Consider the following 115,343-nt stretch of genomic DNA (forward strand, 5'->3'; position numbering starts at 1 on the left):
CCTCCGCGTCGTCCGTCACCGTGCTCTGCCCGAGCCGGACGGTCGCGGTGTACTCCTTCTCGGTCAGCGCGAGATGGCCGAGCAGCCGGGTCGCCTTCTCGACCCCGACCACCAGCACCCCGGTGGCCATCGGGTCCAGCGTCCCGGCGTGCCCGACCCTGCGGGTCCCGGCCAGCCGCCGGATCCGGCCGACCACCCCGTGCGAGGTGATGCCGGCCGGCTTGTCCACGATCACCAGCCCGTCCGGACCGGTCCCCTTGCGCTTCACTCCTCGTCGTCCCCGTCGGCGTCCGCGTCGTCGTCCTCGCGCGGCGCCCGGTACGGGTCCTCGCCCGCGGCATGGGTCTTGCCCACGGCGTTGGAGCGCAGCTCGGCGTCGGCCGCGCGGGCCTTCGCCAGCAGGTCCTCGATGGTCCTGGCGTTCTCCGGGATGGCGTCCGCGACGAAGGTCAGGGACGGGGTGAACCGCACCCCGGTCTGCCGCCCCACCTCGGAGCGGAGGATGCCCTTGGCGCTCTCCAGCGCGGCCGCCGAGGCGGCCCGCTCGGCGTCGTCGCCGTAGACGGTGTAGAAGACGGTCGCCTCGCGCAGGTCCCCGGTGACCCGGGCGTCGGTGATGGTGACGAAGCCGAGGCGGGGGTCCTTGATCCGCCGCTCCAGCGTCTCCGCCACGACCACCCGGATCCGGTCGGCGAGCTTGCGCGCCCTCGCGGTGTCGGTCACGATGCCTCTCCTCGGCTTACTGGGTTGTTCGATCAATCGTCGGCGTCGTCCCGCAGTCTGCGCCGCGCCGACAGCAACTGCACCTCCGGACGCCCGGAGACCAGCCGCTCACAGCTGTCCAGCACCTCCACGCAGTACCGGCTCTCGCCCGCCACGACGGCGAGTCCGATCTCGGCCCGGCGATGGAGGTCCTGCGCACCGGTCTCGGCCGCGCAGACCGAGTACTTGCGCTGGAGTTCGGCCACGATGGGCCGGATGATCGACCGCTTCTCCTTGAGCGAGTGGACGTCGCCCAGCAGCAGATCGAAAACGAGCGTTCCCACGAACATGCGCAACGGGCCAAGCCGGCCCAGGGCCTAGGGGATGCCGCGCGCCCCCGCCCCGAGATTCGCGCAGCGAATCAGGGGCGCGGGGAACCGCGCGACCAACCGACTACGGCGCCGCGCCCGGCGACGGCCAGAGCCTTGCAGCCCGGTGGCCGTACCGGCAGCGGCGCCGAGGGGGCCCGGGGGTCTCCCCCCGGTTTCGGGAAGGGGCGGGGTCGGGGGACGAGCCCCCGGCCCCGCCGGACCACCGCGTCAGACGCGGGGCTTCTCGCGCATCTCGAAGGTCTCGATCTGGTCGTCGACCTTGATGTCGTTGAACGACCCCAGGGTCAGACCGCACTCGAAGCCTTCGCGCACCTCGGTCGCGTCGTCCTTGAACCGGCGCAGCGAGTCGATGGTGAGGTTCTCCGCGACGACCTTGCCGTCCCGGATGAGCCGCGCCTTCGCGTTCCGCCGCATGATCCCGGACCGCACGAGGCAACCGGCGATGGTGCCGAACTTGGAGGACCGGAAGATGTCGCGCACCTCGGCGGTGCCGAGCTGCACCTCCTCGTACTCCGGCTTGAGCATGCCCTTGAGGGCGTTCTCGATCTCCTCGATCGCCTGGTAGATGACCGAGTAGTACCGGATGTCGACGCCCTCGCGCTCGGCCGCGGTCCGCGCACGCCCCTCGGCGCGCACGTTGAAGCCGATGATGATGGCGTCCGAGCCCATCGCCAGGTCCACGTCGGACTCGGTGATGGCACCCACACCGCGGTGCAGGATCCGGAGCTCGACCTCCTCGCCGACGTCCAGCTTGAGCAGCGCGTCCTCCAGGGCCTCCACGGAACCGGAGACGTCGCCCTTGATGATGAGGTTGAGCTGCTCGATGTCGCCGGCGGCGATGGCCTTGTCCAGGTCCTCCAGGGAGACCCGCACCCGGCGCTGCGCGAACCGCGCGTTGCGCTCGCGCGCCTCGCGCTTCTCCGCGATCTGACGGGCCGTCCGGTCGTCGTCGACGACCAGGAAGTTGTCGCCGGCGCGCGGCACGGACGTCAGACCCAGCACCAGGACCGGACGGGAGGGCCCGGCCTCCTTGAGGCTGTTGCCGTTCTCGTCGAGCATCGCCCGGACGCGGCCGTGGGCGTCGCCGACCACGACCGAGTCGCCGACCCGCAGCGTTCCGCGCTGGACCAGGACGGTCGCCATGGCGCCGCGCCCCTTGTCCAGGTGGGCCTCGATCGCGATGCCCTGCGCGTCCTGCTCCGGGTTGGCCCGGAGGTCGAGCGAGGCGTCCGCGGTGAGGACCACGGCCTCCAGCAGGCTCTCGATGTTGAGGCCCTGCTTGGCGGAGATGTCGACGAACATGGTGTCGCCGCCGTACTCCTCGGCCACCAGCCCGTACTCGGTCAGCTGACCGCGCACCTTGGCCGGGTCGGCGCCCTCGACGTCGATCTTGTTGACCGCGACCACGATCGGCACGTCGGCCGCCTTGGCGTGGTTCAGCGCCTCGACGGTCTGCGGCATCACGCCGTCGTTCGCCGCGACCACCAGGATCGCGATGTCGGTCGACTTGGCACCGCGGGCACGCATGGCGGTGAACGCCTCGTGACCGGGGGTGTCGATGAAGGTGATCGGGCGCTCTTCGCCGTTCACCTCGGCCGCCACCTGGTACGCGCCGATGTGCTGGGTGATGCCGCCGGCCTCGCCCGCGACCACGTTCGACTTCCGGATCGCGTCCAGAAGGCGGGTCTTACCGTGGTCGACGTGGCCCATGACGGTGACCACGGGCGGACGCGGAGCGAGCTGCTCCTCGCCGCCCTCGTCCTCGCCGAACTCGATGTCGAAGGACTCCAGGAGCTCGCGGTCCTCGTCCTCCGGGCTGACGATCTCGAGGGTGAAGCCCATCTCGTCGGCCAGCAGCTTCAGCGTGTCGTCGGACACGGACTGAGTCGCCGTCACCATCTCGCCCAGGTTGAACATCACCTGGACCAGCGAGGCCGGGTTGGCGTTGATCTTCTCCGCGAAGTCGGTGAGCGAGGCACCGCGCGACAGCCGGACCACCTGGCCGTTGCCGCGAGGCAGCATGACGCCGCCCACGGACGGGGCCTGCATGGCCTCGTACTCCTGGCGCTTCGCCCGCTTCGACTTACGGCCGCGCGCCGGACGCCCGCCCGGGCCACGCCCGAACGCACCCTGCGTGCCACCGCGGCCACCCGGGCCACCGGGACGTCCGCCGAAACCGGGACGGCCACCGCCGCCACCGAAGCCGCCCGGACGCGGGCCGCCGAAACCGCCGCCGCCGCCACCGGGACGACCGCCACCGCCGCCACCGGGACCGCCGGGACGACCGGCGAAGCCCGGACGACCGCCGCCGCCACCGGGACGACCGCCCGGACCGCCGGAGCGGCCGCCGGGGCCGCCCGGACGCGCGCCACCGCCGGCGGCGGGACGCGAGGGCATCATCCCCGGGTTGGGACGCGGCATGTTGCCCGGAGACGGACGCGCGCCGCCCTGCGGACGGGGCATGCCGCCGGGGGCCGCACCGCCGGAACCGCCGGGACGCGGGCCGCCGCCCGGACGCGGAGCGCCGGGACGCGGGCCGCCCGGACGCGGAGCGCCGGCGCCCTGGCCGCCGCCCGGACGGGGGCCGCCGGGACGCGCGGGACGGTCGCCACCGGGGCGCTGCCCCGGCTTCGGCATCCCGGTGCTGCCCGAGGTGAAGGGGTTGTTGCCCGGACGCGGGCCGGCCGGACGCGGGGCCGGGGCCGGACGCGGACCCGGACGCGGGCCCGAGGCGGCCGGACGGTTCCCGGCCGGGGCCTCGCCGCGGCCCTGGCCCTGGTCGCCCCTGGGCTGCGGGCTCTGCTGCTTGCTCTCCTCCGCCGGCGGCGCGGAGAACTCCGCCGCCGGGGCGGCCGGCGCGGCCGGACGCGGCGCGGCCGGAGCCGGACGCGGACCCGGACGCGGGCCGGAGGCGGCCGGACGGGCGGCACCGCCGTCGGCGGGCGCGCCGGCGGCCGGACGCGGCGCCGCGGGGCCGGCGGCCGGACGCGGCGCGGCCGGACCGGGGCGCGGCCCCGGAGCGGCGGGCTTGGCCGCACCGGCGGAGCCGCCGGCCGGCTTGGGTGCCGCGGGCTTGCGCGCCGCGGGCTTGGCGGGAGCGGCCCCGTTGCTTCCCTTCGCACCGGAAGCGGAGCTGCTCTTGTTGAAAGCGTTCTCAAGCTTGCGTACGACAGGCGCCTCGATGGTCGACGACGCCGAACGGACGAACTCACCGAGTTCCTGGAGCTTGGCCATGACGACCTTGCTCTCTACCCCGAACTCCTTCGCGAGTTCGTAGACCCGGACCTTAGCCACTTCGCTCCTTCTCGGTCCGGGGTGGTCGTCCGCCGGACCGTCGCTATTTCTGCATGGGCGTACTCATCGCGTACTCATCGAGTGCTCATCGCAATCTCGACCTACTTCCGACTCGCGAGGTACCTGTGCTCAGCACGGACTTGGCCGTCCGCACACTGTGCTTCTGACGAACACCCCCGCCCAGGGCGAGGGTGGTATTACCGCGGCTCCGCGTCAACGCCTTTCCGGCGCAGCGACCGCGTCACCGCCGACCTGCTCGCCCACGTACCGGGCCAGCTGCTCCGTGTCGAGCGGGCCCGGGCGCCGCAGCGCCCTCGGGAACGCCCGGCGGCGCAGCGCCAGGTCGAGGCAGGTCCGGTCGAGGTGGAGGTGCGCCCCTCGGCCGGGAAGCGAGCGGCGCGGGTCCGGGACGCAGGCGTCCCCGATCGCGACCACTCGCAACAGGTCCCGTCCGGCCGCTCGCTTGCGACAGCCCACGCAGGTGCGTTCCGGGCATGCGACAGCATGCGTCCGGCCAGACACAACCAAGTCTACCCCTCTGAAGGTCTCCACTCCCCTCCCGTCGATCAATGACGGCAGGGGCCCCCGACGCTCGCCGGGCCGGGCAGGCGCCTCACCTGGCAGAACCGGCCCGGCGGTCGGAGGATTCCCGCCGGCCGGGACTAGTCGCCGGCCGGGCTCTCCGCCTCGTCGGCGGTGTCCGGGCGGATGTCGATCCGCCAGCCGGTCAGCCGCGCGGCCAGGCGGGCGTTCTGCCCCTCCTTGCCGATGGCCAGCGAGAGCTGGTAGTCGGGCACGGTGACCCGGGCCGAGCGGGCGTCCCGGTCGACGACCTCGACCCGGCTCACCCGGGCCGGGGAGAGGGCGTTGGCCACCATCTCCGCCGGGTCGTCCGACCAGTCCACGATGTCGATCTTCTCACCGTGCAGCTCGGCCATGACGTTGCGCACCCGGCCGCCCATCGGGCCGATGCAGGCGCCCTTGGCGTTCAGCCCCTGCTTCACCGAGCGCACCGCGATCTTGCTGCGGTGGCCGGCCTCGCGGGCGATGGCGGCGATCTCCACCGAGCCGTCCGCGATCTCCGGGACCTCCAGCGCGAAGAGCTTCCGCACCAGGTTGGGGTGGGTGCGGGAGAGGGTGACCGAGGGGCCGCGGACGCCCTTGCGGACCGCGACCACGTAGCACTTCAGCCGCACGCCGTGGGCGTAGTCCTCGCCCGGCACCTGCTCCTGGGAGGGCAGGATCGCCTCCAGCTTCCCGATGTCCACCAGGATGTTCTTGGGGTCCTTGCCCTGCTGCACGACGCCGGTGACGATGTCGCCCTCGCGGCCGGCGTACTCGCCGAAGGTGACCTCCTCCTCGGCGTCCCGCAGGCGCTGCAGGATGACCTGCTTCGCGGTGGTCGCCGCGATCCGGCCGAAGCCGGACGGCGTGTCGTCGAACTCGCGGGGCTCGGCGTCCCCGCCCGCCGCCTCGGCCTCGTCGGGGGTCTCCGTCGCCCAGACGGTCACATGGCCGGTCTTGCGGTCCAGCTCCACCCGGGCCCGCTGGTGCGAGCCCTCGGTGCGGTGGTAGGCGATGAGGAGGGCGGACTCGATCGCCTCCACCAGGAGGTCGAACGAGATCTCCTTCTCCCTCACCAGACCGCGCAATGCGCTCATGTCGATGTCCACGGCTACGCCTCCTCCTTCTTCTCGTCCCCCTCGTCGGAGGCGTCAGACTTCTTGTCTTCCTTGCGGTTGAACTCGACCTGGACCCGCGCCCTGGCGATCTCCGCATAGGCCAGCCGGCGCTCGGACGGCTTGCCGCGGCCCTTCACCGGCGGGATCTCCAGCAGGACTCCGCCGTCCTCGGCCTCGTCGCTCTCCAGCACCCGGCCGACGGCCTCTCCCCCGGGGACACCGTCGGCGAGCCGCGCCTCCACCAGCCGGCCGACGGCGCGGCGCCAGTGGCGGGGGCGGGTGAGCGGACGGTCCACGCCCGGGGAGCCGACCTCGAGGACGTACTCTCCGTCGCCCATCGCGTCGGACTCGTCGAGCGCCTTACCGAACTCCCGGCTCAACTCGGCGACGGTGTCCAGGCTGACGCCCTCGTCGCCGTCGACGACCACCTGGAGGCGGCGGCGCTTGCCGGCCTGCGAGACCTGGATCTCCTCCAGATCGAGGCCCGCCTCGGCGGTCAGTGGTTCCAGCAGGGCACGCAGCCGATCGCTCTGGGTATTGCTCATCCGGGTGACTCCTCGGCCGCGTCTGCTGTTGTCGGAAGGTCGTGTGTGTGGAGGCCAACTCTATCGGGTGGACACCGGATATGCCGATTCGCCGACGGGGTCGTCCACGGGTCGGCGGCCGGTTCGCTGCCGGGGGCGCCACCGCGATAACGTCCGCTGCGTGCCGCCGACCTCGCTGCCCCACGACACCACAGCCGCCACCGCCGCCACCGCCGCCCCAGCCGGGGCCGGATTCTCCGCCCCCCGTCGGCGGATGCTGCTCGCGGCCGGTTCCGCCCTGCTGCTGAGCGCCTGCGGCGCGGGCGGCGGCCAGGGGCCGGGAAGCGGCTCGGCCGCCGACCGGGCCTCCGCCGCGTCCGTGGCGGACGCCGCGGACGCGCGGCTGCGCGCCCGGGGCGCGTCCGCCTCGCGGGCGCTGCTGGCCCGCTACGACGCGACCCTGACGGTCCGTCCGGAACTGGCCGGGGTGCTCGGGCCGCTGCGCGCGGAGACCGCCCGGCATGTCGCGGCGCTCGATCGGAGCGCCTCGGCGCCGGCCTCCGCGAACTCCGCGACCGCGTCCCCGTCGGCGTCGGAATCGGCCCCGGCGTCAACACCGGCCTCCGCTGACGGTGGGTCAGCCCAGGTGCCCGGCGATCGGCGGGGCGCCCTGCGGGCGCTGGCCGACGCCGAGCGGAAGGCCGGGCAGGACCGGGAGGGGCAGCTGAACGCCGCCTCGCCCGCCCTGGCCCGGCTACTCGCCTCGATCGCCGCCTGCAACGCCGGCCACGCCGAACTGCTGGGGGCCGCCGCATGAGCAGCAGCCCGGGGCCGTCCGCCCGGTCCACCGCCACTTCCCCCCAACTCTCCGCGCTGCAGGCCGCGTTGGCCGCCGAGCAGGCCGCGGTCTACGGCTACGGCGTGGTCGGCGCCCACCTCGGTGGCCCGGCCAGGGGCCGGGCCACCGACGCCTACCAGGCGCACCGGACCCAGCGGGACGCGCTGGCCCGGCGGATCTCCGCGGCCGGCGCCACCCCGACCCCGGCCGCTCCCGCCTACGGTCTGCCGTTCGCGGTGAACGACCCCGCCTCCGCGACCCGGCTGGCGGTCGTCCTGGAGGAGCGGCTCGCCGACGTCTACGCCAACGCGGTGCAGGCCTTCCCGGCCGGCCAGGACCGCGCGGAGGCCGCCGCCGCGCTGCGGGACGCGGCCGTGCGGGCGGTCCGCTGGCGCGGCTCCTCGGTTCCGTTCCCCGGTCTGGGAGCGGGTTAGCCGACCCCGCCCCGGCGTGGCCCACAATGGTTCGGCAACGGAGCACACGCCACGGAAGGGCCGACATGACGGGAGTACCCGTACCGGAGCGGCTGCGCCGCACCATCGACGCCTGGGAGGGGCCGGCCGGGCAGGACTGGCTGGCCCGGCTGCCGGCCGCGGTGGAGGAGTTCGCCGAACGCTGGGGGCTCACCGTCGAGCGGGTCCCGGAGCCCGGCGGGCAGATCAGCCTGGTGGTCCTGGTGCGTACCGGGGACGGCGCCCCGGCGGTGCTCAAGCTGGGCCTGGTCGGCCCGGAGACCGCGCAGGAGCCGGCCGCCCTGGCCTGCTGGGACGGCGCCGGCGCGGTGCGGCTGCTGGAGGCCGACCCCGAGCGCGGGGCGATGCTCCTGGAACGGCTCTCCGGGGAGGTCTCGCTGCGCTCGCTGGCCGCGTCGCGGGCCATGCTGGAGGCCGCCGAGACCATCCGCAGGCTGTGGATCCCGGCGCCGGACGGGCACCCGTTCACCACCGTCGAGCAGCGGGTCCGGGAGCTGCTGCCGACCCTCCTCGTCCGCCGGGACGCCGCCGGCAACGAGGAGTTGCGGCCGCTCGCCGACGAGGCCGCGGCGGCGGCCGAGGCGCTCCTCGCCGAGCCTCCCGCCGAGGAGGGGCCGGTGCTGCTGCACGGCGACTTCCACCAGGGGAACGTGCTGGCCGGGGAGCGGATGAAGTGGCTGGCCATCGACCCCAAGCCGCTGGTCGGCGAGCGCGCCTACGACCTGGCCTGGCTGGTCCGGGACCGGCTGGACACCCTGGCCGGCTCCCCGGGCCCGGCCTCGGCGACCCGCCGCCGGCTCGGCCGGCTGGCGGACGCGCTGGAGGTGGATCAGGACCGGCTGCGCGGCTGGAGCCTGTTCCGCGCGGTGGAGGCGGGGCTCTGGTGCCTGGCGGTCGGCGACCGGCAGGGCGGCGAACTGCTGCTGGAGTTCGCGAGCTGGGTGTCGGCCTGAGGCGAGTCGCCCTCAGGCCCTGGCGAGGCGCCGTCAGGCCCCGGCGCGGAGCGGCAGGTACGCGCCCATCACGGCGTACGGCAGGGCGGTGTTCGGGAAGAGGACGGGCCGGGCCAGATCGACGTAGCCGAGGGAGCGGTACAGCCGCCGGGCGGGGGTCTCCCGGTCGATCGCGGAGAGGATCGTCCTGCTCTGCGCGACCCCGGAGCAGAGGTTGGTGATCAGCCCCCGGCCCAGGCCGATGCCCTGGTAGCCGGGGAGGACGTGGAGCTCGGTGACGGCGAAGGCGTCGTCCAGCCACTCCCCGTGCCCGGCCTCGTCGAGGTACGGCTCGATGACCGAGCTCCACCAGTGGGTGCGGTCGTTCGGCATCCCGTAGCCGAAGCCGACCAGGCGGCCGGAGTCGGCCAGGAGCGCGCCGAACGCCCTGGTGCCGGGGAGGGTCGCGTGCCGGACGACGATCTGCTGCCGTACCGCGACCTCCTCGGCGGTCAGGCCGAAGGCGTGCGCCTGGACGTCGAGCGCCTCGGCGGCGCGCGCGGCCAGGTCGATCGGCGAGATCGTGACACCCTCCATGGCCGCGCACGTTACCGTCAACGGCAGCCCGGGGCGACCGGACTGCGCGCTCTTTCCAGCCGGTTCGTCACCGCGGAGCGCGGGACGCCGAGCCGCCGCCCGGGCCACCGCCCGGCCCGGCGGGCGGCCGCGAGGTCACGGAAGCCGAGGCGGACGGCGCGGCCGTGGCCGGCGCGGAACTCGGCGCGGCCCCCGGGGCGGAGGTCGCCGGCACGGCCGAGGTCGGCGCGCCGGCCTGCGTCGATCCGGGCATGGACGGCGTCGCCGTGCCACCGGCGGCCGGGGCCGAGGCGGACGCCGAGGAGGCCGGTGCCGACACCGTCGGCGAGCCCGACGGCGAGGCCGCGGAAGGCGCCGCCGCCTGCGGGCACTTGAGGTTGGTGAGCGAGGCCGCGAGCCGCTGGGTGAGGAAGTCGAAGAGGTTCATCCCCGCGGTCGGCGAGGGGGCGCCGACGGTGAACTGCCGGTCGGCGTTGATCCGCTTCGGCCCCAGCGAGGCCAGCCGGCTGCAGTACAGCGTCGGCGATCCGTTGTCGGCGGCGCTCAGCCTGCGCTGGTCGACACCGCTCCGGTAGAGGTTGGTCTTGGTGGCGCTGAAACCGCCGTTGGCGGTGAGGACCATCGGGTCGTTCATCGGCACCAGTGCGGTCGGCGCGGCCTGGTCCTTCGCCGCCTGGAGCTCGTCCAGCGCGAGGGAGGTCAGCTTGTTGCCGGGAACGGCCAGGTCGGGGGCGGTCCACGGGGTGCAGCCGAGCGCCGGGTCGACGAAGGCGTCCAGCAGCAGGTTGTCGCTTCCGTTGAGCAGTGGCGCCCCGGTACCGGCCGCCTGTGCCCCGGCGGGGGTGTTCTGCGCGGTCCTGCCGTTCGCGGTGGCGAGGTACTCGGTGGTGACGTTGTCGCTCTGGTCCTGGTCCACCAGCCCGAAGTCGCGGGTGGTCAGGCAGGGTTGGCCGTCCTTGGCGGTGCCGAGCGGCGGCACCGCGAGCCGCCCGGCGGCCTCCGCCTGGTTGGCGGCGGAGAAGAACGCGGGGGCGTTGCAGTAGGCGAACTGCCCGAACGGGGAGCCCGTGCCGTTGACGCAGCTTCGGGCACCGGCGCCGGACAGCCGCAGCGTGGTCCCGTTGAAGCCGAACCAGATGCCGACGACCGCGCCGGCCGGCAGCTTCGGGGTGACGGGGGCCGCCGCAGGCTGGGTGCCGGCGTCGACCACCAGCGGGTCGTAGACCGAGACCGCCCCGGTGGCCGGATCCACCGCGGTCGCCTGGACGAAGGCCGACTGGTTCACGTCGGCCTCGTGGCAGGGGCCCTGCGCCGGGTCGGTGGCGGTCAGCTGGTAGGGGGTGGCGAGTCCGGCGGCGGAGGTGGGGGCGGCCGGGACGGAGAGGGTGCAGTTCGGGTTGGGCTGCGCGGCGGCGGCCGCGCCGGCCGGGGCGGGGGCGCCGCCGCCGGTGGCGCCGAACGCGACGCCGAGCACCGCGGCCAGCGCGACCAGGGCGCCGATCGCCGCGCCGATCGCCGAAGTCCGATGGCGGGCAAGGACGTTGGCGGGGGCGGGGAGGCCCCGCCGGCCGTGTCGTCGGATGGGACGGTTGGGTGACACCGGTACTCCTCCTGCCGTGGGGGGCAGATACGGCGGGGAGCCTAATCACCGGATCGGGGGACGGGAGGGCTTCGGTGGACTTCCGTCAGAATTGAACCGGGCGCGGTCGGCTTGCGTACCGCGTCCCACCGGCCTCAGAAGAGGACGCTCATGAAGGCGCCGACCTCGGCGAAGCCGACCCTCCGGTACGCGGCCCTGGCGGGCTGGTTGAAGTCGTTGACGTAGAGGCTGACGACCGGGGCCACCTCGCGCAGCGCGTGCTCGACGACGGCGGCCATGCCGGTCTCGGAGAGGCCCTGCCCCCGGTACTCCGGCGCCACCCAGACGCCCTGGACCTGGCAGGCCAGATCGGTGGCGGCGCCGATCTCCGCCTTGAAGACGACCCGGCCGCGGTCGTCGAAGCGGGCGAACGCCCGGCCGGTGGTCACCAGTTCGGCCACGCGTGAGCGGTAGAGCAGCCCGCCGTCGCCGGAGAGCGGGGAGACCCCGACCTCCTCGGTGAACATCGCCACGCAGGCGGGCATCAGCAGTTCGATCTCGTCCCGGCGGACCCGGCGGACGTGGGGGTCCGCGGCGATCTCCTCGGACGGGCGGTCGGTGGCCATCAGCGGCTGGCAGGCGCGGACCTCGCGGGCGGGCCCCCAGACGTCCGCGAGCCGGTTCCACAGGTCCGCGGTCGGTCCGGCGGGCCCGACTATCGAGGAGCAGCGCCGGCCCTGGCGGCGGGCCCGCTCCGCGAAGGCGCGGACCGCCTCCGGGCGGGCGTTCACCAGCACCAGGTTGGCGCCCGCGTAGCAGAGGGCGTCGAGCCGTCCGTCGGGTCCGTCCCAGCCCCACATCTCGCCGCCGAGGCGCCACGGGTCCAGGCCCGCCAGCTGGACGCGGGCGGCCACGAAGGCGTTCGCGACCGGGTCGCGGTCGAGCACGGCCTGCGCGTCGGCGAGGTCGCCGGCGTCCAGAAGCCGAGTCGCTAGGGAGGAACTACTCAACACTGATGTCTCCGCGGTGCGGCGAGCGGCGGCGTTGTCGCCGCGGGCGCAAGCACGATATCCCTCCGGGACGGGTAACGCGACGCCGGGCCTTTCGGGGCCGCCCGAACACAGCGACGAAGTCGCAGGTCAACGGGCGCCCTTCGGGCTCACCGGGGCCGGGGGCGGGCAGCCCCGGAGGAAACGGCGAAAGGGCGGGGCCGGGGCAGGAAGAGGGTCAGGCGACGGGGGTGACGACGGGTTCGCCCTCGGCGTCGACGCCCATCTCCTCGGCCAGCTTCATCGCCTCGTCGATCAACGTCTCCACGATCTTCGACTCCGGCACCGTCTTGATCACCTCACCGCGCACGAAGATCTGCCCCTTGCCGTTCCCCGACGCCACCCCCAGATCCGCCTCACGCGCCTCACCCGGCCCGTTCACCACACACCCCATCACCGCCACCCGCAACGGCACCTTCAACCCGTCCAGGCCGGCGGTGACCTCCTCCGCCAACTTGTACACATCCACCTGCGCCCGCCCACACGACGGACACGACACGATCTCAAGCCCCCGCTGCCGCAACCCCAACGACTCCAGGATCTGCGACCCGACCTTCACCTCCTCCACCGGAGGCGCCGAGAGCGACACCCGGATCGTGTCCCCGATCCCCTCCGCCAGCAACGCCCCGAACGCCACCGCCGACTTGATCGTCCCCTGGAACGCCGGACCCGCCTCCGTCACCCCCAGATGCAACGGATAATCACACGCCGCCGCCAACTGCCGATACGCATTGATCATCACCACCGGATCGTTGTGCTTCACCGAGATCTTGATATCCCGGAACCCGTGCTCCTCAAAGAGCGAGCACTCCCACAACGCCGACTCCACCAACGCCTCCGGCGTGGCCTTCCCGTACTTCTCCAGCAACCGCTTGTCCAACGATCCCGCGTTCACCCCGATCCGGATCGGCACCCCCGCCCCCGACGCCGCCCTCGCGATCTCCCGCACCTTGTCGTCGAACTGCCGGATGTTCCCCGGATTCACCCGCACCGCCGCACACCCCGCATCGATCGCGGCGAACACGTACTTCGGCTGGAAATGAATATCCGCGATCACCGGAATCGGCGACTTCCGCGCGATCGCCGGCAACGCCTCCGCATCATCCTGCGACGGCACCGCCACCCGCACGATCTGACACCCCGACGCCGTCAACTCCGCGATCTGCTGCAACGTCGCATTCACATCCGTCGTCGGCGTCGTGGTCATCGACTGCACCGACACCGGCGCACCCCCACCCACCGGCACCGAACCCACCATGATCTGACGACTCAACCGCCGCTCAGCCAACGGCTGCGGCGGGACGGACGGCATTCCGAGCGAGACTGAGGTCATCTCTGCGTGCTTCCCCATGGGTTCGGATGTGACCAGATGTAGGCGGTCCGGCCGGGGCCCGGTCGCGGACCGGGAGGACGAGGGCCGATCACTTCGAGGACCGGGCCGTTCGTACTCCCGTTGACCAACCGTACGGCACCGCACCGAGCCCGGGCCCGCAGGCCGGGGCAACGCAACCCGACTGCGCCCCGCGCGTTCCCGCCGCGTCACCGTACGTCAACGCGCCCGTCGGCCGGGGCATGGCCGGCGGCCGGTCAGTTCAGCCGTACCGGATTCACCACGTCCGCGATCATCACCAGCACGGTGAAGCAGAGGAACACCCCGGCCACGACGTACGCCACCGGCATCAGCTTGGCCACGTCGAAGGGGCCGGGGTCGGGCATCCGGAAGAGCCGGGCGGCGTGCCGGCGGACGGCCTCCCACAACGCCCCGACGATGTGCCCGCCGTCCAGCGGCAGCAGCGGCAGCATGTTCAGCAGGAAGAGCGAGAGGTTGAGCCCGGCCACCAGGTTCAGCATCATCGCGATCCGCATCTCGGCCGGGATGTGCATGGAGAAGACCTGGCCGCCGACCCGCGCCACGCCGACCACGCCCACCGGCTGGTCCGCGGTGCGGGCCTTGCCCTCGAAGGCCGAGCCCCAGAGCGCCGGGATCTTGGACGGCAGGGAGGCGATGGACTGGACGCCGCTCTCCGCCATCTTCCCCATCTGGTCCAGGCTCTCGCCGAAGCCCAGGTGCTGGACGCCGGTGGCCGGGCTGAAGCCGAGGAAGCCGGCCTTCACCGTGCCGCTGGTCGGGTTCCCGTTGGAGTCCACCTTGGCCAGGGTGTTGGTGACCAGTTCGGCGTGGAGGGTGAGCGGCCTGCCGTCGCGGACCACGCCGATGGCCACGGTCTGGCCGGCCGCGTCCCGGATGTCGTTCTGCAGCTGGTCGTACTTCTTGATCCGCTGCCCGTTGAAGCTGACGATCCGGTCGCCGGCCCGGAGCCCGGCCTTGGCGGCCGGCGAGAGCGGGGCGTTCCGGGGGCAGGTGTCGGTCTTGGCGGTGGCCGAGACCACGCACTGGGAGACCGAGGAGACGGTGGGCACCTCGGTGGTGATACCGAAGCCCATCAGCACCACGAGGAAGAGGAGGAAGGCGAGGATCAGGTTGTGGAAGGGGCCGGCGAACATCACGATCACCCGCTTCCACGGCTTGCGGGTGTAGAAGAGCCGGTTCTCGTCGCCCTCCCCGACCTCCTCGTAGGACTGCTCCCGGGCGTCCTCGATCATGGACCGCCAGGGCGAGGTGGAGCGGGCGGTGACCCTCCCGTCCTTGCCGGGCGGGAACATCCCGATCATGCGGATGTAGCCGCCGAGCGGAACGGCCTTGAGCCCGTACTCGGTCTCGCCCCTCTTCCGCGACCACACGGTCGGGCCGAAGCCGACCATGTACTGCGGCACCCGGATGCCGAAGGTCTTGGCCCAGGTCAGGTGCCCCAGCTCGTGGAAGGCGATGGACACCCCCAGGCCGAGGGCGAACACGACGATGCCGAGCACCGTCATCAGCGTGGTCATCGGCCCTCCTGCAGAGCGTGGGGTATCCGTGGGACCGGTCGGAACCGTGGAACCCGTAGGACTTCAGTCATCATCATCCGCGAACCTGTGTAAGCGTCAGCTCAACATGTGGGCGTTCACCCTGACCGGCGACCCCCCGATCGGGTCGACCACCCCGAGGCGCCGCCCTGAGGCGGTCACCCCGATGCGTCACCCCGCGGCGAGCTCGCGAGCCCGAGCGCGCGCCCAGCTCTCGGCGGCGAGGACGTCGTCCAGGGTGAGCCGGGTTCCGGGGGCGGGCCGTCCGTGCTCCCCGACCACCTTGGCGACCGTGTCCACGATCGCGGTGAAGGCGAGCCTGTCCTGGAGGAAGGCGTCCACGCACTCCTCGTTGGCCGCGTTGAAGACGGCCGGGGCGGTCCCGCCCAGCTGCCCGACCTCGCGGGCCAGGCCGACGGACGGGAAGGCCTCCTCGTCCAGCGGGAAGAACTCCCAGGTCGAGGACTTGGTCCAGTCGAGGAAGGGGCCGGCCTCCGGCACCCGCCGCGGCCAGCCGATGCCCAGCGAGATCGGCATCCGCATGTCCGGGACGCCGGCCTGGGCCATCGTCGAGCCGTCCACGAACTCGACCATCGAGTGGACGATCGACTGCGGGTGGACCACCACCTCGATCCGCTCGAACGGGATGTCGTAGAGGAGGTGGGCCTCGATCACCTCAAGGCCCTTGTTGACCAGGGTGGCCGAGTTGATGGTGATCACCGGGCCCATGTCCCAGTTGGGGTGGGCCAGGGCGTCCTCCTTGGTCACCCCGGAGAGCTGCTCCCTGGTCCGGCCGCGGAACGGGCCGCCGCTCGCGGTCACCACCAGCTTGCGGATCTCCGCCCGGGTGCCGCCCATCAGCGCCTGGAAGAGCGCCGCGTGCTCGGAGTCCACCGGGACGATCTGGCCCGGCCGGGCCAGCTCCTTCACCAGCGGACCGCCGACGATCAGCGACTCCTTGTTGGCCAGCGCCAGCACCCGGCCGGCCCGCAGCGCGGCGAGGGTGGGGGCGAGGCCGATCGAGCCGGTGATGCCGTTGAGCACGGTGTGGCAGGGCGCGGCGGCGAGATCCGAGGCGGCGTCGGGTCCGGCGGTCAGCTCGGGCAGCGGGCGGCCGCCGGCCTTGGCCCGCAGCGCCTCCCGGACCGCCGGCAGGGCGTCCTCGCGGGCCACCGCCACGGTCCGCACGCCCAGCTCCAGCGCCTGCTCGGCGAGGAGCTCCGGCCGCCCGCCGGCGGCGGAGAGGCCCACCACCCGGAACCGTCCGGGGTTGCGGGTGACCACATCGATGGCCTGGGTGCCGATCGACCCGGTCGAGCCGAGGATCACCAGCTCCCGGGGGCCGTCCGGATCGGCGCCCGGGGTCGGGGCGGGCTGGAAAACGGTGTGCGGCGTGGCGAGCGACTCCATGCGCCCCATTCTGTCCTGCGCGCGGGCCTCCATGGGGCAGCGCCCCTCCCCCGTTCTCCCCGGGCCGGCTCACCTGCCGTTCGGATGCCTGGCGAACCAGGTGAGGAAGGGCCCCGCCGGGGAGCCGAGCCCGGTGGCGTCGTCGTAGCCGGCGGCGGCGCGCAGCGAGTCGTCGTGGGCCAGCTCGACCAGCACCGGGTTGCCGTTCCGGTCGCCCGCGATCAGCTCGGGGGAGGCGGTCAGCCCCTGCGGCGGGGTGGTGACGTCGTGGAAGGTCCCGGCGGCGGACTTCGTCTGGGCGTAGAGGGCGGGGGCGGCGAAGCCGAGCGGGGTGCCCCCGGCGGCCTGCTGGGCCAGCGCCTCCATCGCGGAGAAGAGCGGCGTGGCCAGGCTGGTGCCGCCGACCGGCTGGAAGGCGAAGCCGCTCACCGCGGCGGTGAACGTCACGCCGTCGCCGGCCGCGGCCGGCCGGGCGACCACGGTGGCGGTGCTCTGGCCGACCGCGAGGCCGGTCAGCCCGTCCGCGTCCATCGCCACGTCCGGCACCGCCCGGGCGCGGGTGGTCAGCCCGGCGGGGACGACCCCGCGCTGGTAGAAGGGCTGCTGGTAGACCTGGCTGACGCCGCCGCCCCCGGCGCCCATCCGGACGCCGTTCGCCTGGGTGTCCCAGCTTCCGTTCGCGTACGGGAAGCCGACGTCGCCCCAGCTGCTCTCCCAGCCGTAGGAGCCGTCGCTGCCGACGGCCAGCGAGGTGCCGCCGACCGCGGTCACCCAGGGGTTGGCGGCCGGGTCGGAGACCTCCGGTGTGGGGGCGCCCTTGGCGGTGTAGTCGCCGTCGTCCCCGGTGGCCGCGTTGAACGAGATGCCCTCGACGGCGCCCTCCTCGAAGATCTGCGACTCGGCGCCGAAGACGGACGGGTCGGTGGCCCCCTCCGGGCCGCCCCAGGAGGCGCTGACGATGTCCGCTCCGTGGGTGGCCACGACGGTGTGGAGGACCTCCACGAAGTCGGCGGCGTCCGGGGACCGCACCCCGTAGTAGACGATCTTCGCGTCCGGGGCGAGGGCGTGCACCGCCTCGACGTCCAGGGTCTCCTCGCCCCACCAGCCCTGCGCGTCCGCCGCGCTGCTGCCGGTCGCGTACGAGGCGGGGAGCACCTGGCGGAACTGGCCGGGCGTCAGCTCGGGCAGCCCGGCCGCCCGGGACCAGCGGTCGACGTCCTCGACGATGGTCGGCGAGGCGAAGGCGTCCACCACGGCGACGGTCGCCCCGCGACCGGTCAGCCCGCTGCCCTCGACTCCGTAGGCCGAGCGCAGCTGGGCCGGGCTGTAGCCGCAGACCGCGAGCGGCACCGGCCGGCCGGTTCGGGGCGAGGGCGGGGCGCCGGCCAGGGTCTTCTCGCCGAAGTAGGTGCTGCAGGTGCGGGTGGAGGCGCCGCCGAGGGCCGGCGCGCGCGGCGGGCTGACCGGGTCGGAGGTGGTCAGGCCGGTGACCCCGGCGACGTAGTCGCCGACGTCCGGCGGGAAGGCCGGGCGGCTGGTCGGCGAGAGGTAGGCGTGGCCGCTGTGCCGGTAGCGGTGGATCCGGATGCCGAGCACCTCCTCGACCTTGCCGATGGTGGTCCGCACCACCACCGAGTCGGCGTCCTCGGAGACGATGGTCATCCCGTTCTGCCGGACCCAGGCGGTGACCGCCTGGGCGGCGTGGGCCCGGGTCCGGAACCGGGTGGCCAGCTGGGCCGGGGACAGGTAGTGGTGGTAGTCCGGGTCCCCCGGGGTGCCGACCCGGGCGGCGAGGCCGGCCAGGTCGGCGGGGCTGTTCTTGGCGAAGTAGACGGTGCCCGAGACGGTCGTCCGGGGGTCGGCGGCCCCGAGGTCGTTGGCGGGCGTGGCCCAGATCGGGGGCGCCCAGGAGGCCTGCGAGCCGGGCAGCGCCATGCTCCCCGCGGAGTCGCTGGACGCCTCGGCGCCGGCTCCGCCGCCGGCCGTCCGCACCCCGACCACCACGCCCGCAGCGACGACGAGCGCGGCGAGGACCCCGCCGATCACCCATCCGCGCCGCCGCGGCGGGCGCGGCGGCGGGGGTGGGACCGACGGGCCGGACGGAGGACCGGAGGACGGCGGACCTGAAGGCGGCGGACCAGACGGAGGCGGGCCGGAAGCCGGTGGACCCGACGGCGGGCCCGGCACGCTCGGCAAATGCCCGTACGGATCGTGATCCATGACGGCTTCTCCCCCCGGGTCCCCCTGACCCGCCGTCACCAAACGGTAGCAGCGCGGGGCCGCCCCGCGCGGCCGGGGCGAGCCCTACCGGATGGGCCGGTGGACGTTCTTCACCGCGCTCGCACCCGGAGTCGCGTCCGCGATCCACGGGCCGTCGCCCGAGGGGTCGAGGACGCCCTCCTCCAGCCACTCGTAGCGGCCCGCGACGACCCGCTCGGCCAGCGCCCGGTCCACCGCGTCGGTGTTGGTCCACAGCCGGCCGAACAGCTCCTCGACCCGCACCTCCGCCTGCCGGCAGAACACGTCCGCCAGCTCGTACGCGGCCCGCCCCAGCTCGGGGTCGCCGCCGCGGCCGCGCAGCATCTCCGCCCGCACGCAGACCGCGCTCATCGCGAACAGCTCGGCGCCGATGTCGACGATCCGGCCGAGGAAGCCCTGCTTGGTCTCCATCCGCCCCTGCCACCGCGACATCCCGTAGAAGGTGCTGCGCGCGACCCGGCGGGCCGCCCGCTCCACGTAGCGCAGGTGCCGCGCCAGGTCGGCGCAGCCGGAGGGGTGGAACTCCCCGTACGCGCCCGGGAGTTGACCGGGGCCGGCGACCAGCTTCGGCAGCCACCTGGCGTAGAAACCGCCGGCCCGCGCCGCCGCGCGCCCCTTCCTCCGCAGGTCGGCCTCCGGGTCGATGATGTCCCCCGCGACCTTCAGGTGGGCGTCCACCGCCTCCCGGGCGATCAGCAGGTGCATGATCTCGGTCGAGCCCTCGAAGGTCCGGTTGATCCGCAGGTCGCGCAGGATCTGCTCGGCCGGCACCGCCCGCTCCCCGCGCGCGGCCAGCGAGGCCGCCGTCTCGAAGCCGCGCCCGCCCCGGATCTGCACCAGCTCGTCGGCCAGCAGCCAGGCCTGCTCGGAGTTGTAGAGCTTGGCCAGCGCGGCCTCGATCCGGATGTCGTTGCGGTCCTCGTCCGCCATCTGCCCGGCCAGCTCGACCACCGCCTCCAGCGCGAACGCGGTGGCCGCGATGTGCGCGACCTTGGCCGAGACGGCCTCGTGGGCCGCGATCGGCTTGCCCCACTGCTCGCGGACGCCGGTCCACTCGCGGGCGATCTTCAGGCACCACTTGGCGGCCCCCGCGCACACCGCCGGCAGCGAGAGCCGCCCGGTGTTGAGGGTGGTCAGCGCGATCTTCAGGCCCGCGCCCTCGGCCCCGATCCGGTTGGCCGCGGGCACCCGCACGCCGTGGAAGCGGGTCACCCCGTTCTCGATGCCGCGCAGCCCCATGAAGGCGTTCCGGCGCTCGACGGTGATCCCCGGCGCGTCGGCCTCCACCACGAAGGCGGTGATCCCGCCCCGGTGCCCCTCGCTCCTCGGCACCCGGGCCATCACCACCAGCAGGTCGGCCACCACCCCGTTGGTGGTCCACAGCTTCACGCCGTCCAGGACGTAGGCGTCGCCGTCCTCGGTGGGCACGGCGGCGGTGGCCAGCCGGGCGGGGTCGCTGCCCACGTCCGGCTCGGTGAGGAGGAAGGCGCTGATCGCGTCGCGGGCGCAGCGCGGCAGGAACGCCCGCTTCTGCTCCTCGGTGCCGAACAGCTTGAGCGGCTGCGGGACCCCGATCGACTGGTGGGCGGAGGCCAGCGCGGCGATCGCCGGACTGACGCTGCCGATCAGCGCGAGGGCGCGGTTGTAGTGCACCTGGGAGAGGCCGAGGCCGCCGTACTCGCGGTCGATCTTCATCCCGAAGACGCCGAGCGCCTGGAGGCCCTTGACCACCTCGTCGGGGATCCGGGCCTCCCGCTCGATCAGCTCGCCGTCCACCTCGGCCTCGCAGAAGGTGCGGAGCTCGGCGAGGAACGCCTCGCCCGCCGCCTCCGCCTCGGCGGTGGGCAGCGGGTGGGGGTGGATCAGGTCCAGGCGGAGGCGGCCGAGGAAGAGCTCCTTGGCGAAGCTGGGCTTGCGCCAGTCCTGCTCCCTGGCCTCCTCGGCCACCCTTCTGGCCTCGCGCTCCGTCACCTTGGGGGTGCCGGCGCCGGGGGCGCTGCTGGAACGGTCCTGCTGAGCGGTCATCGGGGCTCACCTCGCCGCGGAGGGGGGTTACCGGCTGGTGCTACCCGACCGTACCGACCGTCATCGAGTGATCACCATAGGTGAGCGTCCCGAGTTTCTCCGCGACCGGTCTCAGAGCGCCAGGCCGGTGAGCACCAGGACCCGCTCGTAGGTGTAGTCCTCCATCGCGTACGCGACGCCCTCACGGCCGACCCCGGAGTCCTTGACCCCGCCGTACGGCATCTGGTCGGCGCGGTAGGACGGCGCGTCGCCGATCACCACGCCGCCGGTCTCCAGTTCGCGGTGGGCCCGGAAGGCGGTCTGCAGGTCGTGGGTGAACACGCCCGCCTGCAGCCCGAAGCGGGAGGCGTTGACCAGCCGGAAGGCCTCGTCGGCGCCCTCCACCCGGTGGAGGGTGAGGACCGGGCCGAAGACCTCCTCACGGGCCAGCCTGACGCCGTCCGGCAGGTCGGCCAGAACGGTCGGCGCGTACGAGGCGCCCTCCCGCTTGCCGCCGGCGAGCAGCCGGGCGCCGGCCGAGACCGCCTCGTCCACCCAGGACTCCACCCGCTTCGCGGCGTCCTCGCTGACCAGTGGGCCGACGTCGACCGAGGCGTCCGAGGGGTCGCCGGTGACCTGGGCGCCGACCTTGGCCACCACCTTCTCCGCCAGCCGGTCGAAGACCGAGGCGTCGGCGATCACCCGCTGCACCGAGATGCAGGACTGGCCGCCCTGGTAGTTGGCGAAGGTGGCGATCCGGCCGGCCGCCCACTCCAGGTCCTCGTCGGAGGAGTAGTCGGCGAGGACGACCGCCGCGGCGTTGCCGCCGAGCTCCAGGGTGACGTGCTTGCGCGGCACCGAGTCCTGGATCGCGTGGCCGACGGTGTCCGAGCCGGTGAAGGAGATCACCGGCAGCCGCGGGTCCTGGACCAGGGCAGGCATCCGGTCGTTGGGGACGGTCAGCACCGACCAGGAGCCGGCCGGAAGGTCGGTCTCGGCCAGGATCTCGCCCAGCACCAGCGCGGAGAGCGGGGTGGCCGGGGCCGGCTTGAGAATGATCGGCGCGCCGACCGCGATCGCCGGGGCGACCTTGTGCGCGACCAGGTTGAGCGGGAAGTTGAACGGCGCGATCCCGAGCACGGCCCCGCCCACGAAGCGGCGGGTGAGCGCCAGCCGCCCGGTGCCGCCCTGGTCGGTGTCCAGGCGCTGGGCCTCGCCGCCGTTGAAGCGGCGGGCCTCCTCGGCGGCCCAGCGGAAGACCGAGACGGCCCGGCCGACCTCGCCCCTGGCCCACTTGATCGGCTTGCCGTTCTCGGCGGTGATCAGCTTCGCCAGCTCTTCGGTGCGCTCCGCGAGCCGCCTGGCCACGTGGTCCAGGGCGGCGGCCCTGACGTACGCCGGCGTCGCGGAGAACGCGTCGACGGCCGCGGCGGCGCCCGCCACGGCCTCCTCGACCTGGGCCTCGCTGGGCTCGGAGACCCGGGCCACCAGGGAGCCGTCCCAGGGGTGGTGGACCTCGAAGCCCTGCTCGCCCTCGACCGGCCGGCCGGCCAGCCAGAACGGGTGGGTGGTCGGGTGGGCAGTCGGGTGGGTAGTCGCCACGGAAGACACCGGCCCCTCGTCAACTCGTCGGAAACGCTCGAAGCACTGAACGCTGAGGGTCACCGTAGACGCGGGGCGCCCCGCCGTGACGGGACGCGATGGAGCGGACGGCCCGGGTTTTCCTACGGGCCGTCCAATGCGCGAAGGCCGCGGCTACTCCTCGGTGGCCCGCAGGGCCAGCCACAGCTCCATCCGCATGTCCGTGTCGTCCAGCGAGCGGCCGAGGAGCTCCTCGACCCGCCGCATCCGGTAGCGCAGGGTGTGCCGGTGGACGCCGAGGTCGGCGGCGGCCGCGTCCCACTGGCCGTGCCGGGCCAGCCAGGCACCCAGCGAGGCCACCAGGTCCCCGCGGGAGGAGGCGTCGTGCTCGCGCAGCGGACGCAGCAGCGCGTCCGCGTACGCCCGCACGGCGTCCTCGCCGAGCAGCGGCAGCAGGGAGCCGGCGCCGACGTCCTCGTGCTCGACCAGCCGGCGGCCGCTGCGCCGGGCGACCGCCATCGCCCGGCGGGCCTCCACGGCGGCCTCGCCCGCCTCGTCGATCAGCCCGGGCCCTGACACCCCCAGGACCACACCGTCCAGCTCCTCGACCGCGTCCGCGCAGGCCCGCTGGACCGCCCCGCCGTCCGTGACCAGCAGCACCGTCTGCTCGTCCAGCTGCGCGGCCAGCGCCCGCTCGCCGCCGCCCGCGGCGACCTGCTCGGCCCGGTCGATCAGCTGGTCGAGGGGGGCCTTGGCGCCCTCCTCCGCCGCCCTGCCGGACTCCTCGCCGCCCTCCGCGACGAGCACCCGGACGGGCTCGGCGGGCAGGCCGCCGAAGAGGCCGCCGGCGACCTCCCGCGCTATCCCCGTCTGGCCGTCCAGGATCAGCCGCAGCAGGGCCGTGGTCATCCGCTCCTCGGCGCGCCGCAGCCCGCGGGAACGCTCCAGGGTGAGGGTGAGGAGGGCGACGGCGGCGTTGAGGACGTAGCGCTCGGTGGCGGTGAGCCGGGCCTCGGTGCCCACGGCGAGATAGCCGCGGGCCCGGCGGTCGGCGCCGATGGACTGCAGGACGACGGCGTCCTCGTGCGCGGCGGCGCCGTCGCCGTTCCCGGTGCTGTTTCCGGTGCTGTTTCCGGTGCCGTTGCGGCGCTCAGACCGGTCGGCCGGCCGCTCCCCCTGCTCGGGATCGGCGAGGACGCCGCCCTGGATCGCGGCGCTGACCGGGGCCGGCCGGGAGCGCAGCCGCTCGACCTCGCCGCGCAGCCGGCCGGCGCGCTTCGCCGCCCAGCCGGGCGCGGAGGAGACCAGCGCGCCGGAGGCGTCGTAGAGCGCCGCCCACCCGCCGAGCCGGCGGGCCAGGGTGCGCACCAGGGCGGCCGTGCCGTCCTTGCCGAGGGCGGCCCTGGTCAGCTCCTCCTGGGCCTCGAAACTGACCGTCACGGCCTGGTACTGCTCGGCGGCGAGAGCGGCGGTGACCGCCTTGCTGATCGCGATGAACGGGGTCGGCTGGGGAACGCGGAGCAGCGGCAGCCCGCGCTCGGCCGCGGCCCCGATCATCGGGCCGGGCACCTCGGTGTGGCCGAGGCCGACGCCGAAGCCGATCCCGGCCACCCCGGCGTCCGCCAGCCGGTGGACGTAGTCGCGCAGCTGGTCGGGGTCGGGGCCGAGCTTCATCCCGGTGGTGAGCAGCAGCTCACCGCCCTCCAGGAACGGCGCCGGGTCCTCCAGCTCGCTGGTGTGCACCCAGCGGACGGGTCTCCGCAGGCTGCCCTCGCCGGCGGCCACCGAGAGCCGGAGCGGGGGCATGGCGACGATCGCCGCGACGGTGACGCCGCCGCTCCCGCCGCCGGCCGGGTTCGGGCCCGAGGCGCCGCGGGCGCGAGGACGGTGGGAGGGGAACAGCAGGGGGGACTTTCCGGCGGACATGTCACCTTCACTGGGCCTTCTTGGGCCACAGCGGACAGTGGCCGCCCCCGATTCTGCCTCAGCGGAGCATCGATGGGCGAAAGATGCCCCTTGGGGCCCTCCGGTCTACCTCTCGGGTTCCGTCTCGGCGTACGCCCGGCGCCGCCTCAGCCGTCGAGGAGGGAGAGCTGGAGGTGGGCCGAGACGACCCAGTTCGGGACGTCCACCACCTCCGAGATCTTCAGGTCCGCCGCCACGCTCGCCAGCAGGTACGCGTCCTCGGCCGCCAGGCCGGTGCGGCGGACGACCTCCTCGATCAGCGCCCGGGTCGCCTCCTTGCTCGCGGCCATCAGGTCCGGTCCGATGCCGGTGGTGGCGAGCGCCCGGCCGGTGCGCTGGGCCCGCTCGGAGGTCTCCAGGAAGGGCGTCGCCGGGGCCTCCCCCGGACGCAGCCCGATCCGCAGCCGGACCGTCCCGTCCGTCTCCACCCCGGTGCCGCTCACCTCGCCGTCGCCCATCGCCGCATGGACGTCGCCCAGCGAGAGGAGGGCGCCCTCGACTCCGACCGGCAGGACGAGCCTGGCCCCCGGGCCGACATGCCGGATGTCCATGTTCCCGCCCCAGCGGCGCGGCGGGACCATGCTGTGCGGGCCGTCCTCCGGCGGGGCGGTGCCGATGGTGCCGACCATCGGCAGGACGGGGACCGACAGGCCGGGGAGCAACTCGGCGCTGTCCGGGCCGATCTTGGAGATCCGCAGGTGCGGCTCCGGGAAGTCCTCGGCCAGCAGACCGAAGCCGGGGATGCAGCCGGTCCAGCCCCAACTGCCGGTCGCCATCTCCAGGATGTCCACCACCAGGGCGTCGCCGGGCCGGGCCCCGGCGATCCGGAACGGGCCGGTGACCGGGTTGATCCGGCCGAAGTCGAGGCCGGTCAGCTCGGCCGCGGCCGAACCCGCGGTCAGCTGGCCGCCGCTGGACTCCAGGGTCTCCACGGTGAGTTCGGCGCCGGGCTCGACCTCGGCGATCGGCTCGATCGTCCGGTCCCAGGCGGTGTGGGTGGCGCCGGCGCCGGTGCGCGTTATGTGCATTCGGATTCCGTCCTCGGGCGTGAAGTCGTCAGGGGCAGGGGTGACGGGGGCAGGAGCGAAGGGGGTGTCGGGTGGCGGGTGGCGGGTGGCGGTGGTCAGCGAGCCGCCTCGGGGGCGTTCGCGTAACCGGTCGCGGAACCCCCGCCGAGCTGGAGGAAGACGGGCGGGACGGTCGCGCCGGCCACCGTGCCCAGGGAGAGGACGGCGTGGCCGGAGGGCAGCGCGTGCGCCAGATCCGAGGGCGACCAGCGCTGGCGCTCGACCCGACGGGTGGTGACGCTCTCGGTCTGCACCCGCTCCCCCTCCAGAACCGAGCGGATGGAGCGGAACAGCCGCCGGAGCATGCCGCCGGAGAGGTCGGGGGTGCGGGTCACGTCCCGCTCGTTCACCCAGACCGTCCCCCACGCCTCGGAGAAGAGCCGGCCGTCCCAGGGGGCCAGGCCGGGGAAGGCCATCCGGCAGCCCACCGCGCCGAAGAGCGGGTTGCGCAGCGACTCCGGCAGGTCGGAGAGGCTGCGGAGGGCGAGCACCGCGCCCGCGTTGGCGCCGCGGATCCGCTGCAGCCCGCGGACCGCGTGCGAGTCGACGGCGGCCGAGGCGTCGTCCACCACCAGCCCGGCGAAGAGCGAGCGGTCCCGGCGCGCGGCGGCGGCGTGGAGGAACTGACCGACCGCCAGGCGGGAGACGATCCGGGCCGCCTCCGGGTACGCCGCCTCGGGCAGCGCGATCCGCACCCGGAGGGGATGCTCCAGGGCGCGCAGGGCGAAGAGCGGGAGGACGGGGGCGGGAGCGGCGGCGGAGGCGGAGGCCGAGGCGGTCGCAGCGGCGGGGGGCTTCCGGTCTTCGAGCGGCTGGGCCGCATCGCTCGGCTCTGCCGATTCGGCGGGATCGGACGGATCCGCCGGCTCGGCCGAGGGGTTGAAGGAGTCGGCCAGGCCGGGCCGGTCCAGCAGCGCCAGCCGGTCGGCCAGTAGCGCGCCGAGGTCGTCCGCCCGCCCATGCTGCCGCTCCCGCGCCTCCAGCTCGCGCTGATGCGCCGTGAGCTTTCCGGCCGCTGCCAGCGTCCCCCGCAGCTCCTCCCAGTCGGCGGGTTCGCCCCGGAGCAGCGCACAGAGCTCGCGGACGCCCGGGTTTCGGCCGTAGCCGGCGCGGAAGGCGGCCAGCACGGTGCGTACCGTCCCGCGCGCGCCCTCGGCGCGCAGCGCGAGCTCCTCCGGGAGCAATGCGTCGGCCAGCCGCGCGGCGGCCTCGTCCAGCACCCCGGAGGCGCCGTAGAGGTCCAGTCCGTATCGGCCCCGCGCGGGGTCGCCGGGCGCGATCACCACGTCGTACCAGGAGTCCGGGCCCAGCTCGGCGTCGGCCGCGCCGACCACCACGGTCACCGCGGTGCCGCAGAGCGCCTGGAGGCAGAGCGACTCGGCGACCGGCCGGGTCAGCCCGGCCGTCTTGCCGGTCGCCGCCGGGCCGACCGCGAGCAGCGAGGTGCCGAGCAGCGAGGGATCGAGGGCCACCTCGACCCCCCGGTACTCACTCGGGTTGCGCGGCACGTCCGGTGCCTCGCCGAGCCGCACCTGCGCGCGGAGCAGATCGTGCCCGGTGGGCGAGCGGTGCGGCAGGTCGCGGGCGCCGGAGGGATGCGCGAAGGCGGCCGCCCCGGCCCGGCGCAGCTCCTCGACGAACCCGGCGAACCGGCCGGGGGCGGCGACGGCGGAGCGCCAGGCGCGGTGCAGCCGGGTGTGGTCGACGTCCATCACGCGCTGGGCGGCCGTCTCCGCGTCCAGCAGGGCCAGCGCCTCGGCGGGGACGGCCGGCCGAAGGGCCTCCCAGGGGTCGGCGGACACGTGCGGCGCGGACTGCGGCGGGCGCGGGACGACCCCGTCAGGACGACGCGCGGCCCCCTGGCTCGGGACCGACGCCTGCTCCGGCTGATCATGCGTCACCAGCCGGGCCAGAAGCGGCCGGAGGAACCGCCGGTAGACCAGCGGCCAGCGGCCCATCCGCCCGAAGACCTTGACCAGCACACCGATCACGACCAGGTAGGCCAGCAGCAGCACCACGGTGTGCAGAGCCCCGCCGGAGCCGCCCCCGGGCACGATCGAGAGCACCAGGTAGATCAGCACGCTGCCGCCGTAGAGCAGCACCACCCAGGCCACCACCAGGTTGAGCGCGGCCCGCAGCAGCAGCCGCCAGGCCGGCAGCGGCGGACGGTCGTCCTCCACCTCGGCCGCCGGGTCGCCCGGGAGGATGTGGTCGGCGCCTGGGGCGCCCTTGCCCGCCGCGCGGCCGGAGCCGCCGCCGGCACCGCTCGCGCCTCTCCGCCGGCGGGGCTCGGGTCCGAGGGCATAGACGCCGGGAGCCGCCTCGGCCCGGCGCCGGGCCGCGAACCAGCCCACCAGGTCGAAGCCCTGATACCGCGTCGGCCGCTCAGGCGCCGGACGCTCGGGCGCCGGGCGCTCAGGCATCTGCCGCTCGGGCGCCGGGCGCTCAGCCGTCTGCCGCTCAGGCGTCCGCGCCTCGTTCGAAGCCTCCGGCCGCGTCGAAGACGCCGTCGACGGCGGCGTGGCCACCCCCGAGGTCGCAATCGGCTTCGCGTCCTGATCCATCCCAGCCCGCTCCCAGACCCGCACCGCTCAAGACTCCCCATTCCCCGCGTCGCCAATGTAGTGGAGGCGCAGCCCGCTGCGGAGAGGCGCGCAGACCGCGCGGCCGAGCGCGACCACCGGCGCAGTCGATGGACCCGGCGGACAGAACCCCGCGCAGATCGCTACGTTTCGTAGCATGCGGGCCCCCGCACCCCGCCCTAGCCTGCACCTCAGATCAACCGACGGGAGACCCCACCATGAGCGCTGCTCTGCCCGGCGGGCCCTCGCTTCCCCAGGAGCGCCGCCTCGTCACCGCCATCCCCGGCCCGAAATCCCAGGAGCTGCACGCCCGTAAGGCAGCGGCGGTCGCCGCCGGTGTGGGCACCACCCTGCCGGTGTACGTCACCCGCGCGGGTGGCGGCGTCATCGAGGACGCGGACGGCAACTCGCTGATCGACTTCGGTTCCGGCATCGCCGTCACCAACGTCGGCAACAGCGCCGAGGCCGTGGTCGCCCGCGCCACCGAGCAGCTGGCCGCCTTCACCCACACCTGCTTCATGGTCGCCCCCTACGAGGGCTACGTGGCCGTCGCCGAGCAGCTCAACGAGCTCACCCCGGGCGACCACGAGAAGCGCACCGCCCTCTTCAACTCCGGCGCCGAGGCGGTGGAGAACGCGGTGAAGATCGCCCGCGCCTACACCAAGCGCCAGGCCGTCGTGGTCTTCGACCACGGCTACCACGGCCGGACGAACCTCACCATGGCGCTCACCGCCAAGAACATGCCGTACAAGAACGGCTTCGGCCCGTTCGCCCCCGAGGTCTACCGGGCGCCGCTGGCCTACCCGTTCCGCTGGCTCACCGGCCCGGAGAACTGCGCCGAGGAAGCCGCGGCACAGGCCATCGACCTGATGAGCAAGCAGATCGGCGGCGAGAACATCGCGGCCATCATCATCGAGCCGATCCAGGGCGAGGGCGGCTTCATCGAGCCGGCCAGGGGCTTCCTGACCAAGCTGGTCGAGTACGCCAGGGCCCACGGCATCGTCTTCGTCGCGGACGAGATCCAGACCGGCTTCTGCCGCACCGGCCAGTGGTTCGCCTGCGAGGACGAGGGCATCGTCCCCGACCTGATCACCACCGCCAAGGGGATCGCCGGCGGCCTGCCGCTGGCCGCGGTCACCGGCCGTGCCGAGATCATGGACGCCGTCCACGGCGGCGGCCTCGGCGGCACCTACGGCGGCAACCCGGTCGCCTGCGCGGCCGCGATCGGCGCCATCGAGACGATGAAGTCCCAGGACCTCAACGCCAAGGCGCGGAAGATCGGCGAGACCATGCTTCCCCGCCTGCGCTCGATCCAGGAGAAGCACGCGGTCGTCGGCGACGTCCGCGGCCGTGGCGCGATGATCGCCGTCGAGCTGGTGAAGCCCGGCACCAAGGAGCCGGACCCGGAGACCACCGCGGCCATCGCCAAGGCCTGCCACAACGAGGGCCTGCTGGTGCTCACCGCCGGCACCTACGGCAACGTGCTGCGCTTCCTGCCGCCGCTGGTGATCCCCGAGCACCTCCTCACCGAGGGCCTGGACATCCTGGAGCGGGCCTTCGAGGCCCACACCTGATCGACCTCGGGCAGGAACACGAAACCTGCACAGGAATGCGAGGCCCCGGTTCCGGCCATAGGACCGGGGCCGCGCTACCCTCTGAGGCGATATCGCGAATCCGCCGTATCAGCAGGCCCCTGAGAGCCCAGGGGCCATGTGGCGTTACGCAGCGCAGACGTTTGCCGCGGCGCCAAGTTGTGCTGCCTTCCGTGAAGAATCTGTGAGGGCCTTATGGCAGATAGGCGACCCCACGACTGCATCCGGTCGCGGTGACGTACCGTCATTCTCGGATGGACAAGCGGCACCTGTCGGTGACTCAGCGAAATCGGCAGCGACGCCGGCAACAGAGGCAGCGAGCGCAGCAGCACGATCCACGAGCCGAGCAAGCGCATCCCGAGCACGACATCTCCGAGGACACCACCTGCGCGGGCAGCAGCCCGCATCCCCACAGCCGATCGACCGACCGCCCGGCCCACACCCCCCGGGACGCGCGGAGCGGCGATCGCCCCGGCCGCCCTGGAGCTCTCCCCCCTGCTCCAGGGCGGCTTCCTCGTTCCCGCGCCCGATGGGCGGCGGGCCTGGCGCTCCTCGCGGCGGCCGTCTTCGCTCTCCTCACCCAGCAGGTCCTGAGCCACGGACCACTGCTCGCCGTCGATCGCGCCGTACGGGACCACGTCCAGTGGACGGTGGCGGAAAAGCCGCTTCCCGCCCTCCACGTGAACGGCCTCGCCGAGTACTGGAGCGACCTCGGCAACAGTCTGGTCGCCGTACCTCTGCTCGCGCTCTGTGCCGCCGTCTCGGCCTGGGCCGCGCGGCGGGCCGGGCGGGACAGGTGGTGGGCGCCGCTCGCCGCCGCGGGCGCGGCGGCTGTTCTGCTGACGGCCACGGTGGTTCCCGCCAAGGACGCCATCGCCCGGCCGGGCCCCTCCGGCGCCGCCACCGGCAGCACCGGCCTCGGCTACTTCCCCTCCGGACACGCCTCGACGGCGACCGTCTGCCTGGTCACCGGCGCCTGGCTGCTCTCGTCGGCGGTGGCCGGCCGGTGGGCACGCCGGGTGCTGGCGCTGCTGACCTCCGTACTGTGCCTGGGAGTCGGCGCGGCACTGATCTGGCGCGACTACCACTGGCTGCTGGACGTGATCGGCGCCTGGACGCTGGCCGCGATGGTGGTCTGGTGCGTGGCGCGCTGGGCGCCTCGGCCTGGGCCCGAGGCTGGAGCTGGGCCCGAGGCTGGGCCTGGGCCCGGAGCTGGAGCTGGGCCCGGAGTTGGAGCTGGGCCCGGAGCTGGAGCTGGGCCCGGGGCCGGGCAGGCCGGCCCGGACCTGTCGCCGGATCAGACCACGCCGAGCTGACGGACGGTCTGGTCGACGATCTCCTCCGGCGTGCCGCCGATCGGCACCACATACGGGTGCTCGTCCTCGGTCGGCTCCTCCAGCGTGGCGAACTGGGTCTCCAGCAACTGCGCCGGGAAGAAGTGCCCCTGACGGGCGGTGAGGCGGGACGCTATCAACTCCCGGCTGCCCTTCAGATACACCAGCCGCACCTGCGGCCTGTTCTTCCGCAGGAGATCCCGGTAGGAGCGCTTGAGCGCGGAGCATGTGACGACAGCCGAGCGCCCTTCGGCGATCCGGCCGTCCATCCACTCCGCGATGGTCTCCAGCCAGGGCCAGCGATCCTCGTCGGTGAGGGCGTGGCCGGCGGCCATCTTCTGCCGGTTGGCCTCCGAATGGAAGTCATCCGCCTCGGCGTACGGCCAGCCGAGCCGGCCGGCCAGCATCGAACCGACAGTGCTCTTCCCGGACCCCGAGACGCCGAGCACCAGCACGATGATGGGCTCCGCTGCCGCATTCGTACTACTTTTTGTCACATCCCTATCCTCGCAGGTCGGTCGGCGTGATCCAGCCCTTTGCCACGACTGATCGGTCACAGTCGAGGCGACGGGCGAGGGGCGAGGGGCGACGGCGGACCGGTGCACACGGAAGGAAAAAGCAAGAGGGCCCGGAACGGATGTGAATCCGTTCCGGGCCCTCTCTCAATGTTTGTTCGGCGGCGTCCTACTCTCCCACACCCTCCCGAGTGCAGTACCATCGGCGCTGGCCAGCTTAGCTTCCGGGTTCGGAATGTAACCGGGCGTACCCTGACCGCCATGACCACCGAAACACTATGAAGAAATCTGCCTGTGGCAGGCTGTTTCTTCAGAACAACACAGTGGACGCGGAGCAACTATGGACAAGCCCTCGGCCTATTAGTACCGGTCACCTCCACCCCTCACAGGGCTTCCAGACCCGGCCTATCAACCCAGTCGTCTACTGGGAGCCTTACCCCAACAAGTGGGTGGGAGTCCTCATCTCGAAGCAGGCTTCCCGCTTAGATGCCTTCAGCGGTTATCCCTCCCGAACGTAGCCAACCAGCCATGCCCTTGGCAGAACAACTGGCACACCAGAGGTTCGTCCGTCCCGGTCCTCTCGTACTAGGGACAGCCCTTCTCAAGACTCCAACGCGCACAGCGGATAGGGACCGAACTGTCTCACGACGTTCTAAACCCAGCTCGCGTACCGCTTTAATGGGCGAACAGCCCAACCCTTGGGACCTACTCCAGCCCCAGGATGCGACGAGCCGACATCGAGGTGCCAAACCATCCCGTCGATATGGACTCTTGGGGAAGATCAGCCTGTTATCCCCGGGGTACCTTTTATCCGTTGAGCGACGGCGCTTCCACAAGCCACCGCCGGATCACTAGTCCCTACTTTCGTACCTGCTCGACCCGTCAGTCTCACAGTCAAGCTCCCTTGTGCACTTACACTCACCACCTGATTGCCAACCAGGCTGAGGGAACCTTTGGGCGCCTCCGTTACCCTTTAGGAGGCAACCGCCCCAGTTAAACTACCCACCAGACACTGTCCCTGATCCGGATCACGGACCCAGGTTAGACATCCAGCACGACCAGACTGGTATTTCAAGATTGACTCCACCACCACTGGCGTGGCGACTTCACCGTCTCCCAGCTATCCTACACAAGCCGAACCGAACACCAATATCAAGCTATAGTAAAGGTCCCGGGGTCTTTCCGTCCTGCTGCGCGAAACGAGCATCTTTACTCGTAGTGCAATTTCACCGGGCCTGTGGTCGAGACAGTCAGGAAGTCGTTACGCCATTCGTGCAGGTCGGAACTTACCCGACAAGGAATTTCGCTACCTTAGGATGGTTATAGTTACCACCGCCGTTTACTGGCGCTTAAGTTCTCAGCCTCGCCCAGACGAATCCAGGCTAACCGGTCCCCTTAACGTTCCAGCACCGGGCAGGCGTCAGTCCGTATACCTCGCCTTACGGCTTCGCACGGACCTGTGTTTTTAGTAAACAGTCGCTTCCCGCTGGTCTCTGCGGCCACCACCAGCTCACACCGCAAGGGTGATCACCAGCAATGGCCCCCCTTCTCCCGAAGTTACGGGGGCATTTTGCCGAGTTCCTTAACCACAGTTCACCCGAACGCCTCGGTATTCTCTACCAGACCACCTGAGTCGGTTTAGGGTACGGGCCGCAACAGCACTCGCTAGAGGCTTTTCTCGACAGCATAGGATCATCCACTTCACCACAACGGCTCGGCATCAGGTCTCAGGCACATGTCGCGCGGATTTGCCTACGCAACGCCCTACACCCTTACCCCGGGACAACCACCGCCCGGGCTGGACTACCTTCCTGCGTCACCCCATCGCTCACCTACTACAGACTTGGTCCGCCGGCTCCACCACTCCCCCTCACTCCGAAGAGATCAGGGGCGGCTTCACGGGCTTAGCATCACCTGGTTCAGCGCTGGCGCACTGCCACGGGTACCGGAATATCAACCGGTTGTCCATCGACTACGCCTGTCGGCCTCGCCTTAGGTCCCGACTTACCCTGGGCAGATCAGCTTGACCCAGGAACCCTTGGTCAATCGGCGCAGGAGTTTCCCACTCCTGAATCGCTACTCATGCCTGCATTCTCACTCGTGAACCGTCCACCCCTCGCTTCCGCGGAGGCTTCACCCGGCACACGACGCTCCCCTACCCATCCAGACACCCGTTGGGGCTATTGTCTGAACGACACGACTTCGGCGGTGCGCTTGAGCCCCGCTACATTGTCGGCGCGGAATCACTTGACCAGTGAGCTATTACGCACTCTTTCAAGGGTGGCTGCTTCTAAGCCAACCTCCTGGTTGTCTCTGCGACTCCACATCCTTTCCCACTTAGCACACGCTTAGGGGCCTTAGTCGATGCTCTGGGCTGTTTCCCTCTCGACCATGGAGCTTATCCCCCACAGTCTCACTGCCGCGCTTCACTTACCGGCATTCGGAGTTTGGCTAAGGTCAGTAACCCGGTCAGGCCCATCGCCTATCCAGTGCTCTACCTCCGGCAAGAAACACACGACGCTGCACCTAAATGCATTTCGGGGAGAACCAGCTATCACGGAGTTTGATTGGCCTTTCACCCCTAACCACAGGTCATCCCCCAGGTTTTCAACCCTGGTGGGTTCGGGCCTCCACACGGTCTTACCCGCGCTTCACCCTGCCCATGGCTAGATCACTCCGCTTCGGGTCTTGAGCGTGCTACTGAAAACGCCCTCTTCGGACTCGCTTTCGCTACGGCTACCCCACCCGGGTTAACCTCGCAACACACCGCAAACTCGCAGGCTCATTCTTCAAAAGGCACGCAGTCACGAGGATGTGCAAGCACACCCCGACGCTCCCACGGCTTGTAGGCACACGGTTTCAGGTACTATTTCACTCCGCTCCCGCGGTACTTTTCACCATTCCCTCACGGTACTATCCGCTATCGGTCACCAGGGAATATTTAGGCTTAGCGGGTGGTCCCGCCAGATTCACACCAGATTCCTCGAGCCCGGTGCTACTTGGGAAACAAGCAAGCAAGTCGCTGACGTTTCAGCTACGGGGGTCTTACCCTCTACGCCGGGCCTTTCACATGCCCTTCGCCTACACCAACGATTTCTGACTCACCGACCGGCCGGCAGACCGATCAAGCTCGCTCCCACAACCCCGCCTGCGCAACCCCTGCCGGGTCTCACACACAAACGGTTTAGCCTCATCCGGTTTCGCTCGCCACTACTCCCGGAATCACGGTTGTTTTCTCTTCCTGCGGGTACTGAGATGTTTCACTTCCCCGCGTTCCCTCCACACTGCCTATGCGTTCAGCAGCGGGTGACGACCCATGACGATCGCCGGGTTTCCCCATTCGGACACCCCCGGATCAAAGCTCGGTTGACAGCTCCCCGGGGCCTATCGCGGCCTCCCACGTCCTTCATCGGTTCCTGGTGCCAAGGCATCCACCGTGCGCCCTTAAATACTTGGCCACAGATGCTCGCGTCCACTGTGCAGTTCTCAAGCAACAACCAACCACCCACCTGTCCAAGCATGGGGTCGGCACTGAAGACACATCCGTGCCCTCAGGACCCAACAGCGCGCCCGGACCGGCCTGCTGACACGGCCTCACGTTCCACGCCCCAAGGGGCAGTACTGGTGAGCCGGCCAAGCCAGCCGATCCGAATAGTCAACGTTCCACCCATGAGCTACCACCGCCGGACGTGTGCCGGCGTAGTGGCCTCTGCACCCGCAGACGCGGATGAGAAGTGCTCCTTAGAAAGGAGGTGATCCAGCCGCACCTTCCGGTACGGCTACCTTGTTACGACTTCGTCCCAATCGCTGGTCCCACCTTCGACGGCTCCCCCCACAAGGGTTGGGCCACCGGCTTCGGGTGTTACCGACTTTCGTGACGTGACGGGCGGTGTGTACAAGGCCCGGGAACGTATTCACCGCAGCATGCTGATCTGCGATTACTAGCGACTCCGACTTCATGGGGTCGAGTTGCAGACCCCAATCCGAACTGAGGCCGGTTTTTTGAGATTCGCTCCACCTTGCGGTATCGCAGCTCATTGTGCCGGCCATTGTAGCACGTGTGCAGCCCAAGACATAAGGGGCATGATGATTTGACGTCGTCCCCACCTTCCTCCGAGTTGACCCCGGCAGTCTCCCGTGAGTCCCCGGCATAACCCGCTGGCAACACAGGACAAGGGTTGCGCTCGTTGCGGGACTTAACCCAACATCTCACGACACGAGCTGACGACAACCATGCACCACCTGTACACCGACCACAAGGGGGCGCCCATCTCTGGACGTTTCCGGTGTATGTCAAGCCTTGGTAAGGTTCTTCGCGTTGCGTCGAATTAAGCCACATGCTCCGCCGCTTGTGCGGGCCCCCGTCAATTCCTTTGAGTTTTAGCCTTGCGGCCGTACTCCCCAGGCGGGGAACTTAATGCGTTAGCTGCGGCACCGACGACGTGGAATGTCGCCAACACCTAGTTCCCAACGTTTACGGCGTGGACTACCAGGGTATCTAATCCTGTTCGCTCCCCACGCTTTCGCTCCTCAGCGTCAGTAATGGCCCAGAGATCCGCCTTCGCCACCGGTGTTCCTCCTGATATCTGCGCATTTCACCGCTACACCAGGAATTCCGATCTCCCCTACCACACTCCAGCCTGCCCGTATCGAATGCAGACCCGGGGTTAAGCCCCGGGCTTTCACATCCGACGCGACAGGCCGCCTACGAGCTCTTTACGCCCAATAATTCCGGACAACGCTCGCACCCTACGTATTACCGCGGCTGCTGGCACGTAGTTAGCCGGTGCTTCTTCTGCAGGTACCGTCACTTGCGCTTCTTCCCTGCTGAAAGAGGTTTACAACCCGAAGGCCGTCATCCCCCACGCGGCGTCGCTGCATCAGGCTTGCGCCCATTGTGCAATATTCCCCACTGCTGCCTCCCGTAGGAGTCTGGGCCGTGTCTCAGTCCCAGTGTGGCCGGTCGCCCTCTCAGGCCGGCTACCCGTCGTCGCCTTGGTAGGCCATCACCCCACCAACAAGCTGATAGGCCGCGGGCTCATCCTGGATCGCCGGAGCTTTCCACCCCCCACCATGCGGAGGAGGGTCATATCCGGTATTAGCACCGGTTTCCCGGTGTTATCCCAGAATCCAGGGCAGATTGCCCACGTGTTACTCACCCGTTCGCCACTGATCCACCCCGAAGGGCTTCACCGTTCGACTTGCATGTGTTAAGCACGCCGCCAGCGTTCGTCCTGAGCCAGGATCAAACTCTCCGTGAATGCTTTAAAATAGAGCATCACGCAGAGGATGTGAATCCTCGCTGTGATTCTTCAAAGGAACCTCGCCGCCTCGGAAACCGAGACAGACGGGGTGTTTTATAGTCTGGCGTTGACTTTTGGCACGCTGTTGAGTTCTCAAGGAACGGACGCTTCCTTCGGGCCGGTATCCCTCCGGCGCCTCCGGGCGCTTCGTTCGTTTTCTACCTTACCAGACCGTTTCCGGCGGTTCGGTTTCCGTCTTTCCTTCGGCCTTTCGGCCTCCGTTCCGACGAGTGAAACTCTAGCGGATTTCCTCTTGCGAGTGAAATCGGCGCTGTTTTCCGAAAACAGGCACACGAATGCCCGGGCGTCTGGTTTCGGGTTGGTCGCCCGGAGTTCCGTCGGGCGACTGGTGAACACTACGCCATGACCGAGCCCGCGCCCAAATCCGCTGGTCAGCGGAGTGGACGCGGGCTGCGGGGACGGTGCGCGGCGGGCCCCCGGGTCAGTCGTGGGTCGGGAAGCCCAGGTTGATGCCGCCGTGCGAGGGGTCGAGCCAGCGCTGGGTGACGACCTTGCCCCGGGTGAAGAAGTGGACGGCCTCCGGGCCGTAGGCGTGGCTGTCGCCGAAGAGGGAGTTCTTCCAGCCGCCGAAGGAGTAGTAGCCCACCGGCACAGGGATCGGCACGTTCACGCCGACCATGCCGACCTCCACCTCGTTCTGGAACTTGCGGGCCGCTCCGCCGTCGTTGGTGAAGATGGCGGTGCCGTTGCCGTAGGGGTTCCGGTTGATGAGGTCCAGGCCCTCCTCGTAGGAGGAGACGCGGACCACCGAGAGGACGGGGCCGAAGATCTCGTCCGTGTAGACCGACATGTCGGGCTTCACGTTGTCGAAGAGGGTCGGGCCGAGCCAGAAGCCGTCGGCGGTGCCGGCGCCGTTGGCGTCCTGCTCGGTGATCTTGTGCTTGCGGCCGTCCACGGCCAGGGTGGCGCCGTCGGCGACGCCGGACTCCAGGTACGAGGTGACCTTGTCCCGGTGGGCGCCGGTGACCAGCGGGCCCATCTCGGACTCGCCGTTGCAGCCGGGGCCGACGGTGAGGCCGGCCATCCGCTGCTTGATCTTCTCGATCAGCTCGTCGGCGATGGTGTCCACGGCGACCAGGGCGGAGACCGCCATGCAGCGCTCGCCGGCCGCGCCGAAGCCCGCGTTGACCGCCGCGTCGGCGGCCTGGTCGAGGTCGGCGTCCGGCAGGACCAGCATGTGGTTCTTGGCGCCGCCGAGGGCCTGGACGCGCTTGCCGTAGCGGGTGCCGGTCTCGTAGACGTAGCGGGCGATGGGGGTGGAGCCGACGAAGGAGACGGACTTGACGTCCGGGTGCTCCAGCAGGCGGTCGACCGCGACCTTGTCGCCGTGGACGACGTTGAAGACGCCGTCCGGGAGGCCGGCCTCCTTCCACAGCTCGGCGAGGAAGTTGGCGGCGGACGGGTCCTTCTCGGAGGGCTTGACGATGACCGAGTTGCCGGCCGCGACGGCGACCGGGAAGAACCACATCGGCACCATCGCCGGGAAGTTGAACGGCGAGATGATCGCGACCGGGCCCAGCGGCTGGCGGATCGAGTAGACGTCCACGCCGGTGGAGACCTGCTCGCTGAAGCCGCCCTTCAGCAGGTGGGCGATGTTGCAGGCGAACTCGACGACCTCCAGGCCGCGGGCGATCTCGCCGAGCGCGTCCGAGTGCACCTTGCCGTGCTCGGAGACGATGATCGAGGCCAGCTCGTCCTGGCGGGCGTTGAGCAGCTCGCGGAACCTGAACAGCACCTGGGTGCGCTTGGCCAGCGAGACGTGGCGCCAGCTGCCGAAGGCGGCGAGGGCGCTCGCCACCGCGGCGTCCACGTCGGCGATCTCGGCGAAGTCGACCTGGCCGGTGACCTGACCGGTGGCCGGGTCGTACACGTCCCCGCGGCGCGGGGCGCTGCCGGCGGTCGATGCCGACTTGCCGGCGATCCAGTGGGTGATGTGCTTGGACAAGGTCTTCCTCCGGGCTGGGCTGGTGGGGCCGGGTCTCGTTGCTGAGGGGCTGCCACCAGTCTGGGAGCGCGGGGGGCTCCGCTCAATCAGCAGGGTGTCGGTCGTATGGGGGTTCGCCTTACAGATAGTCGGCGGCGGCCTCGTGGAGGGCCAGTTCGAGGGTGGCGGGATCGTTGAGGCGGCCGCTGCCGTCGGGGGCGACCAGCCAGGTGGGGGTCGCCGAGCGGGGCAGCGAGCGGGTGGGGTGCGGGACCACGATCCAGGTGCCGGGCCCCACGCAGCGGGTGTTCTTGCCGACCCAGCGGGCCGCCGTGCCGGTGGGGACGAAGAAGCCGACCCGGCGGCCGCCGTGGTCGGCGAGGACCGGGCCGGGACGGGTGCGCGGGGAATCGAGGAGGACGTCCAGGGTGGTGCGGCCCAGGGGGCCGGGGACGATGAGGACGTCCCAGCGGACGCCGGCGGGAAGGGTGGCCACGCCGGTGGGGCTGCGTTCCCATTCCCGGCGGCAGGCGCTCGGGTCCGGCGCGGCTGCGGCCAGCCAGTCGATGGCGTGTTGTGCTGAGGCCCCCATGATTCGCCCTCTTCCACTGCGAGCTGCTTCGCGTCTTGTTGGACGCCGCGTCAGCAAGCGCCCTGCAGTGGGAGAGCGGGTGGGGGCCCGGCTCTTACATGGGTTACCCAAGATTCTTTCTGCCCCGGCCCCGCCCTTTCGCCGTTTCCCGGGGCCGCCGCCCCGGACCCCGCTCGGCTGCCGGGATGGAACCGCAGGGCGCATGCGGGGGCGCCGGAACTGCGCGACCAGCCACTACGGCACCGCGCATGGCGGGGCCACCGGGGCGCAACCCGAACTCCTCCCCCAAGCTCTTCGAGCAGGGGGAACCCTTAGCCGAGTGCGGCAGGCCGCCTGGCCGGGCGCGCGGTTCCCCGCGCCCCTGGATGCGTCCCTCGGGCTTTCCCCAGGGGCGCGCGGGCCGGAGGTGCGTCAGCTGTCGAAGCCCAGGCCGAGTCTGTCCATGGTCTTGAGCCAGGCGTTGCGGTGGCCGGCGTTGCGGTCGGCCTTCGCGAGGGACCAGCGGGTGAGGGAGATGCCGGTCCACTTCAGCGGCTCGGGCGGGAACGGGAGGGGCTTGCTGCGGACCATCTCCAGGCTGGTGCGTTCGGTGGGGCTGCCCGCGAGGAGGTCCAGCATGACGTCCGCGCCGAAGCGGGTCGCGCCGACGCCGAGGCCGGTGTAGCCGGCCGCGTAGGCGACGCGTCCCTCGTGGGCGGTGCCGTAGAAGGCGGAGAAGCGGGCGCAGGTGTCGATCGGCCCGCCCCAGGCGTGGCTGAAGCGGACGCCTTCCAGCTGCGGGAAGGCGGTGAAGAAGTGGGCGGCGAGCTTGCGGAACGTCGCCGGCCGCTGGTCGTGCTCGGCGGCGACCCGGCCGCCGTAGTGGTAGACCGCGTCGTAACCGCCCCAGAGGACGCGGTTGTCGGCGGAGAGCCGGAAGTAGTGGAACTGGTTGGCGGAGTCGCCCAGGCCCTGGCGGTTCTTCCAGCCGATGGCGGCGAGCCGGTCGTCCGTCAGGGGCTCGGTCATCAGGGCGTAGTCGTAGACCGGGACGAGGTAGGGGCGGACCCGCCGGACGAGGTTCGGAAAGATGTTGGTGCCCAGGGCCACCCGGCGGGCGAAGACCCGGCCGTAGCCGGTGCGGACGGCCATCCCCGCGCCGTGCCGGGAGAGGCTCTCGGCGCGGGTGTGCTCGTAGATGCGGACGCCGAGGTCGAGGCAGGCGCGCTTGAGGCCCCAGGCGAGCTTGGCCGGGTGGACCATGGCCACGCCGTCCTTGTCCCAGAGCCCGCCGAGGAAGGTCGGCGAGTCCACCTCGGCGCGGAGGGCGTCGCGTTCCAGGAGGACGGGCTCGCTGCCGTACTTCGGCATCAGCTCGGCGGCCTCGCGGAGTTCGTCCAGCTGGTAGGGCTCGGTGGCGACGTCGATCTCGCCGGTGCGCTCCCATTCGGCGTCGATGCCGTAGCGGGTGAGGGTGTCCTCGATGGCCTGGAGGTTGGCCGCGCCCAGCTCTTCGAGCCTGCGGAGCTCGTTCGGCCAGCGCTCCAGGCCGTTGCCGAAGCCGTGGGTGAGCGAGGCGGCGCAGAAGCCGCCGTTGCGCCCGGAGGCGGACCAGGCGATCTCGTTGCCCTCGACGAGGACGACGTCCGTCTTCGGGTCGCGCTCCTTGGCGAGGAGGGCGGTCCACAGACCGGAGTAGCCGCCGCCGACGACGAGCAGTTCGGTGTGCTCGTCGCCGACCAGGGCCGGGAGGGCTTCCGGCTTCGACGGGTGGTCGAGCCAGAACGGGGTTGGACTGGCGTCTGCGAGTGAGAGGGCCGGGTCCATCGGTATCAGCTGCTTTCGAGGTGATGCGTGGTCGAGAGGGTTCTCAGTGCGCGGACTTGGCCCGGGCGCGGCCGAGCCACTGGGAGAGGGCGATGATCACCATGGTGACGATGAGCATCAGGGAACCGATGACGTCGATCTGCGCGGGGTAGGCGCGCTGCACCGACCCCCAGATGTACATCGGGAAGGTCTCCCGCTGGCCCGCGGTGAAGACGGTGATGATGTAGTCGTCGACGGAGAGGGCGAAGGAGAGGAGGGCCGCGGCCGCGATCCCGGGGGCCACCAGCGGCAGGGTGACCTTGCGGAAGGTCTGCAGCGGGGTGGCGTAGAGGTCGCCGGCGGCGGCCTCCAGGGTGGGGTCCATGCCGGCCAGCCGGGCCTTGACGGTGACCACCACATAGCTGAGGCAGAACATCACGTGGGCGATGGTGATGGTGACGAAGCCCATCGAGCCGGGGCCGATGGTGTTGAAGAAGAGGGCCGCGAGGGTCGCGCCCATCACCACCTCGGGGGCGGCCATCGGCAGGAACAGCAGCGAGTTGATGCCGGACCTGGCCTTGAAGCGGTGCCGGACCATGGCGAAGGCGATCATCGTGCCGAGGGCGGTGGCGACGATCGTCGCCAGCAGGCCGATCTGCACGGAGAGCCCGAGGCTGCTGCACATCTCGCTGCTGGCGCAGGGGTTGGCCCAGGCGCTCAGGGAGAACTTGTTCCAGTCGTAGTCGAACCTGCCCACCGGCTGGTTGAAGGACATCCACAGGATGACCAGGTTGGGCGCCAGCATGAAGACGAAGACCAGGAAGGTCACGGCGGCCAGCAGGTGGGCGCGGATCCAGCCGCCGATCCGGGCCCAGGCGCCGGGCGAGGGCGCCGCGCCCGGTGCGGACGGGGTGGACGGCGAGGACGGGGTGGTGGCGGTGGCGGTCGTCATCAGAGCAGGTCCTCCGTACCGGCCTTGCGGATGTAGAGCAGCACCAGGATCAGGGTCCCGGCCATCAGCACCACGGAGATCGCGGAGCCGACGGGGTAGCCGGAGGTCTGGCGGAGGAACAGGTCCTCGATCTTCTGGCCGACCACTCCGGTGTTGGGGTTCCCGAGGAGCTGGGCGTTGATGTAGTCGCCGACCGCGGGGATGAAGGTCAGCAGGGTGCCGCCGACCACGCCCGGCATGGAGAGCGGCAGGGTGATGCGCCGCCAGGTGGTGAAGGGGCTGCAGTACAGGTCGCTGCCGGCCTCGTGCAGCCGCGGGTCGATCTTCTCCAGCGAGGTGTAGAGCGGGAGGATCGTGAACGGCAGGAAGTTGTAGGTCATTCCGCAGACCACGGCGGCCGGGCTGGCCAGCACGTGGTTTCCGGTCGTCCAGCCGAGCGCGGTGGTGAGCGGGATGACGTGGAGGCTGTTGAGGGTGTGCACGATCGGCCCGTTGTCGGACAGGATCGTCTTCCAGGCGATGGTGCGGATCAGGAAGCTGGTGAAGGACGGCACCACCACCAGGGCCATCAGCAGGCTCTTCCACTGCCCGCCCTTGAAGGCGATGAAGTACGCGGTGGGGTAGCCGAGCACCAGGCAGAAGACCGTGCAGAGCACCGAGTAGAGCAGCGAATGGCCGTACTGGGGCAGGTAGTCGGCGATCGCATGCTGGTAGTTCCCCCAGTCCCAGGTGAGCTGGTACCCCATGTCGGAGTTGCCGGACTGGACCGAGGCCAGGACCGAGGTGAGGATCGGCGCCAGGAAGAAGACGATCAGCCAGAGCAGTCCGGGCAGCAGCAGCCACCAGGGGGTGAGGTTGCGCCGCCGGCGGGGTTCCGCGGGGGTCACCTCCCCGGGCGCGGCCGGGGGCGCCGCCGTAGTGGTGGTCGTCACGCCGCCTCCTCGTCCGCGTCGGCTCCGGCCTGGATGTCCTGCTCGCCGTCGAGTCCGAAGCCCTGGGAGGGGTCCCAGTGGACGACGACCTCGGCGCCGGGCCGCTGGATCTCCTGTCCGGTGTTCTGCTCGAAGACCGCGAGCTCCTCGCCGGAGGGCAGTTCGACCAGGTACTGGGTGGAGACGCCGATGAAGGAGGCGTCGGTGACCTTGCCGGTGAGGTGGTTGGCGCCGCTCGGCACCTCGGCCTCGGTCTTGGCGATCCGCACCTTCTCCGGGCGCACGCCGAGGATGACCGGCCCGCTGGTGGTGCGGCAGCGGGCGGCCGGCAGGGCGAGGCTGCGGCCGTGCGCGGCGACCTGGACGACGTCGCCGGAGACGCTCTCCACGGTCCCGGCGATCAGGTTGGACTGGCCGAGGAAGTTGGCGACGAAGGTGGTGTTGGGGTTCTCGTAGAGCTCGGCCGGGGAGCCGAGCTGCTCGATCCGCCCGTGGTTCATCACCGCGATGGTGTCGGCCATGGTCATCGCCTCCTCCTGATCGTGCGTCACATGCACGAAGGTGAGGCCGACTTCCAGCTGGATGCGCTTGAGCTCGATCTGCATCTGGCGGCGCAGCTTGAGGTCGAGGGCGCCCAGCGGCTCGTCCAGCAGCAGCACCTGGGGCTGGTTGATCAGCGCCCGGGCGAGGGCGATCCGCTGCTGCTGGCCGCCGGAGAGCTGGGTGGGCTTGCGCCGGGCCAGGTGGCCGAGTTCGACCAGGTCGAGCATGTCCTCGACCGGCTTCTTCACCGACCTGATGCCGCGCCGGCGGAGGCCGAAGGCGACGTTCTCGAAGATGTCGAGGTGCGGGAAGAGGGCGTAGTTCTGGAAGACCGTGTTCACCGGCCTGCGGTACGGCTTGCGGTCGGTGACGTCCTGGTCGCCGAGGTGGATCCGGCCCGCGGTGGGCGCCTCGAGCCCGGAGATCATCCGGAGGGTGGTGGTCTTGCCGCACCCCGAGGCGCCGAGCAGGGCGAAGAAGGAGCCCTGGGCGATGGTGAGGTCGACGCCGTCCACCGCGGTGAACGAGCCGAACTTCTTGGTCAGGCCGGTCAGGCGGAGATCGCCGCGCTCACCGTCCAGTACGTCTGTGGAATACCCAGCCTGGGTGCTCATCCCGAGCCCCTCCTTCGTGCGCTGCTCTGCGTTCTGCGCCGCCCTGCGATCGCCGCGGGCGCGCGTGGCGCACCGGCCTGCGGGCCGGTGCGCGGGCCGGTGCGGCCCTCCGTCGGGGGTCCGCCCGCTACTGGCCGGTGACCTGCTGGAAGCGGGTGGTGTAGTCGTCCAGCTTGGCGAGGCTGATGGACATGAAGTTGTGGGCCTTGGCTCGCATCGCGGAGGTCGGCACGACCAGCGGGTTCTTCGCGGCGCTCGGGTCCAGCTTGGTCAGCGCCGCCTCGGCGCCGGTGACCACCGGGATGTACTCGATCCAGTCGTCGAGGGTGGCCGCGACCGAGGGCTGCAGGTAGTAGTTCATCAGCAGCTCGGCGTTCTTCTTGTGCTTGGCGTAGTTGGGGATGACCATGTTGTCCGACCAGGCCAGCAGCCCCTCCTTGGGGAGGTCCACGGTGACCAGGTTGGGCTTCCCCAGCTGGGCGACGTCGCCGGAGTACGCCATGGTGACGGCGGTGTTCCCCTGCTGGAAGTCGCTGAGGTAGTCGTTGCCGGTGTAGGCGCGGATCTGGCCGGCGTCCCGGGCCTTCTTCACGTAGTCCAGGGCCTTGGCGAACTGGGCGTCGGTGAAGTTCGTGGGGTTGTAGCCGAGGGCGAGGAGGGCCGCGCCCATGGTGTCCTCCATCTCCGCGAAGAGGGACACCTTGCCCTTCAGGTCGGGGCGGGTGAAGAGCTCGGCGTAGGACGTGATCGGCGTCTTCACCAGGTTCTTGTTGTAGGCGATGGTGGTGTAGCCGTACGCCCATGGCGTGGAGAACCGGCGTCCGGGGTCCTGGGGATAGTCGAGGACGGTCGGCAGGATGTTCTTGTGGTTCGGGATGTTCGACAGGTCGAGCTGCTGGATGTAGTTGTACTGCCGGTACTTGGGCAGCATGTAGTCGCTGACGACCATCAGGTCGTAGCCGGTGTCGACGCCCTTGACCAGCGCCGGGTTGATCTTGGTGTACCAGTCGTTGTTGTCGTTGATCACCTCCAGGTAGGTGACCTGGATGCCGGTCTGCTTCTCGAAGGCGGCGAGGGTGGGACGCAGGTTGGGGTTCTTGTCGTCCACGTCGATGTAGGCCGGCCAGTTCGCCCAGACCAGCTTCTTCTCGGAGTCCGACAGGTCGGTCTTGGCGGCGTGCCCGACCTTCGGCCCGTTGCTCGCGGAGGAGCCGGCGGCGCCCTTGACACCGCAGGCGGAGAGGGCGGCGGCGCCGGCCGCGGCCATCCCCCCGGCGGCTATCCCGCGCAGCAGCGAGCGGCGGCTGAGCTCGCGCTCCTTGGCGGCCAGGGTGGAGCGCAGGCGGGTGCGGTTGACGAACCGCCCGGGGTCGAACGGGGAGTTCGGGCTGGAACCGGTCATCGACTCGGCCTTTCGTGAGGGGAGTGCGGTAAGCCGTGGACACCGAGAGAAGAGGGCCGCCGCCCGGGCCGCGGGGCCGCGGGCGGCGGCCGGAGTGCTAGACGTCTCCGAAGATCGTGCGGTGCCAGCCCTTGCGGGCGACCGCCGTGGTGTCCTGCATGACGTGCTTGATCTGCGTGTACTCGTCCAGCGAGTACTGCGACATGTCCTTGCCGTAGCCGGAGGCCTTGTAGCCGCCGTGCGGCATCTCGCTGATGATCGGGATGTGGTCGTTGACCCATACGCAGCCGGCCTGCAGCTCGCGGGTGGCGCGGAGCGACCGGTACACGTCCCTGGTCCAGGCGGAGGCGGCGAGGCCGTACGGGGTGTCGTTGGCCAGCCTGAGTCCCTCGTCGTCGGTGTCGAAGGGGAGGACGACCAGGACCGGGCCGAAGATCTCCTGCTGGACGCACTCCGCGTCCTGCGGGACTCCGGTGATCAGTGTCGGACGGTAGTAGGCGCCGGCGCTGAGGTCGGCGCCGTCGTGGCCCTTGTCGGGGGCCTCGCCGCCGGCCGCGATGACGGCTCCGGCGGCGCGGGCCCGCTCGACGAACCCGGCCACCGCGTCCCGCTGCCGGTGCGAGATCAGGGCGCCGAGGTCGGTCGCCGGGTCGGCGGGGTCGCCGATCCGGATCCGCCCGAAGAGCTCGGCGACGCCGGAGACGAAGTCCTCGAAGAGCGGGCGCTGGACGTAGGCGCGGGTGGCGGCGGTGCAGTCCTGGCCGCCGTTGATCAGCGCGCCGGCCACGGCGCCGTGCACCGCGGCCTCCAGGTCGGCGTCGTCGAAGACCACGAACGGGGCCTTGCCGCCGAGTTCGAGGTGGCTGCGCTTGACTCCGCGCACCGCGAGCTCACCGACCCGCCGGCCGACGGCGGTGGAGCCGGTGAAGGAGACCATCCGCACGTCCGGGTGCGACACCAGCCGCTCCCCCGCCGAACTCCCCTGCCCGGAGAGGACGTTGACGACCCCGTCCGGGATGCCCGCGGCCTTGGCGGCCTCGGCGAACATCAGCGAGGTGAGCGGGGTGTTCTCGGCCGGCTTCAGCACGACGGTGTTGCCGGCCGCGATCGCCGGGAGGATCTTCCAGGCGGCCATCTGCAGGGGGTAGTTCCAGGGGGCGATGGAGCCGACCACGCCGATCGGCTCGCGCCGGATCGAGGAGGTGTGGTCGCCCGAGTACTCGCCGGCCGCCCTGCCCTCCAGGTTGCGGGCGGCGCCGGCGAAGAAGGCCGCGTTGTCCACCGTGCCGGGGACGTCGAACTCCCGGGAGAGACGGATCGGCTTTCCGGTCTGGGCCGTCTCGGTCTGCGCCAACTCCTCGGCGGCGGAGTCGAGTTCGGCGGCCAGCCGGGTCAGGGCGGCGGACCGGTCGGCCGGGGTCGCGGAGGACCACTCGGGGTAGGCGGCGGTGGCCGCGGCGACCGCCTCGTCCACGTCCTCGGCGGAGGCCAGGCGGTAGGTCAGGAGCTCGCCGCCGCTTGCCGGGTCGGTGAGCCGGAACTCCTCTCCGCGGCCGGGGCGCCGCCGACCGGCGACGTACTGGGCCCCCGGAGGGGTTCCGAGGGTGGGGCGTTCCATTGGATCTTGCCTCCTGGCGCTGGAGCGCTCGTGCGTTCCGCCGGTGTGACCCGGTGGTCGGCGATATTGGCAGAGCATTCGTCGGCCGACAAGGGATTCCGTTGTTGCCATTGCGTAAAGCCACGGATTTCAAGCCGAATGACAGCAATGACCCACAGGGGCGGGCCTTCGACTCCGTGACCCTCCCCCGGGCCGAGGCATCGGGGCAACTGCCAGGGCGACAGCCCACCGGCGATTCCCCTTACACACTGCAATCCGAAAATCAAGGGGTGACTCCGACACCTCGCTATGGCAACGTCTGAATCGCTTGACACTCTGCGCACCCGCCCCCGTCACTCCGGCCCGCGGTGTGCCCACGCTGAGGAGGAGCGGTGTTCCCGACTGTCGCCCGAGTCCTGGAACTCGACGCGCTGCGCCGGGGCCTCCCCGAGGTGGTGGCCGGGCGGGAGCGGCTGGACCGCCCGGTGCGCTGGGTGCATGTCAGCGAACTCCCGGACGTGGCGGGCGTGCTGCGGGGCGGCGAACTCATCCTCACCACCGGCATCGCGCTGCCGGAGCAGCGCGAGGGCCTGGCCCGCTACGTCCAGGACCTGGACGAGGTGGGCGTCGCGGGGCTCGCCGTGGAGTTCGGCCGGCGGTACTTCGAGACGCTGCCGAGGGCCCTGGTGCACGCGGCGGAGCAGCGCGGGCTGCCGCTGATCGCGATCCGCCGGGAGGTCCGCTTCGTCGCGGTGACCGAGGCCGTGCACGCGCTGGTGGTCAACGCCCAGCTGGAGGAGCTGCAGGCCTCCGAGGAGGTCCACCAGATCTTCAACGAGCTGGCGGTGGAGGGCGCCGAGCCGACCGAGGTGGTCCGCCAGGTCGCCCGGATGTCGGGGCTGCCGGTGGTCCTGGAGAACCTCTCCCACCAGGTGCTGGCGTACGACGCCGCCGGGCAGGACCCGCAGCCGCTGCTGGCCGACTGGGAGAACCGCTCGCGCGGGGTCCGCCCGCCGGGCCGTACCGGGCACGACCCCAGGACCGGCTGGCTGGCCACCGCCGTCGGAGCGCGCGGCCAGGACTGGGGGCGGCTGGTGGTGCTGGGCTCCCCCGCCTCCGCGCAGGAGGGGGCGGTGCCGGCGGCCCCGCCGCAGCGGCTCTCCATCCTCGCCGAGCGGGCCGCGGCCACGCTGGCGCTCAACCGGCTGCTGGTGCGCGACCGCGAGTCACTGGAGCGGCAGACCCACCGGACGCTGATCTCCGGCATCCTCACCCATGCGCTGACCGTCTCGGAGGTCTCGCTCCGCGCCTCGGCGCTGGGCGTGCCGCTGGACGGGCGCCGGCTGGTCGGCGTGGTGGTCCGGCAGCGCGGTGGCCCGCTGCCGGGCGCCCTGGAGGCGCAGGCGCGGCTGCGGGACTTCACCGAGACCGTGGCCGCGGCGGTACGGGAGCGCCGGCTGACCGCGCTGGTCGGCGGTCTGGACGACAGCGGCGTCGGCATGCTGCTGTCGCTGGGCCCGCAGGACGACGAGCACCAGGCGCTGGAGGGCTTCGCGGAGTCGCTCTCCCGGGGGACCCGGCGGGCGGCGGCGGGCGGCGGAGGCGGGGGAGGCGGCCGGTCGCCGGTGATCGCGGCCGGCTCCTCGGTCGGCTCGGTGCGGGACGCCCGGCGCTCGCTGCTGGAGGCCACCCAGGTGGCGGACGCGGCCCTGCACGACGCCCCCGGGGGCAGCCGGGGGACCTCCTACTACCGGCTGCCGGACGTCCGGCTGCGCGGCCTGCTGCATCTGCTGCGCGACGACGTGCGGCTGCAGACGTACGTGGAGCGGGAGTTGGGGCCGCTGCTGGCGTACGAGGCGGAGCACGGGGGCGAGTTGGTGCGGATGCTCCGCATCTACCTGGAGCACGGTCGGAACAAGTCCGCGGCGGCGGACGCGGCGCATCTCTCCCGCCCGTCCTTCTACGACCGCCTCCACAAGGTCGAGCGGGTCCTCGGCGTCGACCTCGGCCAGGTCGAGTCCTGCCTGTCGCTGCACGTGGCCCTGCTGGCGCTGGACGCGGTCCGCCGCTAGCCCCCCGGCCCCGCATGAGCCCGAAGGGTGTGTGGCCGGCCCCCTACGGCCCCGCACCCGGCAGCGGTGTCCGGGTTGCAACCCAGTGGCCGTTGCCGGACGCGGCGCCGTGAGCGGCCGGCCGCGCAGTTCCCCGCACCCCCTTGGTTCGCTGTGCGAATCGCGGCGGCGGGTCAGCCCTCCAGGGAGGTCATGACGTGCTTGATGCGGGTGTAGTCGTCGAAGCCGTAGGCGGAGAGGTCCTTGCCGTAGCCGGACTTCTTGTAACCGCCGTGCGGCATCTCCGCGACCAGCGGGATGTGGGTGTTGATCCACACGCACCCGAAGTCCAGCCGCCGGGACATCCGCATCGCCCGAGCGTGGTCCTTCGTCCAGACCGAGGAGGCCAGCGCGTACTCGACGCCGTTGGCGTACGAGACCGCCTGCTCCTCGTCGGAGAACTTCTGCACGGTGATGACCGGGCCGAAGACCTCCTTCTGGATGATCTCGTCGTCCTGCTTGAGGCCGGAGACGACGGTCGCCGCCCAGAAGTAGCCCTTCTCGCCGACCCGGTGGCCGCCCGCCTCCACCTTCGCGTGCGACGGCAGCCGCTCGATGAAGCCGGCCACCTGCGCCAACTGGTTCTTGTTGTTCAGCGGCCCGTAGTCCACGCCCTCCTCGTCCGGCAGCCCGGTCTTGGTGTCGGCGGCGGCCTTCGCCAGCGCCGCCACGAACTCGTCGTGGACGGACTCGTGGACCAGCACCCGGGTGGCGGCCGTGCAGTCCTGGCCGGCGTTGAAGTAGCCGGCGCCGGCGATCCCCTCGACCGCGCTCGCGATGTCGGCGTCCTCGAAGACCACCACCGGCGCCTTGCCGCCGAGCTCCAGGTGCACCCGCTTGAGGTCCTTGGCCGCGGACTCGGCGACCTGCATGCCGGCCCGGACCGAGCCGGTGATGGAGGCCATCGCGGGGGTGTGGTGCTCGACCATCAGCCGGCCGGTGTCCCGGTCCCCGCAGATGACGTTGAACAGGCCCTTGGGCAGGCCGAGTTCGGCGATCGCGCCGCCGATGATCTCGCCGAGGAGGACGGTCGAGGCCGGGGTGGTGTCGGAGGGCTTGATCACCACCGAGTTGCCCGCGGCCAGCGCCGGCGCGAACTTCCACACGGCCATCATCATCGGGTAGTTCCACGGCGCCACCTGCGCGCAGACCCCGATCGGCTCGCGGCGGACGAAGGAGGTGAGGCCCTCCATGTACTCGCCGGCGGAGAGCCCCTCCAGGTGGCGGGCGGCGCCGGCGAAGAACCGGATCTGGTCCACCATCGGCGGGATCTCCTCGGCCGCGGTGAGCGCCAGCGGCTTCCCGGTGTTCCTGGACTCGACGGCGACCAGCTCGTCGGCCCTGGCCTCGACCGCGTCGGCGATCTTGAGCAGCAGCCGCTGCCGTACGGCGGGGATGGTGTCGCGGTAGGTCTCGAAGGCCTCCGCGGCGGCGGCCATCGCCGCGTCCACGTCGGCCTGACCGGACAGCGGCGACGTCGCGTACGGCTCCCCCGTGGTCGGGTCGACCACCTCGATGGTGCGGCCGTCGGCCGCGTCGGTGAACTCACCGTTGATGTAGTTGCGCAGCACGCGGAGCTCGCTCACTGACCTCTCCTCGTCGATCGCCATGCCCGATGTCCAGCCCGGACTCAGGGCCGGTGCCGCCAGACTAGCCGGAAGTCTGTCGTTATCGACATACCCGAGGGCACAGAACGACTGAATCAGTTCAGAAGTCCAGCATCAGCGACGGATTCCCTTGCGAACGAGCGAGCGATCAGGCACAGTGTCCGCGTGGCCAATCGCGACCGGAACGGCAGCGTTCCTCTCGACTCCGTGTCCAAGGCGATCATCGAGCAGCTCCAGGAGGACGGCCGGCGGCCGTATGCCGCCATCGGCAAGGCCGTCGGCCTCTCCGAGGCGGCGGTACGGCAGCGCGTGCAGAAGCTCCTGGAACAGGGCGTGATGCAGATCGTCGCCGTCACCGACCCGCTCACCGTGGGCTTCACCCGGCAGGCGATGATCGGGATCAAGATCGAGGGAGACATCGATCCGGTCGCCGACGCGCTGGCCGCGATGGACGAGGTGGACTACGTCGTCATCACCGCGGGCTCGTTCGACCTCCTCGCCGAGCTGGTCTGCGAGGACGACGAACACCTCCTCGACATCGTCAACAAGCGCATCCGCGCGCTTCCCGGCGTGCGGAGCACCGAGAGCTTCGTCTACCTGAAGCTCCGGAAACAGACCTACACCTGGGGTACTCGATGAGCTCCGATTCGCAGTCGGCCCGGTCCAAGGCCGCGTACGACCACCTGTGGATGCACTTCACCTCGATGAAGTCGTACGAGAACAGCCCTGTGCCGACGATCGCCCGCGGCGAGGGGACCTACATCTACGACACCGAGGGCCGGAAGTACCTGGACGGCCTCTCCGGCCTCTTCGTGGTCCAGGCCGGGCACGGCCGCGCCGAGCTGGCCGAGGTCGCCGCGAAGCAGGCCAAGGAGCTGGCCTTCTTCCCGATCTGGAGCTACGCCCACCCGGCCGCCGTCGAGCTGGCCGAGCGGCTGGCGCACTACGCCCCGGGCGACCTCAACAAGGTCTTCTTCACCACCGGCGGCGGCGAGGCGGTCGAGACCGCCTGGAAGCTGGCGAAGCAGTACCACAAGCTCAAGGGCAACCACACCAAGTACAAGGTGATCTCGCGGGCCGTCGCGTACCACGGCACCCCGCAGGGCGCCCTGTCGATCACCGGCCTGCCGGCCCTGAAGGCGCCGTTCGAGCCGCTGGTGCCGGGTGCGCACAAGGTGCCGAACACCAACATCTACCGCGCGCCGATCCACGGCGACGACCCGGAGGCCTTCGGCCGCTGGGCCGCCGACCAGATCGAGCAGCAGATCCTGTTCGAGGGCCCGGAGACGGTGGCCGCGGTCTTCCTGGAGCCGGTGCAGAACGCCGGCGGCTGCTTCCCGCCCCCGCCCGGCTACTTCCAGCGGGTGCGCGAGATCTGCGACCAGTACGACGTGCTGCTCGTCTCGGACGAGGTCATCTGCGCCTTCGGCCGGCTGGGCACCATGTTCGCCTGCGACAAGTTCGACTACGTGCCGGACATGATCACCTGCGCCAAGGGGATGACCTCCGGCTACTCGCCGATCGGCGCCTGCATCGTCTCGGACCGCATCGCCGAGCCGTTCTGGGCGGAGGACAACACCTTCCTCCACGGCTACACCTTCGGCGGCCACCCGGTGTCCGCCGCGGTGGCCCTGGCCAACCTCGACATCTTCGAGCGGGAGAAGCTCAACCAGCACGTGCTGGACAACGAGTCGGCCTTCTTCGGCACCCTGTCGAAGCTGAACGACCTGCCGATCGTCGGCGACGTCCGCGGCAACGGCTTCTTCTACGGCATCGAGCTGGTGAAGGACAAGGCCACCAAGGAGACCTTCACCGAGGAGGAGTGCGACAGCCTCCTCTACGGCTTCGTCTCCAAGAAGCTCTTCGAGAACGGCCTCTACTGCCGGGCCGACGACCGCGGCGACCCGGTCATCCAGCTCTCCCCGCCGCTGATCTCCGACCAGGGCACCTTCGACGAGATCGAGCAGATCATCCGCGGCGTCCTCACCGAGGCCTGGACGAGGATCTGACCCTCCTCCCGTCAACCCGAGTCCCCGGCACATCACTCGTGCCGGGGACTCGGGCTTCCCGGGGGGCTTTGGGGGCACCAGCGGTGCGCCCGGCGCAATACGCTCTTAGGCGGAATGCGCCGTGCGGATGATCATCAGCGGCGTACCGATGATCACCGGCATCAGGAGGTCCCAGTGGAGGTCGCAGCGGCGGTCGCCCCACCCGACAACGACGTGCTGTGGGCCCGCGGCCTGGTCACCGCACCGCGGGAGGGGGCCGCGGCCCTGCGGGAGGTCTCGATCGGGGTGCGCCAGGGCGAGGTGCTGGCCGTGACCGGCGTCCGCGGCTCCGGGAAGACCACCCTGCTGGACTGCCTGGGGGCGGCGCGGGCGATCGACTCCGGGGAGATCTGGTTCAACAGCGCGCCCGTCCACATCCTCTCCCGGGCCGGGCGGGAGCGGCTGCGGCGCGAGCGGTTCGGCCGGATCGGCAGCGAACCGGCGCTGGTGCCGGAGCTGACGGTGCGTGAGAACGTCGCGCTGCCGATGCTGCTGGCCGGCGGACCGGCCGCCGGGCGGCGGGCCGCGCTGCGCGCCGCCGACGAGTGGCTGGAGCGCCTGGACGTCGCCGACCGCGCGCGGCGGCGGGCCCGGCAGCTGCCACCCGAGGAGCAGCAGCGGGTCGCGGTGGCGCGGGCGTTGGCCCACTCCCCCACCGTGGTGCTGGCCGACGAACCGACCGCCCCGGTGATCCGCGCCGCGGACCGCGACCAGCTGATGCGGATGCTGGTCACCGCGACCCGCTCGCACGGCCTGACCCTCCTGCTGGCCACCACGGACCGGGAGCTCGCCGCCCGCTACGCCGACCGGGCCGCCGAGATGTCCGCGGGGCGCCTCGGGCCGCCGCGGGCGGTGTCGCCGACCGCGACCGCCGCCGGGGGTCAACCCGGGCTGCCCGCCCCGGGGGTGACGCTGCGTCAATTCCCCGCCCCGGGGGGACGGGCCAGCGTCCCCGGCGAGCGCGGGCCGGTGGCGGTGCCGGTGGCGGCCGGGGCCGAGGGCTCTGGGGAGCCCCGGTGCTCCTGATCGGGCGGCTCTGGCGGGGCGGCGCCGGCGGGATCGGCGAGATCGCCCGGCTGGCGGCCGTGGCGGCGGCCTCCGCGACCGCGGGCGGCCTGCTCCTTCGCGCGCTCGGGCGGGCCTTGAGCGCCGGCGCCCCCGGCCCCGTCGCGGGGCAGAGCGTGCTGCGGCTGCTGTGGTGTCTGCCGGCGCTCGGCGCGGTCGCCTGGCTCTGTGCGGTGGCCGCCGGCTCGGTACCGGGACGGCGGCCGGAGCGGGTGGCCGGCCTCGCCGCGGCCGGCGTCGGCCCGTACCGCCTGCGACTGCTGGTGGCCTGCGAGACCGGGCTCGCCTGCGCCCTCGGGTCGGCCGCGGCCTGCGGCGCCTTCCTCGCGCTGCGCGCGGGACTGCTGCGGCCGCTGCTGCCGGCCGGCGCGCAGGACAGGCTGGCCCCGGCGCTCGGCTCCGGTGCGGGGCTGCCCGCGGCGGGGCTGCTGACACTGCTGCTCGTGGTCCCCCTGGTGGGCGCCGGCGCGGCGGCGAGGCCGCTGGGGCCACCGGAGGAGCGCCACGGGACGCCGGGCGAGGCGTGGGCCGGTGCGCTGCTGGCGCTCGGCACGGCGGCCGAGTTCGGTGCGCGGGGCGGCTGGTCCGTACGGCTGCCGGTGCTGCAACGGGTCTTCGTCACCGGGGCGGTCGGCTGGGCGCTGACCCTCGCGGGGCTCGCCGCGGCCACCCCGCTGGTGCTGCGCGCCCTCGGCGGCGCGCTGGCGGCCGGTCGGCCGGGCGGCGTACGCCTGCTGGCGGGCCGCGGGCTCCAGTCGCTGGCGCCGGGGCTGGCGGGCCCGCTGGCGGTGGCCGCGCTGGGCGTGGGCGTGCTGTGGGGCGCGGCACCGGCCGCAGGCCTGTGGTCCTGGGCGGTACGAGCGGTCGCGGCGGGATGCGCGCTGGGCGCACTGGCGATGCGTGCCGCGGAGCTGGCAGCCGCGCGACGCGGACTCGCCTCCGATCTCACCCGCCTCGGCGCCTCCGCGGCGGCCCTACGCGCCGCAGCCGCGCTGTGCGCCCTCACCACGGCGGCAGCGGCCACAGCCCTCGCAGCAGCAGCGGCACTGGCAACCCGAAGCCTGTAACCCGCACCGCCCCCGCAAAGCCCGAAGGGCAAGCACAGGGGCGCGGGGAACTGCGCGGCCCGCGCCCCTGCTCGCGCCTTCGGCGGTGCGCCCTCCCGGAGGGGACGGCTCAGCCCGCCGCCGCCAGCTGGCCGCAGGCGCCGTCGATCTCCTGGCCGCGGGTGTCCCGGACGGTGACCGGCACGCCGCGGGCCTCCAGGCGGTGGACGAACTCGCGCTCGTCCTCCGGACGGGAGGCCGTCCACTTCGAGCCCGGAGTCGGGTTCAGCGGGATCAGGTTCACATGCGCGCGGTGCCCGCTCAGCAGCCGGCCCAGCAGGTCCGCCCGCCACGCCTGGTCGTTGACGTCCTTGATCAGCGCGTACTCGATGGAGACCCGGCGGCCGGACCGCTCGGCGTAGTACCACGCCGCGTCCAGCACCTCGGAGACCTTCCACCGGGTGTTGACCGGCACCAGCGTGTCCCGCAGCTCGTCGTCGGGCGCGTGGAGGGAGACCGCGAGCCGGAGCGACATGTCCTCCTCGGCCAGCCGCCGCATCGCCGGCACCAGGCCCACCGTGGAGACGGTGATCCCGCGCTGGGAGAGCCCGAAGCCGTCCGGCGCCGGGTCGGTCAGCCGGCGGATCGCGCCCATCACCCGCTTGTAGTTGGCCAGCGGCTCGCCCATGCCCATGAAGACGACGTTGCTCAGCCGGGCCTCGCCGCCCGGGATCTCGCCGGCCCGCAGCGCCCGCATCCCGGCGGCGATCTGCTCGACGATCTCCGCCGTCGACAGGTTGCGGGTCAGCCCGGCCTGGCCGGTGGCGCAGAACGGGCAGTTCATCCCGCAGCCCGCCTGCGAGCTGATGCACATGGTGACCCGGTCCGGGTAGCGCATCAGCACGGACTCGACCAGCGTGCCGTCGAAGAGCTTCCACAGCGTCTTGCGGGTGGTGTCGTCGTCGCAGGAGACGTGCCGGACGACCGACATCAGCTCGGGCAGCAGCCCCGCGGAGAGCCGGTCCCGCGCGGCGGCGGGGATGTCGGTCCACTCCTCGGGGCGGTCGGACAGGCGGGCGAAGTAGTGGTGGGAGAGCTGCTTCGCGCGGAACGGCTTCTCGCCGAGTTCGGCGACGGCCTCCTTCCGCTCGGCGGCGGAGAGGTCGGCGAGATGGCGCGGCGGCTTGGCACCGCGCGGTGCGACGAAGGTGAGCTCACCTGGCAATGGCTTGGGCATGGTCCATCCAGTGTCGCAGAAGACGCGAAGACCCCGGCCGCCGGAGGTTCGGGCGGCCGGGGTCGGAGGACCTGGGACCGAGGTCAGCCGGTGCCGATGAGTCCGGCCAGCACCAGCCAGACCACCGGGGCGCTCGGCAGCAGGGAGTCGAGGCGGTCCATCAGCCCGCCGTGCCCGGGCAGCAGGGTGCCCATGTCCTTGATGCCCAGATCACGCTTGATCATGGACTCGCCGAGGTCGCCCAGGGTCGCGCTGACGGCGACGCACGCCCCCAGGACGAGCCCCTGCCACCAGTGACCGTTGTCGATCATGAACTGGGTGCCCAGCGCTCCGGCGATCATCGCCAGCCCGACTCCGCCGACCAGGCCCTCCCGGGTCTTCCCCGGGCTGATCCGCGGCGCCAGCTTGTGCTTGCCGAAGAGCGCGCCGACGGCGTACGCACCGGTGTCCGAGCAGACCGTCAGCAGGAGGAAGAGGACCACCCGTTCAGGCCCGTCGTCGGCCTTGAGCAGCAGTATCACGAAGGTCGCCAGCAGCGGGACGTAGAAGGCGGTGAAGATGCCCGCCGTGACGTCCCGCAGGTACTCCTCCGGCGGCTCGGCCATCCGCCAGACCAGCACCGCAAGCGCCGTCAGCGCGAAGGCGAGGAGGGCGCCCTCTGCGCCCTTGAAGTACGCGGCGACCTGCATCGCCACGCCGCCGACGGCCACCGGCACCACCGGTACCCGGATGCCCTTGCGCTCCGTGAGACGACTCGTCAGCTCGTACACGCCGACCACCACCGCGGCCGCGACGACCACGATGAAGAGCGACTTGACGAAGAACAGCGAGGCCAGGATGACCGCGCCGAGTCCGACGCCGACCCCGACCGCGGCGGGCAGGTTCCGCCCCCCGCGCGGGGCCTTCTTCGGCTGCTGACCGTTCGACGGCTGGCCTGTCTGCGGCTGACCCGTCTGCGGCCGGCCTGTCTGCGGCTGGCCGCTCGGCGGCTGGCTGGGGCTCGACTGTTCCGGCTGCGGCACGGCGGCAGCGTACCCGCCCGGCGTCCCGGCGCCCCGTCGGAGATCCGACGGCGCGTCAGAGAGCCCGGGCGCACCGGGTGCCACCAGCGGCAACTGCGCGGTGGCCTCCAGGTCGGCGGCCGTGGAGCGGTCGCCGCCGCCGTGGCCGGCCGGGTCGCCGGCCTCGTCGCGGAAGAGGGGGCCTGCGAGCCGGGTGGTGCGCGCGTCGTCCGCGGGCTCCGGCGGCGGGCCGTCGGTGACTGGTGGCATGTAGAGAGTCTGCGCGGTGGGGTCCTCCGCGGGCACCGAGGGTTGCTGCGAGTGGCTCACAGCAGCGGGCCCGTGGCGTCCCGCGGGCATCCCCGTGGTTCCGGGCACCTGCCCCGGAGGGGGTCCGGGGGGATTCCCCGGACCCGCCGCGGGCCAGGCCGGTGCTCCGTACGACGGCGTCCCTCCGGGGGCGGGCCGGTCCGCGGCCCACCGGGCGTCGTCGTTCATCAGACCTCGAGAAGTTCCGCTTCCTTGTGCTTGAGCAGCTCGTCCACCTGCGCGACATACTTGTCGGTGGTGTCCTGCAGCTCCTTCTCCGCGCGGCGGACCTCGTCCTCGCCGGCCTCCCCGTCCTTGGCCAGCTTGTCCAGGGTCTCCTTGGCCTTGCGGCGGACCGAGCGGATGGACACCTTGGCGTCCTCGCCCTTGCCGCGCGCGACCTTGATGTACTCCTTCCGCCGCTCCTCGGTGAGCTGCGGGAAGACCACCCGGATGAGGGTGCCGTCGTTCGTCGGGTTGACGCCGAGGTCGGAGTTGCGGATGGCCTCCTCGATGGCGCGCAGCGAGGTCTTGTCGAACGGCGTCACGACGGCCATCCGCGGCTCGGGCACCGAGAACGAGGCGAGCTGGTTGATCGGGGTCGGCGCCCCGTAGTACTCGGCGACGATCTTCGCGAACATCGCCGGGTGAGCACGGCCGGTACGGATCGCGGCCAGGTCCTCCTTGGCGACCGTGACGGCCTTCTCCATCTTCTCCTCTGCCTCGAGGAGGATCTCTTCGATCACAGTCTGCTCCTGTCCCGTCCTTGGGAAGCCCTGCTTGCTGCCGGCCGCAGCTGTGCTGGCTGCTGCCTGCGTTCGGTAATGGTCCTCTGCCGCGCGCATCGGAGGGTGCCTGTTCGGCACGTTTCCCCCAATCCGCCCGCTTGTCCACCCCCGCGGGCGGACTGACGGGGAGTCACCCCCGCTGGGTGTCCTGGCTGATCAGCGTTCCGATCTTCTCACCCTTGACCGCTCGGGCGATATTGCCCTCCGCGAGAAGCTCGAAGACCACCATCGGCAGGTCGTTGTCCTTGCAGAGCGTGATCGCGGTGAGGTCGGCGACCTTCAGATCGCGCGCGATGACCTCGGAGTACTCGAGCTGGTCGAACTTGACGGCGCCCGGGTTGGTCTTGGGGTCGGCGTCGTAGACCCCGTCCACGCCGTTCTTGCCCATCAGCAGGATCTCCGCGTGGATCTCCAGCGCCCGCTGCACCGCGGTGGTGTCGGTGGAGAAGTAGGGCATCCCCATGCCGGCGCCGAAGATCACGACGCGGCCCTTCTCCAGGTGCCTGATCGCCCGCAGCGGGATGTAGGGCTCGGCGACCTGGCCCATGGTGATGGCGGTCTGCACCCGGGTCTCCACGCCCTCCTTGTGGAGGAAGTCCTGCAGGGCGAGGGAGTTCATCACGGTGCCGAGCATGCCCATGTAGTCGGAGCGCGCCCGGTCCATGCCGCGCTGCTGAAGCTCGGCGCCGCGGAAGAAGTTGCCGCCGCCGATCACCACGGCGACCTCGGTGCCGGCCCGCACCACGGTGGCGATCTCCTGGGCGATGGCGTGCACCACGTCCGGGTCCACGCCGAGCCCCCCTCCGCCGGCGAAGGCCTCGCCGGACAACTTGAGCAGCACGCGGCGATGCGCACCGCCGTCAGCGGTCACCTGCCCGGATTTCTGCATGGGGGACTCCTGTCAGCTTCAGCACGTACACAGAAGAAGGCCACCGCCGCCGGTACCGGTCCGGTCCTGCACGGCAGTGGCCTCCTCGTCGTTCCGTGGGGCCGGGAACACCGGCCCCGATTCGGGTTCGCGCCCCCCGCTCAGGATCTCATGGTAGGAGCCTGTGCGGGCGGCGCCGCCCCTGGTGCGGGGTCCGAGGCGGGTCAGACGCCCACGCGGAAGCGGCTGAACGCGACCAGCTTGACGCCGGCCTCGTCGAGCACCTTCTGCACGGACTTCTTGTTGTCCTTGGCGAACGGCTGGTCGAGCAGCACGTTCTCCTTGAAGAAGCCGGTCACGCGACCCTCGACGATCTTCGGCAGGGCGCCCTCGGGCTTGCCCTCCTCGCGGGCGGTGGCCTCGGCCACGCGGCGCTCGTTCTCGACGGTCTCGGCCGGGATCTCCTCACGGCTGAGGAACTTCGGCGAGAACGCGGCGATGTGCTGCGCCACGTCCTTGGCGGTCTGCGCGTCGGCCTTGTCCAGCTGGACCAGCACGCCGACCTGCGGGGGCAGGTCGGGAGAGGTGCGGTGGAGGTAGGAGGCGACGAACTCGCCGTCGAACTTGGCGAAGCGGCTCAGCACGATCTTCTCGCCGAGCGCGGCGTTGGCCTCGTCGACGTAGGTCTGCACGGTCTTGCCGGCCTCGATCTCGGAGGCGAGGAGGGCCTCCAGGTCGGCCGGGGAGGTCTTGGCCACGTGGGCGGCCAGGGCGTCGGCGACCGCGACGAACTTGTCGCCCTTGGCGACGAAGTCGGTCTCGCAGTTCAGCTCCAGCAGCACGCCGGACTTGGCGTCCTCGGCGATGAGGGAGACCACGGCGCCGTTGGAGGCGGAGCGGCCCTCGCGCTTGGCGACGCCCTTCTGGCCCTTGACGCGCAGGATCTCGACGGCCTTGTCGACGTTGCCCTCGGCCTCGTCCAGGGCCTTCTTGCAGTCCATCATTCCGGCGCCGGTGAGCTCACGGAGCTTCTTGACGTCGGCGGCGGTGAAGTTCGCCATGGTGTATCTCTTCTCGCTCTTCTCGCGATGGGGGGATGACCGGTGGGGTGAGTGGATCCGCCGGCGCGAGCGCGGAAAAGGGCGCGGGCGCAGCGGCGCCCGGTCCTGACGCGGTGTCAGGACCGGGGCCGCTTCAGGCGGTTCGAACGGTCCGGAGGCCTTTGCGGGCCCCGCCCGGCCCGGGTCGCCTGGGTTGCAGGCGGCCCGGGATCCAGGTTCTCAGGCCCGGGTCAGGCCTGCTCGGTGCCCTCGGCGGCGGCCTCGGCCGGAGCGGCCGGAGCCTCGGCGGCGGCCTCGGCGGCCGGAGCCTCGGTGGCCGGAGCCTCCGCGGCCGGGGCCTCCTCGGCCTGCGCGGCGGTGCCGGCGGACTCCTGGACCTCAGCCTCGGCGGCCTTCTCGTCCGTCGCCTCGGCGGCGTCCTGGCCGTCCGCCTTCTTCTCACCCTGCAGCAGGTCGCGCTCCCAGTCGGCCAGCGGCTGGTCGGCACCCGGCTCGGCCTTCGCGTCGCCCTTGGCGGCACCGGCGCGGGCCATCAGGCCCTCGGCGGCGGCGTCGGCGATCACGCGGGTGAGCAGGGTGACGGAGCGGATCGCGTCGTCGTTGCCCGGGATCTTGTAGTCGACCTCGTCGGGGTCGCAGTTGGTGTCCAGGATCGCGACGACCGGGATGTTGAGCTTCCGGGCCTCACCGACCGCGATGTGCTCCTTCTTGGTGTCCACGATCCAGACCGCGGAGGGCACCCGCTGCATCTCGCGGATACCGCCGAGGGTCTTCTCCAGCTTGGCCTTCTCGCGGGAGAGGACCAGGAGCTCCTTCTTCGTGAGGCCGGAGCCGGCCACATCGTCGAAGTCGATCTCCTCGAGCTCCTTCAGGCGCTGCAGGCGCTTGTAGACGGTCGAGAAGTTGGTCAGCATGCCGCCCAGCCAGCGCTGGTTGACGTAGGGCATGCCCACGCGGGTGGCCTGCTCGGCGATGGCCTCCTGGGCCTGCTTCTTCGTGCCGACGAAGAGGACGCTGCCGCCGTGGGCAACGGTCTCCTTGACGAACTCGTAGGCGCGGTCGATGTAGTTCAGCGACTGCAGCAGGTCGATGATGTAGATGCCGTTGCGCTCGGTGAAGATGAAGCGCTTCATCTTCGGGTTCCAGCGCCGGGTCTGGTGACCGAAGTGGACGCCGCTCTCCAGCAGCTCCCGCATCGTGACGACGGCCATGGCCGTTCTCCTTGTTGGGCTCGGTTATCTGCGGCGGCCGGTCGGCCACCGCTCCTGACGCCCCGGCCGTGCCGTGCCATAGGAGAACGGAGCCGTGTATGGAAGCCGTTCGTCCGCAGGACCGAGCGACACTTCACCGAGCGAGGGGGCCGAGCCGAGCCATCGCCGAAGGCGCTGGCGACGCGAACCCGATCACCAGTGGCGGGGCGTGCGAAGTCGACCCGGGTCGCCGGGCCGCTTGAGAAGTGTACGGGAACCGCCGCATGGCGGGCGACCATGGGCGGGGGCGCAGGGGTCGCACGGGAGGGTGACGGGGTTGCGCACAACTCGGGGGTTGTCCACAGGCGCTTTGCGCAGCGGCCCGTGTGCCGTGGGTGAGGAGCAGAGTCCCCACCATGAGCGATGCGAACGATGCGACGAACGTCACTCCCGCCCCCACCACCGTCGCCCCCGGCACGACCCCCGCGGGAGCGGCCGCCGCGATGCGGGCCCGGCTCAGCTACCAGGCCCTGGCCTCCCTCGCGGCCGCGAACGCCCGTCCCCCTGAACGGAACCGGCGCCTGCCGGCCGGGGGCACGGGGGCGGCGGGGGGCGCGGGGCCGACCGAGGGCGCGGGGCCGGCCGGGGGCGCGGCCGGATGCCCGGCGAAGCCGGAGAAGCGGCAGCGCTGCTGCGCCGACCGGAGGCCGAAGCGGCCCGAGGGCGACGGGGAGCCGGCCGTGCGGCTGGGACGGGTGATCGCGGCGGCCCGCCGGAGCGAATGCGGCGGCCGGTCGTCGACGACGCTCTGCGCCCACGACCGGCCGCGCGGCGGCGCCGGGACGACCCCGGCCCGGGCCGGGGCGGTGGCCGGCGGGCCGCCGCCCGCCCGCCCGTGCGGCCCGGCCGCCGGACGACCTGGCGGGGGCCGTCGAGCGGCTCGGTCGACGGCTGCCACGGTCGCCCCCGGGTCGGTGCTGCTGCGGCAGGGGCGGGCGGTGCGGCCCTGGCTGGACAAGGGGCTGCTGCCGGCCCGGCGGCTCGGCCCGCTGCCGGTGCTCTCGCGGCCGTCCAAGGCGGCCGGGCTGACCGCCCGTCCGCCGTGGCCGGACCGGCGGGTGCTGCTGCTGGCGCTCGGCCTGCTGCTCTGGCTGGCGCTGATGCTGGCCGCCCCGCAGGGGGCGCGGGCCGCGGTTCCGGGGGGCGGCGCGGCGAGGAGTGGGCACCCCGTCGCCGCGGCGGAGGCCCAAGCGGCGCCCCCGTCCGCAGGGAGACCCCCCACCGAGGTGCGAAGCACGCAGAGGGCGCTTACAGCCAAGCGCGCGCCCCAGCACACCCGCGGGCGACTCCGCGCGCCGGCAGCGCGGAGGACGGCACCGAGCCGGGGAGACCACGAGGCCGCAGAGGAGCCCGGAGGCGTACGGCGGGGCATCGACGCCGTCGCGGGCTCGGGCAGGCGCTCGGGCGCGGATACGGCACCGCGGTGGGGCGCGGGGGATACGGGCCCGAGCTCCGGCTCAGGCGGGCGTCGGGCGGCAGATCGGCGGGACAGCGGGGACGACATCCCGCCAGGGACGCGCGGCCGGTGGCCGGTGGGCGCACCGACCGGCGGTGGCGGTGGCGGAGCAGCGGTGCTGCGCGGGTTCGACGCGCCGCTGGAGGCCTGGGGCCCGGGGCACCGGGGAGTCGATCTCGCAGCAGGCGCGGACGCGCCGGTGCGGAGCACGCTGGACGGGGTGGTGTCCTTCGCCGGCCCGGTCGGAGGCGTACCGGTGGTGGTCGTCGAGCATCCGGGCACCGGGACGCCGTCGCTGCGCAGCACCTACGAGCCGGTCGTGGCGACCGTGGCGCCGCATGCCCGGGTGACGGCGGGCCAGGTGATCGGACGCCTCGCGGCCGCCCCCGGCGGTCCCGGACACTGCGGTGCGCTGCGCGGCTGCCTCCACTGGGGGCTGCTCCGCGGGGAGCGCTATCTGGATCCGCTGCGTCTGCTGCGCAGAGCCCGGCACGCCCGCCTGCTGCCCCTGCTGAACGGGGGCGGGGGCGGGGCGACGGCGAGGGCGCGGGCGCCGGCAGGGGCCGGCGAGGGACCGGTCAGCCGGTGACGCCGCGCAGTGCGAGGGCGACGGCGGCCTCGACGATCTCGTCCGGATGCTCGGCCGCCCCGATCTCCAGCCGCTTGACCGCCGCCTCGACGAGCCCCTGGAGGAGGGCCGCCGCCAGGCCCGGCCGCGGGTGCCCGAGGTCGGCGAGCGCCCCCATCACCGACTCGACGAGCCGGCCGTGGGCGGCCCGGATCCGCTCACGGGCCCCCTCGTCCAGCTCACCGGCGGAGATGGCCACCACCGCCCGGTGCCGCGGGTCGCCCGCCAGCGCCAACTGGGCGCGCACATAGGCCTCGACCCGCTGCAGCGGGTCGGCGGCCCGGTCCACGGCGCCCTCGATCTCGGCGGCCCAGACCGGGAAGTCTATGGCGCAGAGCTCCTCCACCACCCCGGCGCGGGAACGGAAGTACTCGTAGACGGAGGACCGGGCCAGCCCGGTCCTCGCCGCCAGCGCCGGGAAGGTCAGTGCCTCCATGCCGCCCTCGGCCAGCAGCTCGCGGGCAGCCTCCAGGAGGGCGTCACGCTGCAATCGGCGATGCTCGGCCACCGTGGCCGCTCGGATCTTCGGCACCCCACCACTTTACGGGGCCGCCCCGGAGACGTCAGGGGGCGGCGGCGACTCCGCTCATCTCGCGTCCGAGAGCTTCGCCCGGAGCTGGAGCACCGACTTGGTGTGGATCTGGCTGACCCTGCTCTCCGTCACCCCGAGGACCTGGCCGATCTCCGCCAGCGTCAGCCCCTCGTAGTAGTAGAGGCTGACCACCGTCTTCTCCCGGTCGGGCAGGGTGTTGACGGCGCGGGCGAGCAGCCGGCGCAGCTCGCGCTCCTCGGCCACCCGCACCGGGTCGTCGGCCCCGGTGTCCTCCAGAGTGTCGAGGAGGCTGGCGCGCTCACCGCCCGTACCGTCGCCGGGCGGATGCAGCAACTCGTCCAGCGCCACCACGTTGGCGAGCGACAACTGGCCGAAGATGGCGTGCAGTTCCTCCGTGGTGATGTCCATCTCCGCGGCCACCTCGGGTTCGCTGGGGCTGCGCCGCAGTCGCGCCTCCAGCGTCGCGTAGGCGCGCTCCACGGCCCGCGCCTTCTGCCGTACAGAGCGGGGAATCCAGTCCAGCGCCCGCAGTTCGTCGATGATGGCCCCGCGGATCCGGCTGATCGCGTAGGTCTCGAACTTGATGGCGCGCTCGGGCTGGAACTTCTCGATCGCGTCGATCAGCCCGAAGATCCCGGAGGAGACGAAGTCCGCCTGCTCGACGTTGCTGGGCAGCCCGACACCGACCCGCCCGGCCACGTACTTCACCAACGGTGAGTAGTGGAGGATGAGTTGGTCCCGCAGCGCGGGCTCGCCGGTGGCCTTGTAGTTCCGCCACAGCTGGTCGAGCGGGCTCAGCGCGGGCGCGGCGGGGGCAGTGGCGACCGCTTCCGGCCGCCTGGCTGTCCGGTCGCGAGCCCCCTCCGCCGCGCGGTCGGGGGGATCCTCGGCCGGCGGTGCCTGGCGCCGCGGTCCCGCCCCGGCCTGCGCCGGCAGCTCTCCGCGCACCCCGCGGCCCTGCGGCTGCTGCCGGGGAGCCCGCGGGGCGACCACCCCGGCTCTGGCGCTGCCCATCGCGGCGGACCACCCCTCGGCGTGTGCGGCGGGGCGGGAGGACGCGCCGGGCGCGGGGGACTGCTTGCGCATACGTCGTCAGGAACCGTTCTGCCGATGTGCGGTGGGGGACAGGGGATGAAAAAGGTGGGGTTTCAACCGGGCGCATGTGAGCGTAGCGCGACCAGGCGCCTTCATAGGGTTATGCCGAACCGGTGCTCCCCCGATCAGGTGGGTACGGCTGAACGGCGACCGCTCTGTGTGCGCGTTTCCCGGGTGAACTCATGCGAGTGACCAGCGCTCACCCCGGCGTGCAGCGAACCCGAGCGCCCCCAGCTCGAACAGCCGTGGCAGCACCAGCTCCCGGACCAGCCCGGCCCGCCGGGCCACCTCCGGCAGCGGCAGCCCCTCGGCCCCGGCCGGCAGCGCCTCCAGCACCTGGACGGCCTCCAGCGGCAGCAGGTCCCGGGGCAGCACCGGGCCGTGCCGCAGCGGGGCGAGGTCCGTACCCACACCGCCGACCAGCTCGACCACCTCGTCCGGGTCGGTCACCAGGGTGGCCTGCCCGGAACGGATCAGCTGGTGGACTCCGGAGGAGAGCTGGCTGAAGCAGGAGCCGGGGACGCCCATCACCTGCCGGTTGAGCCCGGCCGCCCGGCGGGCGGTGCTGAGCGCGCCGCTGCGGCAGGCCGCCTCGACCACGACGGTGCCCCGGGTCAGCGCGGCGATCACCCGGTTGCGGAGGACGAAGCGGGACCGGGTGGGATGCTCGCCGGGTGGCAACTCGCTGACCAGCAGGCCCTCTTCGGCGATGCGTGCGATCAGCCCGGTGTTCCCGCTCGGATAGGCCCGGTCGGCGCCGCAGGCCAGGACCGCGACGGTCGCCCCGGTGGCGGTCAGGGCGCCCCGATGGGCGGCCGCGTCGATCCCGTACGCCGCCCCGGAGACCACCGTCCAGCCGCGCTGGGCCAGGCCGGCGGCGAGCTCGGTGGCGGCCCGCAGCCCGTACTCGGTGGAGGCGCGGGCGCCGACGACGGCGACCGAGCGCAGCGCGAGGCAGCGGAGCGAGACGTCGCCCCGCACCCACAGGGCGATCGGACGGGCCGATCCAAGGTCGTCCAGCTGGGTGGGCCACTCGGCGTCACCCGGCACGACCAGGCGGCCACCCAGTCGGCGGAACCTGTCCAGGTCTCCGGTGGGGTCGAGGCCGGCCAGCCGGACCCGGTAGTTCGCGAGCCGGTCGCGTCCGCCGCTCCGGCGGCGCGGGAGCTCGCCGCCCCGCTCGATCCGCCGCAGCACCTCCCGCGCGCCGAACCGCTCGATCCACTCCCCCACGGTCTCGTCCCCGGGCTCCGCCAGCCGCGCCAGCGCCGCCCTCGCGACCCGCTCGTCCTCCCCGGGCCCCGTTTCCTCGTCTTCCTCGTCCGCCGGGGCCCCGTCCGTCTCCTCGGGGCGCTCGGGACCCTCAGGGTCCTCGATCCCGCCCCCGACCCCGACCAGCGCCAGCTGAACCCCGGCGGGCGCGGGCTGCGGTGTGCTCTCGACTCCGGCGTTCGGCATCTCGTGGTCCTCCCTCATGGCCAGGCCGGCGGGTAGTCGTCGATGGGCGCCGGGACGGGGGTCCGGGCGAAGGCGCCGAGGCGGAAGTCCAGGGCGGTGCGGACCTCCTCGCGGCGCGGGGCGTCGACGCCGGCCAGGTCGGCCAGGGTCCAGGAGACCCGCAGCACCCGGTCCAGGCCGCGGGCGGTGAGGAAGCCCCGCTCCATGTCCCGCTCGGCGTCCGCCAGCGCCCCTTCCGCGGCCCGCCAGCGGGTCCGCAGCTCGAAACCGGGGACCTCGGCGTTGGTCCGCCACGGGGTCTCGGCCAGCCGGGCCGCCGCCCGCTCCCGCGCGGCGGCGACCCGTGCGGCCACCACCGCCGTACTCTCCCCCGGCACCGCCTCGGCGCCCGCCTCCCCGAACAGCGCCGCGCTGCTCACCGGCTCGACCTCGACCCGGAGGTCGATCCGGTCCAGCAGCGGACCGGAGAGCCGCGCCTGGTACCGGCTCACCGCGTTCGGCGAGCAGCCGCAGTCCCCCGACCGCAGCGACCATCGCCCGCAGGGGCACGGATTGGCGGCGAGCACCAGCAGGAAGCGCGCCGGCAGCCGCATCGACCCCGCCGTCCTGGCGATCACCACCTCCCCGGACTCCAGCGGCTGCCGCAGCGCGTCCAGCACCCGGACGGCGAACTCCGGCGCCTCGTCCAGAAAGAGAACGCCCCGGTGAGCGAGCGAGACCGCGCCCGGCCGCGGCAGTCCGCTGCCGCCGCCGACGATGGCGGGCATCGTGGTCGAGTGATGCGGGGCGCAGAACGGCGGGACCCGCACCAGGGGGTGCTCCGGCGGCAGCAGCCCGGCCACCGAGTGGACGGCGGTGACCTCCAGCGCCTCCCGCTGGTCCAGCGGCGGGAGCAGCCCCGGCAGCCGCTCGGCCAGCAGTGTCTTCCCGGCGCCCGGCGGGCCCTTGAGGTAGATGTGGTGGCCGCCGGCCGCGGCGACCTCCATCGCCCGCCGGGCGGTGGGCTGCCCGGCGATGTCCGCCATGTCCTTGCCCCCCGGCCGGCCCGCGCCCCCGCTCCCGCCCCCGGACGACCAGCCCCCCGAGGGCCGGAAGCCCAACCCCGGCAGCACCATCGCGGCCGCCGCCAGGGGATCGGCCGCCGCCGAGGGGGCCTCCAGCTCCTCCGCCGACAGGCCCAGCTCGGCCGACTCGTCCGGCTCCGGCTCGTCGCAGAGCAGCGCGATCAGCTGCCGCAGTGAGCGCACCGCCAGGACGGACACCCCCGGCACCAGCCCCGCCTCGGCCGCACTGGCCTCCGGGACCACCACCGAGCGGTATCCGGCGTCCGCCGCCGACAGCACCGCGGGCAGCACCCCGCGTACCGGCCGCACCCGCCCGTCCAGACCGAGCTCGCCGATGAAGAGCCGCCCGGCGATGGTCCGCGGGTCGAGCCGGCCGGCCGCGGCCAGCACGACCACCGCCACCGCCAGGTCGAACCCGCTGCCGCTCTTCGGCACGGACGCCGGGCTCAGCCCCACCGTCAGCTTCTTCTGCGGCCACTGCTCCCCGCTGTTCACCACGGCGGCCCTGACCCGCTCCCGGGCCTCGCTCAGCGCCTTGTCGGCCAGGCCGACCAGGATGAACGCCGGGATCCCCGTCTCCAGCCCGGCCTGCACCTCGACCAGCACGCCGTCCACCCCCACCAGGGCGACCGCGCGGGTGTGCGCGAACGGCATGTCAGCCCACCGCCCCGCGCAGATGCCGGACCCGGGCCGGCCCCGCTCCGCCGTGGAGGACGCACAGCACGTCGATCCGGATGCCGCCCATCGGCAGCGGCTCCGGCCAGCGCTCGCTGGCCCAGCGCTCGGCCAGGACGACCAGCCGCTCGGCCTTGGCCGGGGTGATCGCCTCGGCCGGCTCCTGGATGCCGTGCTCGGTGCGGGTCTTGACCTCGCAGACGGCGATGGTCTCGCCGTCCAGCGCGATGATGTCCAACTCCCCCGCCCGGCAGCGCCAGTTGCGCTCCAGTACCCGCATCCCCGACTGGGACAGATAGCGGGCGGCGACGTCCTCGCCGTAGCGGCCGAGGGCCGCGGTACGTGCTGCGGTCACGCCGATCACCTCCGGGACCAATCTCCCGGAGCCGCAGGGCCCGCGGTACGAACATCCTGACGCCTGGGGACAGGGCCCCGGATGTGTGGAACCCCCTCACCCGCACGGGGGAGGGGGTTCCACGGAAGGACCCATCGGGGACCGCCGCCGGCCCGGCTCGGTCAGCGGCCGAAGTCGGCGTCGTCGGACGGCAGTTCGAGGTCGCTCTTGGCCAGTTCCTCGACGTTGACGTCCTTGAAGGTCAGCACCCGGACCTTCCGGACGAACCGGGCGGGCCGGTACATGTCCCAGACCCAGGCGTCGGCCATCGAGACCTCGAAGAAGACCTCGCCCTGCACCGAGTGCACCTGGAGCTCGTAGTCGTTGGTGAGGTAGAACCGGCGCTCGGTCTCGATCACGTACTTGAACAGGCCGACGACGTCGCGGTACTCCCGGTAGAGCTTGAGCTCCATCTCGGTCTCGTACTTCTCGAGGTCCTCGGCACTCATCCCCACGTTCCCCTCAGCTGTGCGTACGTCTACCCATTGTGGACCACGCTCCGCCCCGCGGTACGCGTCCCGGCCGACGCCGCGTCGGGCCGTCAGCCGCCCGCGCGCCGCCGGCGGCCGAGTGCCCCGGCCAGGCTGCCGATCGCGGCCGTGGCCAGCACCAGCACCCCGCCGCCCACGCAGGCGACGGCCAGCGGGCCGAGGGGCCCGTGAGCGGTGGCGTCCCGGCCCGGAAGCGCGTCGAAAGCACTCGTCCTGCCGATCGTCCCGATCTGGGCGAAGGGCCAGACGGCCCCCTCGACCCGGCCCATGACCGCGCTCTCCGGCACGGTCCCGGACAGCAGCTGGAGGTGGGAGCGCGAGTCCAGGGAGACAGCGCGGTTGTCGCCGAGGAGGAAGAGCCGGCCGGCCGGCACCTTGGCCGTGAACGTCGAGGCGGCCTGCCCGTTGGCCCCCAGCATCCCCTTGAGCCCCAGGGTGTTCAGATACGGCTCGTCGATCGGCTTGCCGTTCACCGTCACCCGGCCGTGGGCGTCGCAGCAGGCCACGGTGTCGCCGCCGACCCCGGCGACCCGCTTGACCTCGGCCATCGAGCCCCACTGCGGGTCCTTGAAGACCACGATGTCGCCGCGCCCGACCTGCGTCCCCTTGACCGTGTGCGCCAGAACCGTGGTGCCGGCCGGGATGGTCGACTCCATCGAGTCGGTGGGCACGTTGTACGGGCGGTACTGCACGGCGATCATGGCGAAGCCGCCCAGCATGGCGATCAGGCCGACGGCGATCAGCACCCCCTGGATCACCCCTCCGGCACGGCCGCGCCGCGCCGGACGGGCGGAGCGCGCCCCGCGAGCGGACGAGCCCGCCGGGGCGCCGGCGTACCCGGACGGTCCGATGCGCTGATCCTGGGTCATCTGCGGTTCCACCCTGTCTGCCGGGCGCGCGGGCCACCGGGGCGCGCGCCGCGAGGTCACAAGCCAGTGCAGCCTACTCGGAGGTCAGCATCCCTCGCGCGCGCGTGCCGGAGTCCCCCCGGGAACCCTCGGGAACCCACACATCACAGCCGGCTGCGGCGACGCTCCCGCCGGATCCGCAGCTGCCGGTAGCCCCAGGTCAGGGGGACGGCCCCGGCCAGCCCGAGCCCCGCGGGAGAGCCCATCGCGCCCATCGCCTGCCGGGTGATCCCCGGCTGGCTGAAGGTGGACGGGATCGGCAGCGTCTTCCAGTGCGAGAGCGGCCAGGCCACGGCGAACGCCCGGCCGATCACATTGCCGTCCGGCACGGAGCCGCCGCCGGGCTCGTCCATGTGGTAGCGGGAGTCCAGCGAGTCGTTGCGGTGGTCGCCCATCACCCAGATGTGGTCCGCAGGAACCTTCAGCGGGCCGAAGGGGTGGTCGTCGCAGGCCGTGGCGCCCGGGTAGATGTACGGCTCGGTCAGCGGCTTGCCGTTGACCTCCACCGGGCCGCCCTTGGCGCAGCTCACGGTGTCGCCGCCGACCGCGATCACCCGCTTGATCAGGTCCTTCTCGCTGGGGTCCGGCATCAGGCCGATGGTCGAGAGGCCGGTCTGGATCGCGTGCACCACGGGATTGGTGCTCGGCTGGTTGGTCTGCTCGCCGGCCAGCCAGTCGCCCGGGTCCTTGAAGACCACGACCTCGCCGCGCGAGGGCTTGGCCCCGAAGGTCGGGGTGAGCTTGTCGACCAGCACCCGGTCGCCGATCTGCAGGGTGTTCTCCATCGACCCGGACGGGATGGAGAAGGCCTGCACCAGGAAGCTCTTGATCACGAGCGCCAGCGCGATCGCGATCACGATCAGGATCGGCAGCTCCTTCCAGAAGGACCGGGGCTTGCGCGCGGCGTCCGATTCGGACGCCTTCCCGGACCTCCCCGACCCGCCGCCGGGTCCTCCGCCGGAACCGCCGGACCCGCCCGACCCGCCGTCGGCCCCGCCGGAACCGCCTGACCCCGTGCCGACCACGTCCTCCGGGCCCTCGGGCTCATCGGGCCCACCCGACCGGGTTCCGATCACCAGGTCCCCCACATCGACTCCTCACTCCAGTGCATGCCACCCACGCTGTCACCGCCGTCGTCGCCAACGCGCTCGGACACGCGGCCAAGCGGCTGCCACCCCCATAACGAGTGGAAGTTCCAACGGGATCGGCCCGACCCCCGCAAGGGCCGGGGATTGGCCGAATTGCTCAAGATTCTCCCGTTCCGGCCGCCCGGAGGCGGACGTCGCCACGGCTCCGGTCGGCACCGCGGCGAAGTCGGTCGGCTCCGGCAGCGTCTGCCATCTGCTCAGCGGCCAGACGATCGCGATCGCCCGCCCGACCACGTCGGACTCGGGGACGAAGCCGCCGCCGCGCTGGTTCATGTGGTAGCGCGAGTCCGCGGACAGATCGCGGTGGTCGCCCATCACCCACAGGTCGCCCGCCGGGACCTTGACCTCGAAGCGGATGTTGGAGGGGGCGTTCCCCGGAAAGACGTACGGCTCGGTCAGCGGCTTCCCGTTGACGGTCACCCTGCCCTGCTTGTCGCAGCAGGCCACCACGTCACCGGGCACCCCGATGACCCGCTTGATCAGGTTCTGGTCGGAGGGCAGCAGGCCGAGGGTGGTGAAGGTGTTCTTCACCGCGCGCAGCACCGGCCCGTCGTGCGAGGGCGCCTCGGAGGAGGCGTCCAGCCAGTTCCCGGGGTCCTTGAAGACCACCACGTCACCGCGGTGGGGATGCCAGCCGAACCACGGGGAGAGCTTGTTGACGACCACCCGGTCACCGACCTCGATGGTCTGCTCCATCGAGCCCGAGGGGATCGAGAAGACCTGCACCAGGAAGGTCTGCAGCAGCAGGGTGATGCCCACCGCGACGACGATGATCACGGGTATCTCGCGCAGCAGCGAGCGGCGGCGGCGCCGCTGCGCCTTGCGCGCCTGCTTGCGCCGCTCCGCGCGACCGCGCCGGGCTCGCGCGCCGGGCGCGGACGCCTCGGCGGGCGCCTCCTCGCCTCCGGTCCCGCCCCCGTTCACGCCGGCCCAGCCGGTGCCGCCGCCGGATCCCCCGACTCCACCGGCTCCCGCGGCTCCGCCGGAGCCGGCGTCCCCGTCGCCGCTCTCCGACTGCGCCCAGGTCGGCCGCACGGCGTACGGCGCCGCCGAGAGCGGGGCCTCGGCCCCGAGCCAGGAGAGCTGGTCGTCCGGGCCCCGATCCGCTCGTCCGGGCCGCCCGGCCCGACCGGGCCGCCCGTCGTCGGCCGGGGAGGGGTACGGGGTCTCCTGCGCGGCCGGGGCCGGGGGGCCCGAGGCGTGCTTCCTACCCCTTGTTCCCACGCGCGGCGCCCTTCCGTAGCTCCGACTCGAGCGCCGCGAACGCGGCCGGGCGGGTGATCCGGTGGGCGTCGCCGATCGGCAGCACCACCCAGTCGACCCGTCCGATCACTCTGCTCACCGGGACGAACCCGCCTCCCGGATCGCCCAGATGTGCCCTGGAGTCCGCTGACTCACTCCGGTGGTCACCCAGCACGAACAGTCTGCCCTCCGGCACCCGGATCGAGAAGGGGACGTCCGACGGACGGTCCCGGGGATGGAGGTAGCCGGTCTCGTCCAGCGGCTGACCGTCCACGGTGATCCGGCCTCGCCTGTCGCAGCAGCGCACGGTGTCCCCGCCGACGCCGATCACCCGCTTCACGAACACGGTCCCGTCGTCCGCGCTGGCCAGCCCGAGCAGGGCGGCGATCCGCGCCCCCAGCCCGCCCCCGCCTGCCGCGGAGGAGGAGCCCTGGTAGTCCGAGTCGACGAACGAGCCCCGTCCGTCGAACACCACCACGTCCCCCCGGTGCACCGGAGAGCCCCGGTAGGCGAGCTTGTCCACCAGAACCCGGTCGCCGATCCTCAGCGTGCCCTCCATGGAGCCGGAGGGGATGCCGAAGGGCTGCACCACGAAGGCGTTCAGCAGCACCACGACGACCAGGCAGGCGCCGAGCAGCAGCGCCACGTCGCGCAGCAGCGGATGCCGGTGCCACCACCGAGGACGCCCCACCGCCGGCCTCGGTTCCCGGGCCTCGTCCTCCGGCTCGGCGCCGTCAGCGGGCTCCGTGCCGTCAGCGGGCTCCGTGCCGTCAGCGGGCTCCGTGCCGGTTCCGGACGCAGAGAACCGCGACGGCACTCCCCGCTCCTGAAGAGCGGGGGTTCCGTCGCGGTTCTGTGATGCTTCCGGCGTGTCCATCGCCCGGAGCTTATACGGCGATTCCAGGCGCCATCCGGGCGGGCGGGACGATCCGGTCGGATCAGCTGTCGCGCTTCTCCTTGATCTTCGCCGCCTTGCCGCGCAGGTCGCGCAGGTAGTACAGCTTGGCCCGGCGCACCGCACCGCGGGTGAGGACCTCGATCTTCTCGACGATCGGGGTGTGCACCGGGAAGGTGCGCTCCACGCCGACGCCGAAGGAGACCTTGCGGACGGTGAAGGTCTCGCGGATGCCGTCGCCCTGGCGGCGGATGACGACGCCCTGGAAGACCTGGACACGGGAGCGGTTGCCCTCGATGACCCGGACGTGCACCTTGAGGGTGTCACCGGGGCGGAAGGCCGGGACGTCGTCCCGCAGCGAGGCGGAGTCGACGACGTCGAGCAGGTTGCTCATGGGAGCTCTCCATCGCAGGCGCCACGGGTCACCCACGGAAGGTCGTGAGGAACATGATGCGCCGCCACCGCCCGTCCAGGCGGAACCTCCCCCGTGGCAGGGGAACCGAACCCGTGAGCAGTGCTCCAGGCCACAGAGCGTGGCAGCAGCCGCCTATTCTTCCACATCCACGGCCGATGGCCGAAATCGGCCGTCCTCGCCGAGGGTGACGCCCAGCTCGTCCAGCGCCTTGCGGTCGTGCTTGTCCATCGCCTCCGGCCGCCAACGCCCCACCAGGTCGGGGCGGTTGGTGAGGGTGCGGGCGAAGGCCCGCCCCCGCCGCCAGCGGGCGATCAGCCCGTGGTTGCCGCTGAGCAGCACCTCCGGGACGGTGCGGCCGCGCCATTCGGCGGGCTTGGTGTAGACCGGGCCCTCCAGCAGGTCCGCCATCGCGCCGGGGGCGAAGGAGTCGTCCCGGTGCGACTCCGCGTTGCCCAGCACCCCGGGCAGCAGCCGGGCCACCGCCTCGACGATGACCAGCACCGCGACCTCTCCCCCGGCCAGCACATAGTCGCCGATGGAGACCTCCTCGACCGGCATCCGCTCGGCGGCGTACTCGATCACCCGGCGGTCGATGCCCTCGTACCGGGCGGGCGCGAAGGCCAGCCACGGGCGGTCCGCGAGCCGTTGGGCGAGCTCCTGGGTGAAGGGGGCGCCGCTGGGCGTGGGCACGACCAGGGTCGGCACCGCCCCCGGGTCGCCGAGGGCGGCCGAGCCCTCGTCCAGCACGCTGTCCAGGGCCTCGCCCCAGGGCTCCGGCTTCATCACCATCCCGGGACCGCCCCCGTACGGGGAGTCGTCCACGGTGTGGTGGACGTCATGCGTCCAGTCCCGCAACTGGTGGAGGTGGACGTCGAGTTGGCCGCGCGCCCGGGCCTTGCCGACCAGCGAGAGGTTCAGCGGCTCCAGGTACTCGGGGAAGATCGAGACGACGTCGATGCGCACGGCGGGGGCTACTCCGGCTTCTTCTCGTGCTGGTCGTCCCCGCGGGTGCCGGCGACCTCCGCCTCCGCGGGGTCGATCAGTCCGGGCGGCGGGCTGATCACGGCACGCTGCTCGTCCAGGTCGATCTCGGGGACGATCTCGGCGACGAACGGGACGAGCACCTCGCCGCCGTCCGGCCGGCGCACGCTCAGTACGTCGTGGGCCGGGAGGTGGAGCACCTCGGCGATCCGGCCGACCTCCACGCCGTCCGCGGTGACCACGTCCAGGTCGATCAGCTGGTGGTCGTAGAACTCCTCCGGGTCCTCGGGACGCTCGTCCGGGTCGACCTCGGCGATCAGCAGGACCCCGCGCAGGGCCTCGGCGGCGTTGCGGTCGTCCACGCCCTCGAAGCGGAGCAGCAGCCGGCCGCTGTGCACCTTCCCGGAGGCGATGGTGAGCGGGCCGGCCGAGGCCGGATCGGTGAGCACCACGGCCCCCGGGCCGAGCCGCAGCTCGGGCTCATCGGTGCGGACTTCGACGGTCACATCGCCCTTGATGCCGTGGGCGCGGCCGATCCGGCCGACGATCAGCTGCACGGTGATCGAGCTCCTGCTGTGGGTTCAACGCATGGTGCGTGGGGGGAACAAGGCGCGGGGCCGACCGGGCGGTAGTCCCGGTCGGCCCCGCGGGGACGATCTTCAGCGCATCCTCAGCGGACGTGGTCCACGTCGACGAGGTCGACGCGGACGTGCCGCCCGCCGAGAGCGGTCACCACGGTGCGCAGGGCACGCGCGGTACGGCCGCCGCGGCCGATGACCTTGCCCAGGTCGTCGGGGTGGACCCGCACTTCGAGAATGCGGCCCCGGCGCAGTTCACGCGACCGCACCTGGACGTCGTCGGGGTTCTCGACGATTCCCTTGACCAGGTGCTCAAGGGCCTCTTCGAGCATCGTCAGGCCTCGGTGGACTCGGCGGCGGCCTCGGCCTCGTCGGCCTTGTCCGACTTCTTGGCCTTCGGCGTGATGGCCACACCGGTGGTCTCGTCCTCGTAGCCGGCGACGGCCTTGGCGAAGAGGTGCGAGTAGTCGGTCTGCTTGGGCTCGGCGACCTTCAGCGGCTCCGGAGCCGGCAGGCCCTTGTACTTCTGCCAGTCGCCGGTGAGCTTGAGGATGGCCATGACCGGCTCGGTCGGCTGCGCGCCGACACCCAGCCAGTACTGCACGCGCTCCGAGTCCACCTCGATCTTCGAGGGGTTGTACGTCGGGTGGTAGAGCCCGATCTCCTCGATCGCACGGCCGTCACGGCGGGTCCGCGCGTCGGCGACGACGATGCGGTAGTGCGGGGAGCGGATCTTGCCCAGGCGCTTCAGCTTGATCTTGACTGCCACGGGAGTTGTTTCTCCAGGTCTGAACGTGGGTGAGCGGCCGGACGATCCGCGTGGGGTTGCGGCGTACGGCTGCTCGGACGACACGTCAGCCGGAGGAGAGAGGGGTCCTGCTCGGCTGCCGAGTACTCAGCGGCCCATTGTGCCATACCGCGGGGGTCGGATGCCCTGGCCCGGCAACGGGGACCGGTTCGCCGGTGACTCGCCGTTGCCGGGGTCCGGGTCGAAGGTGACTGGGCGCCGGTGCGGTGGTGCGGTCGTGCTCGATGGTGCTTCCGAGATGTTCCGAGAAGGGACGGACGGTGGATAAGTCGGCCGCGGGCATCGCCCTAGGCCCCGTTCGAGGCGGCGATCTGGAACGGCTGCCCGCAGGCCCCGCAGACGATCGCGGCCTGGGCCAGGACGGACGGGACGACCCGGACGTTGCGGCCGCAGCCGCAGACCGCCTTGACCCGGACGCCGCCCCCGGAGGAGCCGTGCCGGGTGGCCGGGCCGCGGAAGGTCCTGCCCCGCTCGCCCTTGCCGCTGGCCGCGTCCGAGTGCGCGCCCAGCGCCAGGTCCAGCCGCTCGATGGTCTCCGCGTACCGCTCCCTGGTCTCCGGACGCATCGTCACCAGCGAGAAGCCGCTGGAGGGATGGGGGTCTGCGGAGTGGTCCAGGCCGAGTTCGTCGGCCAGACCCAGGAAGCGCCGGTTGTGGTAGCGACCGGCGCGCGAGGTGTCGCGGATCCCACGGGCGGCGGCCAGGCCGTGGGCGGCCTCGTGCAGCAGGCGCTCGAAGTTGAGCTCCGTGCCGCAGGCCGATGAGGACTCGCCGATCAGCGACTCCGGAGCCGCGAGATCGGGGAGATCAGGATGATGGCGCTGGATGTCACCCCAGGCGACGGCCAGCTCTGCCGCGAGAACAATTGGTTGTGTCGTGCTCACGCTATGCCAACGACTGGGCATCTGACTGTGTTCCGCCGGACGCGCATTGGTCCTCACTTTCTCACCTCAGTTTCTCCGCGTGTCCCCGACGTACACGACCCATTCCCACGTCAGGGCGCGGAAATGGGCCGCTATGCCCCCTTTCGGGGGCGAAAGTCCCGATGGAACCGGCGAGTTGACGCCCGTGCGGGAAAAGACTCAGTATGCGCGGGCGACCAGAGCGTACGCCCCCGGTTCGTCGTCCGCCCCGGGTACCGAGCCGTCCTCGGAGATCAGGCAGCGCACCGAGACGCCCTGCTCGGCCAGCTTGGCCTCGCCCTCCGGGCCGAGGTCCGCCCAGCGGATCCGGCCCCAGCCGGTCGCCGCCGCCTCCACCGCCTCGTCCAGGGTGGCCACGTCGACCGTCCGCGACTCACGGCGCTCGCGGGACTCGCGCAGCAGCGTCTCCTGGTCCTCCTCCAGCAGCGCGGGGAGGGTGCCGACCAGCTCGTCGACGCCCGTCGGCGTCTTACCGCCCGGGATCCGGCGGGCCACCATGGCCGTGCCGTTCTCCAGGTCGCGCGGGCCGACCTCGATCCGGACCGGGACGCCCTTCAGCTCCCAGTCCACCGCCCGCCGGCCGAACGGGGTGTCGGTGCGGTCGTCCACGACCACCCGGACCCCGGCCTCCTCCAGCCGGGCGCCGATCTCGCGGACCTTGGCCAGCACCGCCTCGTCACCCTTGATCGCCACCACCACCGCCTGGACGTGCGCCAGCCGGGGCGGCACCCGCAGCCCGGCGTCGTCGCCATGCGTCATGATCAGCGCGCCGATCATGCGGGTGGTGGAGCCCCAGGAGGTCTGCCAGACGTGCTCGCGGCCGCCCTCGGCGGAGAGGTACCGGGTGTCGAAGGCCCGGGCGAAGGTCTGGCCCAGCTCGTGGCTGGTGCCCATCTGCAGGGCCTTGCCGTCGCCCATCATCCCTTCCAGGGTCAGGGTGCTGACGGCGCCGGCGAACCGCTCGCGGGCGGTCTTGCGGCCGAGGACGACGTCCATCCCGAGGGTGTCGCGGATGAAGGCGCCGTAGACGTCGGTGTGGATCATCGAGGCGAAGGCGCGCGCCTCCTCGCGGGTGGCGTGCGCGGTGTGCCCCTCCTGCCAGAGGAACTCGGTGGTGCGGAGGAAGAGCCGCGGCCGCAGCTCCCAGCGGACCACGTTGGCCCACTGGTTGATGAGCAGCGGAAGGTCCCGGTAGCTCTGCACCCACTTGGCGAAGTACTCGTTGACGATGGTCTCGGAGGTGGGCCGGACCACCACCGGCTCCTCCAGGTCCTTCCCGCCGGCGTGGGTGACCACGGCCAGCTCGGGCGCGAAGCCCTCGACGTGCTCGGCCTCCCGGGCCAGGTAGGACTGCGGGATGAAGAGCGGGAAGTACGCGTTCTGCGTCCCGGTCCGCTTGATCCGCGCGTCCATGTCCTGCTGCATCCGCTCCCACAGGCCGTACCCGTACGGTCGGATCACCATGGTGCCGCGCACCGGGCCGTTGTCGGCCAGCTCGGCCTTGTTGATCACGTCCTGGTACCAGCGCGGGAAGTCCTCCGCCTGGGGGGTGAGCACGGGAGCCTTTGCCATGGCGCCGATGGTACGGGGATGGCGGGGGCCGACGTGAATCGGTTTTCCCGGATTCCCCCTGCGGCGCCCGTCGTCCACAGGCGGGCGCCGCAGGCGCCGGTTCGTCCACAGGGCCGGGCCACCCCCCTGGACGAAGGGGCCGTCCCGCTGTTGTCTGGAGATGAGGCACAACCGCCGCTTGGCACCCCGGATCGGAGGCAACGGGCATGGTTGTTGCTGCTCGGACCGCGAGCAGGGAACGGCAGCGCGCGCGTGACTGGGCGGAGATCCAGGAACGGATGCTGGTACCGCTGTACGAGGCGGTCTACCGCAGACTCGACGTCGGCCCGGCGACCAGCGTGCTGGGGCTGGGCTGCGGCTCGGGCCTCGCCCTGCTGCTGGCCGCGGCGCGCGGGGCGCCGGTGGCCGGGCTCGAGACGGACCGGGAGCTGAGCACCCTGGCCCGCGGCCGCGAACTACGCGTGCTGCCGGGCCCGGAGGGCACCGGCGAGGTCGGCCGGTACGGGCTGGTCACCGCCTTCGACGGGCTGGCCTGCGCGGCCGACCCGGAGGTGGTGGTGAAGGAGGCCGCGGACGCGACGCTGCCCGGCGGACATGTAGTACTCGCCGCCTGGGGGCCGCCGGAGCGGTGCGACAGCGCGGCGGTGCTGGGGGTCGCACGGCGGCTCGGCCCGGGGCGCTCGCCGGACCCGTTCGCGCTGAGCGCGCCGGGGGCGCTGGAGGGGCTCGCGCAGCAGGCCGGGCTCCGCCTGGTCGGCGGGGGGCGGATCAACTGCCCGTTCGCCTACCCCGATCTGGACAGCGCGGTACGGGGCCTGCTGTCCACGGGCTTCTTCGACGCGGCGGCGGAGCGGGCCGGGGAGGACGCGGTCTCCGGCGAGCTGGCCGCGGCGCTGAGCGCGTTCCGCGGCGAGTCGGGCGCCGTCCGGATGACCAACGTCTTCCGCTACGTCCTGGCGGAGTCGGTGCGATAGCGCAGGACCTGGCGGCCCGGTCCGGCTCGCGCGGCGGACCGGGCGCGCGGCCCCTGCCCGCCCGGCGGACCGCTCAGTCCTCGGGGGGCGGATAGTCCCCAGGGGCCGGGTGGTCCCCGGGGGCCGGGCTCTCGCCGGGGGCCGGGTTCTCGCCGAGGGCCGGAATCTCGCCGGTGCTCGTCGCGCCGGTGCTCGGCAGGGGCTCGTCGATGGGGTTGAGGCCGCGGGGGACGTCGGCGACGCGGTAGGCGTCCTCCTCGTCGAGGGTCTCGCGCTCCATCAGCTCGCGGGCCAGCGCGTCCAGCCGCGAGCGGTTCTCGATCAGCTTGGCGCAGGCCTCCTCCCAGCACTCGGCGACGATCCGGCGGGCCTCGGCGTCCACCGCGTCCAGCGTGGACGCGGCCGAGGAGAGTCCGTACGGGGTCGAGTTGTCGGAGGGGATCGCGGTGAGCCGGCCGACCTTCTCGCTCATCCCCCAGCGGCCGGCCATCCCCCGGGCGATATTGGTCACCTGTTCGAGGTCGTTCTCCGCGCCCGTCGTGATGACGCCGTAGACCACCTGCTCGGCCGCCATCCCGCCGAGGGCGCCGATGATCCGGCCGCGCAGGTACTCCTCGGTGTACGCGTAGCGGTCGTTGTCCGGGGTGGAGAGGGTGACCCCCAGCGCCCGCCCGCGCGGCACGATGGTGATCTTGCGGACCGGGTCCGCGCCCGGCTGCAGCATCCCGAGCAGCGCGTGCCCGGACTCGTGGTACGCCGTGCGCAGCCGGTCCGCGTCCGGCATCACCATCGTGCGGGCGGCGCCGAGCTGGACCTTCTCCAGGGCGTCCGAGAACTCCCTGGCGGTGACGTCCGTGCCCTTCCGGCCGACCGCGAGGAGGGCCGCCTCGTTGACCAGGTTGGCCAGGTCGGCGCCGGTCATCCCGGGCGTGGTCTTGGCGACCTGCTCCAGGTCCACGTCCTTGTTGAGCGGGACCTCGCGGGTGTGGATGCGGAGGATCGCCTCCCGGCCGTTCCGGTCCGGCGGGCTGACCGTCACCGTGCGGTCGAAGCGGCCCGGCCGCAGCAGCGCCTTGTCCAGCACGTCGGCCCGGTTGGTGGCGGCGATCACGACCACGCCCTCGGCGCCGGAGAAGCCGTCCATCTCGGTGAGGATCTGGTTGAGGGTCTGCTCGCGCTCGTCGTGCCCGCCCATGGTGTTGCCGCCGCGGGTGCGGCCGATGGTGTCGATCTCGTCGATGAAGATGATCGACGGAGCGACCTTCCGGGCCTCCCCGAACAGCTCGCGGACCCGGCTGGCGCCGACGCCGACGATCATCTCGATGAACTCGGAGGCGGAGGCGGAGAAGAACGGCACCCCGGCCTCCCCGGCCACCGCCCGCGCGAGCAGCGTCTTGCCGGTGCCGGGCGGGCCGGCCAGCAGGACGCCGCGCGGCATCTTGGCGCCCATCCGCCGGTAGGCCTGAGGGCGCTTCAGGAAGTCCACCACCTCGGTGAGTTCGCCCTTGACCTCGTCGATCCCGGCCACGTCGGCGAAGGTGGTGCGCTTGATGTTCTCCGCCTGGACCGGCTTGGGCGGGGCCTTGCGGCCGAAGCCCATGCCGCCGCCCATCGCCCCGCCCATCCGCCGGGCGATCACGATCCACAGCACCACCAGGATCAGCATCGGCGCCAGCGAGATCAGCAGGTTGGCCCAGAGGCTCTGCTGCTGGACCACCGGCTCGGCGTCCACGGTGACGTTCTTCCTCTGCAGGGTGCCGTAGAGGTCGTCGTTGGCCCAGGTCGGACGGAGGGTGGTGAACTCGCGGTAGGTCTTCTTGGAGTCGCCCGGGACCGGCTGCGGCTCCTTCAGCTTGCCCTGGATCTGGTCGCCCTTGGCGTAGATCTCGGTGACCTGGCCCGCGTTCAGCTGCTTGTTGAACTCCGTGTAGGTGATGCTGGTGTTGTTGCCGCCGTTGCCGAACACGCTGAGCAGCAGCTCGGTCAGCAGGAACACCACGACGGCCGTGAGCACCAGGCGCACCCAGCTGATCCGCCGGTTCGGCGGCTGCTGGCGGCCGTTCCGGTCGCCGTCGCCGCCGTTCTCGGGGGGCGTGCCCTCCGAACGCCACAGCGGCGGGTCGGGCTTCCGCGGAGACTTCGGAGGGGTCGTCACCTTTGCGACATTACGGACAGGTCCGAGGGGGTGTCATCCGCTACTGCGCTGACGGAGGGTCAGCCGCGAGGCGGGCCGCGGCCGGGTGGCGGGCGCTACGCCGTGGGCCATTCCTCGGCGGTGAGCGCGTACCGCTCGTGGTCCCGCCAGGCGCCCTGGAGGAAGAGCATCCGCGGTGAGAAGCCCTCGTAGCGGAAGCCGAGCCGGCGGGCGAGGGCGATCGAGGCCTCGTTCTTCGGCTGGACGTTGATCTCCAGCCGGTGCAGCCCGAGGCCGCCGCGCTCACGGAGGGCGAAGCAGCGCTCCACCACCAGCCGCATCCCCTCGGTCATCCGGCCGGTGCCCGCGTACGGCAGATAGGAGTCGTAGCCGAGGCTGGCGTTGCGGAAGCGGCCCAGGACGATGTTGGAGACGTTGCACTTGCCGACCAGGTCACCGGTGGCGGTGTCGATGACCAGGAAGGTCCGCAGGCCGTCCCCCTGCCGGGCGATCACCTCGGGAAGGGCGTCCGGCTCGACCGGGTTCCAGCGTCCGATGTGCTCGGCGGAACGCCGCACGCACTCCGCGTAGGGGGCGACGTCGCGCGCCTCCGGCGGCCTGATCATCACTCGCATACAGCCATCCTTCCCCGGCCCGGCGGGCGGCAGCGGCCGGGGCCGCCGGACGGGACCGCGCGACAGCGCGCGGCACCGCGTACGGCGCCGCCCGGGCGGCCCCCTCCGGCGCTACTTCTCCTCGCCCGGAGGCAGGAAGTTCTTGAACTCGTCCGGAAGCTCGAAGTCGGACGGCGACTGCGTCGCCCCCGGGCCGAACGCGCTGCCGGCGCTCTCCCTGCGCTCGGCCGCCGCCTGCTCCTCCGCCGCGCGCTTCAGCGGGTTGCCGCTCCGGCGCTTGCCCTTGGCCTGCTTCTTCTGCTTGGCCTTCTTGGCCGGGCCGCCGCCGCCCATGCCGGGGATCCCGGGCATGCCGGGCATCCCCTTGCCGCCGGCCATCGCCGACATCATCTTGCGGGCCTCGAAGAACCGCTCGACCAGGTTGTTGACCTCGGAGACCGAGACACCCGAGCCCTTGGCGATCCGCGCCCGGCGCGAGCCGTTGATGACCTTCGGGTCCTCGCGCTCGACCCGGGTCATCGACTTGATGATCGCGCCCACCCGGGCGACGTCCTTGTCGTCGATCTGGTTGATCTGGTCCTTGATCTGCGCCATCCCCGGCAGCATGCCGAGCAGCTTGGAGATGGAGCCCATCTTGGACACCTGCTCCAGCTGGGCCAGGAAGTCGTCGAGGGTGAAGTCCTTGCCGCCGCTGCTGCGCAGCTTCCCGGCGACCTTCTCGGCCTCCTCCTGGGAGAAGGTCCGCTCGGCCTGCTCGATCAGGCTGAGCATGTCGCCCATGCCGAGGATCCGGGAGGCCATCCGGTCCGGGTGGAAGGCGTCGAAGTCCTCGAGCTTCTCGCCGTTCGAGGCGAACATGATCTGGCGCCCGGTGACGTGCGCCACCGAGAGCGCCGCACCGCCGCGGGCGTCGCCGTCCAGCTTGGAGAGGACGACGCCGGTGAAGTCGACGCCTTCCAGGAAGGCCTGGGCGGTGGTGACCGCGTCCTGGCCGATCATCGCGTCGACGACGAAGAGGACCTCGTCCGGGTCGACCGCGGCCCGGATGTCCGCCGCCTGCTGCATCAGCTCGGCGTCGATGCCCAGCCGGCCGGCGGTGTCGACGATGACGATGTCGTGCATCTTGGTCTTGGCGAACTCGATGGAGTCCTTGGCGACCTGCACCGGGTCGCCGACGCCGTTGCCCGGCTCGGGCGCGAAGACCGCGACGCCCGCGCGCTCGCCGACCACCTGCAGCTGGTTGACCGCGTTGGGGCGCTGAAGGTCGGCCGCGACCAGCAGCGGGGTGTGCTTCTGGTCCCGCAGCCACTTGCCGAGCTTTCCGGCCAGGGTGGTCTTACCGGCACCCTGCAGACCCGCGAGCATGATGACCGTGGGCGGGTTCTTGGCGTACCGCAGACGGCGGGTCTCGCCGCCGAGGATGCTGATCAGCTCCTCGTTGACGATCTTGATGACCTGCTGGGCCGGGTTCAGGGCCTTGGAGACCTCGGCGCCCAGCGCCCGCTCCTTGACCTGCTTGATGAAGGCCCGGACCGCCGGGAGCGCGACGTCAGCCTCGAGGAGGGCGATGCGGATCTCGCGTGCGGTGGCGTCGATGTCCGCCTCGGACAGGCGCCCCTTGCCGCGAAGGTTCTTGAAGGTCGCTGCGAGGCGATCGGAAAGGGTGTCGAACACGTCGGTCGCGGATCCTCGTGGCTCGGGGGTGGGCAGAGTTCGCCCTCCAGGGTATCCGGCCGCCGTCGGTGCGAGGCCCGGACCCTGGGGACCGGTCGGAAGACGGTACGAATCGGGTCGCACACCCGATACCGCTCCCATAACGAACCCCCCGAGGCGGTCCTCCCGATACCGTGGGCCTTCTACAGTCTTTGATCACGAGTGATTCACAGAACACGCACAAGGGGGGAATCATGAGTCTCCGCGACTCGCGAATAGCAGGAGTCTCCGCGGTCACCGCCGCCGCCGGCGCCGCTCTGCTCGGCCTCGTCCTGCCGCTCGCCGCGCCCGCCGCGGCCGCCACGCCGACCATCCACTTCTCCGAGATCTACTACAACTCGCCGGGCACCGACCGGGGCGGCAACACCAGCCTCAACGGCGAGTGGGTGCAGATCACCAACGGCGGCTCCCGGGCCGCCTCGCTCACCGGCTGGACGGTCCGGGACGCCGCGAACCACGTCTACACCTTCGGCCGCTACACCCTGGGCGCCCACGCCTCCGTCCGGGTGCACACCGGCAGCGGCGGCAACACCGCGGCCAACCGGTACTGGGGCCTCCACTGGTACGTGTGGAACAACGACAAGGACACCGCCCGGCTCCGCAACTCCGCCGGCCGGGCCGTGGACAGCTGCTCGTACAACAACAGCCACCGCGCCTGGACGGCCTGCTGAGGCCGCCGCTCAGCCCGCCGCCCGCCGGTCAGCCCGCCGCCCGCGGATCAGCCCGCCGAGAGCGCCCGCTCCAGCTCCTTGGCGAGCCGGCTCTCCGTCTCCGGGGCCAGCGGCCGCCCGTCCGCGTCGGTCAGGTAGAAGGCGTCCACGGCGTCCGCGCCCAGCGTGGAGATCCTGGCCGTCCTGACCCGCACCCCGGCGTCCTCCAGGGCGAGGCCGATCCGGTGCAGCAGCCCGGGGGCGTCGTGCGCCCGCACCTCCAGGACGGTGGCCGAGGCGGAGGCCCGGCGGGCGACCGTCACCCGCGGCGGCGGCGCCGGTACGCCGCGGCGGCGCGGCCTGGCCTTGTCCCGCTCGGCGAGCCGGGAGGCGACGTCCAGCCCGCCGTCCAGTGCCCGGCGGATGTCGGCCCGCAGCCTGGCCGGCTCCGGCAGCTCTCCGAACTCGGCCGCCACCGTCCAGCTGAGCACCAGCACCGGGCGGCCGTCACCGGCCCCGCCCAGCTCAGCCGGCGGGTCGAGCTCGCTGATCGAGGCGGCCAGCACGGTCAGCCGGTGGAGGGCGAAGACGCCGGCCGCCAGCGGGAGGACGCCGGGGCGGTCCGGCAGGGCGAGGGTCAGCTCGGCGCCGAGCGACTCGGCGCCGCCTTCGCCGTCCGCGCCGCCTTCGCCTCGTTCGCCGCCGTCACCACCGGCGCCGCCGTCGCCCGCGGTGTGGTGCTCCCGGACGCTGAGCACCGGGCCGCCGGTGCGCACCGCCTCGACCGCGAGCCGCTCCTCGTCCGCGGTCGGCCCGGTCTGCTCCCCCGCGTCGGACGCCTCGCCGGACGCCTCGCCCGAGAGCACCGCCGAGGCCCGCCGCACCAGGTCGGCGACGAGCGCCGCCCGCCAGTTGCTCCACGCCGCCGGGCCGGTGGCCAGCGCGTCCGCCTCGGTGAGGGCGTGCAGCAGCTCCAGGGTGCGGACGCTGCCGACCGTGCCGGTGATCGCCGCCACCGTGGCCGGGTCCTCCGGATCGCGCCTGGTCGCCGTCTCGACCAGCAGCAGGTGATGCCGGACCAGCAGCGCCAGGACGTCCACGTCCTCCTTGCCGAAGCCGAACCTGCGCCCGAGGTCGCGGGCGATCACCTCGCCCGAGGCGGAGTGGTCGCCCGGCCAGCCCTTGCCGATGTCGTGCAGCAGCGCCGCGACCAGCAGCAGGTCCGGCCGGTCCACCCGGCGGGTCAGCGCGGCCGCCTGCACGGCCGTCTCGACCAGGTGCCGGTCCACCGTCCACCGGTGGACGGCGTTCCGCTGCGGCCGGCAGCGCACCCGCTCCCAGTCCGGCATCAGCCGGGTGATCAGGCCGCCGGCCTCCAGCGCCTCCCAGACCGGGACCGCGCTGCGGCCCGCGCCCAGCAGGGTGACCAGCTGCGCCCGGGCCTCCTCGGGCCACGGGACCGGCAGCGGATGGGCGGCGGCCGCCTCGGACAGCCGGCGGACGGTGCCCGGCGCGATGGTCAGACCCGCCTGGGCGGCCGCCGCGGCGGCGCGCAGCGGGAGCACCGGGTCCTGGGCCGGGCGCGCGGCGACGGCCAGCACCGCCTCGCCGTCCTGCTCGACCACGCCCTCGGCGAGCGGCACCCGCTGCACGGCGGTCACCGCTCCCCCGCCCCCGCGGCGGAGGAAGGACGGGCGGCGGCCCCGGTTCTGCCGGGCCCCGAGCACCTTGCGGACCTCGCGCCAGGTCACCTCGGAGGCGTAGGCGACGGTCCTGGCCGCCTCGTAGACCTCGCGGAGCAGGATGTCGGCGTCCAGCACGCCGAGCTCGGCGGCGACCTGGTCCTGGTCCTGCAGCGAGAGCCGGTCGGTGGCCCGCCCGCTGGCCAGGTGGAGGGCGTCCCGGACGTCGGCCAGGCGGGCGGCGGCGTCGGCCAGGCCCTCGCGCGGGGCGTCGGCGACCCAGGAGGCGGCGACCGCGGACAGGGCGGTGACGTCCCGCAGACCGCCCCGGGCCTCCTTGAGGTCGGGCTCCAGCAGGAACGCCAACTCGCCGTGCCGCTCCGCGCGTTCGAGGCAGAGCTCGTGGAGCTCGGGGAGGCGGCGTGGGGCCGAGGAGCGCCAGTCGGCGAGGAGTTCGGAGCGGAGCTCGGCGGTCAGCGCGTCGTCGCCGGCGATGTGCCGGGCGTCCAGCAGGCCGAGCTGGGCCTTGAGGTCGTCGCGCGCCACGTGGCGGGCGGTGGTGAGGTCGCGGACCGAGTGGTCCAGCTCGACGCCGGCGTCCCAGATCGGGTACCAGATCCGCTCGGCGAGTTCGGCGACGGCCGCGGAGTCGCGGCCGTCGTGCAGCAGCAGGACGTCGAGGTCGCTGCGGGGCGAGAGGCGGCGGCGGCCGTAGCCGCCGACGGCGACCAGGGCGACCCGTGGCTGGCCGGCCTCCACGGCTTGGCGGGCCTCGCGGAGAAGGGAGGTCAGCCACTGGTCCGACAGGTCGGAGAGGGCGCTGCGGCGGGCGACGCCGCGCCGCGGATCCGCGCGCAGCAGCGCTGCGCGCGCTTCGGGGTAACCGCCTGCCTCCTGCTGCGTCACGAGGGTGGTGCTCCGTTCTCGTCGGGTCACGTTTCGCCGCCCCGGCAGCGGCCACCGGGTCGTGACCCGGACGCCGCTGCCGAGGGCGGCGGAGTGCCTGGCTGGGCGCGCGGTCCCCCGCGCCCCCCGATCCGCCGCGCGGAACGCCGGGCACGGGGGGCGGGCCCCCTGGTCGCTGCGCGGCTCAGAGGGCGTCCGGGCCGCGTTCACCCGTGCGGACCCGGACCACCGAGTCGACGGGGACGGACCAGACCTTGCCGTCGCCGATCTTGCCGGTCCGCGCCGCCTTCACCACGACGTCGATGACCTCCTCCGCGTCCTCGTCCTCGACCAGGACCTCTATCCGGGCCTTCGGCACCAGGTCCACGGTGTACTCGGCGCCCCGGTACACCTCCGTGTGCCCCCGCTGCCGGCCGTAGCCGCTGGCCTCCGTGACGGTCAGCCCGTGCACGCCGTACGCCTGCAGCGCGGCCTTCACGTCGTCCAACCGGTACGGCTTGACGACCGCCGTGATCAGCCTCATGCGTCCACCTTCTTGCTCGTGCCCTCAGCGCCCTCCGACGGCCCCTCCGAGGAGAGGGCCCTGGCCGCGTTGACCAGCGAGGCGCCCACCGCGCTGAAGTCGTACGCGGTCTCGGCGTGCTCGGCCTGGTCGATCCCGGCCACCTCGACCTCCTCGGAGACCCGGAAGCCGATGGTCTTGTCGATCAACTTACCCAGCAGCCACGCGATAACGAAGGAGTAGACGCCGACCGCGAGGACACCGATCGCCTGCTTGCCCAGTTGGCCGAAGCCACCGCCGTAGAAGAGGCCCTTGGCGGGCGAGCCGCCGTGCCCGGTGGAGAGGAGGCCGATCAGCAGCGCGCCGGCCGCGCCGCCCACCGCGTGGACGCCGACCACGTCGAGCGAGTCGTCGAAGCCGAAGCGGTACTTGAGGCTGACCGCCCAGGCGCAGAGCGCGCCGACGACCAGGCCCAGCAGGATCGAGCCGAGCGGCGAGAGGTAGGCGCAGGCGGGGGTGATGCCGACCAGGCCGGCGACCGCGCCGGAGGCGGCGCCCAGCGTGGTGAACTTGCCGTGCCGCCACTTCTCGAAGGCCAGCCAGCCGATCATCGCGGCGGCGGTGGCGATCTGGGTGTTGACGAAGGCGAGGCCGGCCAGGCCGTTGGCGGCCAGCGCGGAGCCGGCGTTGAACCCGAACCAGCCGAACCACAGCAGTCCGGAGCCGAGCATCACCAGCGGCAGGCTGTGCGGGCGCATCGGGTCCTTCTTGAAGCCGACCCGCTTGCCCAGCACCAGGCAGAGGGCGAGCCCCGCGACGCCCGCGTTGAGGTGGACCGCCGTTCCGCCGGCGAAGTCCAGCGCGCCGACCTTGGCGGCCAGCCAGCCGTCCGAGGTGTCGAACACCCAGTGGGCGACCGGGAAGTAGACGATGGTGCCCCACAGCGTGATGAAGAGCACCCAGGCGATGTACTTGGTGCGGTCCGCGATCGCGCCGCTGATCAGTGCGGGGGTGATCACGGCGAACATCAGCTGGAAGGAGGCGAAGGCGAACACCGGGATCGAGCCGGAGAGCTCGTTCATTCCGATGTGGCGCATGCCGAAGAGGGAGAGATCGCCGATCACTCCGCCGAAAGCGTCCGGACCGAACGCCAGCGAATACCCGTACAGCACCCAGAGCACGGTGATCACCGCGAGTGCCGTGAAGTTCATGATCAGCATGTTGAGGGTGCTCTTGACCCGGACCATACCGCCATAGAAGAACGCGAGGCCCGGTGTCATCAGCATGACCAGGGCCGCGCTTATCAGTACGAAGGCGGTATCACCGCCGCTGAAGCCATTCGGCATCGGCGCGTCTCCTCGGATGTCAGGGCCGATCCACCTGGCGGGCTCCCGTCCCGTGCTCCCGCGGTGGCGGCTGTTGACAGAGGAGAGTGGCGCAGCCCGGTTTCGGTCGGGGCCTGCGGCGGTTTCGCCGAGGTGACAAGCCGGGCCGGGGTGTTACGGCCGGGTGAACGCACCGGGCGGAATTGTGGGCGGGCGGTAATCTGCCCGCCCATTCGGCCCCGCCTTCGGGAAGCCGAAAAGGGCGGGCCCGAATGGGCCGGTGCGGCCGGCGGTGAAGTGGATCAGATCCGGATCAGTTGTGGAGCGGATCCGGATCAGATCGCGACCGACGAGGCGCCGCGGGCTCCCCCGCCGGTCGCGGTGAGATCGTCCGAGAGGTCCTGCGCCACCCGGTCCCGCAGGTCGGCGACGGCCGGCAGCGAGCCGTACTGCTCGACCGCAGCCGCGGCGGTCTTCCGCAGCCGCGTGTTGACCCGCTCGGAGCGGATCCGGGCGGCGATCTCCACCGCCTGGCGCCCGTAGCGCGCGGCCTCCTCCGGCTCGTTCTGCAGGAGGTGGACGCTGGCCATGCCGATCAGGTTGAGGGCGTAGGTGCGGACGTGCTCCGGGTCCCGGCTGAACAGGTCGACAGCGCGGGCCATCACCGGGGCGGCCAGCGAGGAGTACATCGGGCTGCGGTCGGCGCGGTAGCAGAGGTCGCGGTAGGAGTGGGCGTTCTCGGCGTTGAGCTCGGCCTCGGAGAAGAAGGAGAGCCAGTCCGGGTCCGGATCGCCGGCGCGGATGTCGCTGAAGGAGTCCTCGGCCATCCGGACCGCGCGGTAGCAGCGGTTGACCTCGCCGAGGTTGGCGTAGGCGCGCGCCTCCAGCGCGGAGAAGAGCGACTGCGCCCGGGGGCTGGCCGAGTCGCGGCTTCCGTACTGGGCGAGGTGGATGAGCTCCAGGGCGTCGTTGCAGCGGTTGAGATGGATCATCTGGCGGCACATGTCGGCCAGGATCAGCGCGCCGAACGCCTTGTCGTGCGCCTCCTTGGCGGCGTGGAGGGCCAGCACGTAGTACTTCTGCGCGCTGGGGTGCATTCCCACGTCGTAGCTCATCCAGCCGGCCAGGTGGGCGAGTTCGGCGGTGGTGCGGAAGAGGCGGCGGGTGGTCTCCGGGGGGTAGGTCTCCTGGAGGAGGTCGCAGACCTCGTGCAGCTGGCCGACCACGGCCTTCCGGCGCAGGCCGCCGCCGTTCTGGGCGTCCCACTGCCGGAACATCCTGGTGGTGTCCTCAAGCAGCATGAGCTCCGGCTCGGAGAGCCGGCCGGTGTGCCGCACGCCGTCCTGGGAGCCGGAGGCCGCGGCGAGGACGGGGGTGAAGCCGGGGTCGGGGATGCCGGTGCCGGGGGCCGGGGCGAGCCACCGCTGCATCGGTTCGATCAGGGCGGAGCCGGCCGCGAGGGCGAGTGAACTGCCCAGGAAGCCGCGGCGGTTGAGCATCAGGTCGCTGCGCGAGTACTCGCTGATCAGCTGCACCGTCTGCGGCCCTGACCAGGGCAGGTCCACGCTGGAGTCGCCGGCCACCGGCAGCGTCGAGCGCAGCCCGAGGTCCTCGACCGAGACCACCGCGCCGAAGCGCTCGGAGAACAGTTCGGAGAGGATCTTCGGGATCGGCTCCCGCGGCTGCTCGCCGTCGAGCCATCTGCGCACCCGGGAGGTGTCTGTGCTGATGTGGTTGGCGCCGATCTGCCGGGCGCGGCGGTTGACCTGCCGGGCGAGCTCGCCCTTGGACCATCCGCTGCGGCCGAACCATGACGTGAGCTGGACATTGGGCTGTTTGTCTACCACCGGAACGCCCCCATCCCGGGTCTCCCCGCTGCCGTGCCCGCACCGCGGTGAGCCGGTACGAACGGACGAACACGCGACCCGACGGATCGTCAGAGGCTTTCGTTCGGGCCGGAGTTGGGGCCGGACCGCCCGATTGCCTCCACTTGGTTGCCATTGGCATACCCACGATGCCGTTGAACCACCTGGCCTGTAGGGGGAAAGTAGCGCGATTCCCGAGCCGTTCGGGAGTCGATCCGCAGAAACGCCACCTTTCGCCACCCCCCGGAGTGAACTTTTCCCGAGCCGGTCGCGCTTGACTGGGAACAGTGCAACTGACCGGCGCATGTGACTCCTCGTCAGCACCGCGTGGACCACCGGGCGCCGAACGTCGGCGACCACGAGGTGACACGAGGAGTGACGAGCGTGCCGAGCCCACCCGCGAACCACCCTTGCCGAGTCCTCGACCACCGGCAACAGCTTTCGACGAAGAGCCCCCGAGACGGTGAAGGCAAGGGCGCGCGGAAAACCCGTGCACGCCCCCCTGAGCGCCGAAGCGCCCCACCGGCGCTCAACACAGCGTGACTGACCCGTAACCATCGGCGACTGCGCCCCGTTGGGAGTTCCATGGACATCTCGTTCGGCGGCCCGATCTTCGGCGCCCGGGGCCCCAGGGGCACCGGCCCGCTGAGCTCCCTCGGCGCCCGGCGGCGGACCAGGGCATCGCTCGCCAAGAGGTGCCAGACCGCCGCCGAGTACACCGGCGTCTGGGGCTGGACGGTGGCGCTCGGAGTCTCCGCTTCGGCCGCCGCCGGCCGGGAGACCGAGGCGCCGCGGCGGGCCGAGCCGGCGGCCGGCGCGCGGGCGACACAGCCGAGCCGGCGGTCGGCGGATTCGGCGACAGCGCCGAGCGCCTCCTCGCCGCGCCCGGGGACTCTGCTCCACACCTGGTACCCCGCGGACCCGCGCACGGCGGGCGATGGGCACGACCCCCTCGACCTGGGCCTCCGCCTCGATCCCTGCCTCGGCGGCGGCGATCCCCGGGCGGCCCTGCCGCGCCCGGCGGCGCTCCGCGACGACCCCGCCTGCTGCCGCTGCCGCCGCCCGCACTGCCCCGCTCCCGGGCTGCATCCGCTCGGCGTCGGCCGCGGCCTGGACGGCAGCGCCCCGGAGAAGCCCGCAGAGCTGCCTCCGGGCGCCGATCTGGCGGACGCCCAGAACGCCTGGGCGCCGGCCCCGGACGCCCCCCTGCTGCTGCCGGTCGGCCGCTCCTTCGACCTGCTGGACGTCCCCGAGCCGGCCGGCCACCGCGCGCTGGCCCGCCTGGAGCGGATGGGCACCAGGCTGGGGCCGGTGCTCGCCACCCCGGCAGGGCGGGTGCTGTTCTTCGTCGCCCCCGGTGCCACCGCGGCCCTGCCCGAACTCCTCTACAAGACCGGCTGGGACGACGCCGGCCTCGACCTCCTCGGCCACGGCCCGGGCGCCTACGTGGCGGTGCCGCCGACCGTGCTGCCGGGGCTGGGCTCGCCCGAGTGGCTGCTCCCGCCCTCCGACGCCACGGCCCGCCAGCTGCCGGAGGCCCGGCTGCTGCTCGGCACCCTCGCCTACGCCTGCCACCGCGGGCACGACCACGCGGCCGGCCACCGCCTGCTGGACGCGACGGCGGGCTGGGGCGCGACCGGCTGAGACCGCCGGGGGCCGAGGCGGTCGGGGCTGAGCCCCGACGGGGCTGAGGACCGGGCGGCCGGGCCCGAACACCGCAGCGCCGCCACCCGCAGCCGGAGCCCGATACGACGGAGGCCGAGGCCGCCCGGTCTCCCGGACGACCTCGGCCCCGACTCGCTCCCGGCCCTCAGGTCAGACCGGGCGCGCGCTCACTCCACCTCGCCCAGCAGCCCGTCCACGTACTGCCCGGCGTCGAACGGCGCCAGGTCGTCCGGCCCCTCGCCGAGGCCGATCAGCTTGACCGGGACGCCCAGCTCGCGCTGTACCTGGATCACGATGCCGCCCTTGGCCGTGCCGTCCAGCTTGGTCAGCACGATGCCGGTGATGTTGACCACCTCGGCGAAGACCCGCGCCTGCACCAGGCCGTTCTGACCGGTGGTGGCGTCCAGCACCAGCAGCACCTCGTCCACCGGGCCGTGCTTCTCCACCACTCGCTTGACCTTGCCGAGCTCGTCCATCAGCCCGGTCTTGGTGTGCAGCCGGCCGGCGGTGTCCACCAGCACGGTGTCCGCGCCCTCGGCGATACCCTCCTTCACCGCGTCGAAGGCGACCGACGCCGGGTCGCCGCCCTCCGGGCCGCGGACGGTACGGGCGCCCACCCGCTCGCCCCAGGTCTGCAGCTGGTCGGCGGCGGCCGCACGGAAGGTGTCCGCGGCGCCGAGGACGACCGTGCGGCCGTCCGCGACCAGCACCCGGGCCAGCTTGCCGGTGGTGGTGGTCTTGCCGGTGCCGTTGACCCCCACCACCATGGCGACCGCCGGACGCACCGGGTCCTCGTCGGCGTGCTTCGCCGTCCTCAGCGACCGGTCGAAGTCGCCGAGCAGCTTGACCAGTTCCTCCCGCAGCAGCTCGCGCAGCTCCTGCGGGGTGCGGGTGCCGAGCACCTTGACCCGGGTGCGCAGCGCGTCGACCAGCTCCTGGGTCGGGCCGACGCCGACGTCCGCGACGAGCAGCGTCTCCTCGATCTCCTCCCAGGTGTCCTCGTCCAGACGGTCCCGGGAGAGCAGCGAGAGGAGCCCCTTGCCCAGCGAGTTCTGCGAGCGGGAGAGCCGTGAGCGCAGCCGGACCAGGCGGCCGGCGGTGGGCTCGGGCACCTCGACGGCCGGCGCCTCGGCGGCCGTCTCCGGCTCCTCGACCTCGGTCGGCTCGACGGTGGCGCCGGCCTCCCCGGGCAGCGACACGTCCTCGATGGTCCGGGTCGGGGTGTCCCGCGGGGTCTCCGCGTCCTCGCCGACCTGCGGTTCCTTCGGCGGCGCCGGCGGAGCGAGTGTCCCGGCCTTGCTAGGGGGCTTGGGCAGGCTCTTGCGCCGCCGACCGGAGACGACGAGCCCGGAGGCCGCCGCCACGACGACCACGAAAATGACTACGGCGAGAATGATGGTTTCCATGACGCACCCAGTATGCGGGTTGCCGGGGCCGGGCTTCGCGCACCCGCGTGGCGGCGAGCCCGGCCCGGTCCCCGATCAGCGGTGCGACTGGTACTGGACCACCTGCTGGTAGGTGGGCCGGTTCTGCCATTCGATCGTCGGGTCGGTGACGCCGCCCAGCGGTCGCTGGATGATGGCGTCGGCGCACCACTGGTCGCCGGCGGAGCAGTCCGAGTCGCCCGGGTAGACCTGCTGGAAGGTCGCCGCCGAGGCCTGGCTGAGCGTGCTCAGCAGCACCTGCCTGCACTGCGCGAGGTCGCCCCCGCCGCAGTACTCGGCCCCGAGGCCGCCCCGCACCGGCTCGCCCAGCACCGCCCGCAGGTCCTTGTCCAGGTAGGAGTACCAGCCGAACTGGAAGGACGAGCCCTTGTGCGGGATGGACTCGTTGACGTCGGCCGAGCTACTGCCGCTCGCCGTGGCGTACGGGGTGTCGTCGATCTGCAGCGCGCCGGTGAGCGCGGTGTACAGCGGCTCGCCGAGGTCCGGCTGGAAGACGCCCTTCACCAGCAGCGGCCACCAGGCGTCCATGGTCTTCACCGCGTCCGAGTCGGCGTACTGCTTGCTGCCCGGGGCGGTCTCCCGGCGCTGGGTGCCGTCCCGCAGCCAGTTCTGCAGCTCCTGGACGGCGGCCTGCTGCCCGGGGTCGGTCACCGGCTGGCTGTCCACCACCTTGAGCAGCTCCGGCAGCAGGTACTCGCCGCGCAGGTCGGTGACGGCGGCGTCCTCCATGGCCTGGGTGAGCGAGGCCCGGCTGATCTTCTGGCCGCTCGCGATCAGCCGCTTCACCCGGGTGTCCAGCAGGTTGGCCCGGTGGATCGAGCCGTCGCCGAAGCCGGCCGAGGAGTAGTCGTCGGCCTGCTTGTTGTTCCAGGAGACGTAGTAGTCCTGGTCGACGGACTGGGGGTGGGTGGACGCCGGCTCCAGGCCGGTCCAGGCGTACTGCGGTTCGCCCCAGGTCGGCAGGTCGGGGGCGACGTCGGCCGGGCGGGCCGGGTTGTCGCCCGAGTTGTAGTACGCGATGTGCCGGGAGTCCGCGTAGAACCAGTTGAAGGTGTAGTTGATGTGCTGCGCCGCCTCCTGGAAGGTCTGCGGGGAGTTCACCGCGGAGGGGTCGTTGAGCATCTGGAAGCCGATGATCGAGTCGACCTCGTGGCCGTAGGTGGAGCGCAGCGAGGTGTACGCGACCGGGACCCCGCCGACCGTCGCCCTGGACTGCACCAGGCCGTACTTGGTGCGGAACATCACGAGCTTGTAGGAGCCGGCCGCCGTGTTGTCGGCCAGCGTCGGCGACCAGGAGTCGTCCCGCTCCAGCCGGTCCATCGGGGTGCAGGTGCCGTCGAGGAGGTAGGCGTTCGAGTCCTTGGTGGCCGGTGAGCCGTCGGTGTTGCAGAGCTTCACCGCGTAGGTGTCGGTGATGTCCTGGCCGGCCGAGGTGGCGCTCCACGAGTAGTCCGGGCCGCGGCCCAGCTCGACGTAGAAGTTGAGTCCGGCGAAGGCCGCGCCGCGGGCGCTGATCCCGGGGCCCTGGAGCTCCTCCAGCATCAGCAGCTGCGGGGCGAAGTAGCCGGTCTGCGGCCCGAAGACGGCGACCGGGTGCCCGTCGTCGGTGTACTTGCCGGAGACCACCAGGGCGTTGGACATCCCGTGCTTGGCGGTGAGGAGGTTCCCGGGCAGCACGCCCTTGTCGTAGACGCCCTTGAGCTTCGCCAACCCCGCGGTGGGCGCGGTGACCCGGGCGGTCTTCTCGGCGGTGGCGGAGGTCGCCGAGCCGGTCGGGTCGTAGACCTCCTGCTGCGGGGTGACGGAGCCGGGGTCGGGCATGGCCAGACCCTTGGGGTCGGCCGGGTCCTGGGCGTAGGGGAAGGACTGCCCGTCGTGGAGGGTCTGCACGGCCTCCGGGTCGTTGCGCTCCCGGAAGGCCTCCCAGACCTGATCGCCCTTCGCCACCCCGTACTTGGCCTCGGCGGCCTCCTTGACCAGCGCGGACTGCACCTCTCCCCCGCCGCCGGAGCCGAACAGCGCGCCGATCACCGAGGCCAGCGCGACCAGGTCGGTGAGCTTGAAGGGCTGGATCTCCCCGGCGTTGGTGATCGGGTCGATATGACCGGTGAGGTCGTACTCGCCGGGGAAGTACCGGCCCGCGTAGGCCTTCTTGATGTAGGAGTTGACGCCGTCCACATAGGACTGCGCGTCGGCCAGCGCCTGCTGCCCGCGCGGGCCGGACTGGGCGATGGCGTCGATCTGCTGCTGCAGCTCGTCCTCGGTGTAGGGCGCCGCCTGCCAGAAGCTCTGCTCCAGCTGCCGGTTGGCGACGGCGCCGCCGGCGAAGCCGGTCAGCTCGCCGCGCCCGACGTGCCGGAAGAGGTCCATCACCCACAGCCGGTCCTCGGCGGCGGCGTATCCGGCGCCGAACTCGGTGCCGGAGCGGGTGGTCCCGGTGATGTGCGGGACGCCGGTGGCCTTGTCCCGGACGATGGTCACGTCCGAGCGGGGCTGCTCGCTGCTCTCCACCTGGCCGGCGGGGACGCCGAAGGAGGAGTCGTCGAAGTACTCGGCCAGGTCCGCGTCGGTGAGCCCGGGGTACCCGTCCGCGAGCGAGGCGTAGGGGCCCAACTGGTCGTCCGTGTGGGCGGGGCGGACGCCGAGCGCGCGGTCGGCGAGTATCTGGGCCAGGGTGGCGTTGCCGTTCTCACCCGGCGGCAGGATGTCGTTGCAGTGGCCCCCGCAGTAGTCCTGCGCGGCGGCCGGCTGTGCGCCAGCGGCCGCCGCCCTGGCCGGCGCCTGGGCGCTCGCCTCCGCCGCAGGCAGCGCCACCGCCGCGACCAGTGCGCATACGGCGGCCGCCGCGGCCGCCCTGAATCCCCTCCGAGCCATCCCTGCTCCCTCCCGTGAACGGATGAGCTGACGATACGTCAGTTACCGACGGGTCAGTAGGGGGTGGACGAAGGTTTGATGTCCGTGGGTCAAGAATGCCCGGAAGAGGCCGGTCAGGCCGATTCGCGCAGCCGCTGGCTGATCACCTGGGAGATGCCGTCGCCGCGCATCGAGACGCCGTAGAGGGCGTCCGCGGACTCCATGGTCAGCTTCTGGTGGGTGATCACGATCAGCTGCGAGGAGTCCCGGAGCTCCTCCATGATCGCGATCAGCCGGCGGAGGTTGGTCTCGTCCAGCGCAGCCTCGACCTCGTCCATCACGTAGAACGGGCTGGGCCGCGCCTTGAAGATGGCCACCAGCAGGGCGACCGCGGTCAGCGAGCGCTCACCGCCGGAGAGCAGCGAGAGCCGCTTCACCTTCTTGCCCGGCGGGCGCGCCTCCACCTCGACCCCGGTGGCCAGCATGTCGTCCGGGTCGGTGAGCACCAGGCGGCCCTCGCCGCCAGGGAAGAGCCGGGAGAAGACGCCCTCGAACTCCCGGGCGGTGTCCTCGTAGGCCGCGGTGAAGATCTGCTCCACCCGCTCGTCCACGTCCTTGACGATGCCGAGGAGGTCGCGCTTGGTGGTCTTGAGGTCCTCCAGCTGCTCGCTGAGGAACTTGTGCCGCTCCTCCAGCGCCGCGAACTCCTCCAGGGCCAGCGGATTCACCTTGCCGAGCTGGGCGTACGCCTTCTCGGCCGCCTTCAGCCGCTTCTCCTGCTCGGCGCGGACGAAGGGGCGGGTCCCGGCCCCGGCGCCGTCCGCGCCCTCCCCGCCCTCGACGCCTTCGGCGCCCTCTTCGGGGGAGGCCGGGACCGGCTGCTCCGGCCCGTACTCGGCGATCAGCACGTCCGCCTCGACGCCGTGCTCCTCCAGCGCCTTGGCCTCCAGCTGCTCGATCCGCAGCCGCTTCTCGGCGCGCAGCACCTCGTCCTTGTGCACCGAGTCGGTCAGCTTGTCCAGGGTCTCCTTGAGCCCCCGGCCGCGGGAGCGCTGCTGGGCGAGCTCCTGCTCGCGCTCGGCGCGCACCTTCTCGGCGGCGGTACGGCGGGCGGCGGCGCGTTCGAGGGAGGCCTCGACGAAGACCAGCAGCTGCTGAGCGCCGTCCGCGACGGCCTGCGCGACCCGCGCCTCCTCCGCGCGCCGCTGGGCCCGCGCGGCGGCCCGGGCACGCGCCTCGCGCTCGGCGCGCGCGCCCCGGTCCAGCGAGTCGGCACGGCCGGACAGCCCCCGCACCCGCTCCTCGTGGGTACGGACGGCGAGCCTGGCCTCCATCTCGGCCTGGCGGGCGGCGGAGGCCTCCGCGTTGAGGCGGTCCCGCTCGGCGGTGTCCGGCTCCTCGTCCCCGTCGCCCTGGGCCTCCTCGGCGGCCTCGACCCGGGCGGCCAGCTCCTCCGCCTGCTCGGCGGCCTCGGCGAGGGCCTGCTCGGCCCGCTCGACCGAGGCGGCCAAGCGGTCGGCCTCGCCGGCGGCGGCCTTGGCGGCTCCGGAGAGCCCGCCGAGCCGCTGGCCGAGCGCGGAGCGCTCCTTCTCGGCGGCGCGGTGACGTTTCGCCAACTCCTCGACCCGCTCGCCGAGTTCGCGCTTGCGGGCCTGCGCCTCTGCGAGCGCGGCACGCAGCGACTCGGTCCGCTCCGCCAGCTCGGCGAGGGCGCTCTCCGCCTCGTCCACGGCGGCCTGCGTCTCCAGCAGCGACGGCGCGCCGCCGGAGCCGCCGCGGGCGAAGCGGGCGCTGAGGACGTCGCCGTCGGCGGTCACGGCGGTGAGCTCCGGCCGCGCGGCGGCAAGGGCTTCCGCCTCCTCAAGGGTCTCCACGACGACGTAGTCCCGCAGCAGCGCGCGCAAGGCGCTCAGCAGCTCGGGCGGCGCGGACACGAGCGACTCGGCGTGGCGCGCGCTGCTTCCGGGCGGCAAATCCGGCGCCCCGGATTTCGGCGCCGAAGCCGCGAAATCAGGGGCGCGGGGAACTGCGCGCCCAGCCGGTCCCCCAGCCGCAGACGGCATCGCCCCGTCACTCGCGGAGTCCGAGGCGGCAGTCTCGGAGGCGATCAGCAGCGACGCGCGCCCCGCGTCGTCCTTGCGGAGCAGGCGCAGAGCTCCCGCCGCGGCCGGGATGCCGTTCACCGCGACCGCATCGGCCGCGGCCCCCAGCGCGGCCGCGATCGCCGTCTCGGCGCCCGGGGCCACCGTCACCAGCTCGGCGGCCGAGCCGAGGAGACCCGCCAGCCGGTCGCCGGCGGCGAGCAGCGCCCCCGTACCGTCCTTGCGCCGAAGCCCCAGCGCCAGCGCCTCCCGCCGCGCGCCCACCGCCGCGGACTCGCGCTCGGCCCGCGCCAACGCCTCCCGCGCCGCCGAGACGGCCTCCTCGGAGGCCGCCAGCTCGGCGCGCAGCGCGGCCAGCTCGCCCTCGGCCCCGGCCTCGCCGGTCTCCGCCTCGGAGACCTCCGCGGCCAGCAGCTCGTACTCCTCCTGCGCGGCGGCGGCGCGCTCCCGCGCCTCGTCCCGCGCCCCGGCCAGCCGGCCGATCTCGGCCTCGGCGCTGGCCACCTTGCCGCGGGCGGCGCTGGCCTGCCCCTGCAACCGGGCCAGGCCCTCGCGCCGGTCGGCGATCGCCCGCGCCGCCGCCCTTATCCGCTGCTCCTCCTCGGTCGCGGCGCGCTCAAGCTCGGCCCGCCGCTCGACCGTCTCGGCCAGCGCGTACTGGGCCTCCTCCAGCGCCTCCTGGAGCGCGGCCTCCTCCTCGCGGATCCGCTCGGCCTCGCGCTCCATCTCCTCCGGGTCGCGCCCGCGCCGCTCCTCGACGGCCGGCGCGGAGGCGTGCCGGACCTTCGCCTCGGCCAGCCCGACCGTCCCGCGCACCCGCTCCGCCAGCGAGGACAGCGCGAACCAGGCCTCCCGGGCCCGCTCCACCCGCGGCCCCAGCTGCCCGAGCTGCGCCTCCAGCACGGCCTCCCGCCGCTGGGCGCCGGCCAGCTCCTGTTCGACCCCGTCCCGGCGGACCCGCAGCGCCATCTCGTCCGCGACCTCGGCCTCCACCGCCCGGCGCAGGGTCAGCAGGTCGTCGGCGAGCAGCCGCAGCCGGGCGTCGCGCAGATCGGCCTGGATCACCGCGGCCCTGCGGGCGATGGCGGCCTGCCGCCCGAGCGGCTTCAGCTGCCGCCGCAGCTCCCCGACCAGGTCGTTGACCCTGGTCAGATTGCCCTCCATGGCGTCCAGCTTCCGCAGCGCCTTCTCTTTCCGCTTGCGGTGCTTGAGTACGCCGGCGGCCTCCTCGATGAACGCCCGCCGACCGGTCGGATCGGCGTGCAGCACCGAGTCCAGCTGCCCCTGGCCGACGATGACGTGCATCTCCCGGCCGATGCCGGAGTCCGAGAGCAGCTCCTGGATGTCCAGCAGCCGGCAGGTGTCGCCGTTGATCGCGTACTCGCTGCCGCCGTTGCGGAACATCGTCCGCGAGATGGTGACCTCGGCGTAGTCGATGGGCAGCGCGCCGTCGGTGTTGTCGATGGTGAGCGCCACCTCGGCGCGGCCGAGCGGGGCCCGCCCGGACGTGCCGGCGAAGATGACGTCCTCCATCTTGCCGCCGCGCAGCGATTTGGCGCCCTGCTCACCCATGACCCAGGAAAGGGCGTCCACCACATTCGACTTGCCGGAGCCGTTCGGCCCGACCACGCAGGTGATTCCGGGCTCGAAGCGCAGGGTGGTGGCGGAGGCGAAGGACTTGAACCCGCGCAGGGTGAGGCTTTTCAGGTGCACGCGCCGACTCCCCTTGCCCGCTCGCCCTTCCCGGATGCCTCCTCGTGCCGGATGCAGGGCCGGATTCCTCCCCGGACTCTATCCGGCGGCGGAGCGGGAAGCGGCCACCGACAGTCAACACACCGTCAACTCCCGGTTTCACCAAGGCCGGTAAGGGGCATCGAAGCCTTGAGAAGCGAACAGCGGGGCAGCACGGCGAGCGGGGGAACCACAGAAACGGCCCGGAAGACGGAAGGGACGCCACTAGGGCGTCCCTTGCAGAAACTCGGCGGAAGCCGCCGCCTGATCGTCGATGACGTCAACGACGACGTCGGATCAGGTCAGGGCCGGCTCCGCCTGGGTCACGTCGATGTCGTTGAACATCTGCTCGTGCTCCGCGACGGCCGACAGCGTCTCGTTCTCAGCCCGTACCCGGCTGAGCTCGGACTCGAGGTCCTGGACACGCTGCTGAAGACGTCGCATCTCGGCGAGCAGTCGCGGGTCGGGGCCGCCGACGTAACCGAGAAGCGCCTTTGCCATGATGAAGGGTCCTCCACGCTGAGTGACCAACCTATGAAAGGTAGGGTCTAGAGGGTCCGCACCCTTTGCTTGGCTTCGCTCACCGGGTCGGGGCTTGCCGATCGCGAAGCGGAAGGCTAGGGTGCGCGGGCTTTCAGCGTCTCACCAAACGCCGAAAGGGTCAACACGATCACTGCGTGCGACCGCGACCCCTCTACCCGTTCGGCGGTATCCTCACGCCCGGGCGGCGGCTCTCGCACCCTCGCGACGCCCGTTTCCGGTCTTCCCCGTCGGTCTCGACCGGGGTAACAGCGGCGTTGCGATCACTGATGGTGTGGAGTGAACCACGGTGGGGCGCGGAACGCAACCACATGACGGCGGCAGTTGCCTTTATCGCCACCCGCTCTTCGGCACGCCGTCCTTGGACGAATCACCGAATGGCGAATCCCTGGTAGCCGCCCTCGGCGACGGCCCATATCTCGGTGACCCCGTCCACCCGGCCCGGGGTCCCGCCCCCGCGGAGCAGGTCGAGCAGTTCCTCGCAGCGCTGCTGGGCGCCCTCGGCGACGACCTGGACCCGGCCGTCCGAGAGGTTGGAGGCGTAGCCGGTCAGCCCGCCGAGTTCGAGCGCGCGGGCCCGCGTCCACCAGCGGAAGCCGACGCTCTGCACCCGACCGCGCACCCAGGCGGTCATCCGCACCTGCTCGTCCATGGCGGACAGCCTATGTGCTCGGGGAAACGTTCTCCCGTACCGTCCCTCCCACCCGCCACGCCGGGATGCCGTACAGTCCTGACACTGCGTCGGCACACCGCGCCGACGACCGCGTCGGCGGGGCACCAAGAGGGCGGACGGGGGCTGGGAGGGCAGCATCAGCCATGGCGCGACATGCACGTACCTCACGCGGGAACGGCCGTCGTACCACCCGTGGCCACCGAGCCCGCCACGGCCGTGACGCCACCGGCCGGATAGTCCCGGCCACGTTCCAGCCCGCCCGGATCGCGCTGGTCGCGGGGTGCACCCTGCTGGCCGCCGGGGCGGGGGGCGTCTTCAGCGGAGCCCTGCCGGCCCCGCCGGGGCTGCCCAAGAGCCTGCTGGTCGCCGGCGATCCGGCGGCCTCGTACGGCAACCCGCTGCCGACCGGGCGGCAGGACACGGCGGCCCGTACCCCCTCCACCGGCTCCTCCCGCACGGCCGGGCGTCCGAGCCGCTCGGGCCCTGCGGGCGGTCCGGCGCCCTCCGCCGCGCCCGCCTCCCCGGCCTCCGCCAGCGCCTCGCCGAGCGGCGGCGGGGCCGCTGCGAGCAGCACCGCGCCGGGCGCCGCCCCGTCGGTCTCCGCGAGCGCCTCCGCGGCGCCCGGCCCGGGGGCGCCCGGCCGCGCCTCCGCCGCGCAGGCGGCCGCGGCGGAGGCCGAGGTGCTGCGGCTGGTCAACGGGGAGCGCGCCAGGCACGGCTGCGGCAGCCTCGCCGACTCCGCGGCGCTCACCGGCCTGGCCTCCGCGCTCAGCGGGGAGATGGCCGCCCAGGGTGTCCTCGGCCACACCGACCCGTCCGGCCGCTCGCCGTGGCAGCGGGCCGCGCAGGCCGGGATCACCAACCTCGGCGGGGAGAACATCGCCCGCGGCCAGCCGACGCCGCAGGCCGTGATGGCGGCCTGGATGAAGAGCCCGGGGCATCGCGCCAACATCCTGGACTGCTCCTACCACTCCCTCGGGGTGGGCGTCGCCTACGGCCCGGACGGGCCCTGGTGGACCGAGGACTTCGGCTTCTGAACCTCGCCGCCTTGTGGAGATACGGTAAGGTCCCGGCGCTGTGGAGTGGATACCTGTGAACGGAAGGCCGACGGAGCAGCCGCCCGACGTGCCGCCGCAGCAGGGGACCTGGGAGTACGGCGGCGGGTACGACGCCCCGTACGCGCCGACGGCCCCCTACCCGTACGACTACCCGTACCCGTACGGCGAGCAGCAGACCGCCGTGCTGCCGGAGGCCGTCCCGACCGGGCCGCCGCCGGCCGTCGGAGCGCCCGGGCAGGAGGAGGGCGCCGCCGCCGGCCCGGTCTTCGTGGACGGCAGCGGGCGCCGGCAGCGGATGGTCCGCCGGGCCGCGCGGCTGGCCGCGCTGCCGCTGGCCGGCTATGTGGTCCTGCTGGTCAGCACGGTGATCGGCGGCCCGACCGTGAGCTCGCCGTTCCTCCCACTGCCCGCCGCGCCGCAGCACGAGAGCGGCCACGCCGCCGCCTCCGGCACCGAGTCGGCCGCGCCCTCCGGGGCCGCTCCGCCGCCGGCTCCGGCGTCGCGGGCGGCACGACCGCCGCCGGGAGCGGCCCCGGACCCGGCACCGCCGCCGGAGCGGGAACCGGCGCCACCGGCGCCACGGGCGCCACCCCCACCACCGCCCCGGGCACCGCCGCGCCCACCGCCGGCGGGACGACCGCTGCTCCCTCCGCCGCCCCCACGCCCTCCGCCTCCGCGTCCCCCACCACCCACGGCCAGAGCACCCACTCCGCCAAGGCGCTCCCCTCCACCCCCGGCCAGCGCCACCGCGGCTGACCGCGGCCGACCCGCCGCGACGCCCCCGCCGGCCGCCTCCGCACACCCCGAGGACCCTCCGCCATGCCCGCAGACCACCGCGCCCCGAAACGGCCGAGAGCCCGCCAGGTGCCCGTCCGCACCCACTGGCTGCTGATGGGCGTGCTGCTCACGGCGCTGACGGTGGCCCTCCTCATCCAGGGCTACACCCAGCACATGTTCGGGGTGAGCAACGACAGCCTGGCCGGCGCCCAGGGCCCGGCGGAGGCGGTCCCGGCGAGCGTCTCCCACGGCGGCCCGGTGGTGGACGCCTCCGGCGCCGCTCCGCACAGCGCCCGGCCGCGGAGCCACACCATCGCCCTCACCTTCGACGACGGCCCCGACCCGACGTGGACCCCGAGGATCCTGGACGTGCTGCGCCGCAACCATGTCCACGCGACCTTCTTCGTGGTCGGCTCCCAGGTGGCGGCCCACCCCGAGCTGGTGCGGCGGATCGTCGCGGACGGCGACCAGATCGGCGTCCACTCCTTCACCCACCCCGACCTCGGCGACATCCCCTCCTGGCTGGCCCGGGTGGAGCTGAGCGAGACCCAGCTCGCGATGGCCGGCGCGGCGGACGTCACCACCTCCCTCCTCCGCCCGCCCTACTCCTCGGAGAACGACGCGGTGGACGACAAGGACTGGCGCGTGATGCGGGAGACCGGCCGCCAGGGCTACCTCACCGTCCTCACCACCCGGGACAGCGAGGACTGGACCCGCCCCGGGGTCGCCCGGATCGTCGCGAACGCCACGCCCGCCGGCCCGGCCGGGGAGATCCTGCTGATGCACGACGCCGGCGGCGACCGGGCGCAGAGCGTGGCCGCGCTGGCCCGGCTGCTGCCCGAACTGACCCACCGCGGCTACCGGTTCGAGACGGTCAGCCAGTCCGTCGGGATGGCCGACCCGGTGCGGCCGGCCGGCGGGTTCGAGCACTTCCAGGGCGTGGCGCTGATCTGGGTGCTGCACGCCAGCGCCTGGGTGATCAAGCTCCTCGGCTGGCTGATGTACGCGGCGGGCGGGCTCGCCGTCCTCCGCGCGATCGCCTCGGTGGCCGCCGCCCGCCGCCATGTGAGGCGGCGCGGCCGGACCTGGGGGCCGCCGGTCACCGCGCCGGTCACGGTCATCGTCCCGGCGTACAACGAGAGCGCGGGGATCGAGGCCTCGGTGCGCTCGCTGCTCGCCTCCGACCACCCGGTCGAGGTGATCGTGGTCGACGACGGCTCGACGGACGGCACCGCCGACATCGTCGAGGCGCTGCGGCTGCCCGGGGTGCGGGTCGTCCGGCAACCGAACTCCGGCAAGCCGGCGGCGCTCAACACCGGGCTGGCCGCGGCCTCCTGCGAACTGGTGGTGATGGTCGACGGGGACACCGTCTTCGAGCCGGAGACCGTCCGCACCCTGGTGCAGCCCTTCGCCGATCCCTGGGTCGGCGCCGTCTCCGGCAACGCCAAGGTGGTCAACCGCGGCGGGCTGCTGGGGCGCTGGCAGCACATCGAGTACGTGGTCGGGTTCAACCTGGACCGCCGGCTCTTCGACCTCGGCGAGTGCATGCCGACCGTGCCGGGCGCGGTCGGCGCCTTCCGCCGCAGCGCGCTCCTCGCCATCGGCGGGGTGAGCGACGACACCCTCGCCGAGGACACCGACCTCACCATGGCGCTCTGCCGGCAGGGCTGGCGGGTGGTCTACGAGGAGGACGCGGTCGCCTGGACCGAGGCGCCGGCCTCGCTCGGCGCCCTGTGGCGGCAGCGCTACCGCTGGTGCTACGGCACCATGCAGGCGATGTGGAAGCACCGCCGCTCGATGGTGGAGCGCAGGGCCGCCGGGCGGCTCGGCCGCCGCGGGCTCGGCTATCTGCTGCTCTTCCAGGTGCTGCTGCCGCTGCTGGCCCCGGCGGTCGACGTGTTCAGCGTCTACGGCTTGGTCTACCTCGACCCGGTGCGGGTGATCGGCCTCTGGCTCGGCTTCATGGCGATCCAGCTGCTGATGGGGCTCTACGCCTTCCGGCTGGACCTGGAGCGGCCGGGCGCGCTGCTCAGCCTGCCGCTCCAGCAGTTCGTCTACCGGCAGCTGATGTACCTGGTGGTCATCCAGTCCGTGGTCACCGCGCTGGCCGGGACGCGGCTGCGGTGGCAGCGGATGGAGCGCTACGGCAGCCTCCCGGGGGCGGAGGCGCGGAGCCAGGCCTGACCGGGGGCCGGGCCTGGCCGAAGGTCACACCTGCCGGGGGCGGCGCTGGCAGCGCGGGCAGTAGTAGCTGGAGCGGTTCATGAACGGCACCCGGCGGATCGGCGTCCCGCAGCGCCGGCAGGGCTGGTCCTCCCTGCCGTAGGCGTCCAGGTCGCGGGAGAAGTAGCCGCTCTCGCCGTTCACGTTGACGTAGAGGCTGTCGAAGCTGGTGCCGCCGACGGCGAGCGCCGCCGACATCACCTCCCGTACGGCGGCGAGGAGTTCGGCGCTGCGCGCGGGGGCGAGGGTCCCGGTCGGGCGGTCGAAGTGGAGGCGGGCGCGCCACAGCGCCTCGTCGGCGTAGATGTTGCCGACGCCGCTGATCAGGGTCTGGTCGAGGAGCGCCCGCTTCAGGGTGGTGCGGCGGCGGCGCAGGGCGGCGTGGAAGGCGGCCTCGTCGAAGAGCGGGTCCATCGGGTCGCGGGCGATGTGGGACACCGAGAGCGGCAGGCCGTCCAGGCCGGTGTCCTCGACGCTGAGGCCGCCGAAGGTGCGCTGGTCGACGAAGCGCAGCTCGGTGCGGGCCTCGTCGGCGAAGCGGATCCGGACCCGGAGGTGGGTCTCGGCGGGGGCGTCCTCGGGCTGGATCAGCAGCTGCCCGCTCATGCCGAGGTGACCGAGGAGGGCTCCCTTGGGCTCGCCGCCCAGGGGGAGCCAGAGGTACTTGCCGCGGCGGGTGGCCTCGCCGAGGGTGACCCCGACGAGACGGGCGGCGAAGTCCTCCGCGCCGGCGATGTGGCGGCGGACGGAGCGGGGGTGGAGGACCGCCACCTCGCGGATCGTGCGGCCGCTCGCCCAGCGGGCTAGTCCGCGGCGGACGACTTCTACCTCTGGCAGCTCGGGCATGCCTGGATTCTCCCCCAGCCCCGCCCCTGCCCGTCTCCCGGGCCGGCGCGCTACTCCGCGACTGCCTTGGGGTAGGCCTCGCGGATGGCGTGGTACGCCGAGGCCGCGGCCTTCTGCTCGGCTTCCTTCTTGGAGCGGCCCTCGCCGGTGCCGTAGTCGACGCCGGCCACCCGCGCGTACGCGGTGAAGGTCTTCTCGTGGTCGGGGCCGGCCTCGGAGACCACGTACTCCGGGACGCCGATGCCCGCCGCGGCGGTCAGCTCCTGCAGAGAGGTCTTCCAGTCGAGTCCGGCGCCGAGGTTGGAGGACTCCTCGATCAGCGGGTCGAAGAGGCGGTGGACCAGCTCGAACGCCGCGTCCAGGCCCTTGTCGAGGTAGATCGCGCCGATCATCGCCTCAAGGGTGTCGGCGAGGATGGACGACTTGTCGCGGCCGCCGGTGCCCTCCTCGCCGCGGCCGAGCCTGATGTACCGGCCCAGCTGAAGCCTGCGCGCCACCGTCGCCAGGGCGCGCGAGTTGACCACCGCGGCGCGGAGCTTGGCCAGCTGGCCCTCCGGCAGGTCCGGGTGGACGCGGTAAAGGGTGTCGGTGACCACCAGGCCCAGCACCGAGTCGCCGAGGAACTCCAGGCGCTCGTTGGTGGGCAGCCCGCCGTTCTCGTACGCGTACGAGCGGTGGGTCAGCGCACGCACCAGAAGGGATCGCTCGATCTGGTAACCGAACGATCCCTCCAGGGCGTCGTACGCGGTGTCGGCGCGTCGCGGCGCCGTGCGCTTGGCAGCGTCGGTCTCGTCGGCTGCCTTGGGAGGAGTCGCAGTCCCGTCTGCCATAGCGCGCGTCACCAGCCGATCAGACCGAGAGGACCTGACGGCGGTTGTAGGTGCCGCAGCTCGGGCACGCGATGTGCGAGAGCTTCGGCTCGTGGCAGCGGTCGCACGCCACCAGGGCCGGCGCCGCAGCCTTCCACTGCGAACGGCGGTGGCGCGTGTTGCTGCGCGACATCTTCCGCTTCGGAACAGCCACGGCTACTTCTCCTGGTTCTCGGCGGCACCGTCACCGGTACCGCTGTTCTCGATTCCGTCACCCTCGGCGTCGCTCGGGGCGGCGGAGAGTCCCTGCAAAGCCGCCCACCGGGGGTCGGCGGCGTCATGGTGGTGGTCCGGGTCGTCCGCCAGGCGCGCTCCGCACTCGGAGCACAGGCCCGGACAGTCGTCCTGGCACACCGGCTGCAGCGGCAGTGCGAGCACCACCGCGTCCCGCAGCACCGGTCGGAGGTCGAAGAGATCGCCCTCCAGCCGGTAAGTCTCGTCTTCCGACTCGGCGTCGTCGCCGGACTCCGCCAGTTCGGCGACGATCCGGTCGGCGACCTCCGGGTAGTAGTACAGCTCCTGGAAGTCCACGTCGACGTCGTGCTCGACGGGCTCCAGACAGCGTACGCACTCGCCCTTGATCCCGGCCTCGGCAGTGCCCGTGACGAGCACTCCCTCGACCACCGACTCCAGTCGGACGTCCAGCTCTACGGGGCTGCCCTGGGGCACGCCGATCACATCGATCCCGAAGTCCTCGGGAGCCGGCACCGAACGGGAGACCTCGCGCATCGCACCGGGACGACGGCCCAGCTCGTGTGTGTCGAACACGAGCGGATCGCGGTGGTCGAGGCGGTTCAGGGCTTCCTGCTCTCTACGGCGCACGGCGAGGACCGAGACGCTTGAACTGCTGGCGAAGTGATCTGCCGACTGACGGGCAGCCGAAATCCCCGGCGCTGAACAGGCCGGAGCGGTCAGGATACCGGACAGTCCCGGACAGCCCAACTCCGCCGGTCACGACCCCGCTGAGCTGGGCCGACCGCCGGCGGCCGACCCCCGGCGGTCAGCCGCCGAGCTCCTTGAGCCGGCTCATGTCGATGAAGCCGGTGTCGAAGAGGCTGGTCTCGTCCAGGCCCTGCGGCTGGCGGCCGTGCTGGTCGGCCTGGTGCGGGTCGGCGCCGTGCTGGCCCTGGTAGCCGGAGTCGGGGTAGCCGGCGGCGGCCGGATAGTCGTACTGCTGCGGCGGGAAGGCGTTGGCCTGCTGGGCGTACCCGGCCGCGTAGGGGTCGGCGGCCTGCTGCTCGTAGCCGGCCGGCGAGCCGTAGTCCTGGTAGGGCTGCTGCTGGTAGCCGTAGTCGGGCTGCTGGACGTCCTGGTGGCCGGGCCAGCCGGCGGCGGGGTCGACCGGGTCGGTGTACCACTGCTGCTGGTCGGCGGGGTGCGGGTCGACCGCGTGCTGGTCGGCGCCGGATCGGCCGGCGGACTGGGCGGCCGGGACCGGCTCCGGGTCACCGGTCAGACCGGCCTCGGCCAGGGCCGCGGCGATCTCCGAGGCCCGGCCGGGGTGGCCGGCGTCCGCCTCGGCGAGGTAGGCGCCCAGCTCGTCGATGGGGGCCTTGCCGGTCAGCTTGTCGCGGCCCTTGCCGACCGCCTCCAGGGTCTTGCCGAGGACGGTCTCCAGGGTCGCCAGCTTGGCGTCGACGTACTCGTCCACCTCGGGGCTGGGGCTGCGGTACGGGTCCGGGGTGAACTCCTCGCCGTCCTCCGCCTGCTCCTCGCCGGGGACCGGCAGGCCGCCGTTGCGCAGCTTGTTCCGGCCGCGGCCGATGGCGCCCAGCGTCTTGTTGAGCACCACCTCGAAGTTGGCCAGCTGGGCGTCCACGTAGTCGTCGGCCGAGCGGCGCTGCTCCTCGGCCTCGGCGCGGGCCTCGGCCAGCACCCGGTCGGCCTCCGCCTGGGCGCGGCGGACCACCTCGGTCTCCGAGATCAGCGCCCCGCGCTCGCCGTGGGCGCCGTGGATGATCTGCTCGGCCTCCCTGCGGGCGGCCTCCACCAGCTCCTCGCGCTCGGCCAGGGTCTGCTGGGCGACCAGCAGCTCGTCGGGGAGCGAGCCCCGGACCTCCTCCAGCATCGCGAGCAGCTCGGAGCGGTTGACGACGCATGACGCGGACATCGGCATGGACTTGGCGCCGCGCACCGTCGCCGCGATGTCGTCGAGTTTCTGCTGCACGTCCACGAGAGCCCCGGTCCTTCGCTGTCAGCTGTCAGTCGAGTCAGCCGTATTCGGGTCAGCCGAATAGCTGTTGTGTGGAGGACACAGTACGACCACCGCCAGGGGTGCGGCGGGGTTCTGTCGGTGCGTCAGCTCTGCCTGCGCTCCGCGATGCGCTCGATGAGCCTGCGCAGCACGCTCTCCGGCACCAGGTGGGAGACGTCGCCCCCGTAGGTGGCGACCTCCTTGACCAGCGAGGACGACAGGAAGCTGTACGTCGGGCTGGTCGGGATGAACACCGTCTCGACGCCGGTCAGGCCGTTGTTCATCTGGGCCATCTGCAGCTCGTAGTCGAAGTCGCTGACCGCGCGGAGGCCCTTGACGATGGCCGGGATCTCCCGGTCCTTGCAGTAGTCGACCAGCAGACCGTGGTGCGACTCGACGACCACGTTCCCGTACTCGGCGGTCACCTCCTTGATCAGCTGGATCCGCTCCTCGACGGTGAACAGGCCCTGCTTGGACTTGTTGATCAGCACGGCGACGTGCACCACGTCATAGAGCCTGGAGGCTCGCTCGATGATGTCGAGGTGTCCGTTGGTGATCGGGTCGAAGGATCCGGGACAAACGGCGCGGCGTTCCACTTGGTCCTACCTCTCGGGCCTCGGCGACTCTGGTTCGGCCTGGTCAGCAGCCGGATGGGCGGCGCGACCGTACCAGAGGGCGCCTTCGCCGTAGCGACGCTCCCGTACCCCTTCGTACCCCTCCGGCCAAGAGAATTCGCCGCCCCTGGTGCTGCGTTCCACCGTGGCGACCGCGCCGTCGGCGATCCAGCCCCCGCGGGCGAGTGTGATCAGTATCTCGCGCAGGACGGCGTCCGCCACGGCGTACGGCGGGTCGAGGAAGACCAGGTCGTAGGGGGTGGCCGGCGGGTCGGCCGCGATGACCCGCTCGGCCTTGCCGGAGCGGACCTCGGCGCCGGGGAGGCCCAGGGCGCGGACGTTCTCCCGGATGGTCCGGACGGCCTTGGCGTCGGCCTCGACGATGAGGGCGTGCGCCGCGCCCCGGGAGAGCGCCTCCAGGGCCACCGCGCCGGAGCCGCCGTAGAGGTCCAGCACGCGGGCGCCGTGGAGGGTGCCGCGGCGGAGCGACTCCCAGGTCGAGAAGAGGCCTTCACGCGCGCGGTCGGAGGTGGGGCGGGTGCCGGTGCCGGGCGGGACGGCGAGGCGTCGGCCGCGGGCGGTACCGGCGATGACGCGGGTCATGGGGCGGTCCTCTGCGTGGTGCGGGTGGCTCGGGCGCAATCCTTCCCCAACCCCGCCCCTTCCCGAAACCGGGGCCCCGCACCGGCCCCCGGGGTGTCCTGCGGTGCGGCGCCGGCCCGCCTGGGCGCGGTCAGCCCTTGTCGAGGTAGTCCGCGCGGTCCGCGGAGAGGATGCCCGTGACCGTGGCCCGGAGGTCGGGGTGGTCGGCGAGGTCGGGGTCGGCGGCGATGAGGGCGGTCGCCTCGGTGCGGGCCTCGGCGATGACCTCCTCGTCCTGGAGGACGGAGAGGACCTTGAGGGAGGAGCGGCCGCCGGACTGGTGGACGCCCAGGACGTCGCCCTCCCCGCGCTGTTCGAGGTCGATCCGGGACAGCTCGAAGCCGTCCAGGGTGGCCGCCACGGCCTCCAGCCGCTGGCGGGCGCCCGAGCCGCCGGGGGCCTCGCTGACCAGCAGGCACAGGCCGGGGGCCGAGCCCCGGCCGACCCGGCCGCGCAGCTGGTGGAGCTGGGAGACGCCGAAGCGGTCGGCGTCCATGATCACCATGGCGGTGGCGTTGGGGACGTTGACGCCCACCTCGATCACGGTGGTGGCGACCAGCACGTCGACCTCGCCGGCGGCGAAGCGGCGCATCACGTCGTCCTTGGCGTCCGGTGCCATCCGGCCGTGGAGGATCTCCACCCGGAGGCCGGAGAGCGGCCCCGTGCGCAGCTGCTCGGCGATGTCCAGGACGGCCAGCGGGGGGCGGCGGTCGTCGGCCGGGGCCTTCTCCTTACCGCCCTTCGCCTTCTTCGGGTCGTCCTCCTCGTCGCCGATCCGCGGGCAGACCACGTAGGCCTGGTGGCCCTTGCCGACCTCCTCGCGGACCCGCTCCCAGGCGCGGCTGAGGAAGTGCGGCTTCTCCAGCGCGGGGACGGTGTGGGTGGCGATCGGCGAGCGACCGGCCGGCAGCTGGTCGAGGACCGAGGTCTCCAGGTCGCCGAAAACGGTCATGGCGACCGTCCGCGGGATGGGGGTCGCGGTCATCACCAGCAGGTGGGGGGTGGTGTCGCCCTTGGCCCGGAGGGCGTCGCGCTGCTCGACGCCGAAGCGGTGCTGCTCGTCGACCACGACCAGGCCCAGGTCGTGGAACCGCACCACGTCCTCGATCAGCGCGTGGGTGCCGATGACGATCCCGGCCTCGCCGGTGGCGAGGTCGAGCAGCGGCTTGCGGCGGGCGGCGGCGCCCATCGAGCCGGTGAGGAGGACGACCTCGGTGGACAGCTCGGAGCCGCCGAGGAGGCTGGGCCGCTCGGCGAGCTCGCCCAGCATCTCGGTGATGGACCGGTGGTGCTGCTGGGCCAGCACCTCGGTGGGGGCGAGCAGCGCCGCCTGGCCGCCGGCGTCGACCACGGAGAGCATGGCCCGCAGCGCGACCAGGGTCTTGCCGGAGCCGACCTCGCCCTGGAGCAGCCGGTGCATGGGGTGGGTGCCGGCCAGGTCGTCGAAGACCTCCTCGCCGACCTTCCGCTGGCCCTCGGTGAGGGTGAACGGGAGCTTCTCGTCGAAGGCGGCGAGCAGCCCGTCCGGGCGGCGCTCGCGCGGGGTCGCGGTCAGCGCGGACTCGCCGGCCCTGCGCTGGGCCAGCACGACCTGGAGGACGAAGGCCTCGTCCCACTTCAGCCGGGACCTGGCGCGCTCGACGTCGTCCTGGGTGCGGGGGCGGTGGATCAGCTCCAGAGCCTCGGGGAGCGGGAGGAGGCCGCGATCGGCCCGGAGGGCGTCCGGCAGCGGCTCGCCGAGGCCCTCCCAGCCGGTGGCGGAGAGGCTGTCCAGGGCCATCTCCACGCAGTTGGAGATCTTCCAGGAGGGGGCCTTGGCGGCGGCCGGGTAGACCGGGATCAGCCGGTTGGCGAACTTGGCGGCCATCGCCTCGCCCTCGTCGCCGTCCATCAACTGGTAGTCGGGGTTGGTCAGTTGGCGCACCCGGTTGAAGGCGGTGACCTGGCCGGCGAAGAGGCCGCGGCGGCCGGGCCTGAGCTCCTTCTGCCGCCAGGGCTGGTTGAAGAAGGTCAGCGCGAGGCGGCCGTGGCCGTCCGTCACGGTGAGCTGGAGGCGGTTGCCCTTGCGGCCGCGGAACGGGATCAGCTCGCACTTCTCGATCTCGGCGACGACCGTGACCTCCTCGTCCAGTTCGAGGCTGTCGAGGCGGGTGAGCTCGCCCCGGGCCGCGTACCGGCGCGGGTAGTGGTGGAGGAGGTCGCCGACGGTGTGCAGGTCGAGATGGGCGGCCAGGGTCTTCGCCGAGTCGCCGCCCACGAGCTTCTTCAGTGGCTCGTCAAGGACCGTGTGCGTGGTGGTCATCGGGTCTTATGGAACACCATCCCGGTGACAGTCCGGGCCCGCCGCCGTCTTCCCGCCGGGTCATTCGACCCCGATGAGCAGCAGCGGGGCACTGCGGCCGCCCTCGTAGACGACCGTGTCGACGACCGGGTGGGTGCTGCGGAGGTGGGCCTGGAGCCGCTCGCCGCAGCCCTCCGGAAGGGCGTCGCCGAGGACCAGGGTGACCAGCTCGCCGCCGGAGGCGAGCATCCGGTCCAGCACGGCGGTGGCGGTGCCGCCGGGGTCGGCGCCGATGACGGCGACGTCGCCGTCGATCAGGCCGAGGACGTCGCCGGCCTGGCAGACCCCGGCCATCGTCCAGGACTCCCCCTCGGCGACGGCCAGTTCGGCGTACCGGGTGGCGCCGGCCGCCGAGGTCATCGCCACCACGTCCTCGTCGAAGCCGCGGCCCGGCTCGTGGACGGCGAGGGCGGCCAGTCCCTGCACGGGCGAGCGGGTGGGGATCACCGCGACCCGCACCCCCTCCTCGCGGAGCTGGTCGGCGGCGACTCCGGCGGCGGCGCGCAGCTCCGGGTCGTTGAGCAGCAGCACCACCTCGCGGGCCCGGGCCCGGCGGACCGCGGCCAGCAGCTCGGCGCTGGACGGGGGGCTGTCCGGGTCCGCGGTGAGGAGGGTCGCCCCGGCCTCCGCGCAGAGCGCGGCCAGGCCCTCGCCGTGGACGACGGTGACCACCCCACGGTGCCGGCGGCCCTGGGGCGGGGTGCCGGCCGCGGCCTCGGCCGCGGCGGCGGCGGTCGCGGCCGGGGTGGCCGGCCGGGCGCTGCCGAAGTGGGTGATCCGCACCCGGTGCGGCCGGCCGGCCGCGATGCCGGCCTCGACGGCGGCGCCGGCGTCGTCGGTGTGCACGTGGACGTTCCACAGCCCGTCGCCGCCGACCACGACCAGGGAGTCGCCAAGGGCTTCGAGCTCCTCCCTGAGGGCGGGGATCGCGTCGTCGGCGGCGTCGAGGAGGTAGATCACCTCGAACGCCGGTCCCTGGTGGGCGACCGGCGGCCGCTCGGCGAGCAGCCGGACGGCGGATCCGCCGGAGAGGGCCAGCGGGCCCATCGGGGTGTCCCCCGCGACGGCGTCCGCGAGGGCGCCGAGGACGGCGAGCAGCCCGCGCCCGCCGGCGTCCACCACCCCGGCCCGGCCCAGCACGTCGAGCTGCTCGGGGGTGCGGGCGAGGGCCACCAGCGCGCCCTCGTGGGCGGCGCGGGCGGTGGCGGCCAGGGTGTCGCCGTGCGGGCCGTGGCGCTCGGCCGCCCGCTCGGCGGCCTCCGCGGCGGCGGCGGCCACGCTCAGCACCGTCCCCTCGACGGGGCGGGCGACCGCCTCGTAGCCGGCCGCGGCGGCGGCGCGGAGGGCCTTGCGGAGGGCGGGGGCGTCGGCCGGGTCGGGGGTGAGCGCGGCCGATATGGCCCGGAGGAACTGGGCCAGGATCGTCCCGGAGTTGCCGCGGGCGCCGAGCAGGGCGCCGTGCGCCATGGCGCGGGTGGCCTCGGCGAGGGCGGGCGGGTCCTGCGGGGGCGTGTCCCGGAAGAGGCGGTCGACCTCCCGGGCGGCGGCCTCGACGGTGAGGTAGAGGTTGGTTCCGGTGTCGCCGTCCGGGACGGGGAAGACGTTGAGCGCGTCGATCTCCTCCCGGGCCTGGCCCAGCGCCTCCAGGGCGAGCCGGCACCAGGTGCGCACGGTGGGAGCGTCGAGCGAGTCCAGCACCAGGATTCTCCTCGGGGAACGGCGGGCTCCGGCCCTCGCAGGCTACTGTCCGCTTCGGCGCTCGTGTC

General features: G+C 72.6%; 89 protein-coding genes, 3 rRNA genes and 1 pseudogene (1 of these 93 cut by a window edge). 17 read left to right on the forward strand and 76 right to left on the reverse strand.

Annotation, left to right across the window (positions count from 1 at the left end; all coding sequences use genetic code 11):
- The 7 genes from truB to rimP form a co-directional block, all read right to left on the reverse strand.
- Window positions 1–268: the start of a tRNA pseudouridine(55) synthase TruB gene (gene truB / locus BS73_RS14070; protein ID WP_037572318.1), read on the reverse strand. Its footprint begins 662 nt before the window's first position; the window shows 268 of its 930 coding nt (coding positions 1–268); the start codon lies at window positions 266–268; its stop codon lies beyond the left edge, outside the window.
- Window positions 265–723 carry a 30S ribosome-binding factor RbfA gene (gene rbfA, locus BS73_RS14075; RefSeq protein ID WP_037572330.1) on the reverse strand — a complete coding sequence of 153 codons (459 nt, stop codon included), beginning with the start codon at window positions 721–723 and terminating at the stop codon, window positions 265–267. The genes truB and rbfA overlap by 4 nt, the downstream gene beginning before the upstream one ends.
- A gap of 32 nt (window positions 724–755) precedes the next feature.
- Window positions 756–1,052: a DUF503 domain-containing protein gene (locus BS73_RS14080; RefSeq protein WP_037572333.1), complete on the reverse strand. Its 297-nt coding sequence runs from the start codon at window positions 1,050–1,052 to the stop codon at window positions 756–758.
- Window positions 1,053–1,301: 249 nt separating this feature from the next.
- On the reverse strand, window positions 1,302–4,388 hold the full coding sequence (gene infB / locus BS73_RS36170; RefSeq protein ID WP_084704049.1) for a translation initiation factor IF-2: 3,087 nt from the start codon (window positions 4,386–4,388) through the stop codon (window positions 1,302–1,304).
- 213 nt (window positions 4,389–4,601) lie between these two features.
- On the reverse strand, window positions 4,602–4,910 hold the full coding sequence (locus BS73_RS14090; protein WP_084704664.1) for a YlxR family protein: 309 nt from the start codon (window positions 4,908–4,910) through the stop codon (window positions 4,602–4,604).
- 140 nt (window positions 4,911–5,050) lie between these two features.
- Complete coding sequence (gene nusA / locus BS73_RS14095) at window positions 5,051–6,061, reverse strand: transcription termination factor NusA (RefSeq protein ID WP_037572342.1); 1,011 nt, start codon at window positions 6,059–6,061, stop codon at window positions 5,051–5,053.
- 2 nt (window positions 6,062–6,063) lie between these two features.
- Window positions 6,064–6,615, reverse strand: coding sequence for a ribosome maturation factor RimP (rimP, locus tag BS73_RS14100; protein WP_037572345.1), 552 nt, complete (start codon window positions 6,613–6,615; stop codon window positions 6,064–6,066).
- A 160-nt stretch (window positions 6,616–6,775) separates the two neighbouring features.
- Here rimP and BS73_RS14105 point away from each other — a divergent pair, with 160 nt between their 5' ends.
- From BS73_RS14105 to BS73_RS14115, 3 genes are all read left to right on the forward strand, one after another.
- Window positions 6,776–7,411: a hypothetical protein gene (locus tag BS73_RS14105; RefSeq protein WP_051939925.1), complete on the forward strand. Its 636-nt coding sequence runs from the start codon at window positions 6,776–6,778 to the stop codon at window positions 7,409–7,411.
- The gene (locus tag BS73_RS14110; protein ID WP_051939926.1) at window positions 7,408–7,866 is read left to right on the forward strand and encodes a ferritin-like domain-containing protein; all 459 of its coding nucleotides are present in this window, start codon (window positions 7,408–7,410) and stop codon (window positions 7,864–7,866) included. The genes BS73_RS14105 and BS73_RS14110 overlap by 4 nt, the downstream gene beginning before the upstream one ends.
- A gap of 65 nt (window positions 7,867–7,931) precedes the next feature.
- On the forward strand, window positions 7,932–8,858 hold the full coding sequence (locus BS73_RS14115; RefSeq protein WP_037572348.1) for an aminoglycoside phosphotransferase family protein: 927 nt from the start codon (window positions 7,932–7,934) through the stop codon (window positions 8,856–8,858).
- A gap of 33 nt (window positions 8,859–8,891) precedes the next feature.
- On the opposite strand, the gene BS73_RS14120 is transcribed toward BS73_RS14115, so the two are convergent.
- The 12 genes from BS73_RS14120 to BS73_RS38230 form a co-directional block, all read right to left on the reverse strand.
- Window positions 8,892–9,434, reverse strand: coding sequence for a GNAT family N-acetyltransferase (locus BS73_RS14120; protein ID WP_037572351.1), 543 nt, complete (start codon window positions 9,432–9,434; stop codon window positions 8,892–8,894).
- Between the two features lie 67 nt (window positions 9,435–9,501).
- Window positions 9,502–11,034, reverse strand: a complete 1,533-nt coding sequence (locus BS73_RS38750; RefSeq protein WP_063836988.1) for a hypothetical protein — start codon at window positions 11,032–11,034, stop codon at window positions 9,502–9,504.
- 134 nt (window positions 11,035–11,168) lie between these two features.
- Entirely contained in the window at window positions 11,169–12,023 is an 855-nt protein-coding gene (locus BS73_RS14130) for a GNAT family N-acetyltransferase (protein WP_037572358.1), read from the reverse strand.
- A gap of 217 nt (window positions 12,024–12,240) precedes the next feature.
- Window positions 12,241–13,395, reverse strand: coding sequence for a flavodoxin-dependent (E)-4-hydroxy-3-methylbut-2-enyl-diphosphate synthase (gene ispG / locus BS73_RS14135; RefSeq protein ID WP_037579577.1), 1,155 nt, complete (start codon window positions 13,393–13,395; stop codon window positions 12,241–12,243).
- A 254-nt stretch (window positions 13,396–13,649) separates the two neighbouring features.
- The gene (locus BS73_RS14140; protein ID WP_037572361.1) at window positions 13,650–14,951 is read right to left on the reverse strand and encodes a M50 family metallopeptidase; all 1,302 of its coding nucleotides are present in this window, start codon (window positions 14,949–14,951) and stop codon (window positions 13,650–13,652) included.
- Between the two features lie 189 nt (window positions 14,952–15,140).
- Window positions 15,141–16,379 carry a 1-deoxy-D-xylulose-5-phosphate reductoisomerase gene (dxr, locus tag BS73_RS14145; protein WP_037572363.1) on the reverse strand — a complete coding sequence of 413 codons (1,239 nt, stop codon included), beginning with the start codon at window positions 16,377–16,379 and terminating at the stop codon, window positions 15,141–15,143.
- Window positions 16,380–16,448: 69 nt separating this feature from the next.
- Window positions 16,449–18,425, reverse strand: coding sequence for a S53 family peptidase (locus BS73_RS14150; protein WP_051939927.1), 1,977 nt, complete (start codon window positions 18,423–18,425; stop codon window positions 16,449–16,451).
- 258 nt (window positions 18,426–18,683) lie between these two features.
- Window positions 18,684–20,663: an acyl-CoA dehydrogenase family protein gene (locus tag BS73_RS14155; protein ID WP_037572366.1), complete on the reverse strand. Its 1,980-nt coding sequence runs from the start codon at window positions 20,661–20,663 to the stop codon at window positions 18,684–18,686.
- A 111-nt stretch (window positions 20,664–20,774) separates the two neighbouring features.
- Complete coding sequence (locus BS73_RS14160; protein WP_037572368.1) at window positions 20,775–22,244, reverse strand: aldehyde dehydrogenase family protein; 1,470 nt, start codon at window positions 22,242–22,244, stop codon at window positions 20,775–20,777.
- 153 nt (window positions 22,245–22,397) lie between these two features.
- Window positions 22,398–24,029 (reverse strand): PucR family transcriptional regulator, encoded by a 1,632-nt coding sequence (locus BS73_RS14165; RefSeq protein ID WP_037579580.1) that lies wholly within the window; start codon window positions 24,027–24,029, stop codon window positions 22,398–22,400.
- 266 nt (window positions 24,030–24,295) lie between these two features.
- Entirely contained in the window at window positions 24,296–25,216 is a 921-nt protein-coding gene (locus tag BS73_RS14170; RefSeq protein ID WP_037572370.1) for an acetamidase/formamidase family protein, read from the reverse strand.
- 95 nt (window positions 25,217–25,311) lie between these two features.
- Window positions 25,312–27,678, reverse strand: coding sequence for a hypothetical protein (locus BS73_RS38230; protein ID WP_051939928.1), 2,367 nt, complete (start codon window positions 27,676–27,678; stop codon window positions 25,312–25,314).
- 377 nt (window positions 27,679–28,055) lie between these two features.
- On the opposite strand from BS73_RS38230, the gene gabT reads away from it, so the two are divergent.
- Window positions 28,056–29,411, forward strand: coding sequence for a 4-aminobutyrate--2-oxoglutarate transaminase (gabT, locus tag BS73_RS14180; protein ID WP_037572372.1), 1,356 nt, complete (start codon window positions 28,056–28,058; stop codon window positions 29,409–29,411).
- Between the two features lie 668 nt (window positions 29,412–30,079).
- On the forward strand, window positions 30,080–30,745 hold the full coding sequence (locus BS73_RS38235) for a phosphatase PAP2 family protein (RefSeq protein WP_161789668.1): 666 nt from the start codon (window positions 30,080–30,082) through the stop codon (window positions 30,743–30,745).
- On the opposite strand, the gene BS73_RS14190 is transcribed toward BS73_RS38235, so the two are convergent.
- From BS73_RS14190 to BS73_RS14245, 12 genes are all read right to left on the reverse strand, one after another.
- The gene (locus tag BS73_RS14190) at window positions 30,727–31,260 is read right to left on the reverse strand and encodes a gluconokinase (protein ID WP_037572374.1); all 534 of its coding nucleotides are present in this window, start codon (window positions 31,258–31,260) and stop codon (window positions 30,727–30,729) included. The two genes, BS73_RS38235 and BS73_RS14190, sit on opposite strands and share 19 nt — an antisense overlap.
- Window positions 31,261–31,434: 174 nt before the next feature.
- Window positions 31,435–31,551, reverse strand: a 5S ribosomal RNA gene (gene rrf, locus BS73_RS14195).
- 67 nt (window positions 31,552–31,618) lie between these two features.
- Window positions 31,619–34,736 (reverse strand): 23S ribosomal RNA (locus BS73_RS14200).
- Between the two features lie 287 nt (window positions 34,737–35,023).
- Window positions 35,024–36,539: ribosomal RNA gene (locus BS73_RS14205) — 16S ribosomal RNA — on the reverse strand.
- The 16S, 23S and 5S rRNA genes sit together here, the layout of an rRNA operon.
- A 484-nt stretch (window positions 36,540–37,023) precedes the next feature.
- Window positions 37,024–38,547, reverse strand: a complete 1,524-nt coding sequence (locus BS73_RS14210; protein WP_037572376.1) for a CoA-acylating methylmalonate-semialdehyde dehydrogenase — start codon at window positions 38,545–38,547, stop codon at window positions 37,024–37,026.
- A 118-nt stretch (window positions 38,548–38,665) separates the two neighbouring features.
- Window positions 38,666–39,118, reverse strand: coding sequence for a hypothetical protein (locus tag BS73_RS14215; protein ID WP_037572378.1), 453 nt, complete (start codon window positions 39,116–39,118; stop codon window positions 38,666–38,668).
- Between the two features lie 411 nt (window positions 39,119–39,529).
- Entirely contained in the window at window positions 39,530–40,924 is a 1,395-nt protein-coding gene (locus BS73_RS14220; RefSeq protein WP_037572385.1) for an NAD(P)/FAD-dependent oxidoreductase, read from the reverse strand.
- A gap of 43 nt (window positions 40,925–40,967) precedes the next feature.
- Window positions 40,968–41,855, reverse strand: coding sequence for an ABC transporter permease (locus tag BS73_RS14225; RefSeq protein ID WP_084704054.1), 888 nt, complete (start codon window positions 41,853–41,855; stop codon window positions 40,968–40,970).
- Entirely contained in the window at window positions 41,855–42,787 is a 933-nt protein-coding gene (locus BS73_RS14230; RefSeq protein WP_037572387.1) for an ABC transporter permease, read from the reverse strand. The genes BS73_RS14225 and BS73_RS14230 overlap by 1 nt, the downstream gene beginning before the upstream one ends.
- Complete coding sequence (locus tag BS73_RS14235) at window positions 42,784–43,944, reverse strand: ABC transporter ATP-binding protein (RefSeq protein WP_037572389.1); 1,161 nt, start codon at window positions 43,942–43,944, stop codon at window positions 42,784–42,786. Before BS73_RS14235 ends, BS73_RS14230 begins: the two co-directional genes overlap by 4 nt.
- A gap of 127 nt (window positions 43,945–44,071) precedes the next feature.
- Window positions 44,072–45,346: an ABC transporter substrate-binding protein gene (locus BS73_RS14240; protein WP_051939930.1), complete on the reverse strand. Its 1,275-nt coding sequence runs from the start codon at window positions 45,344–45,346 to the stop codon at window positions 44,072–44,074.
- 97 nt (window positions 45,347–45,443) lie between these two features.
- Entirely contained in the window at window positions 45,444–46,964 is a 1,521-nt protein-coding gene (locus BS73_RS14245; protein ID WP_037572391.1) for a gamma-aminobutyraldehyde dehydrogenase, read from the reverse strand.
- A gap of 371 nt (window positions 46,965–47,335) precedes the next feature.
- Here BS73_RS14245 and BS73_RS14250 point away from each other — a divergent pair, with 371 nt between their 5' ends.
- Window positions 47,336–49,015, forward strand: coding sequence for a PucR family transcriptional regulator (locus BS73_RS14250; protein ID WP_037572393.1), 1,680 nt, complete (start codon window positions 47,336–47,338; stop codon window positions 49,013–49,015).
- Between the two features lie 173 nt (window positions 49,016–49,188).
- Here the strand turns inward: BS73_RS14250 and BS73_RS14255 are convergent, their stop codons facing one another.
- Complete coding sequence (locus tag BS73_RS14255; protein WP_037572394.1) at window positions 49,189–50,664, reverse strand: gamma-aminobutyraldehyde dehydrogenase; 1,476 nt, start codon at window positions 50,662–50,664, stop codon at window positions 49,189–49,191.
- Window positions 50,665–50,826: 162 nt separating this feature from the next.
- Between BS73_RS14255 and BS73_RS14260 the strand changes: the two genes are divergently transcribed.
- The 4 genes from BS73_RS14260 (at window position 50,827) to BS73_RS38240 (ending at window position 54,841) form a co-directional block, all read left to right on the forward strand.
- Window positions 50,827–51,300, forward strand: a complete 474-nt coding sequence (locus BS73_RS14260) for an Lrp/AsnC family transcriptional regulator (RefSeq protein ID WP_037572396.1) — start codon at window positions 50,827–50,829, stop codon at window positions 51,298–51,300.
- Complete coding sequence (locus BS73_RS14265) at window positions 51,297–52,670, forward strand: aspartate aminotransferase family protein (RefSeq protein ID WP_037572407.1); 1,374 nt, start codon at window positions 51,297–51,299, stop codon at window positions 52,668–52,670. The genes BS73_RS14260 and BS73_RS14265 overlap by 4 nt, the downstream gene beginning before the upstream one ends.
- A gap of 174 nt (window positions 52,671–52,844) precedes the next feature.
- Complete coding sequence (locus BS73_RS14270; RefSeq protein WP_063836989.1) at window positions 52,845–53,735, forward strand: ABC transporter ATP-binding protein; 891 nt, start codon at window positions 52,845–52,847, stop codon at window positions 53,733–53,735.
- A complete protein-coding gene (locus BS73_RS38240; RefSeq protein ID WP_051939931.1) occupies window positions 53,726–54,841 on the forward strand; it encodes a hypothetical protein in 1,116 nt (371 codons plus the stop codon). Before BS73_RS14270 ends, BS73_RS38240 begins: the two co-directional genes overlap by 10 nt.
- 109 nt (window positions 54,842–54,950) lie before the next feature.
- On the opposite strand, the gene rlmN is transcribed toward BS73_RS38240, so the two are convergent.
- The 6 genes from rlmN to rpsB all read right to left on the reverse strand — a co-directional run bounded on the left by rlmN (window position 54,951) and on the right by rpsB (window position 61,295).
- Window positions 54,951–56,057, reverse strand: coding sequence for a 23S rRNA (adenine(2503)-C(2))-methyltransferase RlmN (rlmN, locus tag BS73_RS14280; RefSeq protein ID WP_037572409.1), 1,107 nt, complete (start codon window positions 56,055–56,057; stop codon window positions 54,951–54,953).
- An 83-nt stretch (window positions 56,058–56,140) separates the two neighbouring features.
- Window positions 56,141–57,328: a phosphatidate cytidylyltransferase gene (locus tag BS73_RS14285; RefSeq protein WP_084704665.1), complete on the reverse strand. Its 1,188-nt coding sequence runs from the start codon at window positions 57,326–57,328 to the stop codon at window positions 56,141–56,143.
- A 227-nt stretch (window positions 57,329–57,555) separates the two neighbouring features.
- On the reverse strand, window positions 57,556–58,113 hold the full coding sequence (gene frr / locus BS73_RS14290; RefSeq protein ID WP_037572411.1) for a ribosome recycling factor: 558 nt from the start codon (window positions 58,111–58,113) through the stop codon (window positions 57,556–57,558).
- A 172-nt stretch (window positions 58,114–58,285) separates the two neighbouring features.
- A complete protein-coding gene (pyrH, locus tag BS73_RS14295) occupies window positions 58,286–59,044 on the reverse strand; it encodes a UMP kinase (protein ID WP_037572412.1) in 759 nt (252 codons plus the stop codon).
- A 203-nt stretch (window positions 59,045–59,247) separates the two neighbouring features.
- Complete coding sequence (tsf, locus tag BS73_RS14300; protein WP_037572414.1) at window positions 59,248–60,084, reverse strand: translation elongation factor Ts; 837 nt, start codon at window positions 60,082–60,084, stop codon at window positions 59,248–59,250.
- 230 nt (window positions 60,085–60,314) lie between these two features.
- On the reverse strand, window positions 60,315–61,295 hold the full coding sequence (gene rpsB / locus BS73_RS14305; RefSeq protein ID WP_037572416.1) for a 30S ribosomal protein S2: 981 nt from the start codon (window positions 61,293–61,295) through the stop codon (window positions 60,315–60,317).
- A 1,571-nt stretch (window positions 61,296–62,866) separates the two neighbouring features.
- Here rpsB and BS73_RS39530 point away from each other — a divergent pair.
- Window positions 62,867–63,379 carry a peptidoglycan DD-metalloendopeptidase family protein gene (locus BS73_RS39530; protein WP_235215412.1) on the forward strand — a complete coding sequence of 171 codons (513 nt, stop codon included), beginning with the start codon at window positions 62,867–62,869 and terminating at the stop codon, window positions 63,377–63,379.
- Here the strand turns inward: BS73_RS39530 and BS73_RS14320 are convergent.
- From BS73_RS14320 to proS, 17 genes are all read right to left on the reverse strand, one after another.
- Window positions 63,369–63,926: a TetR/AcrR family transcriptional regulator gene (locus BS73_RS14320; protein ID WP_037579589.1), complete on the reverse strand. Its 558-nt coding sequence runs from the start codon at window positions 63,924–63,926 to the stop codon at window positions 63,369–63,371. The genes BS73_RS39530 and BS73_RS14320 overlap by 11 nt on opposite strands.
- A gap of 78 nt (window positions 63,927–64,004) precedes the next feature.
- Window positions 64,005–64,907, reverse strand: coding sequence for an RNA polymerase sigma factor WhiG (gene whiG / locus BS73_RS14325; RefSeq protein ID WP_084704667.1), 903 nt, complete (start codon window positions 64,905–64,907; stop codon window positions 64,005–64,007).
- A 339-nt stretch (window positions 64,908–65,246) separates the two neighbouring features.
- Entirely contained in the window at window positions 65,247–66,524 is a 1,278-nt protein-coding gene (dprA, locus tag BS73_RS14330) for a DNA-processing protein DprA (protein ID WP_084704056.1), read from the reverse strand.
- Between the two features lie 14 nt (window positions 66,525–66,538).
- Window positions 66,539–68,242, reverse strand: a complete 1,704-nt coding sequence (locus BS73_RS14335) for a YifB family Mg chelatase-like AAA ATPase (protein WP_051939933.1) — start codon at window positions 68,240–68,242, stop codon at window positions 66,539–66,541.
- A 1-nt stretch (window position 68,243) separates the two neighbouring features.
- Window positions 68,244–68,618 carry a YraN family protein gene (locus BS73_RS14340; protein ID WP_037579602.1) on the reverse strand — a complete coding sequence of 125 codons (375 nt, stop codon included), beginning with the start codon at window positions 68,616–68,618 and terminating at the stop codon, window positions 68,244–68,246.
- A 161-nt stretch (window positions 68,619–68,779) separates the two neighbouring features.
- Window positions 68,780–69,106 carry a DUF2469 domain-containing protein gene (locus BS73_RS14345; protein ID WP_037572422.1) on the reverse strand — a complete coding sequence of 109 codons (327 nt, stop codon included), beginning with the start codon at window positions 69,104–69,106 and terminating at the stop codon, window positions 68,780–68,782.
- Window positions 69,107–69,198: 92 nt separating this feature from the next.
- The gene (lepB, locus tag BS73_RS14350; protein ID WP_084704057.1) at window positions 69,199–70,017 is read right to left on the reverse strand and encodes a signal peptidase I; all 819 of its coding nucleotides are present in this window, start codon (window positions 70,015–70,017) and stop codon (window positions 69,199–69,201) included.
- Between the two features lie 143 nt (window positions 70,018–70,160).
- A complete protein-coding gene (gene lepB, locus BS73_RS14355) occupies window positions 70,161–71,144 on the reverse strand; it encodes a signal peptidase I (protein WP_407675008.1) in 984 nt (327 codons plus the stop codon).
- Between the two features lie 36 nt (window positions 71,145–71,180).
- The gene (lepB, locus tag BS73_RS14360) at window positions 71,181–72,428 is read right to left on the reverse strand and encodes a signal peptidase I (RefSeq protein WP_063836991.1); all 1,248 of its coding nucleotides are present in this window, start codon (window positions 72,426–72,428) and stop codon (window positions 71,181–71,183) included.
- Window positions 72,412–73,137, reverse strand: coding sequence for a signal peptidase I (gene lepB, locus BS73_RS14365; RefSeq protein ID WP_235215413.1), 726 nt, complete (start codon window positions 73,135–73,137; stop codon window positions 72,412–72,414). The genes lepB (BS73_RS14360) and lepB (BS73_RS14365) overlap by 17 nt, the downstream gene beginning before the upstream one ends.
- Window positions 73,138–73,384: 247 nt before the next feature.
- Entirely contained in the window at window positions 73,385–73,735 is a 351-nt protein-coding gene (rplS, locus tag BS73_RS14370; protein ID WP_037572431.1) for a 50S ribosomal protein L19, read from the reverse strand.
- Window positions 73,736–73,888: 153 nt separating this feature from the next.
- A complete protein-coding gene (trmD, locus tag BS73_RS14375; protein WP_037572434.1) occupies window positions 73,889–74,719 on the reverse strand; it encodes a tRNA (guanosine(37)-N1)-methyltransferase TrmD in 831 nt (276 codons plus the stop codon).
- A gap of 8 nt (window positions 74,720–74,727) precedes the next feature.
- Complete coding sequence (gene rimM, locus BS73_RS14380; RefSeq protein ID WP_037572436.1) at window positions 74,728–75,294, reverse strand: ribosome maturation factor RimM; 567 nt, start codon at window positions 75,292–75,294, stop codon at window positions 74,728–74,730.
- Window positions 75,295–75,407: 113 nt separating this feature from the next.
- Window positions 75,408–75,647, reverse strand: a complete 240-nt coding sequence (locus BS73_RS14385; RefSeq protein WP_037572439.1) for an RNA-binding protein — start codon at window positions 75,645–75,647, stop codon at window positions 75,408–75,410.
- 2 nt (window positions 75,648–75,649) lie between these two features.
- Window positions 75,650–76,084, reverse strand: a complete 435-nt coding sequence (rpsP, locus tag BS73_RS14390; protein ID WP_037572442.1) for a 30S ribosomal protein S16 — start codon at window positions 76,082–76,084, stop codon at window positions 75,650–75,652.
- Between the two features lie 326 nt (window positions 76,085–76,410).
- Window positions 76,411–77,007 carry a hypothetical protein gene (locus BS73_RS14395; protein WP_037572445.1) on the reverse strand — a complete coding sequence of 199 codons (597 nt, stop codon included), beginning with the start codon at window positions 77,005–77,007 and terminating at the stop codon, window positions 76,411–76,413.
- 198 nt (window positions 77,008–77,205) lie between these two features.
- On the reverse strand, window positions 77,206–78,618 hold the full coding sequence (gene proS / locus BS73_RS14400) for a proline--tRNA ligase (RefSeq protein WP_037572446.1): 1,413 nt from the start codon (window positions 78,616–78,618) through the stop codon (window positions 77,206–77,208).
- Between the two features lie 278 nt (window positions 78,619–78,896).
- On the opposite strand from proS, the gene BS73_RS40340 reads away from it, so the two are divergent.
- Window positions 78,897–79,592, forward strand: a complete 696-nt coding sequence (locus BS73_RS40340; RefSeq protein WP_037572448.1) for a class I SAM-dependent methyltransferase — start codon at window positions 78,897–78,899, stop codon at window positions 79,590–79,592.
- A 73-nt stretch (window positions 79,593–79,665) separates the two neighbouring features.
- Here BS73_RS40340 and ftsH read toward each other — a convergent pair whose 3' ends face one another.
- From ftsH to ffh, 3 genes are all read right to left on the reverse strand, one after another.
- Window positions 79,666–81,747: an ATP-dependent zinc metalloprotease FtsH gene (gene ftsH, locus BS73_RS14410; RefSeq protein ID WP_084704058.1), complete on the reverse strand. Its 2,082-nt coding sequence runs from the start codon at window positions 81,745–81,747 to the stop codon at window positions 79,666–79,668.
- Window positions 81,748–81,842: 95 nt separating this feature from the next.
- Complete coding sequence (locus BS73_RS14415; RefSeq protein ID WP_037572451.1) at window positions 81,843–82,361, reverse strand: GNAT family N-acetyltransferase; 519 nt, start codon at window positions 82,359–82,361, stop codon at window positions 81,843–81,845.
- 111 nt (window positions 82,362–82,472) lie between these two features.
- Window positions 82,473–84,035, reverse strand: a complete 1,563-nt coding sequence (ffh, locus tag BS73_RS14420; RefSeq protein ID WP_037572453.1) for a signal recognition particle protein — start codon at window positions 84,033–84,035, stop codon at window positions 82,473–82,475.
- Between the two features lie 233 nt (window positions 84,036–84,268).
- Here ffh and BS73_RS14425 point away from each other — a divergent pair, with 233 nt between their 5' ends.
- Window positions 84,269–84,745: a lamin tail domain-containing protein gene (locus tag BS73_RS14425; protein WP_037572455.1), complete on the forward strand. Its 477-nt coding sequence runs from the start codon at window positions 84,269–84,271 to the stop codon at window positions 84,743–84,745.
- A 47-nt stretch (window positions 84,746–84,792) separates the two neighbouring features.
- Here the strand turns inward: BS73_RS14425 and BS73_RS14430 are convergent, their stop codons facing one another.
- The 4 genes from BS73_RS14430 to nsdA all read right to left on the reverse strand — a co-directional run bounded on the left by BS73_RS14430 (window position 84,793) and on the right by nsdA (window position 90,986).
- Window positions 84,793–87,312 carry a [protein-PII] uridylyltransferase gene (locus BS73_RS14430; protein WP_037572458.1) on the reverse strand — a complete coding sequence of 840 codons (2,520 nt, stop codon included), beginning with the start codon at window positions 87,310–87,312 and terminating at the stop codon, window positions 84,793–84,795.
- Between the two features lie 184 nt (window positions 87,313–87,496).
- Complete coding sequence (locus BS73_RS14435) at window positions 87,497–87,835, reverse strand: P-II family nitrogen regulator (protein ID WP_037572460.1); 339 nt, start codon at window positions 87,833–87,835, stop codon at window positions 87,497–87,499.
- Entirely contained in the window at window positions 87,832–89,160 is a 1,329-nt protein-coding gene (locus tag BS73_RS14440; RefSeq protein WP_037572463.1) for an ammonium transporter, read from the reverse strand. The genes BS73_RS14435 and BS73_RS14440 overlap by 4 nt, the downstream gene beginning before the upstream one ends.
- A gap of 314 nt (window positions 89,161–89,474) precedes the next feature.
- The gene (nsdA, locus tag BS73_RS14445) at window positions 89,475–90,986 is read right to left on the reverse strand and encodes a transcriptional repressor NsdA (protein ID WP_051939936.1); all 1,512 of its coding nucleotides are present in this window, start codon (window positions 90,984–90,986) and stop codon (window positions 89,475–89,477) included.
- A gap of 1,065 nt (window positions 90,987–92,051) precedes the next feature.
- On the opposite strand from nsdA, the pseudogene BS73_RS39545 reads away from it, so the two are divergent.
- Window positions 92,052–92,648: pseudogene (locus BS73_RS39545) on the forward strand (bifunctional DNA primase/polymerase); the annotation flags it as partial.
- A 188-nt stretch (window positions 92,649–92,836) separates the two neighbouring features.
- On the opposite strand, the gene ftsY reads toward BS73_RS39545, so the two are convergent.
- From ftsY to BS73_RS14475, 5 genes are all read right to left on the reverse strand, one after another.
- Complete coding sequence (gene ftsY, locus BS73_RS14455; protein ID WP_037572467.1) at window positions 92,837–94,075, reverse strand: signal recognition particle-docking protein FtsY; 1,239 nt, start codon at window positions 94,073–94,075, stop codon at window positions 92,837–92,839.
- A 75-nt stretch (window positions 94,076–94,150) separates the two neighbouring features.
- Entirely contained in the window at window positions 94,151–96,988 is a 2,838-nt protein-coding gene (locus tag BS73_RS14460) for a penicillin acylase family protein (RefSeq protein ID WP_037572469.1), read from the reverse strand.
- Between the two features lie 113 nt (window positions 96,989–97,101).
- Window positions 97,102–100,782 (reverse strand): chromosome segregation SMC family protein, encoded by a 3,681-nt coding sequence (locus BS73_RS14465; RefSeq protein WP_037572480.1) that lies wholly within the window; start codon window positions 100,780–100,782, stop codon window positions 97,102–97,104.
- A gap of 315 nt (window positions 100,783–101,097) precedes the next feature.
- Window positions 101,098–101,301, reverse strand: a complete 204-nt coding sequence (locus tag BS73_RS14470; protein ID WP_037572482.1) for a hypothetical protein — start codon at window positions 101,299–101,301, stop codon at window positions 101,098–101,100.
- A 409-nt stretch (window positions 101,302–101,710) separates the two neighbouring features.
- Window positions 101,711–101,992 carry an acylphosphatase gene (locus tag BS73_RS14475; protein ID WP_037572485.1) on the reverse strand — a complete coding sequence of 94 codons (282 nt, stop codon included), beginning with the start codon at window positions 101,990–101,992 and terminating at the stop codon, window positions 101,711–101,713.
- A gap of 164 nt (window positions 101,993–102,156) precedes the next feature.
- Here BS73_RS14475 and BS73_RS38755 point away from each other — a divergent pair, with 164 nt between their 5' ends.
- The 3 genes from BS73_RS38755 to BS73_RS14485 are packed head-to-tail and all read left to right on the forward strand — an operon-like array spanning window position 102,157 to window position 106,032.
- Complete coding sequence (locus BS73_RS38755; protein WP_051939938.1) at window positions 102,157–103,050, forward strand: CAP domain-containing protein; 894 nt, start codon at window positions 102,157–102,159, stop codon at window positions 103,048–103,050.
- 55 nt (window positions 103,051–103,105) lie between these two features.
- A complete protein-coding gene (locus BS73_RS40345) occupies window positions 103,106–103,963 on the forward strand; it encodes a hypothetical protein (RefSeq protein WP_152617613.1) in 858 nt (285 codons plus the stop codon).
- Complete coding sequence (locus tag BS73_RS14485) at window positions 103,891–106,032, forward strand: bifunctional polysaccharide deacetylase/glycosyltransferase family 2 protein (protein WP_037572487.1); 2,142 nt, start codon at window positions 103,891–103,893, stop codon at window positions 106,030–106,032. The genes BS73_RS40345 and BS73_RS14485 overlap by 73 nt, the downstream gene beginning before the upstream one ends.
- Before the next feature lie 24 nt (window positions 106,033–106,056).
- On the opposite strand, the gene mutM is transcribed toward BS73_RS14485, so the two are convergent.
- The 9 genes from mutM to BS73_RS14530 form a co-directional block, all read right to left on the reverse strand.
- Window positions 106,057–106,917, reverse strand: coding sequence for a bifunctional DNA-formamidopyrimidine glycosylase/DNA-(apurinic or apyrimidinic site) lyase (mutM, locus tag BS73_RS14490; RefSeq protein WP_037572488.1), 861 nt, complete (start codon window positions 106,915–106,917; stop codon window positions 106,057–106,059).
- A 50-nt stretch (window positions 106,918–106,967) separates the two neighbouring features.
- Window positions 106,968–107,747, reverse strand: a complete 780-nt coding sequence (rnc, locus tag BS73_RS14495) for a ribonuclease III (protein ID WP_037579623.1) — start codon at window positions 107,745–107,747, stop codon at window positions 106,968–106,970.
- 19 nt (window positions 107,748–107,766) lie between these two features.
- On the reverse strand, window positions 107,767–107,940 hold the full coding sequence (gene rpmF, locus BS73_RS14500; protein WP_037572492.1) for a 50S ribosomal protein L32: 174 nt from the start codon (window positions 107,938–107,940) through the stop codon (window positions 107,767–107,769).
- 2 nt (window positions 107,941–107,942) lie between these two features.
- Window positions 107,943–108,554: a YceD family protein gene (locus BS73_RS14505; RefSeq protein ID WP_051939939.1), complete on the reverse strand. Its 612-nt coding sequence runs from the start codon at window positions 108,552–108,554 to the stop codon at window positions 107,943–107,945.
- A 232-nt stretch (window positions 108,555–108,786) separates the two neighbouring features.
- Window positions 108,787–109,959, reverse strand: a complete 1,173-nt coding sequence (locus tag BS73_RS14510; protein WP_037572496.1) for a hypothetical protein — start codon at window positions 109,957–109,959, stop codon at window positions 108,787–108,789.
- 125 nt (window positions 109,960–110,084) lie between these two features.
- Window positions 110,085–110,576 carry a pantetheine-phosphate adenylyltransferase gene (gene coaD / locus BS73_RS14515; protein ID WP_037572499.1) on the reverse strand — a complete coding sequence of 164 codons (492 nt, stop codon included), beginning with the start codon at window positions 110,574–110,576 and terminating at the stop codon, window positions 110,085–110,087.
- 6 nt (window positions 110,577–110,582) lie between these two features.
- A complete protein-coding gene (gene rsmD, locus BS73_RS14520) occupies window positions 110,583–111,197 on the reverse strand; it encodes a 16S rRNA (guanine(966)-N(2))-methyltransferase RsmD (protein ID WP_037572502.1) in 615 nt (204 codons plus the stop codon).
- A 130-nt stretch (window positions 111,198–111,327) separates the two neighbouring features.
- Window positions 111,328–113,538, reverse strand: a complete 2,211-nt coding sequence (gene recG, locus BS73_RS14525; RefSeq protein WP_037572504.1) for an ATP-dependent DNA helicase RecG — start codon at window positions 113,536–113,538, stop codon at window positions 111,328–111,330.
- Window positions 113,539–113,598: 60 nt separating this feature from the next.
- A complete protein-coding gene (locus BS73_RS14530) occupies window positions 113,599–115,275 on the reverse strand; it encodes a DAK2 domain-containing protein (protein WP_037572508.1) in 1,677 nt (558 codons plus the stop codon).
- Window positions 115,276–115,343: the final 68 nt, after the last annotated feature.

It is taken from the genome of Phaeacidiphilus oryzae TH49, assembly GCF_000744815.1.
GTDB lineage: Bacteria > Actinomycetota > Actinomycetes > Streptomycetales > Streptomycetaceae > Phaeacidiphilus > Phaeacidiphilus oryzae.

Excerpts from the sequence above, each read along its gene's own strand:
- BS73_RS14080 (WP_037572333.1), bottom strand. The coding sequence starts at position 1,052 with ATGTTCGTGGGAACGCTCGTTTTCGATCTGCTGCTGGGCGACGTCCAC.
- rimP (WP_037572345.1), bottom strand. The coding sequence starts at position 6,615 with ATGAGCAATACCCAGAGCGATCGGCTGCGTGCCCTGCTGGAACCACTG.
- BS73_RS14110 (WP_051939926.1), top strand. The coding sequence starts at position 7,408 with ATGAGCAGCAGCCCGGGGCCGTCCGCCCGGTCCACCGCCACTTCCCCC.
- BS73_RS14115 (WP_037572348.1), top strand. The coding sequence starts at position 7,932 with ATGACGGGAGTACCCGTACCGGAGCGGCTGCGCCGCACCATCGACGCC.
- BS73_RS14120 (WP_037572351.1), bottom strand. The coding sequence starts at position 9,434 with ATGGAGGGTGTCACGATCTCGCCGATCGACCTGGCCGCGCGCGCCGCC.
- ispG (WP_037579577.1), bottom strand. The coding sequence starts at position 13,395 with ATGACCTCAGTCTCGCTCGGAATGCCGTCCGTCCCGCCGCAGCCGTTG.
- BS73_RS14140 (WP_037572361.1), bottom strand. The coding sequence starts at position 14,951 with ATGACCACGCTGATGACGGTGCTCGGCATCGTCGTGTTCGCCCTCGGC.
- dxr (WP_037572363.1), bottom strand. The coding sequence starts at position 16,379 with ATGGAGTCGCTCGCCACGCCGCACACCGTTTTCCAGCCCGCCCCGACC.
- BS73_RS14155 (WP_037572366.1), bottom strand. The coding sequence starts at position 20,663 with ATGACCGCTCAGCAGGACCGTTCCAGCAGCGCCCCCGGCGCCGGCACC.
- BS73_RS14165 (WP_037579580.1), bottom strand. The coding sequence starts at position 24,029 with ATGCCCCCGCTCCGGCTCTCGGTGGCCGCCGGCGAGGGCAGCCTGCGG.
- BS73_RS14170 (WP_037572370.1), bottom strand. The coding sequence starts at position 25,216 with ATGCACATAACGCGCACCGGCGCCGGCGCCACCCACACCGCCTGGGAC.
- BS73_RS38230 (WP_051939928.1), bottom strand. The coding sequence starts at position 27,678 with ATGCCTGAGCGCCCGGCGCCCGAGCGTCCGGCGCCTGAGCGGCCGACG.
- gabT (WP_037572372.1), top strand. The coding sequence starts at position 28,056 with ATGAGCGCTGCTCTGCCCGGCGGGCCCTCGCTTCCCCAGGAGCGCCGC.
- BS73_RS14215 (WP_037572378.1), bottom strand. The coding sequence starts at position 39,118 with ATGGGGGCCTCAGCACAACACGCCATCGACTGGCTGGCCGCAGCCGCG.
- BS73_RS14220 (WP_037572385.1), bottom strand. The coding sequence starts at position 40,924 with ATGGACCCGGCCCTCTCACTCGCAGACGCCAGTCCAACCCCGTTCTGG.
- BS73_RS14225 (WP_084704054.1), bottom strand. The coding sequence starts at position 41,855 with ATGACGACCGCCACCGCCACCACCCCGTCCTCGCCGTCCACCCCGTCC.
- BS73_RS14235 (WP_037572389.1), bottom strand. The coding sequence starts at position 43,944 with ATGAGCACCCAGGCTGGGTATTCCACAGACGTACTGGACGGTGAGCGC.
- BS73_RS14240 (WP_051939930.1), bottom strand. The coding sequence starts at position 45,346 with ATGACCGGTTCCAGCCCGAACTCCCCGTTCGACCCCGGGCGGTTCGTC.
- BS73_RS14245 (WP_037572391.1), bottom strand. The coding sequence starts at position 46,964 with ATGGAACGCCCCACCCTCGGAACCCCTCCGGGGGCCCAGTACGTCGCC.
- BS73_RS14255 (WP_037572394.1), bottom strand. The coding sequence starts at position 50,664 with ATGGCGATCGACGAGGAGAGGTCAGTGAGCGAGCTCCGCGTGCTGCGC.
- BS73_RS14265 (WP_037572407.1), top strand. The coding sequence starts at position 51,297 with ATGAGCTCCGATTCGCAGTCGGCCCGGTCCAAGGCCGCGTACGACCAC.
- rlmN (WP_037572409.1), bottom strand. The coding sequence starts at position 56,057 with ATGCCCAAGCCATTGCCAGGTGAGCTCACCTTCGTCGCACCGCGCGGT.
- BS73_RS14285 (WP_084704665.1), bottom strand. The coding sequence starts at position 57,328 with ATGCCACCAGTCACCGACGGCCCGCCGCCGGAGCCCGCGGACGACGCG.
- pyrH (WP_037572412.1), bottom strand. The coding sequence starts at position 59,044 with ATGCAGAAATCCGGGCAGGTGACCGCTGACGGCGGTGCGCATCGCCGC.
- tsf (WP_037572414.1), bottom strand. The coding sequence starts at position 60,084 with ATGGCGAACTTCACCGCCGCCGACGTCAAGAAGCTCCGTGAGCTCACC.
- rpsB (WP_037572416.1), bottom strand. The coding sequence starts at position 61,295 with ATGGCCGTCGTCACGATGCGGGAGCTGCTGGAGAGCGGCGTCCACTTC.
- dprA (WP_084704056.1), bottom strand. The coding sequence starts at position 66,524 with ATGCCGAACGCCGGAGTCGAGAGCACACCGCAGCCCGCGCCCGCCGGG.
- BS73_RS14335 (WP_051939933.1), bottom strand. The coding sequence starts at position 68,242 with ATGCCGTTCGCGCACACCCGCGCGGTCGCCCTGGTGGGGGTGGACGGC.
- BS73_RS14345 (WP_037572422.1), bottom strand. The coding sequence starts at position 69,106 with ATGAGTGCCGAGGACCTCGAGAAGTACGAGACCGAGATGGAGCTCAAG.
- lepB (WP_084704057.1), bottom strand. The coding sequence starts at position 70,017 with ATGACCCAGGATCAGCGCATCGGACCGTCCGGGTACGCCGGCGCCCCG.
- rplS (WP_037572431.1), bottom strand. The coding sequence starts at position 73,735 with ATGAGCAACCTGCTCGACGTCGTCGACTCCGCCTCGCTGCGGGACGAC.
- BS73_RS14385 (WP_037572439.1), bottom strand. The coding sequence starts at position 75,647 with ATGCTCGAAGAGGCCCTTGAGCACCTGGTCAAGGGAATCGTCGAGAAC.
- proS (WP_037572446.1), bottom strand. The coding sequence starts at position 78,618 with ATGGCAAAGGCTCCCGTGCTCACCCCCCAGGCGGAGGACTTCCCGCGC.
- BS73_RS40340 (WP_037572448.1), top strand. The coding sequence starts at position 78,897 with ATGCTGGTACCGCTGTACGAGGCGGTCTACCGCAGACTCGACGTCGGC.
- BS73_RS14415 (WP_037572451.1), bottom strand. The coding sequence starts at position 82,361 with ATGCGAGTGATGATCAGGCCGCCGGAGGCGCGCGACGTCGCCCCCTAC.
- BS73_RS14425 (WP_037572455.1), top strand. The coding sequence starts at position 84,269 with ATGAGTCTCCGCGACTCGCGAATAGCAGGAGTCTCCGCGGTCACCGCC.
- BS73_RS14435 (WP_037572460.1), bottom strand. The coding sequence starts at position 87,835 with ATGAGGCTGATCACGGCGGTCGTCAAGCCGTACCGGTTGGACGACGTG.
- BS73_RS14440 (WP_037572463.1), bottom strand. The coding sequence starts at position 89,160 with ATGCCGAATGGCTTCAGCGGCGGTGATACCGCCTTCGTACTGATAAGC.
- ftsY (WP_037572467.1), bottom strand. The coding sequence starts at position 94,075 with ATGGAAACCATCATTCTCGCCGTAGTCATTTTCGTGGTCGTCGTGGCG.
- BS73_RS14460 (WP_037572469.1), bottom strand. The coding sequence starts at position 96,988 with ATGGCTCGGAGGGGATTCAGGGCGGCCGCGGCGGCCGCCGTATGCGCA.
- BS73_RS14470 (WP_037572482.1), bottom strand. The coding sequence starts at position 101,301 with ATGGCAAAGGCGCTTCTCGGTTACGTCGGCGGCCCCGACCCGCGACTG.
- BS73_RS14475 (WP_037572485.1), bottom strand. The coding sequence starts at position 101,992 with ATGGACGAGCAGGTGCGGATGACCGCCTGGGTGCGCGGTCGGGTGCAG.
- BS73_RS38755 (WP_051939938.1), top strand. The coding sequence starts at position 102,157 with ATGGCGCGACATGCACGTACCTCACGCGGGAACGGCCGTCGTACCACC.
- BS73_RS14485 (WP_037572487.1), top strand. The coding sequence starts at position 103,891 with ATGCCCGCAGACCACCGCGCCCCGAAACGGCCGAGAGCCCGCCAGGTG.
- mutM (WP_037572488.1), bottom strand. The coding sequence starts at position 106,917 with ATGCCCGAGCTGCCAGAGGTAGAAGTCGTCCGCCGCGGACTAGCCCGC.
- rnc (WP_037579623.1), bottom strand. The coding sequence starts at position 107,747 with ATGGCAGACGGGACTGCGACTCCTCCCAAGGCAGCCGACGAGACCGAC.
- rsmD (WP_037572502.1), bottom strand. The coding sequence starts at position 111,197 with ATGACCCGCGTCATCGCCGGTACCGCCCGCGGCCGACGCCTCGCCGTC.
- recG (WP_037572504.1), bottom strand. The coding sequence starts at position 113,538 with ATGACCACCACGCACACGGTCCTTGACGAGCCACTGAAGAAGCTCGTG.